Annotated in this window: 119 protein-coding genes and 1 pseudogene (2 of these 120 only partly in view); 59 read left to right on the top strand and 61 right to left on the bottom strand. The window is 65.6% G+C overall.

Features of this window, described 5'->3' with window-relative positions; all coding sequences use genetic code 11:
• From AVCA_RS00830 to AVCA_RS00820, 3 genes are all read left to right on the top strand, one after another.
• Positions 1–85: the 3' end of a DUF5924 family protein gene (locus AVCA_RS00830; protein ID WP_012698867.1), read on the top strand. It extends 929 nt beyond the left edge of the window; 85 of the gene's 1014 nt are visible here — the last part of the coding sequence; its start codon lies beyond the left edge, outside the window; it ends in the stop codon at positions 83–85.
• A 147-nt stretch (positions 86–232) separates the two neighbouring features.
• The gene (locus AVCA_RS00825) at positions 233–724 is read left to right on the top strand and encodes an acyl-CoA thioesterase (protein WP_012698866.1); all 492 of its coding nucleotides are present in this window, start codon (positions 233–235) and stop codon (positions 722–724) included.
• An 80-nt stretch (positions 725–804) separates the two neighbouring features.
• The gene (locus AVCA_RS00820; RefSeq protein ID WP_012698865.1) at positions 805–1212 is read left to right on the top strand and encodes a DUF3301 domain-containing protein; all 408 of its coding nucleotides are present in this window, start codon (positions 805–807) and stop codon (positions 1210–1212) included.
• Between the two features lie 221 nt (positions 1213–1433).
• On the opposite strand, the gene AVCA_RS00815 is transcribed toward AVCA_RS00820, so the two are convergent.
• A complete protein-coding gene (locus tag AVCA_RS00815) occupies positions 1434–2408 on the bottom strand; it encodes a CobW family GTP-binding protein (RefSeq protein ID WP_012698864.1) in 975 nt (324 codons plus the stop codon).
• 120 nt (positions 2409–2528) lie between these two features.
• Between AVCA_RS00815 and AVCA_RS25820 the strand changes: the two genes are divergently transcribed.
• Both AVCA_RS25820 and AVCA_RS00810 read left to right on the top strand, forming a co-directional pair.
• Positions 2529–3065 carry a hypothetical protein gene (locus AVCA_RS25820; protein WP_139239926.1) on the top strand — a complete coding sequence of 179 codons (537 nt, stop codon included), beginning with the start codon at positions 2529–2531 and terminating at the stop codon, positions 3063–3065.
• Between the two features lie 86 nt (positions 3066–3151).
• Positions 3152–3532, top strand: a complete 381-nt coding sequence (locus AVCA_RS00810; protein ID WP_012698863.1) for a hypothetical protein — start codon at positions 3152–3154, stop codon at positions 3530–3532.
• Positions 3533–3848: 316 nt separating this feature from the next.
• On the opposite strand, the gene AVCA_RS00805 is transcribed toward AVCA_RS00810, so the two are convergent.
• The 12 genes from AVCA_RS00805 to AVCA_RS00750 form a co-directional block, all read right to left on the bottom strand.
• Complete coding sequence (locus AVCA_RS00805; RefSeq protein ID WP_012698862.1) at positions 3849–4391, bottom strand: flavodoxin; 543 nt, start codon at positions 4389–4391, stop codon at positions 3849–3851.
• Between the two features lie 244 nt (positions 4392–4635).
• The gene (gene clpX / locus AVCA_RS00800; RefSeq protein WP_012698861.1) at positions 4636–5958 is read right to left on the bottom strand and encodes an ATP-dependent Clp protease ATP-binding subunit ClpX; all 1323 of its coding nucleotides are present in this window, start codon (positions 5956–5958) and stop codon (positions 4636–4638) included.
• Positions 5951–6832 (bottom strand): nitrogen fixation protein NifM, encoded by an 882-nt coding sequence (gene nifM, locus AVCA_RS00795; protein ID WP_012698860.1) that lies wholly within the window; start codon positions 6830–6832, stop codon positions 5951–5953. The genes clpX and nifM overlap by 8 nt, the downstream gene beginning before the upstream one ends.
• Positions 6822–7301 carry a nitrogen fixation protein NifZ gene (locus tag AVCA_RS00790; protein ID WP_012698859.1) on the bottom strand — a complete coding sequence of 160 codons (480 nt, stop codon included), beginning with the start codon at positions 7299–7301 and terminating at the stop codon, positions 6822–6824. Before AVCA_RS00790 ends, nifM begins: the two co-directional genes overlap by 11 nt.
• Positions 7302–7320: 19 nt before the next feature.
• A complete protein-coding gene (gene nifW, locus AVCA_RS00785) occupies positions 7321–7668 on the bottom strand; it encodes a nitrogenase-stabilizing/protective protein NifW (RefSeq protein ID WP_012698858.1) in 348 nt (115 codons plus the stop codon).
• Complete coding sequence (locus AVCA_RS00780) at positions 7665–8204, bottom strand: hypothetical protein (protein ID WP_012698857.1); 540 nt, start codon at positions 8202–8204, stop codon at positions 7665–7667. Before AVCA_RS00780 ends, nifW begins: the two co-directional genes overlap by 4 nt.
• Before the next feature lie 28 nt (positions 8205–8232).
• On the bottom strand, positions 8233–9030 hold the full coding sequence (cysE, locus tag AVCA_RS00775; protein ID WP_012698856.1) for a serine O-acetyltransferase: 798 nt from the start codon (positions 9028–9030) through the stop codon (positions 8233–8235).
• A complete protein-coding gene (nifV, locus tag AVCA_RS00770; RefSeq protein ID WP_012698855.1) occupies positions 9027–10181 on the bottom strand; it encodes a homocitrate synthase in 1155 nt (384 codons plus the stop codon). Before nifV ends, cysE begins: the two co-directional genes overlap by 4 nt.
• 72 nt (positions 10182–10253) lie before the next feature.
• The gene (gene nifS / locus AVCA_RS00765) at positions 10254–11462 is read right to left on the bottom strand and encodes a cysteine desulfurase NifS (RefSeq protein ID WP_012698854.1); all 1209 of its coding nucleotides are present in this window, start codon (positions 11460–11462) and stop codon (positions 10254–10256) included.
• A 1-nt stretch (position 11463) separates the two neighbouring features.
• Complete coding sequence (gene nifU, locus AVCA_RS00760) at positions 11464–12402, bottom strand: Fe-S cluster assembly protein NifU (protein ID WP_012698853.1); 939 nt, start codon at positions 12400–12402, stop codon at positions 11464–11466.
• A 64-nt stretch (positions 12403–12466) separates the two neighbouring features.
• The gene (locus AVCA_RS00755) at positions 12467–12790 is read right to left on the bottom strand and encodes a HesB/IscA family protein (RefSeq protein WP_012698852.1); all 324 of its coding nucleotides are present in this window, start codon (positions 12788–12790) and stop codon (positions 12467–12469) included.
• Between the two features lie 222 nt (positions 12791–13012).
• Positions 13013–13774 carry a hypothetical protein gene (locus AVCA_RS00750; RefSeq protein WP_012698851.1) on the bottom strand — a complete coding sequence of 254 codons (762 nt, stop codon included), beginning with the start codon at positions 13772–13774 and terminating at the stop codon, positions 13013–13015.
• Positions 13775–14145: 371 nt separating this feature from the next.
• Here AVCA_RS00750 and modC (AVCA_RS00745) point away from each other — a divergent pair, with 371 nt between their 5' ends.
• On the top strand, positions 14146–15222 hold the full coding sequence (gene modC / locus AVCA_RS00745; protein WP_012698850.1) for a molybdenum ABC transporter ATP-binding protein: 1077 nt from the start codon (positions 14146–14148) through the stop codon (positions 15220–15222).
• A gap of 179 nt (positions 15223–15401) precedes the next feature.
• Positions 15402–15620: a Nif11-like leader peptide family natural product precursor gene (locus AVCA_RS00740; protein WP_012698849.1), complete on the top strand. Its 219-nt coding sequence runs from the start codon at positions 15402–15404 to the stop codon at positions 15618–15620.
• A 42-nt stretch (positions 15621–15662) separates the two neighbouring features.
• Here the strand turns inward: AVCA_RS00740 and AVCA_RS00735 are convergent, their stop codons facing one another.
• From AVCA_RS00735 to nifH, 18 genes are all read right to left on the bottom strand, one after another.
• Complete coding sequence (locus AVCA_RS00735; RefSeq protein ID WP_231876279.1) at positions 15663–16097, bottom strand: hypothetical protein; 435 nt, start codon at positions 16095–16097, stop codon at positions 15663–15665.
• Positions 16094–16852 (bottom strand): DUF364 domain-containing protein, encoded by a 759-nt coding sequence (locus tag AVCA_RS00730; RefSeq protein ID WP_175555948.1) that lies wholly within the window; start codon positions 16850–16852, stop codon positions 16094–16096. The genes AVCA_RS00735 and AVCA_RS00730 overlap by 4 nt, the downstream gene beginning before the upstream one ends.
• Positions 16849–17226 (bottom strand): hypothetical protein, encoded by a 378-nt coding sequence (locus AVCA_RS00725; protein ID WP_012698846.1) that lies wholly within the window; start codon positions 17224–17226, stop codon positions 16849–16851. Before AVCA_RS00725 ends, AVCA_RS00730 begins: the two co-directional genes overlap by 4 nt.
• Entirely contained in the window at positions 17223–17723 is a 501-nt protein-coding gene (locus AVCA_RS00720) for a hypothetical protein (RefSeq protein WP_012698845.1), read from the bottom strand. The genes AVCA_RS00725 and AVCA_RS00720 overlap by 4 nt, the downstream gene beginning before the upstream one ends.
• Before the next feature lie 5 nt (positions 17724–17728).
• Positions 17729–18052 carry a 2Fe-2S ferredoxin gene (locus AVCA_RS00715; protein WP_012698844.1) on the bottom strand — a complete coding sequence of 108 codons (324 nt, stop codon included), beginning with the start codon at positions 18050–18052 and terminating at the stop codon, positions 17729–17731.
• Positions 18053–18064: 12 nt separating this feature from the next.
• The gene (locus AVCA_RS24130) at positions 18065–18220 is read right to left on the bottom strand and encodes a ferredoxin family protein (RefSeq protein ID WP_012698843.1); all 156 of its coding nucleotides are present in this window, start codon (positions 18218–18220) and stop codon (positions 18065–18067) included.
• 283 nt (positions 18221–18503) lie between these two features.
• Positions 18504–18713, bottom strand: coding sequence for a CCE_0567 family metalloprotein (locus AVCA_RS00710; RefSeq protein WP_012698842.1), 210 nt, complete (start codon positions 18711–18713; stop codon positions 18504–18506).
• A 19-nt stretch (positions 18714–18732) separates the two neighbouring features.
• Complete coding sequence (locus tag AVCA_RS00705) at positions 18733–19215, bottom strand: NifX-associated nitrogen fixation protein (RefSeq protein WP_012698841.1); 483 nt, start codon at positions 19213–19215, stop codon at positions 18733–18735.
• A gap of 30 nt (positions 19216–19245) precedes the next feature.
• On the bottom strand, positions 19246–19722 hold the full coding sequence (locus AVCA_RS00700) for a NifB/NifX family molybdenum-iron cluster-binding protein (protein WP_012698840.1): 477 nt from the start codon (positions 19720–19722) through the stop codon (positions 19246–19248).
• Between the two features lie 4 nt (positions 19723–19726).
• Complete coding sequence (gene nifN / locus AVCA_RS00695; RefSeq protein ID WP_012698839.1) at positions 19727–21103, bottom strand: nitrogenase iron-molybdenum cofactor biosynthesis protein NifN; 1377 nt, start codon at positions 21101–21103, stop codon at positions 19727–19729.
• Positions 21104–21114: 11 nt separating this feature from the next.
• A complete protein-coding gene (gene nifE / locus AVCA_RS00690) occupies positions 21115–22542 on the bottom strand; it encodes a nitrogenase iron-molybdenum cofactor biosynthesis protein NifE (protein WP_012698838.1) in 1428 nt (475 codons plus the stop codon).
• 258 nt (positions 22543–22800) lie between these two features.
• Complete coding sequence (locus tag AVCA_RS00685; protein WP_012698837.1) at positions 22801–23535, bottom strand: 4Fe4S-binding leucine-rich repeat protein; 735 nt, start codon at positions 23533–23535, stop codon at positions 22801–22803.
• Between the two features lie 7 nt (positions 23536–23542).
• Positions 23543–23812, bottom strand: coding sequence for a DUF6129 family protein (locus tag AVCA_RS00680; protein WP_012698836.1), 270 nt, complete (start codon positions 23810–23812; stop codon positions 23543–23545).
• Between the two features lie 23 nt (positions 23813–23835).
• Positions 23836–24564, bottom strand: coding sequence for a dinitrogenase iron-molybdenum cofactor biosynthesis protein (locus AVCA_RS00675; RefSeq protein WP_012698835.1), 729 nt, complete (start codon positions 24562–24564; stop codon positions 23836–23838).
• Between the two features lie 4 nt (positions 24565–24568).
• Positions 24569–24787 carry a putative nitrogen fixation protein NifT gene (gene nifT / locus AVCA_RS00670; RefSeq protein WP_012698834.1) on the bottom strand — a complete coding sequence of 73 codons (219 nt, stop codon included), beginning with the start codon at positions 24785–24787 and terminating at the stop codon, positions 24569–24571.
• A 131-nt stretch (positions 24788–24918) separates the two neighbouring features.
• Positions 24919–26490, bottom strand: coding sequence for a nitrogenase molybdenum-iron protein subunit beta (gene nifK / locus AVCA_RS00665; protein WP_012698833.1), 1572 nt, complete (start codon positions 26488–26490; stop codon positions 24919–24921).
• Between the two features lie 100 nt (positions 26491–26590).
• Positions 26591–28069, bottom strand: coding sequence for a nitrogenase molybdenum-iron protein alpha chain (nifD, locus tag AVCA_RS00660; RefSeq protein WP_012698832.1), 1479 nt, complete (start codon positions 28067–28069; stop codon positions 26591–26593).
• A gap of 126 nt (positions 28070–28195) precedes the next feature.
• Positions 28196–29068 carry a nitrogenase iron protein gene (gene nifH, locus AVCA_RS00655; protein WP_012698831.1) on the bottom strand — a complete coding sequence of 291 codons (873 nt, stop codon included), beginning with the start codon at positions 29066–29068 and terminating at the stop codon, positions 28196–28198.
• A 453-nt stretch (positions 29069–29521) separates the two neighbouring features.
• Here nifH and AVCA_RS00650 point away from each other — a divergent pair, with 453 nt between their 5' ends.
• Both AVCA_RS00650 and AVCA_RS00645 read left to right on the top strand, forming a co-directional pair.
• Positions 29522–30385, top strand: coding sequence for an SIR2 family protein (locus AVCA_RS00650; RefSeq protein ID WP_012698830.1), 864 nt, complete (start codon positions 29522–29524; stop codon positions 30383–30385).
• 33 nt (positions 30386–30418) lie between these two features.
• Positions 30419–30982 carry a hypothetical protein gene (locus AVCA_RS00645; protein WP_012698829.1) on the top strand — a complete coding sequence of 188 codons (564 nt, stop codon included), beginning with the start codon at positions 30419–30421 and terminating at the stop codon, positions 30980–30982.
• 122 nt (positions 30983–31104) lie between these two features.
• Here the strand turns inward: AVCA_RS00645 and AVCA_RS00640 are convergent, their stop codons facing one another.
• Positions 31105–31842: a helix-turn-helix domain-containing protein gene (locus AVCA_RS00640; RefSeq protein WP_012698828.1), complete on the bottom strand. Its 738-nt coding sequence runs from the start codon at positions 31840–31842 to the stop codon at positions 31105–31107.
• A 118-nt stretch (positions 31843–31960) separates the two neighbouring features.
• Here AVCA_RS00640 and aas point away from each other — a divergent pair, with 118 nt between their 5' ends.
• Genes aas through AVCA_RS00625 form a run of 3 tightly spaced genes read left to right on the top strand, consistent with a single transcriptional unit; the run spans position 31961 to position 35816 of the window.
• Entirely contained in the window at positions 31961–34093 is a 2133-nt protein-coding gene (gene aas, locus AVCA_RS00635) for a bifunctional acyl-ACP--phospholipid O-acyltransferase/long-chain-fatty-acid--ACP ligase (RefSeq protein ID WP_012698827.1), read from the top strand.
• Positions 34090–35451, top strand: a complete 1362-nt coding sequence (locus AVCA_RS00630) for an MFS transporter (protein ID WP_012698826.1) — start codon at positions 34090–34092, stop codon at positions 35449–35451. The genes aas and AVCA_RS00630 overlap by 4 nt, the downstream gene beginning before the upstream one ends.
• Positions 35448–35816 (top strand): cupin domain-containing protein, encoded by a 369-nt coding sequence (locus tag AVCA_RS00625; RefSeq protein WP_012698825.1) that lies wholly within the window; start codon positions 35448–35450, stop codon positions 35814–35816. The genes AVCA_RS00630 and AVCA_RS00625 overlap by 4 nt, the downstream gene beginning before the upstream one ends.
• A gap of 436 nt (positions 35817–36252) precedes the next feature.
• On the opposite strand, the gene AVCA_RS00620 is transcribed toward AVCA_RS00625, so the two are convergent.
• Positions 36253–36657 carry a bacteriohemerythrin gene (locus AVCA_RS00620; protein ID WP_012698824.1) on the bottom strand — a complete coding sequence of 135 codons (405 nt, stop codon included), beginning with the start codon at positions 36655–36657 and terminating at the stop codon, positions 36253–36255.
• Positions 36658–36957: 300 nt separating this feature from the next.
• On the opposite strand from AVCA_RS00620, the gene modA reads away from it, so the two are divergent.
• From modA to AVCA_RS00600, 5 genes are all read left to right on the top strand, one after another.
• The gene (modA, locus tag AVCA_RS00615; RefSeq protein WP_012698823.1) at positions 36958–37716 is read left to right on the top strand and encodes a molybdate ABC transporter substrate-binding protein; all 759 of its coding nucleotides are present in this window, start codon (positions 36958–36960) and stop codon (positions 37714–37716) included.
• Between the two features lie 60 nt (positions 37717–37776).
• On the top strand, positions 37777–38466 hold the full coding sequence (gene modB, locus AVCA_RS00610; protein WP_012698822.1) for a molybdate ABC transporter permease subunit: 690 nt from the start codon (positions 37777–37779) through the stop codon (positions 38464–38466).
• A gap of 16 nt (positions 38467–38482) precedes the next feature.
• A complete protein-coding gene (gene modC / locus AVCA_RS00605; RefSeq protein ID WP_012698821.1) occupies positions 38483–39577 on the top strand; it encodes a molybdenum ABC transporter ATP-binding protein in 1095 nt (364 codons plus the stop codon).
• A 217-nt stretch (positions 39578–39794) separates the two neighbouring features.
• On the top strand, positions 39795–40013 hold the full coding sequence (locus tag AVCA_RS24125) for a hypothetical protein (protein ID WP_012698820.1): 219 nt from the start codon (positions 39795–39797) through the stop codon (positions 40011–40013).
• Positions 40014–40102: 89 nt separating this feature from the next.
• Entirely contained in the window at positions 40103–41425 is a 1323-nt protein-coding gene (locus AVCA_RS00600; RefSeq protein WP_012698819.1) for an OprD family porin, read from the top strand.
• 76 nt (positions 41426–41501) lie between these two features.
• Here AVCA_RS00600 and AVCA_RS00595 read toward each other — a convergent pair whose 3' ends face one another.
• Positions 41502–42044 carry a DUF3299 domain-containing protein gene (locus AVCA_RS00595; protein WP_175555947.1) on the bottom strand — a complete coding sequence of 181 codons (543 nt, stop codon included), beginning with the start codon at positions 42042–42044 and terminating at the stop codon, positions 41502–41504.
• Between the two features lie 191 nt (positions 42045–42235).
• Between AVCA_RS00595 and pbpG the strand changes: the two genes are divergently transcribed.
• The gene (gene pbpG / locus AVCA_RS00590) at positions 42236–43192 is read left to right on the top strand and encodes a D-alanyl-D-alanine endopeptidase (protein ID WP_012698817.1); all 957 of its coding nucleotides are present in this window, start codon (positions 42236–42238) and stop codon (positions 43190–43192) included.
• Here pbpG and AVCA_RS00585 read toward each other — a convergent pair.
• The 3 genes from AVCA_RS00585 to purE form a co-directional block, all read right to left on the bottom strand.
• Positions 43174–43419 (bottom strand): GlsB/YeaQ/YmgE family stress response membrane protein, encoded by a 246-nt coding sequence (locus tag AVCA_RS00585; protein WP_012698816.1) that lies wholly within the window; start codon positions 43417–43419, stop codon positions 43174–43176. The genes pbpG and AVCA_RS00585 overlap by 19 nt on opposite strands.
• A gap of 88 nt (positions 43420–43507) precedes the next feature.
• Positions 43508–44593, bottom strand: coding sequence for a 5-(carboxyamino)imidazole ribonucleotide synthase (locus AVCA_RS00580; RefSeq protein ID WP_012698815.1), 1086 nt, complete (start codon positions 44591–44593; stop codon positions 43508–43510).
• Positions 44594–44612: 19 nt separating this feature from the next.
• The gene (gene purE / locus AVCA_RS00575) at positions 44613–45104 is read right to left on the bottom strand and encodes a 5-(carboxyamino)imidazole ribonucleotide mutase (RefSeq protein ID WP_041807487.1); all 492 of its coding nucleotides are present in this window, start codon (positions 45102–45104) and stop codon (positions 44613–44615) included.
• Positions 45105–45320: 216 nt separating this feature from the next.
• Here purE and AVCA_RS00570 point away from each other — a divergent pair, with 216 nt between their 5' ends.
• Positions 45321–46340: an asparaginase gene (locus AVCA_RS00570; RefSeq protein WP_012698813.1), complete on the top strand. Its 1020-nt coding sequence runs from the start codon at positions 45321–45323 to the stop codon at positions 46338–46340.
• Here AVCA_RS00570 and AVCA_RS00565 read toward each other — a convergent pair.
• Together AVCA_RS00565 and AVCA_RS00560 are read right to left on the bottom strand one after the other, a co-directional pair.
• Positions 46337–46732, bottom strand: a complete 396-nt coding sequence (locus AVCA_RS00565) for a PA0061/PA0062 family lipoprotein (RefSeq protein ID WP_236616324.1) — start codon at positions 46730–46732, stop codon at positions 46337–46339. The genes AVCA_RS00570 and AVCA_RS00565 overlap by 4 nt on opposite strands.
• A gap of 53 nt (positions 46733–46785) precedes the next feature.
• The gene (locus tag AVCA_RS00560) at positions 46786–47205 is read right to left on the bottom strand and encodes a PA0061/PA0062 family lipoprotein (protein WP_012698811.1); all 420 of its coding nucleotides are present in this window, start codon (positions 47203–47205) and stop codon (positions 46786–46788) included.
• Between the two features lie 214 nt (positions 47206–47419).
• Here AVCA_RS00560 and AVCA_RS00555 point away from each other — a divergent pair, with 214 nt between their 5' ends.
• Together AVCA_RS00555 and AVCA_RS00550 are read left to right on the top strand one after the other, a co-directional pair.
• On the top strand, positions 47420–48487 hold the full coding sequence (locus AVCA_RS00555; RefSeq protein ID WP_012698810.1) for an aminopeptidase: 1068 nt from the start codon (positions 47420–47422) through the stop codon (positions 48485–48487).
• Positions 48484–48711: pseudogene (locus AVCA_RS00550) on the top strand (DUF1161 domain-containing protein); the annotation flags it as partial. The gene AVCA_RS00555 and the pseudogene AVCA_RS00550, both read left to right, overlap by 4 nt.
• A gap of 348 nt (positions 48712–49059) precedes the next feature.
• Here the strand turns inward: AVCA_RS00550 and AVCA_RS00545 are convergent.
• The 4 genes from AVCA_RS00545 to AVCA_RS00530 all read right to left on the bottom strand — a co-directional run bounded on the left by AVCA_RS00545 (position 49060) and on the right by AVCA_RS00530 (position 53761).
• The gene (locus AVCA_RS00545; protein ID WP_012698808.1) at positions 49060–49638 is read right to left on the bottom strand and encodes a gamma carbonic anhydrase family protein; all 579 of its coding nucleotides are present in this window, start codon (positions 49636–49638) and stop codon (positions 49060–49062) included.
• 122 nt (positions 49639–49760) lie between these two features.
• Complete coding sequence (locus AVCA_RS00540; RefSeq protein WP_012698807.1) at positions 49761–52142, bottom strand: TonB-dependent siderophore receptor; 2382 nt, start codon at positions 52140–52142, stop codon at positions 49761–49763.
• Positions 52143–52263: 121 nt separating this feature from the next.
• Positions 52264–53205 (bottom strand): FecR domain-containing protein, encoded by a 942-nt coding sequence (locus AVCA_RS00535; protein WP_012698806.1) that lies wholly within the window; start codon positions 53203–53205, stop codon positions 52264–52266.
• A 25-nt stretch (positions 53206–53230) separates the two neighbouring features.
• Positions 53231–53761 (bottom strand): sigma-70 family RNA polymerase sigma factor, encoded by a 531-nt coding sequence (locus tag AVCA_RS00530; RefSeq protein ID WP_012698805.1) that lies wholly within the window; start codon positions 53759–53761, stop codon positions 53231–53233.
• A 209-nt stretch (positions 53762–53970) separates the two neighbouring features.
• Between AVCA_RS00530 and prlC the strand changes: the two genes are divergently transcribed.
• Both prlC and AVCA_RS00520 read left to right on the top strand, forming a co-directional pair.
• Positions 53971–56016 carry an oligopeptidase A gene (gene prlC / locus AVCA_RS00525; protein WP_012698804.1) on the top strand — a complete coding sequence of 682 codons (2046 nt, stop codon included), beginning with the start codon at positions 53971–53973 and terminating at the stop codon, positions 56014–56016.
• 9 nt (positions 56017–56025) lie between these two features.
• Positions 56026–56301, top strand: coding sequence for a YheV family putative zinc ribbon protein (locus AVCA_RS00520; protein ID WP_012698803.1), 276 nt, complete (start codon positions 56026–56028; stop codon positions 56299–56301).
• A 45-nt stretch (positions 56302–56346) separates the two neighbouring features.
• Here AVCA_RS00520 and AVCA_RS00515 read toward each other — a convergent pair whose 3' ends face one another.
• The gene (locus AVCA_RS00515; RefSeq protein ID WP_012698802.1) at positions 56347–56676 is read right to left on the bottom strand and encodes a hypothetical protein; all 330 of its coding nucleotides are present in this window, start codon (positions 56674–56676) and stop codon (positions 56347–56349) included.
• A gap of 659 nt (positions 56677–57335) precedes the next feature.
• On the opposite strand from AVCA_RS00515, the gene AVCA_RS00510 reads away from it, so the two are divergent.
• Both AVCA_RS00510 and AVCA_RS00505 read left to right on the top strand, forming a co-directional pair.
• Positions 57336–58082: a carbonic anhydrase gene (locus tag AVCA_RS00510; protein WP_012698801.1), complete on the top strand. Its 747-nt coding sequence runs from the start codon at positions 57336–57338 to the stop codon at positions 58080–58082.
• 129 nt (positions 58083–58211) lie between these two features.
• Positions 58212–59753 (top strand): SulP family inorganic anion transporter, encoded by a 1542-nt coding sequence (locus tag AVCA_RS00505; protein ID WP_175555945.1) that lies wholly within the window; start codon positions 58212–58214, stop codon positions 59751–59753.
• A 63-nt stretch (positions 59754–59816) separates the two neighbouring features.
• On the opposite strand, the gene AVCA_RS00500 is transcribed toward AVCA_RS00505, so the two are convergent.
• Positions 59817–60467: a hypothetical protein gene (locus AVCA_RS00500; RefSeq protein WP_012698799.1), complete on the bottom strand. Its 651-nt coding sequence runs from the start codon at positions 60465–60467 to the stop codon at positions 59817–59819.
• A gap of 1104 nt (positions 60468–61571) precedes the next feature.
• On the opposite strand from AVCA_RS00500, the gene coxB reads away from it, so the two are divergent.
• From coxB to AVCA_RS00480, 4 genes are read left to right on the top strand one after another with little or no spacing between them, the layout of a single operon-like run.
• Positions 61572–62729, top strand: a complete 1158-nt coding sequence (coxB, locus tag AVCA_RS00495) for a cytochrome c oxidase subunit II (protein WP_012698797.1) — start codon at positions 61572–61574, stop codon at positions 62727–62729.
• A gap of 15 nt (positions 62730–62744) precedes the next feature.
• Positions 62745–64337, top strand: a complete 1593-nt coding sequence (gene ctaD / locus AVCA_RS00490) for a cytochrome c oxidase subunit I (protein ID WP_012698796.1) — start codon at positions 62745–62747, stop codon at positions 64335–64337.
• Between the two features lie 27 nt (positions 64338–64364).
• Positions 64365–64919 carry a cytochrome c oxidase assembly protein gene (locus AVCA_RS00485; RefSeq protein ID WP_012698795.1) on the top strand — a complete coding sequence of 185 codons (555 nt, stop codon included), beginning with the start codon at positions 64365–64367 and terminating at the stop codon, positions 64917–64919.
• Between the two features lie 14 nt (positions 64920–64933).
• Positions 64934–65824, top strand: a complete 891-nt coding sequence (locus AVCA_RS00480; RefSeq protein ID WP_012698794.1) for a cytochrome c oxidase subunit 3 — start codon at positions 64934–64936, stop codon at positions 65822–65824.
• Between the two features lie 163 nt (positions 65825–65987).
• On the opposite strand, the gene AVCA_RS00475 is transcribed toward AVCA_RS00480, so the two are convergent.
• Positions 65988–66194, bottom strand: coding sequence for a twin transmembrane helix small protein (locus AVCA_RS00475; RefSeq protein WP_012698793.1), 207 nt, complete (start codon positions 66192–66194; stop codon positions 65988–65990).
• A 29-nt stretch (positions 66195–66223) separates the two neighbouring features.
• On the opposite strand from AVCA_RS00475, the gene AVCA_RS00470 reads away from it, so the two are divergent.
• The 5 genes from AVCA_RS00470 (at position 66224) to AVCA_RS00450 (ending at position 70570) form a co-directional block, all read left to right on the top strand.
• A complete protein-coding gene (locus tag AVCA_RS00470) occupies positions 66224–66991 on the top strand; it encodes an SURF1 family protein (RefSeq protein ID WP_012698792.1) in 768 nt (255 codons plus the stop codon).
• Positions 66966–67553, top strand: a complete 588-nt coding sequence (locus AVCA_RS00465) for a hypothetical protein (protein WP_012698791.1) — start codon at positions 66966–66968, stop codon at positions 67551–67553. The genes AVCA_RS00470 and AVCA_RS00465 overlap by 26 nt, the downstream gene beginning before the upstream one ends.
• 40 nt (positions 67554–67593) lie before the next feature.
• Positions 67594–68664 carry a COX15/CtaA family protein gene (locus AVCA_RS00460; protein ID WP_012698790.1) on the top strand — a complete coding sequence of 357 codons (1071 nt, stop codon included), beginning with the start codon at positions 67594–67596 and terminating at the stop codon, positions 68662–68664.
• An 86-nt stretch (positions 68665–68750) separates the two neighbouring features.
• Positions 68751–69650 carry a heme o synthase gene (gene cyoE, locus AVCA_RS00455; protein ID WP_012698789.1) on the top strand — a complete coding sequence of 300 codons (900 nt, stop codon included), beginning with the start codon at positions 68751–68753 and terminating at the stop codon, positions 69648–69650.
• Positions 69651–69934: 284 nt separating this feature from the next.
• Complete coding sequence (locus AVCA_RS00450; protein WP_012698788.1) at positions 69935–70570, top strand: SCO family protein; 636 nt, start codon at positions 69935–69937, stop codon at positions 70568–70570.
• 18 nt (positions 70571–70588) lie between these two features.
• Here the strand turns inward: AVCA_RS00450 and AVCA_RS00445 are convergent, their stop codons facing one another.
• The 4 genes from AVCA_RS00445 to AVCA_RS00430 all read right to left on the bottom strand — a co-directional run bounded on the left by AVCA_RS00445 (position 70589) and on the right by AVCA_RS00430 (position 75829).
• Positions 70589–71860, bottom strand: a complete 1272-nt coding sequence (locus AVCA_RS00445) for an OprD family porin (RefSeq protein ID WP_012698787.1) — start codon at positions 71858–71860, stop codon at positions 70589–70591.
• 149 nt (positions 71861–72009) lie between these two features.
• Entirely contained in the window at positions 72010–73329 is a 1320-nt protein-coding gene (locus AVCA_RS00440; RefSeq protein WP_012698786.1) for a c-type cytochrome, read from the bottom strand.
• Positions 73330–73340: 11 nt separating this feature from the next.
• Positions 73341–75116, bottom strand: a complete 1776-nt coding sequence (locus AVCA_RS00435; RefSeq protein ID WP_012698785.1) for a GMC family oxidoreductase — start codon at positions 75114–75116, stop codon at positions 73341–73343.
• A gap of 2 nt (positions 75117–75118) precedes the next feature.
• Positions 75119–75829: a gluconate 2-dehydrogenase subunit 3 family protein gene (locus AVCA_RS00430; protein ID WP_012698784.1), complete on the bottom strand. Its 711-nt coding sequence runs from the start codon at positions 75827–75829 to the stop codon at positions 75119–75121.
• A gap of 482 nt (positions 75830–76311) precedes the next feature.
• Between AVCA_RS00430 and AVCA_RS00425 the strand changes: the two genes are divergently transcribed.
• Positions 76312–77295 carry a zinc-dependent alcohol dehydrogenase family protein gene (locus tag AVCA_RS00425; RefSeq protein WP_012698783.1) on the top strand — a complete coding sequence of 328 codons (984 nt, stop codon included), beginning with the start codon at positions 76312–76314 and terminating at the stop codon, positions 77293–77295.
• A 152-nt stretch (positions 77296–77447) separates the two neighbouring features.
• Here AVCA_RS00425 and AVCA_RS00420 read toward each other — a convergent pair whose 3' ends face one another.
• The 4 genes from AVCA_RS00420 to AVCA_RS00405 form a co-directional block, all read right to left on the bottom strand.
• Entirely contained in the window at positions 77448–77834 is a 387-nt protein-coding gene (locus tag AVCA_RS00420) for a hypothetical protein (protein WP_012698782.1), read from the bottom strand.
• 87 nt (positions 77835–77921) lie between these two features.
• Complete coding sequence (gene znuB, locus AVCA_RS00415) at positions 77922–78710, bottom strand: zinc ABC transporter permease subunit ZnuB (protein WP_012698781.1); 789 nt, start codon at positions 78708–78710, stop codon at positions 77922–77924.
• The gene (znuC, locus tag AVCA_RS00410; RefSeq protein WP_012698780.1) at positions 78703–79476 is read right to left on the bottom strand and encodes a zinc ABC transporter ATP-binding protein ZnuC; all 774 of its coding nucleotides are present in this window, start codon (positions 79474–79476) and stop codon (positions 78703–78705) included. The genes znuB and znuC overlap by 8 nt, the downstream gene beginning before the upstream one ends.
• On the bottom strand, positions 79473–79958 hold the full coding sequence (locus tag AVCA_RS00405; protein WP_012698779.1) for a Fur family transcriptional regulator: 486 nt from the start codon (positions 79956–79958) through the stop codon (positions 79473–79475). The genes znuC and AVCA_RS00405 overlap by 4 nt, the downstream gene beginning before the upstream one ends.
• A 62-nt stretch (positions 79959–80020) precedes the next feature.
• On the opposite strand from AVCA_RS00405, the gene AVCA_RS00400 reads away from it, so the two are divergent.
• The 16 genes from AVCA_RS00400 (at position 80021) to AVCA_RS27175 (ending at position 93782) form a co-directional block, all read left to right on the top strand.
• Entirely contained in the window at positions 80021–80914 is an 894-nt protein-coding gene (locus tag AVCA_RS00400) for a zinc ABC transporter substrate-binding protein (protein WP_012698778.1), read from the top strand.
• A gap of 128 nt (positions 80915–81042) precedes the next feature.
• Positions 81043–81984 carry a transglutaminase family protein gene (locus AVCA_RS00395; protein WP_012698777.1) on the top strand — a complete coding sequence of 314 codons (942 nt, stop codon included), beginning with the start codon at positions 81043–81045 and terminating at the stop codon, positions 81982–81984.
• Between the two features lie 30 nt (positions 81985–82014).
• Entirely contained in the window at positions 82015–84156 is a 2142-nt protein-coding gene (locus tag AVCA_RS00390; protein ID WP_012698776.1) for an adenosylcobalamin-dependent ribonucleoside-diphosphate reductase, read from the top strand.
• A 63-nt stretch (positions 84157–84219) separates the two neighbouring features.
• Positions 84220–84903 (top strand): TSCPD domain-containing protein, encoded by a 684-nt coding sequence (locus AVCA_RS00385; RefSeq protein WP_012698775.1) that lies wholly within the window; start codon positions 84220–84222, stop codon positions 84901–84903.
• Between the two features lie 236 nt (positions 84904–85139).
• Positions 85140–85703 carry a cysteine hydrolase family protein gene (locus AVCA_RS00380; protein ID WP_012698774.1) on the top strand — a complete coding sequence of 188 codons (564 nt, stop codon included), beginning with the start codon at positions 85140–85142 and terminating at the stop codon, positions 85701–85703.
• Positions 85704–86416: 713 nt separating this feature from the next.
• Positions 86417–86623, top strand: a complete 207-nt coding sequence (locus AVCA_RS00375; protein ID WP_041806849.1) for a hypothetical protein — start codon at positions 86417–86419, stop codon at positions 86621–86623.
• A 592-nt stretch (positions 86624–87215) separates the two neighbouring features.
• Positions 87216–87695, top strand: coding sequence for a hypothetical protein (locus tag AVCA_RS00370; protein WP_231876391.1), 480 nt, complete (start codon positions 87216–87218; stop codon positions 87693–87695).
• A 170-nt stretch (positions 87696–87865) separates the two neighbouring features.
• Positions 87866–88306 carry a hypothetical protein gene (locus tag AVCA_RS00365; protein ID WP_012698771.1) on the top strand — a complete coding sequence of 147 codons (441 nt, stop codon included), beginning with the start codon at positions 87866–87868 and terminating at the stop codon, positions 88304–88306.
• On the top strand, positions 88246–88617 hold the full coding sequence (locus AVCA_RS27185; RefSeq protein WP_367281687.1) for a 50S ribosome-binding protein YggL: 372 nt from the start codon (positions 88246–88248) through the stop codon (positions 88615–88617). The genes AVCA_RS00365 and AVCA_RS27185 overlap by 61 nt, the downstream gene beginning before the upstream one ends.
• The gene (locus tag AVCA_RS00360) at positions 88584–89795 is read left to right on the top strand and encodes an RNA-guided endonuclease InsQ/TnpB family protein (protein ID WP_012698770.1); all 1212 of its coding nucleotides are present in this window, start codon (positions 88584–88586) and stop codon (positions 89793–89795) included. The genes AVCA_RS27185 and AVCA_RS00360 overlap by 34 nt, the downstream gene beginning before the upstream one ends.
• 64 nt (positions 89796–89859) lie before the next feature.
• The gene (locus AVCA_RS27180) at positions 89860–90063 is read left to right on the top strand and encodes a 50S ribosome-binding protein YggL (RefSeq protein ID WP_081434865.1); all 204 of its coding nucleotides are present in this window, start codon (positions 89860–89862) and stop codon (positions 90061–90063) included.
• A 73-nt stretch (positions 90064–90136) separates the two neighbouring features.
• Positions 90137–90469: an SMR family transporter gene (locus tag AVCA_RS00355; protein WP_041807485.1), complete on the top strand. Its 333-nt coding sequence runs from the start codon at positions 90137–90139 to the stop codon at positions 90467–90469.
• A 255-nt stretch (positions 90470–90724) separates the two neighbouring features.
• Positions 90725–91357 (top strand): Cap15 family cyclic dinucleotide receptor domain-containing protein, encoded by a 633-nt coding sequence (locus AVCA_RS25815; RefSeq protein WP_139240035.1) that lies wholly within the window; start codon positions 90725–90727, stop codon positions 91355–91357.
• A gap of 71 nt (positions 91358–91428) precedes the next feature.
• Complete coding sequence (locus AVCA_RS24095) at positions 91429–91980, top strand: GNAT family N-acetyltransferase (RefSeq protein ID WP_072432980.1); 552 nt, start codon at positions 91429–91431, stop codon at positions 91978–91980.
• Between the two features lie 609 nt (positions 91981–92589).
• Positions 92590–93536, top strand: a protein-coding gene (locus AVCA_RS00340; protein WP_085930839.1) for an IS630 family transposase whose coding sequence is annotated in 2 segments (ribosomal slippage) — positions 92590–92935 and positions 92935–93536 — 948 coding nt in all. Because the reading frame shifts where the segments join, the coding sequence is not laid out codon by codon here.
• An 18-nt stretch (positions 93537–93554) separates the two neighbouring features.
• Positions 93555–93782 (top strand): GNAT family N-acetyltransferase, encoded by a 228-nt coding sequence (locus AVCA_RS27175; protein ID WP_081434864.1) that lies wholly within the window; start codon positions 93555–93557, stop codon positions 93780–93782.
• A 235-nt stretch (positions 93783–94017) separates the two neighbouring features.
• On the opposite strand, the gene AVCA_RS00335 is transcribed toward AVCA_RS27175, so the two are convergent.
• Positions 94018–94779, bottom strand: a complete 762-nt coding sequence (locus AVCA_RS00335; protein ID WP_012698764.1) for a phosphatase PAP2 family protein — start codon at positions 94777–94779, stop codon at positions 94018–94020.
• A gap of 398 nt (positions 94780–95177) precedes the next feature.
• Between AVCA_RS00335 and AVCA_RS00330 the strand changes: the two genes are divergently transcribed.
• Both AVCA_RS00330 and AVCA_RS00325 read left to right on the top strand, forming a co-directional pair.
• On the top strand, positions 95178–95546 hold the full coding sequence (locus tag AVCA_RS00330) for a DUF3175 domain-containing protein (protein WP_012698762.1): 369 nt from the start codon (positions 95178–95180) through the stop codon (positions 95544–95546).
• 150 nt (positions 95547–95696) lie between these two features.
• Complete coding sequence (locus tag AVCA_RS00325; RefSeq protein WP_012698761.1) at positions 95697–96539, top strand: alpha/beta fold hydrolase; 843 nt, start codon at positions 95697–95699, stop codon at positions 96537–96539.
• A gap of 86 nt (positions 96540–96625) precedes the next feature.
• Here the strand turns inward: AVCA_RS00325 and AVCA_RS00320 are convergent, their stop codons facing one another.
• The gene (locus AVCA_RS00320; protein WP_012698760.1) at positions 96626–97576 is read right to left on the bottom strand and encodes a homoserine kinase; all 951 of its coding nucleotides are present in this window, start codon (positions 97574–97576) and stop codon (positions 96626–96628) included.
• 16 nt (positions 97577–97592) lie between these two features.
• Positions 97593–97880, bottom strand: coding sequence for a DUF2782 domain-containing protein (locus tag AVCA_RS00315; RefSeq protein WP_012698759.1), 288 nt, complete (start codon positions 97878–97880; stop codon positions 97593–97595).
• Positions 97881–97955: 75 nt separating this feature from the next.
• Between AVCA_RS00315 and polA the strand changes: the two genes are divergently transcribed.
• Positions 97956–100682, top strand: a complete 2727-nt coding sequence (polA, locus tag AVCA_RS00310; RefSeq protein ID WP_012698758.1) for a DNA polymerase I — start codon at positions 97956–97958, stop codon at positions 100680–100682.
• Between the two features lie 295 nt (positions 100683–100977).
• On the opposite strand, the gene AVCA_RS00305 is transcribed toward polA, so the two are convergent.
• On the bottom strand, positions 100978–101661 hold the full coding sequence (locus AVCA_RS00305) for a TetR/AcrR family transcriptional regulator (RefSeq protein WP_012698757.1): 684 nt from the start codon (positions 101659–101661) through the stop codon (positions 100978–100980).
• Between the two features lie 92 nt (positions 101662–101753).
• Here AVCA_RS00305 and AVCA_RS00300 point away from each other — a divergent pair, with 92 nt between their 5' ends.
• The 4 genes from AVCA_RS00300 to AVCA_RS00285 are packed head-to-tail and all read left to right on the top strand — an operon-like array spanning position 101754 to position 106811.
• Positions 101754–102773, top strand: a complete 1020-nt coding sequence (locus tag AVCA_RS00300) for an HlyD family efflux transporter periplasmic adaptor subunit (RefSeq protein WP_012698756.1) — start codon at positions 101754–101756, stop codon at positions 102771–102773.
• Complete coding sequence (locus AVCA_RS00295) at positions 102770–104551, top strand: ATP-binding cassette domain-containing protein (RefSeq protein ID WP_012698755.1); 1782 nt, start codon at positions 102770–102772, stop codon at positions 104549–104551. Before AVCA_RS00300 ends, AVCA_RS00295 begins: the two co-directional genes overlap by 4 nt.
• Complete coding sequence (locus AVCA_RS00290; RefSeq protein ID WP_012698754.1) at positions 104548–105690, top strand: ABC transporter permease; 1143 nt, start codon at positions 104548–104550, stop codon at positions 105688–105690. The genes AVCA_RS00295 and AVCA_RS00290 overlap by 4 nt, the downstream gene beginning before the upstream one ends.
• Before the next feature lie 11 nt (positions 105691–105701).
• The gene (locus tag AVCA_RS00285) at positions 105702–106811 is read left to right on the top strand and encodes an ABC transporter permease (RefSeq protein ID WP_012698753.1); all 1110 of its coding nucleotides are present in this window, start codon (positions 105702–105704) and stop codon (positions 106809–106811) included.
• A 373-nt stretch (positions 106812–107184) separates the two neighbouring features.
• Here the strand turns inward: AVCA_RS00285 and AVCA_RS00280 are convergent, their stop codons facing one another.
• Positions 107185–107583 (bottom strand): hypothetical protein, encoded by a 399-nt coding sequence (locus tag AVCA_RS00280; protein ID WP_012698752.1) that lies wholly within the window; start codon positions 107581–107583, stop codon positions 107185–107187.
• A gap of 373 nt (positions 107584–107956) precedes the next feature.
• The gene (locus AVCA_RS00275) at positions 107957–108244 is read right to left on the bottom strand and encodes a hypothetical protein (RefSeq protein ID WP_231876370.1); all 288 of its coding nucleotides are present in this window, start codon (positions 108242–108244) and stop codon (positions 107957–107959) included.
• A gap of 396 nt (positions 108245–108640) precedes the next feature.
• On the opposite strand from AVCA_RS00275, the gene trhP reads away from it, so the two are divergent.
• Positions 108641–110002 carry a prephenate-dependent tRNA uridine(34) hydroxylase TrhP gene (trhP, locus tag AVCA_RS00270; protein ID WP_012698749.1) on the top strand — a complete coding sequence of 454 codons (1362 nt, stop codon included), beginning with the start codon at positions 108641–108643 and terminating at the stop codon, positions 110000–110002.
• A 3-nt stretch (positions 110003–110005) separates the two neighbouring features.
• Here trhP and AVCA_RS00265 read toward each other — a convergent pair whose 3' ends face one another.
• Positions 110006–110472, bottom strand: partial view of a putative bifunctional diguanylate cyclase/phosphodiesterase gene (locus tag AVCA_RS00265; RefSeq protein WP_012698748.1) — the end only. 1693 nt of this gene lie beyond the right edge of the window; 467 of the gene's 2160 nt are visible here — the last part of the coding sequence; its start codon lies beyond the right edge, outside the window — the gene reads right to left on this strand; it ends in the stop codon at positions 110006–110008.

Here is a 110472-nt window from a genome sequence, read left to right as displayed (position 1 = left end):
GAACAGCCCAGGTCGCTGGGAAATTCGCGTGCAGACCGAGGCCGGCCAGTTGATCGGCGTGCTGCGCTTCCGGGTCGACGAATAGAATGGTGGCATTCTGGAACGAGGGTTCCAGACGCCCGGGCGGTATATTTTATCCGTGCATAGCAATTAGCTGCAGGCAAATCCGCTCAATTCGGTTATCGTTGCGGCATTACGTCTCACCCAACATTAGGCTACTAGGAGGCCGCTGATGGAATATGGTAACGCCCAGTTGACGATGACCGTGCTGATGACGCCGGACATGGCCAACTTCTCCGGCAACGTGCATGGCGGCACGTTGCTCAAGCTGCTCGACGAGGTCGCTTACGCCTGTGCCAGCCGTTATGCCGGCAGCTATGCGGTAACGCTCTCGGTGGACCAGGTGATCTTTCGCCAGCCGGTCCACGTCGGCGAGCTGGTGACCTTCCTCGCCTCGGTCAACTATACTGGCAGCACATCCATGGAAATCGGCATCCGGGTCGTCACCGAGAACATCCGCGAACGCACCGTACGCCACACCAACAGTAGTTTCTTCACCATGGTGGCCCTCGATGAAAATCGCAAGCCCACTCATGTGCCGCCGCTGCAGCCCACCACGGAACAGGAAATACGTCGCTATGAACAGGCCAAGCGACGTCGCGAGCTGCGCCAGGAACTGGAAGCGCGCTACAAGGAGATCAAGAACAAGGCGGCTTCCTCTTAACTCGAACGACGAATGCACAGGCGTCGACCGGCGGATCGACTAAGCTGGGCTCGACGTCACAGGTAAAACAACAACAAATCATGCTGACTCTCGCCAACCTGTCCATTCTGTTGCTGCTGGCCGGCACCGGTGCCTGGCTGTGGCATACCCACGGTCTGCGTGAGCGGGCCCTGGCCGCAGTCAGGCAACACTGCGCGAAAGCAGGTGTCGACTTGCTCGACGACAACGTCGCTCTGCGCCGTTTCGGCCTGCACCCCGATGCCCGCGGCCATCGACGCATGGCCCGCATCTACGATTTCGAATTCACCGTCACCGGCGAACAGCGCTACAACGGCAGCATCGTCATGTTCGGCCGCCATGTCGCCCGCATCGAACTGGGCGCTCACCCCTTTCCCGCACCACTGCCCCCCTCTCGCCAGTCCGCCGAAGTGATCCAGCTCGACCAATGGCGCCGCGAACACCCCTCGCACAAGCAGCACCATTACTGAAACCCTATACAGTGCCTGACTGCTCCACTCCAGTCCTTCCGCGGTAGAAAATCGGCCCCGCCCACAACCCTCTCCGGGGTGTACCGGCACGAACCGACAACGGCTGCCCGGCAGTACATGAGCCATGACGCCGGGACTCGGGCGCGCCAGAGCGTGCCACCGAACGGATGCCGAAAGAAAAACGTGCCCGCAGGGCGTGGAACGGGTTTCCGGGCCAGCCTTCAACCGGGCAGGCGACAGGCCTCCATCGCGGCCCTGAGCGCTTCCTCGTCCTGCGCTTCGGCGAAAATCAGCTCGAGCCGCGAATCCCTGCGCCATTCGCTGGGCTGCCAGCGGATCGGCTGGCGATCTAGCGCGTTGCCGGACAGCCAGCCGTCCCCGGCATGCAGAACCAGCTTGGCGCGCCGCCAATGCAGGCCGGACAGCCAATGCCGGATGCGCGTCAGCGCGAAACGCTGACTGGCATGCCAACGCCAGCCGATGCTCCAGCCATCGGCCCGAGCCTGGCTGACGCAGATCGGAAGCCGCGGATCCGCCCAGACCTCTTCCAGCGCCGCCGCAACAGCCGGCAATTCAGCGCCCGGAAGCCCGCCGCCCTCGTCCGTGCGGACGGCCAGCTCCGGCAGCAGCGCCAGAGGCAACGCTCCCTGGCTGGTCCAGTACAACGGACGTCGCGGCAGCCTTTCCGCCAATTGCGCACGTGCTGCCCCATCCAGCGACTCCGCCTTGTTCAGGACCAGCAGCCCGGCCATGGCCAACATCTCCGCCTGAGTCGACGGCAGTGCCGCACCGGCAACCAGGTCGGCAGCATCCAAAACCAGTACGGCGGGCCGCAGTGCCAGCACTTCGAACCAGGGAGGCGCCATGAGCCGATCCCACAGCCCGACCGGATGGCCGAGTCCGGAAGGCTCGATCAGCAGGCGGCAGGGACGGACCTTGCGCAGCAGCCGCGTCAGAGCGACCTGAAAGGGGACACCGTTGACGCAACAGAGGCAGCCACCGGCGACTTCGGCGAAAGCGACGCCCTCTGTGCCGCTATCCAGCAGGGCGGCATCCAGGCCGATCCGGCCGAATTCGTTGATCAGCACCGCCCAGCGCTCGGTGGCCGGCTTCTGTGCCAGCAACTGGCGGATCAGGCTGGTCTTGCCCGCCCCGAGGGGGCCGGCGATCAGGTGGGTGGGAATGTTCTTCAACATTGGCGGCATGGTGAGGCTTTTTGCGCGGGGCGGGAAGCCCGTCGCGGCAGAAGGCCTCGGAGGAAGAGACGAGCTGGCATGTCACGTTAGACGTCGGGCGTCCTCTCGACAGAACTCTCCATGCGCCCGCCATTCCTGTCGCTCGCCTTGCCCGGCCAGCAGGTGGAAATGAACTTCACCGAGCACTGTCCCGAAGGCAGCTTCGACATCTGCCACCAGACCCGAATCGAGGGCATCCCTTACCGGCAGGGTATCCATCACCATGGCGCTGCCAACAATACCCGTTATCTCGAACCCTCCTGCGAGAATCTCAGCGACGGCCGCCGGACCTTCCCCCGAGCGCAGCAAGCCCAGGCGTCCCGATCCGCATCGGCAGCGAACAGCCCGAAGCTCGTCGCCAACAATGGTCTTCGTGCATGCATCTCCATGCTGAAAGGCACTCCGCCGAATTTCCAGCGCCCGGCCACGACATCGGGAGTCCCGAGTGTCGCACACCCTATCCCGCCGCGACCGGCCCTACACAAGCACCTCAGCCATAAAACCATGCAGGATTTCTTGACCCTAATCAACAAAATCGCAGATTTCTGTGCGAAACCAGACAATATTTTGTCGGCATCACCACACTTTGTCGCTCACATCGCCTGCCAAAGAAAGTAAGTTATTGATTTTAATAAATAATTATTCTTGGCACGCTTCATGGATAAAGAGCAAAGACTATTGAAGACTTCCTCGGAGGATTCGCCATGAAAAAGCTCGGCACCCTGGCTCTGACTCTCGTCTTGATAGCCACAGGTAGTGTGCATGCCGCCGAAGTCCTCGAGGAAACCAAGGACCAGACTTCCGGCAAGTCGGTCGGTGGCATGAGCGGCATGATGATCGGCGCCATCGGTGGCCCGCTCGGCATGTTGGTCGGTGCAGGTGTCGGCGCCCTGTTCGGTGGCGAGGCCCAAGATGCCTCCGGCCTCAGCGAGCGAGCCTACAAGGCCGGCACGGCCGGCGGCGAGGAAAAGGTATTACGCGCACCCAATGACAAACTGGTCATTGGCGAGGCGGTCGAGATCCGTGGCAACCGCGCCTACCGCGAAGCCACCGCGCAGGCCGACTCCGGCATCAGCTATCACTAAGTGACCCGTTCAAGTCGCCGGGTCTGTCCGTACTCCCATCCGGGCAGGCCTGGCGCATTTCTTCCCATCGACCTCGCCCTTCAGGGCAAGGCATCGCCGACAGAGCGATTTGTCGGACAGAAGACGAGTCGTGCGGGCTGTCCCGCACAGCGACACCATATGACGGTGAAACAAAGCGCAAGAGATCCGGCCATCGGAGTCGGTCGTGCCTTGCGAGAGAGTGTGCGCCCAGCGGCGCGATCCGCAGAGAAACGAAAAGAAAACATGCCAAGTCACCCGGCCATGCAGCGGAGACCGCATGACCGGGGATCGACTTTTACAGGGACAGCCCGAACTCGGGAGCGATCTGTGCCAGCCAGGCAGCAACGCGCTCGTCGGTCTTGCCGCTCTGATTGTCCAGATCCAGCGCCAGGCCGACGAACTTGCCGTCAACCACGGCCTCGGAGCTTTCGAACTCGTAGCCGTCGGTCGACCAGGAGCCTACGATCTTGGCGCCACGGTCCTTGAAGAAGGAATACAGTTCGCCCAGGGCATCCAGGTAATTCTCGGGATAGCCAACCTGATCGCCCAGGCCGAACAGCGCCACGGTCTTGCCGCTGAAATCCAGGCCCTCGATCTTCGGCAGGAATTCTTCCCAGCTTTCGTTTTCGCAGTCGGAGGACAGACCGGGGAGTTCGCCTTCGCCAAGGGTCGGAGTACCCAGAATCAGGAACTGGTACTGGGCGAAGTCTTCCGCGGAAACACGGTTGACGTTCAGCGCATCGGACATGGTTTCGTCGTCGAAACGCTTCTTGATCGACTTGGCGACCTTGCGGGTTTTACCGGTGTTGCTACCGAAGAAGAGTCCAATCTTGGCCATAACTTAACCTCTGGCTGCATGCATGAGATTCGTGGTCGGAGCGCCAGTCTCCGGGCTTGTACACCTGGCTGGCCGGTGAGTAACAGCAAGAAGCAGACCACTCCCCAAACCCCGAACACATTTACCAACTTATTGATTTAAAAGCATTTTTTATGGCAGTAAAAAATCCTGTCGCAAATGCGACGATAAGAATGGGGCGGGCAGGCAGGCCTTGTCGTTTTTACAACAGTTCTTTACGACCTCCTCAGAGGTCGGCCGACAGCGCGGATTTTTCCTCCACTACCGGAGATGGATCGGGCTGAATCCGTCCGCTGCCATCTTCGGCCAGTCGGGTCAGAACCTCCAGAGAGCGGCCGCCATCCTCATGCTCGACCAGATCCAGCGTACAACCGCGCAGTTGTGGCTGCGAGGGCATGTTGAACATGGTCTGCTGCAGGGCGGCTTCCAGTACAGCGCGCAATCCGCGGGCACCGGTCTTGCGAATCAGCGCCTGGTCGGCGATGTAGTTGAGGGCCGCATCGGTGATCACCAGTTCGACGCCCTGATAGGCGAACAACTGCTTGTACTGTTTGACCAGTGCATTGCGCGGCTCGGTGAGGATACGCAGCAGGGTGGCGTGGTCGAGTTCCTGCAGGAAGGTGATGATCGGGAAACGACCGATGAATTCGGGAATCAGGCCGAACTCGTGCAGGTCGTCCGGTAGCAGCGAGGCCATCAGCTCGTTGATCGAAGGGGCCTCCCGACGCGGCTGGGCATGGAAACCGATACCGGTGTTCTTCGGCTGGATGCGGCTCGAGACCAGTGCTTCCAACCCGGGGAAGGCACCGCCGGCGATGAACAGGATATTGCGGGTGTCCACCACCTGCTCCTCGCTGTGCTCGTTGCGTCGCCCGGACTTGCTGATGCGCACCTCGGTGCCTTCGACCATCTTCAGCAGGGCCTGCTGTACCCCTTCGCCGGAGATGTCGCGCACCGCCGTACCGCCCCCGCTGCGCTTGGCCAGCTTGTCCACCTCGTCGATATAGACGATGCCCCACTGCGCCTGCTGCACGTCGCCGCCGGCCGCATCGAGCAGACGGGTGATGATGCTGTCGACGTCATCGCCGACATAGCCGGCCTGGGTCAGGGTGGTGGCATCGGCCATGGCGAAGGGAACCCCGAGAATGCGCGCCAGGGTACGCACCAGCAGGGTCTTGCCGGTACCCGAAGGGCCGGCCATGAGGATGTTGGATTTCTCCAGTTCGACCTGCTCGCCCAGTTGGCAGACCGGTTCGCGATCGCAGTTGAGCAAGCGCAGGTAGTGGTTGTAGACCGCGACCGACAGGGTCTCCTTGGCTGCCTCCTGACCGATCACCGACTCGTCCAGGTGCTTCTTGTATTCCACGGGGGTGCGTAGCTGCGGAGCCAGCTGCTGGTTCTTGCGCCGCTGCCCCCAGCTGCTGACCACCTGATGGGCAAGCTTGACGCAGGCTTCGCAGATTCGCCCGTCGTTGCCGGCGATCAGCGGAACGGTCGGGCTCTTCTCCGCGCCGCAGAACGAGCAGCAGGGTTTGTCCGTTTTATCCATGGGCGAGGTTCTCCAAAGTAGCGTTTTGTTGGAGCAGGCTTTCCAGCCATTTGCGCTGATACGCCTTGCGCTGCCGGAGCTGCAGCCTGTCGCGCAGACGCGGCAGGATCTCCTCGAGGGTGAGCTGCCGGGCGGGGCTCACGCTTTCGCAGTACAGCACGTGAAAACCGATCGGCGATTCCAGTACCGGACTCAGTTCTCCCCGCGCCATCTGGAACAGGCAGGCGTCCAGTTCGGGATAAAGCGTTCCCGGGACCACCTCGCCGAGCAATCCGCCCTGCATCGCGGTGGGACATTCGGAGTGCTTCATCGCCTGCTCGGCGAAGCGCTCCGGCTTGCCGCGCAGCCGCTTGAGGATGGTCTCGATGCGCGTCCGGGCGGCTTCGCGGGTGTTTTCCGGAAAATCCTCGTTGATGGTGACCAGGATGTGCCGGGCCTTGTGCTGGGCGGGCACCTTGAATTGCTCGGCGTGGTTGAAGTAGTAGAGGCTCACATCGGTGTCGCTGATCTCCGGCAGGCCGGCGCAGACGCAGTCGAGAACGGCCTCGACCCTGAGCTCCCGGGCCAGCATGGCGCGCATGCCGGCAGCATCCAGCGCCTGCGCGTCGAGGGCCTGCTGTAGCGCCTCGGGACTCTCGTAGCGGCTGGCGATGTGTGCCCAGGCCTCTTCGAGCTGGGAGGGCGGGATCACCACACCGATCGCATCGGGGCTGCGCAACACGGCGTCCTCGATATGCCTCTGCCGGCCGATGATGCGGTCGGCCTGCTGGAGCTGCTCCTCGCTGAGCTCGCCGGGCGCGCAGCCGAACTGCTCGTGGGCGACCTTCAGCAAGTAATAGCGGCTGTCGCCGTCGGCGAGACGCTCAGATGCCATCGAGCACCTCCTCGATGGCCGCCGTGGAGTCGGCCATCGCCAGGCTCTGCTCGGGCACCTGCAATACCAGACCGTCGCCGAAGTGGACATGGTACTGGATGCCGAGCTCGGGCTCGTCGCGCAGCACCTTCATGATGCTGCCGAGCTGGCCACGCTTCACCAGCACCTGGCCGCGCACGGCAAGACTGCGGGTGGCGATCACATCGTCGCGGAACTCGAAAAGGTTGGGAATCCAGGGAGCCGAGGCGAGGATCAGCTCCTCCTCGCGGCAGCCGATGGTGCGTCCTTCGTCGAGGAAGTGCACGCGATAGATCAATTGATCCTGCAGATAAGTACCGACGTCATAGACGCAACCCACCGCGCCACGGCGCATCAGCAGGGCGCCGGTATTCATGCCCGGATAGGTGCCGTCGTTACGCACGTTGCGAATCAGGCGAACCTCATCACCATATTCAAACTGCGGCAGCATGGCGCCTCCCCTCTTAAGCTCAGCTCAACAGTTGGTCGATGGAAACGAAGGTCTTCTGCGGTTCGTGCATGCGAAACACCTTGAAGACCTTCTCGGTCAGGGCATCGGACTCGACGAAGTCCAGATAGGCGCGCGCCAGCAGCTTCTGGAACACCGCGTAGCGGGCCTGGTCGTCGTGCTCGTCCAGATCGCCGGCCTTGCTCAGGTAGTCGTGGTAGCGTTGCATGATGTGCAGCCGGTTGACATGCACGACATCCTGATCGAAGGGCACACCGAAGAACTCGAGGAAGTCCTCGGCCGAGACCAGCTCGTCCATGGCCTCGTCCAGGGTCAGGTCGGAATCCGGGGAAAAGGGTTGCACGGTCATGGTCTTATCTCCGCGTTGGCCGCAGTGGGGAAAATCAGGATTTCAGCGCTGTGTTCGGCCAGCACGTCCAACAACAGCCTGGCTCCCAGGCGGTTTTCCGTGTCCAGCTCGACGACCTTGGCGAGCATGGCCTTGCCCTGCTCGAACCGGCCCAGACGCAGGTTCAGATAGCCGGCACCCTTGAGCGCCAGCAGATAGAAACGCAGGAGCGCGATGCCCCGCTCGGATGCCGCCGCGAGATACCCGGCATCGATCGCGCGCCAGTCCGCGGGCAGCAGCAGCCGGGGACCGACCACCTCCAGTACCCGCCAGGCGATCTGCAGAGCGTCCTGATAGCGGTGCTGGTAGAAATAGAAGCGATACAGGCCGACCAGCACCGTCAGATCGTCCGGGGCGAGGGCCTGTGCCTCGAGCAGCGGCTGCTCGGCGGTGCCCTCGGCATACTGTTCGGCGGCCGCGGCCAGACGGGCCGCTACCTCCGGGGCGAGCGGCTCGTCGTAGTACAGGCTGTCGCTGTCGAAGTCCTGCAGGTCCATGCTCAGTCGTCTCCCGTGGTTCCAGCGATCACTCGGCCACCGGAGTGGGTACGGCCCGACGGCGACCGGCCGATTGTTGAGCCTGCGCAGTGGTGCCACCGGCGCAGTCGCTCTCGCAAATGCTGTTGTCGGAGTTACAGACCTGGTAGAACTGCTGCTGGCTGCCGACGGTGACCAGCCCACCCGCCTCGACCTGCTTCTCCAGCGCATCGATGCGCTCCAGCAGGCAGGCGATGGCCTTGCCCACCGGGTCCGGAATCAGGTGATGGTCGAGGTCGATGCCATAGGGATTCGGGCGGCCGGCCTCGCGCACCTTGACTACCTTGCCGGGGATGCCGACCACGGTGCAACCGTCCGGCACATCCTGGACCACCACGGAGTTGGCCCCCACCCGGGCGCCCGCGCCCACGGTGATGGGACCGAGAATCTTGGCTCCCGCGCCCACCAGCACGCCGTCCCTCAGCGTCGGATGGCGCTTGCCCTTGTTCCAACTGGTGCCGCCGAGAGTCACGCCATGGTAGAGGGTCACGTCGTTGCCGATCTCGGCGGTTTCGCCGATCACCACGCAGGCGCCGTGATCGATGAAGAAACGCTCGCCGATGGTCGCCCCCGGGTGAATGTCCACGTTGCTCAGCATGCGGGCGACGAACGACAGCAGACGTGCCGGATAGCGCCAGCCGGCACGCCACAGGCGATTGGCCAGCCGGTAGCCGATGATCGCGTGCACCCCCGGATAGGTGGTGAGCACCTCGAAGGTGGTGCGTGCCGCCGGGTCGCGCTCGAAGACGCAGCGGATGTCATCACGCCATTGCGTAAGCAGACTCATGCCATTCCTCCTGCGGCCAGTTCGGGATTGCCTTGCTCGCACAACTGCCGATAGAAATCCTGCAGCTCGGCAGGCTGCGGGCTGCGCTTGGTCCTGGTGGAGAAGGCACGGATGCGGCCGAGCAGCGCTTGGCTCTGCCAGTCCGCCAGCTCGATACCCAGATCGCGGTACGTGTTGCGCACCATGTGCGCCCCGGAATGCTTGCCCAGCACCAGACTGTGGCTGCGACCGAGTTCGTCGGGATTCAGCCCCTCGTAGTTGCGCCGATGCTTGAGCAGTCCGTCGACGTGGATACCGGCCTCGTGAGTGAACACCCCGGCGCCGACCACGCTCTTCTGCCAGGCCACCTGGCGCCCCGAGGCCCGCTCGACCAGCGCGGAGATGGCCGGGATGCCGCGGGTATCGATACCGGTGTCGATACCGTGGAGGTTCTTGAGCGCCAGCACGCACTCTTCCAGCGCGGCGTTGCCGGCACGCTCGCCGAGCCCGTTGACCGTGGTGTTGATATGAGTCGCCCCGCCCATCACCGCGGCCAGGGTGTTGGCCGTGGCCAGCCCGAAATCATCGTGGGCGTGCACTTCCAGCTCCATGTCCAGGCGCCGGCTGAGGAAACGGAAGCGGTCGAGCATGCCGAAGGGCTCCATGACCCCGACGGTGTCGGCGAAGCGCAGCCGACGGGCGCCGGCGGCCTGCGCCACTTCGCCCACCTGCACGACGAACTCCAGATCCGCCCGCGAGGCGTCCTCGCAGCCCAGGCACACCTCGAGCCCGGCCATGCGCGCTTCGCCGACCAGCCTGGCCACTTCGCGCAAGGCCCAGTCGCGATCGCGATTGAGCTTGTGGTGCAGCATCAGGTCGGAGACCGGCAGCGAAAGGTCGACCATGGTCACCCCGGTGGAGCGCGCCGCCGCGAGATCGACGTCGCATAGCCGGCACCAGGCCAGCAGGCGAGACGACAGGCCGAGACCGGCGATGGCGTGCATCACCTCGCGCTCTTCCTCGCCCATGCTGGGAATGCCGATCTCCAACTCCGGCACGCCCAGTTCGGCGAGCGCGCGGGCGATAGCGATCTTCTCGTCGGCATTGAAGGCGACCCCGGCACTCTGTTCACCGTCACGCAGGGTAGTGTCGTCGATGATCACGCTAGCCATGGCTTTCTCCAACAACTCGGGCGGGGTGGGGACGATTTCCCGCGGGATACGCTCCCGCAGGACGGCGGCGACTCAGCCGTAGACCGGAGCGAAGGCCTTGCCCGGGTCCTCCACCGGACCGTTGCCGCTCCAGTAGGGCGACAGCTTGCGCAACTGGGCCACGATCGGCGGAACCTCGCGGATCACCCGGTCGATCTCCTCCTCGGTGGTGTAGCGCGACAGGGAGAAGCGCACGGTGCCGTGGGCGGCAGTATAGGGAATGTCCATGGCGCGCATCACGTGGGAGGGCTCCAAGGAGCCGGAGGTGCAGGCCGAACCGCTGGAGGCGGCGATGCCGACCTTGTTCAGCAGCAGCAGGATGGCCTCGCCCTCGATGTACTCGAACGCGATGTTGGCGGTGTTGGGCAAGCGGTTGTCCGGATCGCCGGTGACGAAGGCATGGGGCACGACGGCGAGGATACCGGCCTCCAGCTTGTCGCGCAGGCGCTTGACCTCGGTGTTCTCGTGCTCCATGAACTGCAGCGCGCGTTCGGCGGCGACACCCAGGCCGATGATGGAGGCGGCGTTCTCGGTGCCGGCACGACGGCCGCGCTCCTGGTGACCACCGCGCAGCAGCGGACGGAAGCGGGTGCCGCGGCGCAGATAGAGCACGCCGACACCTTTGGGCGCGTGCAGCTTGTGGCCCGACAGCGAAAGCATGTGGATCGACGAATTCTTCAGGTCGATCGGTACCTTGCCCACGGCCTGCACGGCATCGGTGTGAAACATGATGCCGGCGTCGTCGGCCAGGCGCGCCATCTCTTCGATCGGGAACAGGGTACCGGTCTCGTTGTTGGCCCACATCACCGACACCACGGCGACATCGTCGGTCAGCAGGCTGGCGTAATGCTCCAGATCCAGACGGCCTTTCTTGTCCACCGGCAGCTTGTGCACGGTGTAGCCCTCACTGGCGAGGTAATCGCACAGGCTGAGGACGGCCGGGTGTTCGACCACGGTGGTGATGACGGTCTTGCGTTCGGGCTGGGCCTTGAGCGCCGAGAGGATCGCGGTGGAGTCCGACTCGGTGCCGCAGGAGGTGAAGACGATTTCCGAATCGTGTTCGGCACCGAGCAGTTTCTGCACGCTCTGGCGGGCCTTCTTCAGCGCCATGCCGACCTGGTTGCCGAAGCTGTGCAGCGACGAGGGGTTGCCGAACTGTTCGGTGAAGAACGGCAGCATGGCCTGGACGATTTCGTCGTCCACCCGGGTGGTGGCGTTGTTATCGAGATAGACGTCAGCCATTTCAGACCTCCATCTGCGCGTGAGCCGCAGCGCTGACCGGAATCACCTTGACGAACTCGCCGAGCTCCTCGATCAGGCGCTGCTGGATGCCGCCGAGGGTCATGCTGGCCATCTGGCAGCCGGTGCAGGCGCCGGTGAGCTTGACATAAACGTTCTTGCCGTCGACATCGATCAGTTCGACGTCGCCCTTGTCGCGCTGCAAGGTCGGACGGATCGCCGCCAGCACGGTCTCGATGCGACGGATGCGCTGCAGGTTGCTCAGCTTCGGGGCAGCCGCCGGGGCTTCGGCCACCGGGGCGGGAGCCGGCTCGGGGGCGAGCACCTTGACCTTCTTCTTGGCCTTTATCGGGGCCGCGACGAAGACTTCACCGCGAGCGGCCAGCTCTTCGGTCAGCACGCGCTCGATAGCCTCGTGGCAGGCGGAGCAGCCACCGCCGGCCTTGGTGTAATTGGTCACGTCCTCAACGGTAGACAGCTTGTTGGCACGGATGGTATCGCGGACCATCACCTCGTCGACGGCGAAGCACTTGCAGATCAGCGCGCCCTCTTCGTGGTCGTCCTCGATCGTCTCGCCACGGTAGTTGGCCACCGCGGCCTGCAGGGCTTCGCGGCCCATCACCGAGCAGTGCATCTTCTCCGGCGGCAGGCCATCGAGGTAGTCGGCGATGTCCTGGTTACTGATCTTCAGCGCCTCGTCCAGGGTCAGGCCCTTGACCATCTCGGTCAGCGCCGAGGAGGAAGCGATGGCGGAACCACAGCCGAAGGTCTGGAAGCCGGCATCCAGAATCACGTCGGTTTCCGGGTCCACCTTCAGGGTCAGGCGCAGCGCATCACCGCAACTCAGCGATCCGACGTCGCCGATGGCGTTGGCGCCTTCCACGGCTCCAGCATTCTTGGGGTTGTAGAAGTGCTCTTTGACTTTTTCCGAATAATCCCACATGTCGGCTTCATCTCCCGGTGAGTCTTTGGGGGCCGGCCCGGCCGGCGACCTCAGGGTTGCTTATTCAACAAGCAAAAGACTTGCCACAACCACAACTGTTGGTGGCATTCGGATTGACGAAGGTGAAACCGCTACCTTCCATGCTTTCCACGAAGTCCATGGTCACGCCATCGAGCAGAGGAGCGCTGGCGCTGTCGATCAGCAGGGTGATGCCGTCGCAGTCGACCAGTTGATCGTCTTCCGCACCGGCTTCTTCCAGCTTCAGGCTGTATTTCAGGCCGGAACAACCGCCACCCTCGACCCGGATGCGCAAACCGGCGATCGGCTTGCCAGTGCTGCTGATGAAGCGGGTAACCGCGCTCTTGGCGCTCTCTGTCAGGGTAATCATCGGCTCGTCTCCTACAAAACTTGGCGGTTGCTTGCTCAACCTGTCGCAAGGTATTGCTGCAACCGGCATGCCACGCCATATGTTTAAAATTTTATCTTTAAAATCAAAAGGTTGCTTTTTGACAAACTAGCCCGTGGCTGTAGCGAACAATACCTGTGGCCATGAATGTCTGATTTCCGACAAGGCTTGTCGGCCTAATACGCAACGGCACGGTCGGGACGGTCAATCGCCGGCCAGGGCCGCCTCGCTGAAATAAGGGGTACGATGCAATTGGGCCGCGCCATAGCGAACCATCAGGCAACTGTTGCGCTCCACCCGCCCGGCCGCCCCGAGCAGTCCCTGCTGCTGGATCAGCACGTCCCCCTTGCGCAGGGCCAGCAGGCGCATGGCCTGCCCGGCCGACGGTTCCCGGGCCTGCGCCCGTTGCAAACGCATCTCGAGCTGGCGCCACTGCTCCAGGCTCGCGCCCTCCTCGTGCATCCGCTGCAACTGGGCGGCCAGCGCCGGGTTGCCGGCCAGCAGCCGCCGCAGCGAGCGGCGACTGTCCAGGTGGCTGCCCGGCTGGACTTTGAGTCCGGCTTCCAAGGGCATCGGCCGCAGGGCGATCAACGCGCTCAGATGGGGCACGCTGCCAGCGCAGGCGCTGCAAGCGAGCAACACCTGCGCACTTTCCAGGGCATCGATGCCGAGCAGGTAGGCTCTCTCGCCGGCCAGCATGTTCAGCGGTGCGAGCAGCCGTTCGTGCAGTACCAGACCGAGGATGCCGGCCGCCTGCAGATGGAAGGTGTTGCGCTGGCGCAATACCTGCGGATGGGCCTGACGCTGCCTGGCGGCCGGCTCGCAGCGCAGACGATAGGCCGCCACCGCGGCGGCATGCCGGTCGACCAGGCTTTCGGGAAGACAGCCACGCAGCAGGACGAAGCCATCGCGGGCGAATGCGAAGCTGTCGGGCAACGGTGCGGTTGCAAAGCTTGCTTCCAGCATGATCCTGAACCTCCTGCAGCAGCGGCATGATGGACCGGCACCGGGCGGGCCGGGAACAGGCATGCGCTATATAGAAATGAATACAAATAATCGCTGAGCATCTGGAGTGCAAAGACTTTGCCAATGCGTTAAATTGAGAAAAAACAGAGGGTTGCATTGCATTTCCGCTTGTCCGGTTATACACAAAGCTACACACATAAATCAGCCTTGTGCCCTAGCCGACAAGCCCTCCGGGAAGGCCGGCGCAAGCGGGGCCGCAAGGCGCAGGCAGGCGACATGCACGAGCGGCCCTGCCCGGCGCGACGGCTCGGGCGACCGCTGGCGCCCTGCCTCCCTTATCTTTTCCGCCCGCTGGGCACGGGAGATTTCAGATGCCAGAACAGGGAATAGAGGCGCAGTTGCGCCTGCAGCGGGGAGCCTTCCGGCTCGATGCCCACCTGCAACTGCCGGCCAACGGCATCAGTGTGCTGCTCGGTCGCTCCGGCAGCGGCAAGACCACGCTGTTGCGCGCCATCGCCGGGCTGGAACGGGCCGAGGGTTTCCTTCAGGTTGGCGGGCAGCTCTGGCAGGACGCCACCTGCTTCCGTCCTCCCCACCAGCGCTCGCTGGGCTATGTCCGCCAGGCCAGCGAACTGCTCCCGCATCTGGACGTGCGGGCCAACCTCGAATTCGGCTATCGGCGCATTCCCCGCGCCCGGAGGCGCCTCGGCCTCGATGAGGTGATCGCCCTGTTCGGATTGGAAGACCTGCTCGACCAACGCGCCGAATGGCTCCCCAACGGTCCGCGCCAGCGTGTCGCGATCGCCTGCGCATTACTGACCAGCCCCGACCTGCTGTTGCTGGATGCCCCGCTGATCTGCCTGGACCGTCACAGCCGGGCGCAGATCCTGCCGGCCCTCGAACAGTTGCGCGGGCAACTGCGGATTCCCCTGCTCTACGTCACTCACAGCCAGGACGAGGTCACCCGGCTGGCCGACCATCTGATTCTGCTGGACAAGGGCAAGACGTTCGCCAGTGGCCCGCCGGGACGCTTGCTGAGCGACCCGCGTCTACCGCTCAACCATCCGGACGAAGCCGCAGTGGTACTCATCGGCCAGGTGGAACACCACGACCCCCATTACCGGCTCAGCACCGTCCGGGTACCCGGTGGAACCCTCAGCGTCTCCCTGAGCCGCCTGCCTCCGGGCGCGGAGACGCGAGTACGGATCTTCGCCCGGGACGTGAGCCTTTCCCTCGACCCGCCGCACAACAGCAGCATCCTCAACATTCTTCGCGTCCGTATCGCCGACCTGTTCCACGAACAGGATTCGGCACGGGTCATGGTGCGCCTGGATCTGGACAGCGCCTGCATCCTGGCACGGATAACCCGCCTGTCGGCCGACCGGCTGGGACTGGCGCCGGGCCTGCAGGTATATGCACAGATCAAGTCGGTGGCGCTGATGGAGTGAAGTAAACCACTGTCGCGATTGCGCCAAGAAATACTGGCGATTGTCGTCAATGCGACAAACAATCAAGCATAACTAATTGATTTAAAGGAAATATTTTCCAAGGGCATCCCAATTGCATATGGCCGGTACCCGCGAATTCGACGTTCCGGGGTTTGAGCAACCAGCAAAGAGAGAAGTGCATGTCCATCAAGGAAATCAAGACCTTCGCCGAGAAGGCCAAGGCGGATCCGGCTCTGGCCGAGAAACTGAAAGCCTGCGAAAAGATCCGCGACATCCTCGCCCTGGCCAAGGAGTCCGGCTTCAGCATCATCGAAGATGTGCTGTATCCGCCGAATGAGCCGCAGTTCACCGAGGACCAGTTGTCGCCGAAGATGGCCAAGGCCCTGCTGCGCGCCTGAACCCGCTCGCCGGGGCGCACCGCCCCGGCAACCGCTCCACACTCAGCAGCCGAACCCGATCAGTTCCTCGTAGACCCGCCGCAGCAGTTCGCGGTCGAGCCAGGGCATGCCGATGCTCTGCGTCAGCTCGATCCAGCGGGTGCCTTCCGGCGGCGGCGGGAGTTCATGCCCGGCCAGGGCCGCCAGATAGATCGGCATGATCTGCCCCGGTACCTCCATGTTCAGACGGAACTCGCCGATCAGTTCCAACTGCCAGCCGAGCGCCATCGTTTCCTGCAGGGCACGCAGCGCGCTGGCCGGATGGCATTGCACGGGCGCCTCCTGATCCTCGGCGATCACCGCCAGCCTGGGCAAAGTCTGTGGCAAGACCACGCCGCCCCCGGTCGGGATCAGAAAGCGCAGGCGCGCGCTCACCGGATGCTTGTGGCAGAGCAGAATCCGCCATGACAACTCTTCACTGGTTTGCTGTTCGTTCATGAGTCCAGACCCAACAGGGCATATTCCACCGGCCCGGCGAACAGCCGGGTACCGCCTCCTTCGGCGACCACCTGGCGTGCGGCATGGGCATCCCGCACCCGTACGCCCGCCAGGTAATTCACCCCGAACCGTCGCCAGTCGTAGATCCATGGCAGACTCGGCCCCATCAGCACCACCTGGGCGTGCGACGACAGCTCCAGCAGGCGCGGCAGGGTCTTGTTGGCCAGGCTGCTGGCAGTGATGAATACCCAATCGGCCTCGGGCAACAGCCGCTCGACCGCCGTATCGGGAAGATCGCCCTCCTGCGGCTCGCGCTCGAAGCAGCGGTACGGCAGGTCCTTCCAGAGCTGCGCGAGCCCCGGATAATGGCCGATCACCGCGACCTTCTGTCCCTCCAGGCGCGGCCGGAAATGCTCGAAGACGCTCAGGTTGCCGGGCACGGCTCCGTGCAACGGCTGGGCCTGGCGCAGGCAGGGAGAGGCGCGATTGACCACGGCATTGACCACCGCCAGCCCCACGGCCGCCTCGGCGCCGTTCCAGGACAGCAGCCAGGGGTACAGGCGTTCGGCACCCTGGCCGGCCAAGGTGCCGGCCCAGCTCAGGGTGCGTGGCACCTGGCGCGGGCCGAAAGCGAAACCGAGGCTGTCGCCGACTTCCGCCAGGGTCCAGCTGAGGCCGAGACAGACCCGTTCGACAGGGTCGTCGCGGGTGACGCCGGCGGCATGCTCCAGCAGCCAGTCGTACAGGCCGTTCATGAGCCGAGCGCCGGCAGCAGGCGGAGTTCGCTCTTCAGCGCACCGCGGTAACCCCATGCCGTGGCGGCCTCGATCACCCATTCCGACTTGCGCGGATGCGGCAGCAACACGTCGAACTCGGCGAAGGCCTGGCCGTCTCCATGCACCAGTACGCTGCCCAGATAGCCGCCGTCCGGCGTGCGCCACTCGGCATACAGGGTCTGGCTGTGATCGTAGGGGTCCTCGCGCAACTCGCCGCGGGTGTGCGGCGTACCGGACACCGCCAGGCCCTGCTCGACTCCGGCGGCGCTCAGGCTGCTGGCCAGCGCCTGCCAGATCTCCGAGAACAGCGGTCGGGCGTCGTCCAGACGCCTCTCAAGCATCGCATTGGTCAAGCGGTATCCTCCTCGAAGGAACGGGCGATCTGCAGGAAGGCACCGCCGCCGATCTCATCGCCGGGATCGAGTTCGAGCAGTTTCTCCAGCACTTTCCGAGCCATCGCCACCTTGGCGCGACGCAGGCGGATCACGCCCAGCGCCTTGAGGCTGAACAGATACAACCGCTCGGCCCCCTGGCGTCGGCTCCAGTCGGCGCTGCCCGGTTGCAGGCGGCGATAGTTGCGGTCGAAGCCGGCGGCCTGGGCGGCAGCGCGCAGCGCCGCCCAGGCCGCAGCCTCGGCCTCTTCGTAGCGCTTGCTGACGAAGTAGAATTTGTACAGGCCGATGTGCGCGTCCGGCTCCTGCGGCCAGCGCCGGCGCGCCTCCAGCAGCAACGCCTCGACGGCATCGGGAGTCCCGGCGCAGAGAGCGTTGTTGAGCAGATAGCGCAGCGCCTGGGGCGTGCTGTCGGAAAAAAACGCCCGTTCGCCGGCGAACAGCAGCACATCGGCCATGTCGGCTACCAGATCTCGGCAGGGGTGAGCTTGTCCGCGTAGGGTTCGCCGCCGAGCAGGTGCTGTTCGACGATGATCGCGGCGTCGGCGGGCTCCACCCAGCTATACATGACCGCGCCGGGATAGATCAGCACGTTGGCGCCGGCCTGGCAGGGCCCGAGGCAGCCGGTGGTGGTCAGGGCGATGCGATTGGTCAGGTTCTTCTGGATCAGTACCTGGGCGAAGGCGTTATAGACGCCTTCGGCACCCTTTGCGCCGCAACTGCCGCGCGGATGGCCGGCGGGACGGTTCTGAGCGCAAATAAAGATATGGAACTCGGGTTTGGCCATGAATCTTCCTCCTCAAGCTGCCGCTGCTGCGGCTTCGTGGCTATGGCACTGTTTGGGACAGACCTTGTAGCAGCGACCGCAGCCGACGCGGGCCTGCGGACTCAATGCGGTGATGAACTGCGGAATCCACTCGGAGCCGCCACGGGTACGCCCGACAATCATTGCCATCTACCTTTTTCTCCTGCCCGCCCCTTGCGGTGCGGAGGCCAAACGGTTGTCGAAATCGACAAAGGCGGTTCGCGAGCCCGCTCTCAATGGATGTATCAGCGCTACCCGACCGGGTCGGGCACCGCCCGGCCTCGTGAGCCAGGGCGGCAGCTGCCCGCCATCGGGACGGGCTGCAAGGATTCGGGCCGACAAGGCCCCGGTACAGGGGAGCCGCGGGCTTCGTGGGCCCGGGCCCGGGCACGCCACATGGGCGTGCCGTGCCGCGGCGAAAGCCGCCGCCCGGCTAGGCGGCGCCGGTCGCGTCGAGACGCGCCTTGGCTTCGGCCCACTCGACACAGGCTTGACGGGCCTGGCGGGCCAGCTCCGGCAGCGATTCGTAATCGTTGAACAGGCGATCCTCGACCAGATCGTGGATCTGCGAAGCCCATTCGGTCGCGATGCGCTTCTTCTGGCTTACCTCTTTCTTCAGGGCCTTGATTTCGTCTTCGGTCATCTGTGTCTCTCCCGATCGATCAGAGCTCGGCGACCGTACGGTGCTCGTTGACCAGTGTTGCGGCCTTGCCCAGCTGCTTGTTGGCTTCGGCGACCAGCGCCTCGAGGGATTCGAAACCGAAACGGTGAACGTCGCGCAGGGTCTTGTCCAGGGCGACCAGCTTGCCGACCAGGATCAGGGCGCGCCCGAAACCTTCGTGGGTGATGTTGATCACCGGTACGGCGAGCAGGCCGGTTTCCCGCTCGAGCAACTGGGCGAGGGTGTTGTAGTAGGCCTTGATCCGGGAGATGGTGGTTTCGTCCGGATCGCCGACCACCGGGATGGCCCTGCGGCGCTCCTTGGTCAGCACTAGCGGATCGACCACGCGGGCATCGCTCCAGGTGTCGTAGGTGCCGTAGCTGTCCACGGCCCGCAGTTGCACCACCATCTGGCGAATGATCGGATCCTGCAGGAACTTGTCGTCTTCCTGCACCACGGGCTCTTGTTGCTCTTCGTAGTACATGTCGCTTCCTCGCTGAAAAAGTGGTCGGACCTATTCGTCCCAGCCTTCGGCGGCCATGGCGTCGAAGCGCCTCATGTCGGGGCCGCGGGTACGCTGGATGGCCTTGGCCAGCCAGGCCGAAGGACCTTCGCGCAACTCGACCTGGAGGGCTTCGATGAGCTCGGCGATGCGCGCGCCTTCGCTCACCTTGATCGGCTGCACGCCGATGGCCATCAACTGGCGCACCGCCGAGGCGCCGCAGGCGCAACAGTACACGGCAACGCAGCCGTCGAGCAGATCGATCTTCCTGGCCAGCTTGTCCTCGTTGCCGTCCTGCTCCAGCTCGCCGAACTCGACGACCGAGAGGAGCTGGGAGCGCTCGGGATTGACCCCGTAGATGGCGAAGGAGCGCGAGGAGCCGAAATGCTGGTCGACCAGTTCGCGGTCGGACGAGGCGAAGGCGACCTTCAGCAGGGTGCCGTCGTCCTCGCTATCCAATACCTGCAATTGTCGGGTCGGGCTGGACATCGCTTCAGTGCCTCCATTGCGGCTGTTCGGTTGCCGGTTTTTGCGCATAGATCGAATGATAGGGCTGGATACCCTGGTGGTGTTCGACCAGCAGGTTGGCCAGATCGAACAGCACCTGACTGCTGCCGCGGTAGCCGGACCAGCAGCGTTGGAAACCGCCCAGCAGATCGTACTGCGGGAAGCCGGCACGCAACAGTGGCACACCGAGGCGACGGGCGCTGGCCAGGGCGTGGCTGTTGCCGATCACCAGTTGGGCCTGGCCGGCGCGGGCGGCATGCTCGAGGTCCTCCAGGTCGCCGACCCGCACGGAGGGCAGAGGCGAATCGACCAGCGCGGCGGCCCGGGCCGGCACCACGGCGGCTACCGTGTGCGCGCCCATGCTGCGCAGCAGGGCATCGAAACCGAGCAGCAGATCGGGATCGGCGGCGATGGCCGTGCGTGCGGAACTGAGCATGAAGTGGGTGTCGAGCATGGCGTCCTGCAATTGGGCACGCTGGCGCTTGTAGCGGTCGGGCACCGGATTGCCGCTGATCTCGGCCAGCGCCATCAGCCAGGCATCGACCGCATCCAGACCGTAGAGCATGCCGAAGCGCCGGTCGGGCACGCCGGTGCGCTCGGCCAGGGCGTCGGCCGCACCCGCCAGGCTCTGCCCGACCACCAGAGTGGCGACGCTCTGTCCGGCGGTGGCCAGTTCGGCCACGCTCAGTCCGCCGGTGGTCAGGGCATTGAAACGGTTCTCGTCCAGGTGGCCGTCGAGCGAGCCGGACAGGTCGGGGATCAGCAAGGGGCGCAGACCGAAGCTCTCGATGCTTTCGGCGATGTACTCCAGATCGCCCGGGGTGAGATTGGCCGAGCACAGCACGTTGACCTGGCGCGGACGCTTGCCCACCTGATCGCGCCGTTCGGGCACCAGCGTCTCGACGATCGCCTTGACCGCCGCGGCGAAGCCGCTCTCGAAGCAGCCGCTGAAGTCCGGCGTGTTCACCGGAACGATCGGCACGTCCTTGTACTCCTCGTACTGGGTACGGAACTCGTGCAGGGCGGTGTGCAGGTCGCAGCCCTGGGTTTCCGACAGGCCGGTGGTGAGCAGGCCGATGACCGAGGGATTCTGCCGTTCGCAGATGGTCTTCAGCGCCTCGACGACGTTCTCGTCGGCGCCCATCACCGAACTGACCTGGTCCATGGCGGTGGTCTGCAGCGGGACCGGCTCGCGGAAATGGCGAACGAAGAACACCTTGGCGAACGCGGTGCAACCCTGCGAGCCGTGAAACAGCGGCATGCTGCGCGCCAGGCCGAGGATGGCCAGCGCGGCGCCCATGGTCTGACTGGCCTTCAGCGGGCTGACGGCCAGGGCCTTGTTGCGATTGATGATCTCGGCCATCGCGGTTCTCCTCAGGCGTTCGCCGAACGGGCCGGCGCGCTCGGCGCGGCGTCCTGGCTGGCGGGGATGTCCCAGGGCGCGGGGCGGCGCACCGCCTCCCACACCGGGCATTCCAGGGTGATGCAGAGCTGACGCACCAGTTCCAGCATGCCGTCGTAGCCGGCATAGCCGAATTCGCGCTCCTGGTTGATGTCGAGGAAGGGCACGCGGCCCTTGAGCGCGGTGTACATGTTGCGTCCGCCGGCGATGAGGATGTCGGCCTGGTACTCGTCGACGGTCTTCAGCAGCACCCGCGCATTGCCCTCGTCGAGCATCTTGACGTCGTCGCCCATCAGTTCGCGGATGCGTGCCTTGTCTTCCTCGGTGGACTTCTTGGTGCCGGTGGCGACCACCTTCATGCCCAGGTCCTGCAGGGCGGAAACCACCGACCAGGACTTCACGCCGCCGGTGTAGAGCAGCACGCGCTTGCCCTCCAGACGCGCACGCCAGGGTTCGAGGGCGGCGCGGACCTTGGCCTCCTCGCGCGCGATCAGCGCCTCGGTGCGGGCGGTCAGGTCGGGATCATCGAGCAGCCGGGCGAAGTCGCGCAGCGCCTGGGAGGTGTCGGTGATGCCGTAGAAGCTGCCCTCGAACCAGGGCGTGCCGTAGGTTTCCTGCAGCTTGCGAGCGACATTGAGCATGGCCTTGGAGCAGACCATCATGTTCACTTCGGCGCGGTGCATGGTCTGCACCTCGCGGTAGCGCGCATCGCCGGCCAGGGTGCAGAGCACCCGCAGGCCCAGTTCGTCGAGCAGCGGCAGGACATGCCAGAACTCGCCGGCGATGTTGTACTCGCCGATCAGGTTGACGTCGTGCACGCGGATGCCCGGACGCTCGCTGCCGACGGGCAGCGGATCGGGCTCGCGGGTGCCGATCACGTACTTGAGCATGGCCTCACCGGCGATGCGGTTGCCGAGGTTCTTGGTGCCGTAGAAGCCGGCCGAGTCGACCGGGATGACCGGGGTGCCGAAGCGCTCGGCGGCGGCTTTGCACACTGCGTCGACGTCGTCGCCGATCAGCGCCGGCACGCAGGTGTTGTAGACGAACACCGCCGGCGGCGAATAGCTTTCCACCGCCTGGCGGATGGCATGGAACAGGCGCTTCTCGGCGCGCCCCATGATCACGTCGTTCTCGGTGAGATCGGTGGTCATGCCGATGCGGTACAGGTCCGGCCCGCTGGAGCGGGTGCCGCGGTTGTCCCAGGAACTGCCGGCGCAAGCGATCGGCCCGTGAACGATATGCGCCACGTCGGCGACGGGCAGCAGGGCGATCTGCGCGCCGTCGAAGGAGCAGCCACCGTCGGTGGCGCCCGGCTTGGGCTTGGCGCAGCCGGACTTTTCCTTCTTGTTGTGACTGCAGGCGGGCTCGTCGAGCAGTTCGGCAATATCCTTGGCTTTCATCGCGTACCCCTCTGGTCGTTGATGCAGCATGTTGCAACGGATCATTGCAATGCCTGTACCAGAAGGCAAGCGCCTGATTTAAAAGGGTTTACCAAGGGGAGCCTTTGTCATAAACGCGCCTTCCTGTCAGGTTTGCAACAAGCAGGCGTCCGGCATCGGGCATTCACGTCAACGCTGGGCGAAAGGTGACAAGGGTACGAAGGGCAATGCGGGGGGCGGGGCGGCCGGCGAAACCGTTCCGCCCGTCAGACGCGGGGATCAGGCGATGCCGAGCCGCCCGGCGATCGCCAGGCGGACCTCGGGATCGGGCTCGTCGAGTTCACGCAGCGCCTCCAGCGACGCATGCTCCACGGCGGCCAGGCGTACCGTCCAATCCGGGTCGTGCAACAGCTCCAGCAAATCGTCGCCGCGCAGGCGCGAGGCGACGATGCGCCGGACTTCGGGCTCCGGGTCCTGGGTCATGAGACCCAGGCTTTCCTCGGGCAGGCGCTTGGCCACCAGCTTGCGCACCTGGCGGTCCTCGTCGCGCATGAAACGGAACAGGCGCCCCGGAGGGATACGCTGGACTACATAGGCGCGCACCAGATAATCCCTGTCGGCGGCCATCTGCTCCAGTTGCTCAAGCGGCAGGCGATCGGCCACGGTGATGCGCACCTCGCGGTCCTCGTCGAACATCAGCGCACTCAACTGCTCGCGGGGCAGCCGGTAGGCGACGGCCCGACGCACCACCTCGTCGCTGTCGCGAATCAACGGGGTCAGCGCCTCCACCGGCGAATAGCGCACGGCGATGGCGCGGCGCTCCCAGAAGGGATCGGCCAGGTACTGCACGGCCAAGTGCGGGTTATTGCGGAAGAAACGGTCGATCTGCCGTCCGCTCTCCACCGCCACGCAGGCGTCGCCCGGCGTACAGCGGCCGGTCAGCAGCAGGCTCATGCGGAAGCTGCAGACCCGGCAATCGCCGATGGGGGTGATGTCGCCTCGATCGTCGGCCATGCGTACCTCAATCCTCAATGATTTCCGCCAGGACAATGCCGGAAGCGGAGTCCAGATCGTTGGTCAGCACCGAGCAGTGGTCGCAGGAGTTGACCAGATAGACGTTGAAGCCCGGACGCTCGACGACCGGCTTGGCGTTGACCACGACGTCGTCGTCCATGCAGCAGGTGAAGTGCACCCCCGGATGGGCGCTGCGCAGGCTGGCGAGTAGGCTTTCGCCCAGCACTCCCTGTTCGGCCTGGCGAACGACATCGTCGAGAAGTGTTTGGCTGATCATGGCTGTGTCCTCATCCGGAGCGGTTACTGGGTGAAACGTATGCGCTGGTCTGGCTCGGCACCCATGGCCTTGGCCAGCCAGGGGGGCGGCGCGGTGGCCAGCACCCGCTGCAGCTCCTCGACGATCTCGCGGGCCGGCCTGGCCCGGGCCAGGCGCACGGGATGGACCCCGGCACGCACCACCTTGGCCGCCGCCGGGCCACCGATGCTCAGGGTGTAGAGCAACTGGCAGTCGGCGAGCAATTCTGCCCGACGCGCATGACGGTCTTCGTCCTCGCGGCAGGGGCCGGGTTCGCGTAGATCGATCAGGCGGCTCTCGCGGGGCGAGATCTGGTAGATGAGAAAGCGTGTACAGTTGCTGAAGATGCCGTCCAGGCGCTCGCCGTTGTCGGAAGCGCAGGCGATGCGCACCGAGTCCTGGAATTCACCGTTGCGATAGGGCTCCGGGATCGGCAGGGGATCTTCCGGCATGCGCACGCCACGGCCTTTGAGCAGACCGAGCGCGCTGTGCAGCTGGCGATCGGTCAGGGTCGACTGCACACCCTCTCCGCACGTTTCGAGCAGGCGGGTACGCAGGCGGGAAGCACGCAATTTGCGTAGACGCGCTTCCGTGATGGGTTCTCCAACGGCGGCAATCAGGGCGCGCAGCAGGTGGGCGGTATCCACCCCCTTGAGCGAGCGTGCCGCCAGAGCGATGCGCAGGGCCAGATGGGCCGGCAGGGGGGCCTGGCCGAATGGCGGTTGCGCAGTCATGGAATCAGGCCTCGCCGGCTCGCTTGGCGCGCACGGTGATCGGCAGCTTGGGTTGCGGTATCGGCTCGATGAAATAGGTCGAACCGTCGCCGAGGGTGACTTCGCCACCCCAGAGTTCGGGGCTGTCATGCTCCAGGGACACCACGATCTCTTCCTGGTCTTTCTTGGCGATATAGAAGGTCAGTTGGCCTTCGTCGTTGCGGCGAATCATGACGCTGGGCATGGGCTTGCTCCTTAGACGGGTTTGGCGGTTGCCGCAGATCGCGGGCAAAAGGCCCGACCACCTGCGGCCGCCGCCAAGGAAGAGCCGGAGCGGCTTGCGCCGCTCCGGCCGATACCACTTGAACCGACGACTTAGCGTACCAGGTCGTGGTTGTAGTCGGTGGCCTGCATACCGCGGGTTTCCTCGTCCAGACGTTCCAGGATCGAGTTCACCAGGGTGGTCAGGATCTGCATGGCGCCCTCGTAACCCAGGGTGGTGGAGCGATGCAGGTGATGACGGTCGAAGATCGGGAAGCCGATACGGATCAGCGGAACCTCGAACTCCTTGCCCTTGTGCAGGGTGTCGCGCTGGATGAACTTACCGTAGCTGTTGCCGATCATGAAGTCCGGCTTGTCGGTGAAGACCAGCGAACGCAGGTGCCACAGGTCCTTGCCGATGTAGACGGTAGCATTCTTGCCGTAGGGCGAAGCGGCGAGGATGGCGTCGACCGCCTTCTTCCAACGCTTGTTGCCGTTGTGGCAGAGAATGTGTACCGGCTCGCAACCCAGTTCCAGCAGGAACTTGACCAGGCCCATCACGAAGTCCGGATCACCCCACAGGGCGAAACGCTTGCCGTGCAGCCAGGTGTGGGAGTCGGTCATCATGTCGACCAGACGGCCACGCTCCTTGGTCAGGCTCGCCGGAATCGGCTGGCCGCTGATTTCGCTGACTTTCATCAGGAACTCGTCGGTCCAGTCCAGGCCCATCGGGATGTTCAGCTTCGGTACTTCGTGCTTCCAGGTACCCTCGACGAACTTCTTGGTCTTCTCCAGGTGCCACGGCTGCAGCAGGACGGTGTTGAGGGCGTTCGGAGCGTCCTTCATCTCTTCCTGAGTGGTGCCGCCCGCGTACATGCGGAACTGGCCGTCAGCCGGGGTGTCCAGCACTTCTTCCGGATCGGAGAGCAGGCTGTAGCCCACGCCCATTTCCGAAAGCATGCGCTTGATCACGCGGAAGTTGCCCAGGTAGGTCTCGAAGCCGGGGACGATGTTGATCTTCTTGTTGCTGCCAACCACCTTGTCGTCCATGGACTTCAGGGTGAAGTAGCGAGCAATGCCTTCGAACATGTTGTCCCAGCCGGTCACGTGGCTGCCCACGAAGCTCGGGGTATGGGCGAACGGCACCGGGAACTCGTCAGGAATGAAACCTTCCTTCTTCGAGTTGTTGATGAAGGCGTTGAGGTCGTCACCGATGACCTCGGCCATGCAGGTGGTGGACACTGCGATCATGTCGGGCTTGTAGGTAGCCTTACAGTTCTGCAGACCGTCCTTCATGTTCTGCTGGCCGCCGAACACTGCCGCGTCTTCGGTCATGGAGTCGGAAACGCAGGAAACCGGCTCGCGGAAATGACGGTTGAAGTAGGAGCGGAAGTAGGCGACGCAACCCTGGGAACCGTGCACGTAGGGCATGGTCTTCTCGAAACCGAGGGCGCAGAGAACGGCGCCCAGCGGCTGGCAAGCCTTGGCCGGGTTGACGGTCAGGGCTTCGCGCTGGAAGTTCAGCTCCTGGTATTCCTTGGTGGTGGTCCACTGGAATACTTCGTCGATCTTGTCCTGCGGATACTTTTCCTCGAAGCCGTCGCGCTTCTTGGCAAGCATGTCCTTGTAGTCCTGATCGAGGAACAGCGGGTAGCTGGCTTTGATTTTATCGACTTGCTGGCTCATGACTCTCTCCTACGCCTCACTCATCTGTGAACGGCGTTAGCGGATGTCGGCCGCGGGCGGAAACCGCCCGCAGCGGACGTTGCGTACGATTGCTCTGCTATCAGGCGCTGGCGGCGACTTTCTCGGCGCCTTCGGAAGCTTCCCAGGGAGCCTGCAGTTTCTTCCAGCACGGATTGTTCAGGGTCATGTCCATGTCACGGGCGAAGATGGCGAAGCCATCGAAGCCGTGGTAGGGGCCGGAATAATCCCAGGAGTGCATTTGACGGAAGGGGATGCCCATCTTCTGGAAGATGAACTTCTCCTTGATACCGGAGCCGATCAGGTCGGGCTTGATGCGCTTGACGAATTCTTCGAATTCGTAGCCGGTCACGTCATCGTACAGCAGGGTGGAGTCACCCATTTCTTTCATGGTGCGGTCATAGTCGTCGTTGTGGGCGAACTCGTAGCCGGTACCCACCACTTCCATGCCCAGGTCTTCGTAGGCGCCGATCACGTGGCGCGGACGCAGGCCACCGATGTAGAGCATGACGCGCTTGCCTTCCAGGCGCGGACGGTACTTGGCGACCACCGCTTCCCACTCGGGCTTGTACTTGGCGATGACCTCTTCGCACTTCTTCTGGATGCTCTCGTCGAACTTGGCGGCGATGGCACGCAGCGACTCGATGGTCTTGGTCGGGCCGAAGAAGTTGTACTCCATCCATGGGATACCGTACTTCTCTTCCATGTGACGGGAGATGTAGTTCATCGAGCGGTAGCAGTGAACCAGGTTCAGCTTGACCTTCGGGGTCAGCTCGATTTCGGAGATGGAGCCGTCGCCGGACCACTGGGCTACGCAACGCAGGCCCATTTCTTCCAGCAGGATGCGGGAAGACCAGGCGTCGCCGCCGATGTTGTAGTCGCCGATGATGGCCACATCGTAAGGAGTGCTGGCGAAGGTGGTGTCTTCGTCACGCTTGCCCAGGACCCAGTCGCGGACTGCGTCGTTGGCGATGTGGTGGCCCAGGGACTGGGAAACGCCGCGGAAGCCTTCGCAACGGACCGGTACGATGGTCTTGCTGAGCTCGGCGCCCTTGACCTTGGACACGGATTCGATGTCGTCGCCGATCAGGCCGATCGGGCACTCGGACTGGACGGAGATACCCTTGTTCAGCGGGAACAGGGTTTCCACTTCGTCGATCAGTTTGGCGAGCTTCTTGTCGCCACCGAACACGATGTCCTTCTCCTGGAAGTCCGAGGTGAAGTTCATGGTGACGAAGGCGTTCACACCGGTGGTACCGATGTAGTAGTTACGACGGCCGGCGCGCGAATACTGGCCGCAGCCTACCGGACCGTGGGAGATGTGGATCATGTCCTTGATGGGGCCCCAGACCACGCCTTTGGAACCGGCGTAGGCGCAGCCGCGGATGGTCATCAGACCGGGCTGGGACTTCTTGTTGGAGATGATGCACTTCTTGGACTGGGTAACCGCCGGGTCGTTGACGGCCAGGTGCTTGTTACGATCCTTGCGAGCCTTCTCGGGATAAACTTCCAGAACTTCCTGGATGAGGGATTCAACCTCTTCGCGCGACATACCGGTCATGGGTATGACTCCTCTTGCCTTAGCGTTCATATGCGGGTAACGGGTGGGGCGCCCGCCCCATGCGGGGGGCGCCACCCCGACAGAGCCAATCTGCCCTGTCCCGTCCTTCTGAAACCGGAGCGGCTATCAGACTTCTTCGGCGGTTTTGCCGACGATGGATTCGTCTTCGACTTCCATGATGCCGAATTCCATCAGCAGCTCTTCGAGCTCGTCCATGGTGATCGGGTTCGGGATGACCAGCAGTTTGTTGTCGACGACCTTGCGGGCCAGAGCGCGGTATTCGTCGGCTTGCTTGGCTTTCGGATCGTATTCGATCACGGTCATGCGGCGGATTTCGGCGCGCTGCACGACGTTGTCACGCGGCACGAAGTGGATCATCTGGGTGCCCAGCTTGTTGGCCAGAGCGATGATCAGCTCGTCTTCGCGGTCGGTGTTACGGCTGTTGCAGATCAGGCCGCCCAGACGCACGCTGCCGGAGTTGGCATACTTCACGATGCCCTTGGAGATGTTGTTGGCGGCGTACATGGCCATCATCTCACCGGAGCAGACGATGTAGATTTCCTGGGCCTTGTTCTCGCGGATCGGCATGGCGAAGCCGCCACACACCACGTCGCCCAGCACGTCGTAGAATACGAAGTCCAGATCGTCTTCGTAGGCGCCTTCCTCTTCCAGGAAGTTGATGGCGGTGATAACACCACGGCCGGCGCAGCCAACGCCCGGCTCCGGACCACCGGACTCAACGCACTTGACGCCGCCGTAGCCAGCCTTCAGCACGTCTTCCAGCTCCAGATCTTCCACGGTACCGGCTTCGGCAGCCATTTCCATGATGGTGTTCTGGGCCTTGGAGTGCAGGATCAGGCGGGTGGAGTCAGCTTTCGGGTCACAACCAACGATCATGACCTTCTTGCCCATCTCAGCCAGGGCTGCCACCAGGTTCTGAGTAGTGGTGGACTTACCGATACCACCTTTGCCGTAGATGGCGCATTGACGCATAGCCATAGTTAATTTCCTCAGGTTGCATTTCCACTTGAACGTTCGGCCGTAAGCCCGAACAACTCCGCGCACCAAAGGTAATGCAGCGTCTGTGCCAGCACCCGCAACACATAAATAAACCATTGATTTTAAATGATTAATTATCCATCGACGGGAGCTGCAGGGCGGTCTGATACACAACAATCCCCCTACAATCCCCCTACTCCGACTGTTGTAATTGCTACAACCGAACAATGGCCCGACATCCCCATCGAGCGTCCACCATCCTGGTCCGGCCCCCTGTGACAAAACTGACAATTGTCGTGAAGCCACGCCCCATCCTGGCCCACGGATACGACAAGCCATTCCGAAATCACCAATGATTTCTTTTAAATTCAATTAGTTAAACAACGAAATCCTTTCGGCACACTTATTGCAATAGGTTGTCGATTCTTGCCCTTCCCTCAGCAGGAGAGTTCAGTGACCGACAGCTTATTAAAGGAAATCCTCGCCCAGCTCGGCTCGGGCGACATCGTTCCCTATCTGGGCCCGGGCGTCCTGCGCGGAGTCGTCGATCGCGACACGGGCAAGCCGATTCCCGCCGACAGCGACAGCCTGATTCTCGCCATGACCGGCGGTCGGCCGATGTCGCCGCGTCTCATGTACGAGTTCCCGCGTGCGGCCATGCACGTGGAGAACAAGAAAGGCCGCAGCTTCATCGAACGCTTCCTGACCCAGACCTACGGTGGCGACAACTGGAGCGCATCTCCGGTCCACCAGTGGCTGGCCGGACTCGACCTGCCCTACGTCATCGACAGCAACCGCGACACCCAGCTGCAGCGTTGCTACATCGACGCCGGGCGCCGGCACACCCTGGTGGTCGGCGCCGCGCGCCTCGCCGCGACGCCCTATCGCTTCGACCTCTACCACTTCGAGGACGGCAAGTACCGCAAGGTCGCGCTGGAAGAGGTCGATAGCGCCCTGCCGGTACTGTTCAAACCGCTCGGCACGCCGCTGCCCAAGCCGGGCTACGTGGCCTCGGATGCCGACTTCGTCGACTACATCACCGAGCTGATGGGCGGCTTCGCCATTCCCGACTGGGTCAAGCTGCTGCGCAAGAACAAGCGATACCTGTTCCTGGGCCTGCGCTTCAACCGCGACACCGAACGCATGGTGATGAGCGACATGATCTACGATGCCGCCGAACCGGCCGGCTGGGTCCTGATCGATCAGCCGAGCGACAAAGAACGCAAGGTCTGCGAGCGCAAGAACCTGCAACTGATCGAGGCCGACTGGAGCAGTCTCCTCGCCCTCGCCAACCCCAGCGCCACCGAAGTGGCCTGACCTCTCTTTCTTCACCTAGACGAGAAGCCAACCATGCTGTTGAAAAGCTACGAAGACCAATCCCTGCTGTGCAACCTCAGCGTCAAGGGCCCGACCACCCAGGCCGGCATCGAGGCCTTCCGTGGCGACCTGGTCATCGTCGAAGGCGACATCGCCGACGACGCCGGCCGCCGCCTGCCGCCGAAAGCCGTGCTCAAGCAAGCCGCCCTGCTGTTCAAGAACGACAAGCTGATCATGGTCTCCGGTGGCCTGGTGCAACTGGCCGACCTGCAAGCCTTCTTCGAGAAGTACAAGGGCGACCTGGCCAGCGATGCCAACCTGATCTTCTACGTCGAGAACCTGACCAAGCCGCTCATCAGCGAATACGAAGGCTTCAAGGTCACCCTCCAGGCACACGAAGAAGGCGCTGTCTGGAACGTCATGATGGAAGACCTGCGCCTGGACAAGGAAGACTTCAAGGGCCAGAGCCCCGAAGACAAGGTCATCACCATGGCCGAAGGCCTGGCCGACTTCAAACCGAAGTACGACACCGTTTCCTTCGCCGATGCCCAGACCTTCACCGCCGATATCAAGCGCGAGCACCGCGGTCCGGTTTAATCGGTCGTCCCCTTTCCTTTTGGCAAGGATGCATCACTAGGCCCTGTTCGCCACTCCCCCTTCCCGCAGGGGGAGTTTTCTTTTCGGGCACCGCCTTTTTCCACTGGCTGCCCTCCTCCCCTTCAAGCCGTACGCCGCAGCCGGGTGAAGGCTCCCAGTTCCCACTCGCGCAGCGCCAGCAGCATTCCCGTGCCATGCCGCTTCGTCAGGGGCGCGGCCAGACTTTCCTCGTGCAGTTCGGCGAAGCGCCGGCGCAGCGTGCGAATCTCCGCCTGCAGCTTGGCCAGCGCCGACTCGGTGAGCATGCCGTGGGAAAAGGCCATGACCTCGTCCGTGCCGGCGAAGTCACTGCCGAGGAAATCCACCAGGCCCTGACGGCGGAAGAAGTTGCGGATCGGTCCGCCGGGCAACCAGTCGAAGTCCCGCGCGACATTCAGGCGAACACGGTTGCCCGGCAACAGATCGAGCAGGCGCAGGCGGTCCAGCCGGGCAAGACGCTGGATGCACTCCGCCTCGCTGAGGCGGTAGGTGTGGAGGATCTCGTCCATCGTCCAGTGGTTCAGCACGCAGACCGCCACCAGCAGCAGTTTCTCGTCGGAAACCAGCTCGCGCTCCTGGCCCTCGCCCAGGGTATGCAGGCGTGTCCCGCTCAGCGCCGCTTCCTGGGCCAGTTCGGCGAGGCTGAAGCCGAGCAGGTGGCTGATCTCGAGCAGCCGGTCGAGACTGAAACGTCGGCTTGCGAACATACGCTTGACGCTCGCCTCGGACAGCCCGAGGCGCGTGCCCAGTTCGCGATAGGTGATGCCCTGGGCTTTCAGGCGCTGCTTGAGGGTACTTACCAGGCGGTCGAGTTCGCTCATCGGACAAAAGTATCGTTTTCAGCTACTTGATCGGTAATTCTGCACGACTTTTTCCGACAAAGTTTCGATTTATTCCATGAGCCGCCATGCTGACGGCTCCTCATACCAGGGATCGATCATGCTCAAGCCCCTTCTGCGCCTGCTCCTCAGGCTCCTGTTCCGTGTCGAGATCCAGGGTGACCGCAATGTCTTCGGCGATCCGCGCACCCTGATCGTCGCCAACCACGAATCCTTCCTCGACGGCCTGTTGCTCGGCGTGTTCTTGCCGGTGGATGCACTGTTCGTGGTGCACACCCAGATCGCCAGCCGGCCGCTGTTCCGTTTCCTGCTGCGCTTCGTGCCGCACCTCACGGTCGACTCGGCCAGCCCGCTGGCGATCAAGCAGATCGTCAGGCTGGTGGAAAGCGGACAACCGGTGGCGATCTTCCCGGAAGGGCGGATCACCCGTACCGGCTCGCTGATGAAGGTCTACGACGGCGCCGCCCTGGTCGCCGCCAGGACCGGCGCCAGCGTGGTGCCGGTGCGCATCGACGGCGCCGCGCAGAGCTACTTCGGTCGCCTGGCCGGGGTGTTCCCGCGTCGGGCGCTGCCCAAGGTGCGCATCGCGATCCGCCCGCCGCAACGCATTGCCATGCCCGATCGGCCTTCGGCCCGGCTGCGCCGGCGCCGTGCCGGCGAGCTGCTGCGCCACATCCTGCTCGACATGCTGGTCGCCACCCGTCCGCAGCGCACTCTGTACCAAGCCTTCCTTGACGCCAGGGCGACCTTCGGCACCCACTACCGGCTGGTGGAGGACATCCGTCTGCAGGAGGAGTCCTACGGTTCGCTACTGAAGATGGCGCTGGCCATCGCCCGCCTGACCTCGCGCCTGAGCGTGCCGGGCGAAACGGTCGGGGTGCTCGCTCCCAACGCCGCACCGACCCTCGGTTTGCTACTCGGTTTGTCGCTCGGCCGGCGCATTCCCGCCCTGCTCAACTACACCGCCGGCGCCGAGGGGCTGCGCGCCGCCTGCCAGGCCGCCGAGATCCGGACCATCGTCGCCTCGCGGACCTTCGTCGAGAAGGCGCACCTGGGTCCGCTGCTCGCCGCCGTACCGGGCGTCCGCATCCATTACCTGGAGGATCTCAAGGCCGGCTTCGGCCTCGCCGACCGCCTGTGGGTACTCCGGCACCTGCTCTTCCCGCGCCACGCCGAACAGCCGCAGACGCCCGAGGATGCCGCCGTGGTGCTGTTCACCTCGGGCTCGGAGGGCAAGCCCAAGGGCGTGGTCCACTCCCACGCCTCGCTGCTGGCCAACGTCGCGCAGATCCGTGCGGTGGCCGACTTCACCCCGCAGGACAAGTTCATGATGGCCCTGCCGCTGTTCCACGCCTTCGGCCTGACCTGCGGCGCGCTGCTGCCGCTGGTCTCCGGCTGCCAAGTGTTCCTCTACCCCAACCCTCTGCACTACCGGGTCATCCCCGAGCTGGTCTACGACCGCAACTGCACCGTGCTGTTCGGCACTTCGACCTTCCTCGGCAACTACGCCAAGTTCGCCCACCCCTACGACTTCGGCCGCCTGCGCTATGTGATCGCCGGCGCCGAACGGCTGGCCGAGCATGTGCGCGAGCAGTGGCTCGACAAGTTCGGCATCCGCATCCTCGAGGGCTACGGGGTCACCGAATGCGCTCCGGTGGTGGCGGTCAACGTACCGATGGCCTGCCGCAACGGCAGCGTCGGCCAGTTGCTGCCCGGCCTCGACTACGAACTGGAGCCGGTGCCGGGTATTGCCGACGGCGGCGCCCTGCACCTGAAAGGGCCCAACCTGCTCAAGGGCTATCTGCTGTCCGAGCGGCCCGGAGTCATCCAGCCGCCGCCCGCGATCCGTTCTGGCTGGTATGCCACCGGCGACATCGCCAGCGTCGACGCCGACGGCTTCCTGTACATCCGCGGCCGCCTCAAGCGCTTCGCCAAGATCGCCGGCGAGATGGTTTCGCTGGAGGCGGTGGAAAGCCTGGCCGCGAACGCCGCCCCGGATTTCGTCCACGCCGCCGCGACACGCGACGACACCGCCCGTGGCGAAGCACTGGTACTCTTCACCACCGCCCCGGCGCTCGGCCGCGACCATCTGCTCGCCGCCGCCCGGGCGCTCGGCCTGCCGGAACTGGCAGTGCCGCGAACGATCCGCCGGGTCGACGCGTTGCCCCAGCTCGGCACCGGCAAGACCGACTACCAGAGCCTCAAGCGCATGGCCGAGGAGATCCCCGCATGAGTTCGACCCTTTCCCTGCTCAGGGCCCGCCGCTTCGGCCCGCTGTTCGTCACCCAGTTCCTCGGTGCCTTCAACGACAACCTGTTCAAGAACGCCCTGGTGGTTCTGCTGACCTACCAGACCGCACAGTGGACCAGCCTGTCCCCCGGCCTGCTGGCCAACCTGGCGGCGGGCCTGTTCATCCTGCCGTTCTTCCTGTTTTCGGCGAGCGCCGGGCAACTGGCCGACAAATACGACAAGGCCCTGCTGGCGCGCTGGACCAAGCTGCTGGAGATCCTCATCGTACTGCTGATCGGTGCCGGCTTCTGGCTGCACAGCCTGGCGGTCCTGCTGGCCGGCCTGTTCCTCCTCGGCCTGCAATCGACTCTGTTCGGCCCGGTGAAGTACGCCATTCTGCCGCAACATCTGGGCGAGACCGAACTGGTCGGCGGCAATGCATTGATCGAGGCCGGCACCTTCGTCGCCATCCTGGTCGGCACCCTGTCCGGCGCCCTGCTCGCCGGTATCGAAGGCGGCGCCCCGTGGATCACCGCCGGCTGTCTGCTGGTCGCCGTGGCCGGCTATCTCGGCAGCCTGCGCATCCCCGTGGCGGCTCCGCCGGAACCCGGCCTGCGCCTCAATCCCAATCCGTTCGGCGAAACCCGGCGCAGCATCGGTTTCGCCCGCGAAGACCGCAGCGTGTTTCTGGCGATCCTCGGCATCTCCTGGTTCTGGCTGTACGGTGCGCTGCTGCTCGCGCAGTTCCCGGCCTACACCAAGGACGTGCTCGGCGCCGGGGAAGGTGGCGTGACCCTCCTGCTCACCGTCTTCACCCTGGGCATCGGCGGCGGCTCGCTGCTCTGCAAGCGCCTGTCGGGACAGCAGGTGGAAATCGGCCTGGTGCCGCTGGGCGCCCTCGGCCTCAGCCTGTTCGGGCTCGACCTGGCCTTCGCTTCCCCGGTCGCGGCAGCGGGCGGCCCGCTCGGCCTTGCCGCGCTGCTGGCGGCGCCGGGCACCCTGCACGTGCTCGCCGACCTGTTCGCCCTCGGCCTGTTCGGCGGGCTGTTCATCGTCCCGCTGTACACCCTGATGCAGTTGCGCTCGGCCCCCGCGCAGCGGGCGCGGATCGTCGCCGCCAACAACATCCTCAACGCCCTGTTCATGGTGCTGGGCGCCCTCGCCGCAGCTCTGCTGCTCGCGGCTGGGCTGTCCATCCCCGCGCTGTTCGGCGTCGCCGCGCTGGCCAACGCCCTGGTGATGCTCTACATCTTCCGCCTGCAGCCGGACTTCCTGCACCGCTGCGCCATCTGGCTGTCGAGCCTCGGCGGACTGCTCAAGCGCGACGCACCGGCAGCGGACGAAGCGGAGAAGCGGCCATGAAAGCGCGCATCGTGCGGCCCGATCCCGCCACGGCCTTCCCGACCGCGGAGCGCTGCCGCATCCTCGAACTGTGGAACGGCGCCGACGACCCGGCGCTGTCCATCGCTCTGGCCACGGTGGCGCCGGGCGAAACCACTCAGTCGCACCGCCTGCGCGGAGTGGAGGAGCGCTACCTGATCCTCCACGGCCAAGGCCTCGTCAGCCTCGGCGACGAAGCCCCGGAACCCGTGGGGCCGGGCGATCTGGTCCTCATCCCGGCAGGCATGGCGCAGCGGATCGCCAATATCGGTAACGGCGAACTGGCCTTCTATTGCATCTGCACGCCGCGCTTCACGCCCGAGAGTTACGAAATGCTGGAAAATTGAGCCCACGCGTGACAGCGATATCCCTGGCAAGAAGCTCCGCCCACGCTCATCCGTCTTTCCCTGAAACGTGCGGTGGCCCGGTGGACTCTTCCTCGGATCGCCTGTTTCACGTGGAACAACCCTTCATTACTTGCGCCTTTCGAGAATCGTCAAGTTTGCTCCGGCCGAAACCAGGCGATATTTCCGCCACGCTCTGGCAAACGATGGAGAGCTGGAAACCAGTGGACCGACAATCGCCACCAGCGGTCCACGATCCCGAGCTCGAGCGGGACCCGATCGCGGCCCGTCGGGATGAATGCTCGGGCGAGCGGTCCAGCCGGACGTTGCAGGCGGTGCCGGTTTCGTCGTGCGCCAAGATGTCGGCATCCGCTCATCGTCCACGGGCCCCTGCAATCGAAGCCTCAAAAAGCAAGAACCCCAGGGAAAGCACGGCACCTCAAGCCTGCTGCCGGAGATAGACCACCAGGGCGCTGTCCATGGTCTTGGCGTGCAGGTCGAACCAGGCGGGCAGGCTGTCGTTCAGCCAGGCGCGGGCCATCTGCGCGCGGCCGGCCACGGCGCGTTGGCAGAAGCGGTCCATGTCGCCGAGGATGCGCTGGTGGTTGGCGCGGTGCTCGCCGAAGGCGGGATAGCCGGAGGCCTGCATCTTCGCCTCTTCGTCGGCGAAGTGGCGGCTGGTGTGCTCGAACAGCGCCTTGAAGGCTCCAGCGAACTCCGGCCCCCCGGCGTTCGCAGCGGCCAGGCAGAGTTCGAGGAATTCGCGATGGGTGTGGTCGATCGTCTCGTCGCCCAGGGCGTAGCTGTCCTGAAAGCGTTCCAGCATCTCTTGGGGGGTCGGCATGGCGGATGGTCCTTCTTGTGGGGAGCGCACGAAGGATACGGCAAGGCCGCAACCGGCGCACGGCGGTCGCGGCGCCGCAAAACAGGCCCGCCACGCTCCGTGATGGCAGGAGGACACTTGCGTACATTCGCCGTTCGGAACGGAACGTTTTCCCCTGGTAGCGTTGGGTCGCAATCCGGTTTTTTTTGACGCTCAGGTACCGAAGTCCGTTTCCGTACTCCGGCGTACAGCCTGTAGCCATGGCACGGAGCTTGCGCTTGGACCTTTCAGGTTCAATCAATCTCCCAAGGAAACAGGAACATGAAAAGACTGCTGGCATGCCTGGCGATCGCCCTCGCTCTACCCTTCACGGCCCAGGCCAACGAACTCAAGGTCGTCACGGCGACCAACTTCCTCGGCACCTTGCAGCAACTGGCCGGCGAGTTCGAGAAGGAGACCGGGCACAGCATCACCATCAGTTCCGGCTCTTCCGGCCCCGTCTATGCGCAGATCGTCAACGGCGCCCCCTACGACGTGTTCTTCTCGGCCGACCAGAAGAGCCCGGAAAAGCTCGACAATGAAGGCTTCGCGCTGCCCGGCTCGCGCTTCACCTACGCCATCGGCAAGCTGGTGCTGTGGTCGGCCAAGCCCGGGCTGGTGGACGATCAGGGCAAGGTGCTGGCCGGTAACGGCTGGCGCCACATCGCCATATCCAACCCGGAAATCGCCCCCTACGGCCTGGCCGGCACCCAGGTACTGACCCACCTGGGCCTGCTCGACAAGCTGACCGCCGAAAAGCGCATCGTGAAGGCCAACAGCGTCGGCCAGGCGCACAGCCAGACCGCCTCCGGCGCCGCCGACCTGGGCTTCGTCGCCTTGGCGCAGATCATCCAGAAGGACGGCAGCATCCCCGGCTCCCACTGGTTCCCGCCGGCCGACTATTACGAACCCATCGTGCAGCAGGCAGTCATCGTCAAGTCCACCCGCGAAAAGGCGCTCGCCGAGCAGTTCATGAGCTGGATGAAAGGGCCGCGTGCTGTGGCGATCATCAAGGCCGCCGGCTATTCGCTGCCCGAATGATCCCCGGTCCTGCCGGCTCTCCCGCGAGGAGAGCCGTGCCGAATCCCTGCGAGGTTTCCCATGCTCGGACTCAGTGACGCCGACCTCACGGCTTTCGCCATCACCCTGAAACTGGCCGCCATCAGCACCCTGCTGTTGCTGGTGCTGAGCGCGCCCCTGGCCTGGTGGCTGGCTCACACGCATCGGCGCAGCAAGGTGCTGGTCGAGGCGCTGGTCGCCATGCCGCTGGTCATGCCGCCGACGGTCATGGGCTTCTACCTGCTGATGCTGTTCGGCCCGCGAGGCTGGATCGGCGGCTTCCTGGAATCCATCGGTCTGCCCCATCTGGCCTTCACCTTCACCGGGCTGGTGGTGGGCTCCATGTTCTTCTCGCTGCCCTTCGTCGTGCAGCCGCTGCAGAACGCCTTCGCCGCCACGGGCCTGCGCGTGCTGGAAGTCGCCAACACGCTGCGGGCATCGCCGCTGGACCGCTTCTGCAGCGTCATCCTGCCGCTGTCGCGGCGCGGCCTGGTGACGGCCGGCGTGTTGTCCTTCGCCCATACCCTGGGCGAGTTCGGAATGATCCTGCTGATTGGCGGCAACATTCCCGGCGCGACCCAGGTGGCCTCCATCGCCATCTACGATCACGTGGAAACCATGGATTACGACGCCGCTCACGGCCTGTCCCTGGTACTGGTGTGTTCTTCCTTTCTGCTGTTGCTGGTGGTGTTCGCCCTCAACCGACGCTTCAAGGTGGTCGGTGCGGTATGAGGTGCCGCCGACCGGACTGCCGCATGAAACAGGACAATCCCGTATGACCCTGCAACTCGATTTCTCCGTCAGACGCCGAGGCTTCAGCCTGGATGCCCGACTGGAACTGCCCGGCAAGGGCGTGACCGCCCTGTTCGGCCGCTCCGGCTCCGGCAAGACCACTCTGTTGCGCTGCATCGCCGGCCTGCACCGGGAGCGCCACGGCCGGCTGGTTTTCCGTGGAGAAACCTGGCAGGACGCCGAACGCTTCGTACCCACCTACCAGCGGCCGCTGGGCTACGTCTTCCAGGAGGCCAGCCTGTTTCCGCACCTGCGCGTGCTGCAGAACTTGGAATACGGCTTCCGCCGCGTCCCCCCCGGGCAGCGCCGCATCGGCCTGGCGGACGTGATTTCGCTGCTCAAGCTGGAGGACCTGCTGGAGCGTTATCCGGAGCAGATTTCCGGGGGACAGCGCCAGCGCGTCGCCCTGGGCCGGGCCTTGCTGACCAGCCCGCGCCTGCTGCTGATGGACGAACCCCTGGCCTCCCTGGATGCCGCCAGCAAGGAAGAGATCCTGCCCTTTCTGGAAAGCCTGCGCGACCGGCTGGACCTGCCGATCCTCTATGTCAGCCACTCCATCGAGGAAGTCATGCGCCTGGCCGACCACCTGGTCCTGCTGGAAAACGGCAGCGTCATCGCCCAGGGCCAACTGCAGGCATTGCTCACCGCCCGGGAGTTGCCCTTCGTCCGCACGGAAAACTCCTCCACCGTGCTCGATGCGCGCGTGGCCTGCCTGGACGCGGGCGACGGCCTGACCGAGCTGGAAGTGGAGGGACAGCCGCTGCTGATCACCAGGCAACCGGTATCCGCCGGGCGGATCGTCCGGGTCAGGATCATGGCGCGGGACGTGGGCCTGGCGCTGGAGCCGCCGACGGCCACCAGCTTTCTGAACTGCCTGAAGGTGACGCTGCTCGACTGCCAGCCGGGCCTGGTGCCCAGCCAGTTGCTGGTGCGCTTGCGCATCGGCGGACAGGTACTGCTGTCGCGGGTGTCCCGACGCTCCGCCGAGCACCTGGCCTTGCATCCGGGGCAATCCCTGCACGCCCTAGTGAAAGGTGTGGCGCTGAGCTGAAGGCTCCCGACCGGGACCGATATCCAGGCGCATGGCCACTGGCCGTCTTTTTGTCGCGCTGTATACAAAGCAACATAAATCAGGTGGAAAACCCTACATTCCGTAGGCGAAACGCCTCGAAAAAAACCAATAAGTTATTGTTTTTAATGTATTTTCAAGCCTTTTATCAAGTTGGTTCTTTTTTTGCAAAAAGTTTCTTGGAGTTATTCAAAGGCAATTGAAAACAGACGAGCCGCAGGTACCGGAAAAGCCGCTGGCGGTCCAACAGCGGCCATCGGTATCGCCAGCTCAATCGGAATCCGAATTCAGGAAGATATTCAATGCATTTTGCGCGCCGCTTCTCATTTCGCTGAAGCCGCAAGGCCTGATGCAAATCAACGAAGCGATTGATTTGCATCAGGGTGCCTCGGCCCCCGATTTTCAAACCGATCCATAAATGGCATTTTTCGCCGCCCCGAGCGTCGGGCTTCCGGACGAGGCCAGCCTATGGATAACCCGCACAACTCAACAGGAGAAAAGACATACATGAATAAGTCCACTCTGACCCTGGCCGTGACGGCAGCCATTCTGGGTCAGACTCTGTCGCAACAAGCGGTCGCTGCGGGCTTCATCGAAGACAGCAAAGCTACATTGAGCTTCAGGAACTTCTACGTTAACCAGGACATCCGCAACCAGGACGCGTCCCGTTCCGAGGAGTGGGGCCAGGCCTTCTTCCTCGACTACAAGTCCGGCTTCACCCAGGGCCCGGTCGGCTTCGGCCTCGACGTGCTGGCCATGCACGCCATCCGCCTCGACGGCGGCGGCCGCTCCGGCAAGGCGGACATCGAACGCACCCCGGGCGGCATGTTCCCGCTGGAAAGCAACGGCAAGGGCAAGACCGACTTCGGCCGCGTCGGCGTGACCGGCAAACTGCGCTTCTCCAAGACCGAGGCGCGCCTCGGCACCCTGCTGCCGAAGATGCCGGTGCTGACCTACAACGACGGCCGCCTGCTGCCACAGATGTTCCATGGCGCGCAGATCACTACCAACGAGATCAAGGACCTGACCCTGACCGCGGGCAAGATCGAGCACTCCACCGAACGGAACTCCAGCGACAGTTACGGCCTGTCGATCTCCGGCGCCAACAGCGGCAGCAAGGCGCAGTTCAGCAACGAGTTCTACTTCGCCGGCGCCGACTACAAGGCCACCAAGGACCTCCTGCTGCAGTACTACTACGGCAACCTGCGCGACTTCTACAAACAGCACTTCTTCGGCCTGGTGCACGACTGGAAGCTGCCGGTCGGCGCGCTGAAGACCGACCTGCGCTACTTCTACAGCGACTCCGACGGCAAGAACGAGAGCGCTTCCGGACGTGCCGAGGGCTATGTCAGCAGCGGTGCCAATGGCAGCAGCGGCGAGGTCGACAACAACCTGTGGAGTGCGATGTTCACCTACAGCCTGGCCGGTCACGCGCTGAGCGCCGGCTACCAGAAGGTCACCGGCAACAGCGACTTCCCGCATATCTTCCTGGGTAACGGACGCACTCTGTACCTGATCACCGACTCGCAGATGGGCAAGTTCGCCAGCGCTGGCGAGAACTCCTGGGTAGCCAAATATGCCTACGACTTCGCGCAGATCGGCGTGCCGGGCCTGAAGGCCAGCCTGGCCTATGTCAGCGGCGACGACATCGACGCCGCCGGCAGCGACACCAAGGAATGGGAACGCGACTTCCGCGTGGACTACACCATACAGTCGGGCATCCTCAAGGGCGTCAGTTTCATGTGGCGCAACGCTGCGCTGCGCGGCAACGATACCCGCGACCAGGACGAGAACCGCCTGATGGTCAGCTACAGCCTGCCACTGTTCTGAGTAACCGTTCCCCATCGAGACCGCAGGGACGCAGTTTCACCCAGGGCGAGCCGGAGCGTACCGTTCCGGCTCGCCCCTACAGCCCCTCCTCCTCGACCACTTCGACCCCGCTCGCATCGATGGCATAGGCGGCGTCCGCCAGATCGTTGCTGATCTTCTCCACCCGCAGTCTGCCGTCCACCCACAACGGAAGCGAAATGTCGTCCACGCGAAAGCCCTTCGGATAGCGAACCAGGACGATCTGATTCGGCGGTGGCGGCGGCAGATGGATGCAGGCGCCGGGATAGGGCACCAGGAAAAAGGTGGTGCTGCGCCCCTCGCCGTCGTTCTCCAGCGGCACCGGATAGCCTCCCAGGCGGATCTCCCTGCCGTCCAGCGCCGGGACCGTCTTCGCCGAATACATCACGGCCGGCAGGCTTCGCGACTTCTGCTTGAGACCGCCCCTGGCGGTGAAGTCGCCATCGGTTTCCGGCGTGTCGTGGACGATGTCCGGCATGTCCTCCAAGGCCTGGCGATCGGCTTCAGGCATCAGTTCCAGCCAGTCCAGCTCCGGCGGTTCGGCATGCGACAGGGAACTGGCGAGAAGCAGGACGGGGAGAAGGAACGATGGTCGGCGCATGGAATCGAACCGGCGGCTGGAAAAGGAAGGAAATGCGGACGGCATGATGTCATCGACCGGAGCGCCGATAAAGAGCAGCATAGAGGGGACTGACGGCAAACCATGGGCATTTCCGCCTGCCAGCAGCGGGCAGCAGCAGCATCTGGTTATACCGCATAAAATTCAGCAGCAACCCACCGCGAGTCATGCGCATGAAAACCCACCCCTCCTTCCTGGCACTCCTGCTGGCCTGCGCATGCGTCGTCGTCATGCCCGGCGTCCAGGCCGTCGACAAGGTCCCGCCGGTCCGCACGCCCCCACCGCTGGAACTGGCCTCCGCCAGCGCCCTGGTGATCGACCTGAACACCGGCCGGGAATTGTTCGCCAACCACCCGGACGTGATCGTGCCGATCGCCTCGATCAGCAAGCTGATGACCGCCATGGTGACCCTGGACGCCCGCCAGCCGCTCGACGAGGCGATCCCGGTGCGGATCCACGACACCCGCGAACTGCGCGGCGTCTACTCGCGGGTGCGGGTCAACAGCCTCATCAGCCGCCGGGAGATGCTGCGCCTGGCCCTGATGTCCTCGGAGAACCGCGCGGCGGCGAGCCTGGCGCACAACTACCCGGGCGGCCACGCGCGCTTCGTCGCGGCGATGAACGCCAAGGCCCGCGCCCTGAGCATGCACAGCACCCGCTTCGTCGAACCGACCGGCCTGTCGGAGCGCAACGTCTCCACCGCCCGCGATCTGGCGAAGCTGCTCAGAGCCGCGCGGCAATACCCGCTGATCCGCGAACTGAGCACCACGCCGAGCCATAGCGCGTACTTCCAGCAGCCGCGCTACGTGCAGAACTTCAACAACACCAACCCGCTGGTGCGCAACCCCGACTGGCGCATCGAGGTCACCAAGACCGGTTTCATCGACGAGGCGGGCCACTGCCTGGCCCTGCTCGCGGTGATCCAGAACCGTCCCGTGGCCATGGTGCTGCTGAACACCCTCGGCAAGCACTCCCACGTCGGCGACGCCAACCGCGTACGGCAGTGGCTGGAAACCGGCAAGAGCACGCCGGTCCCCCTGATGGCCCTGCGCCACAAGCAGCGGAAGCAGTTGGAATGGCGCAGGACCCAGGCCGCCGCCACGGCCACCGCTCAGGATTTGCGCAGGTAGCCGTAGATCACCAGCAGGACAATGGCGCCGATCACCGCGCCGATGAAGCCGGCGGCTTCGCCGGCGCGGTAGATGCCCAGCACCTGGCCGCCGTAGGTGGCCACGAGCGAACCGCCGATGCCGAGCAGGATGGTCATGATCCAGCCCATGGGCTGGTCGCCCGGTTTGAGGAAACGTGCGACCACGCCGATCAACAGGCCGATGAGAATGGTGCCGAGGATGCCCATCACAGAGCCCTCCCTGAAGTCCTTGACCCCCTCAGCCTAGTCGCGCTCCAGCATACCTGCCATCCGGGCAAGGGCGCGCGGGCGCGCTTCAGTTCCCGGCGATCAGCGCCTCGACTTCCCGGATGCGCGCCTCGAGAGTCGGCAGGTCCTTGCTGCGCAGAGTGGCGTGGCCGACCTTGCGCCCGGCCTTGAAGGCCTTGCCGTAGTGATGCGGGTGGCAGTCGGCAACGGCCGCCAGCCTGTCCAGCGGCGGCACCTGGCCGATGAAGTTGAGCATGGCGCTCTCGCCCACCTTGGCGGTGGAGCCCAGCGGCAGGCCGGCCACCGCGCGCAGATGGTTCTCGAACTGGCCGCACTCGGCGCCTTCGATGGTCCAGTGCCCGGAGTTGTGCACCCTGGGGGCGATCTCGTTGGCCTTGAGGCCGCCGTCGACCTCGAAGAACTCGAAGGCCAGCACGCCGACGTAGTCCAGCTTCTCGAGCACCCGGCCGACATAGTCCTCGGCCAGCGCCTGCAGCGGGTGCCCGCTGCTGGCCACCGACAGGCGCAGGATGCCGCTCTCGTGAGTGTTGTGCACCAGCGGGTAGAAGCGCGTCTCGCCGTCGCGGCCGCGCACGGCGATCAGCGACACCTCGCCGCTGAAGGGCACGAAGCCTTCGAGAATGCAGGGCACGCTGCCCAGCTCGGCGAAGGCGCCAGCGACGTCCGCAGGCTGGCGCAGGACCTTCTGGCCCTTGCCGTCGTAGCCCAGGGTGCGGGTCTTGAGCACCGCCGGCAGGCCGATCTCGGCCACGGCGGCGTCGAGATCGACCTGCGAGTGGATGTTGGCGAATTCCGGGGTGGGAATGCCGAGACTCCTGAACAGGCTCTTCTCGAACCAGCGGTCGCGGGCGATGCGCAGGGACTCGGCGGAGGGATAGACGGGAACGAACTGGGAGAGGAAGGCCACGGTCTCGGCCGGCACGCTCTCGAATTCGAAGGTGACCAGATCAACCTCGTCGGCCAGTTGGCGCAGATGGTCCTGATCGCCGTAATCGGCGCGGATGTGCTCGCCGAGCGCGGCCGCGCAGGCATCCGGCGCCGGGTCGAGGAAGGCGAAGTCCATGCCCAGCGGAGTGCCCGCCAGGGCCAGCATGCGGCCCAGTTGGCCGCCACCGATCACGCCGATCTTCATCTTGTCGGAACTCCCTTTCTCAGGCTTCGCGCGGGTCCGGATTGTCGAGCACGCTACGGGTCTGCTCCTCGCGGAAACGCTTGAGCGCTTCGAGGAGCCGCGGGTGCCTGGCGCCGAGAATGCTGGCGGCGAGCAGCGCGGCATTGATCGCGCCGGCCCGGCCGATGGCCAGGGTGGCGACCGGCACGCCGGCCGGCATCTGCACGATGGAGAGCAGCGAGTCGACCCCGGAGAGCATCGACGACTGCACCGGCACGCCGAGCACCGGCAGGTGAGTCTTGGCCGCGCACATGCCCGGCAGGTGGGCGGCGCCGCCGGCGCCGGCGATGATCACCTCGATGCCGCGGGACGCGGCCTGGTCGGCGTACTGGAAGAGCAGATCCGGCGTGCGGTGGGCGGAAACCACCCTGACTTCGTTGGGGATGCCCAGCTTGTCCAGCATCTCCACGCTGTGACAGAGGGTGCTCCAGTCCGACTTGGACCCCATGATCACGCCTACCAGTGCGCTCATCTTCATGCCTCTCGTTGGCGCCCGCAGGCGCATCAAAAAACAACAAGCCACGCTGGCAGGGCGTGGCTTGGCGGGGTGGCGAACCTCTCCGGATATGAGAGAGGATCGCATTATCAAGCGGCGGAGTATAACCCAAAGCCGGACGCGGAAGTGCAGGCGCACGCACCTCCCGTCCGGGTTATCATGAACATTCCCTGTCCTCGCCGAGACCAGACCATGGCCGCGATCGACCAACTCATGGTCCTCTACAGCGGCGGCACCATCGGCATGCAGGCCGGCCCCCGGGGCCTGGTGCCGGCCGCCGGTTTCGACGCGCGCCTGCGCGAACGACTGATCGCCGAACCGCAGCGCCGCATGCCGCCCTGGCGCTACCGGGAGCTGAGCCCGCCGATCGACAGCGCCAACATGCACCAGGGCCACTGGCTGACCCTGCGCGACGCCATCGTCGCCGCGGTCGAGAAAGACGGCTGCAACGCCGTACTGCTGCTGCACGGCACTGACACCCTGGCCTACAGCGCCGCGGCGCTGAGCTTCCTGCTGCTCGGCCTGGGCGTGCCGGTGGTGCTAACCGGCGCCATGCTGCCGGCGAGCGTCCCGGGCAGCGACGCCTGGGACAACCTGTTCGGCGCCGTGGACGCCCTCGCCCAGGGCCTGGTCCCCGGCGTGCACCTCTACTTCGGCGGCCGCCTGCTGCACGGCGCACGGGCCAGCAAGCTGGGCAGCGCGACCTTCGAGGCCTTCGCCGAACTGCCACGCCGACGTCATGGCAGTCGCACCGCCACGCTGCCCGCCGGACTCGACTATCACACCTTGCGCCAGCCGGTGAACCTCGCCGTGCTGCCGCTGTTCCCCGGCCTGCGGGCGACGCAACTGCGCGCCCTGCTCGACAGCGGCGTACAGGGCCTGGTACTGGAGTGCTACGGCAGCGGCACCGGCCCGTCGGACGACGCCGAACTGCTCGAGGCGCTGCGCGAGGCCCGCCGGCGCGGCACCGTGCTGCTCGGCATCAGCCAGTGCCCGCACGGCCATGTGGCGTTCGACACCTATGCCGCCGGCGACGCCCTGCGCGAGGCCGGGCTGATCGGCGGCGACGGCATGACCCGCGAGGCGGCGCTCGGCAAGCTGTTCGCCCTGCTCGGTGCCGGCCTGCCGGCGGAGGAGGCGGAATACTGGCTGGCGCAGGATCTGTGCGGTGAGTGCGCCGACTCCTCGCCCGCAGGCGCCGACAGGCCCTAATACAGCCCGCAGCCCAGCACCTCGACCTCGGCCAGCTCCCGCCCGGCGCTGTCGTAGAGCACGGCGTAGACTTGGGTGGACATGTTCCAGGCCTCCAGCCGGTAGCGCTGCCCGGCGGTGAAGTCCGGATAGCGCAGGCGCAACCAGCAACTGGTGGCCAGCGGATTGCGGCCCATCGGATTGCCCTGGTAGTAGTAGCGGTACGTCGCCTCCAGCTCATGGGCACCGGGGGCGACCTGGAAATAACGACCGTCGCGCAGCCGCTGGCCATCCTGCCAGTCCGCCATCAGCAGGCTGGTCACTTCGCGGGCCTGCAGCTCGACCCAGGCCATCCGCGGGTCCGGTTCGGGCACCGGAGCGGCGCAGCCGGCCAGCAGCAGGGGTAACGTCAACCAGGGAAATCGTCCACGCATGGGCAGCCTCGCACGAAGAAACGGGCGAGGCGTCAGGCTCCGCTGTTACAGCCGCTCTCCTGACCGGTCGCCAGCATCCGGCGCTGGTCGTCATAGAGCCTGGCCCAGGGACGGAAACCGACGTCGCCGACCTCCAGACTATACCGCTGACCGGGGGCGAACTCCTTGTAGTTCAGGCGGATCAGGCAATTGCGTTCGTGGGGGGCCCGGTTCGGGCCGATGTTGCTGCTCGCCACCTCGAAACGGTAGCGCATGCCCAGCTCATGGGCGCCGGGGCTGACCTGGAAGAAGCGGTGGTCGTCCAGCGTCTTTCGATCCACCTCGGCGGCGCGCAACGAATGGGGTACGCGGGGATTCAGCTCGACCCAGGCCTGGCCGGGATCGTGCCGCGGCAGCAGCAGGTTACAGCCACCAAGGGTCAACAGACAGGGAAGCAGGATGAGGACACGCATGACGGAGCTCCGGGGTATGGTGGTCATGGAACCGGTGGCGCTGGAAAAACCGGGCCGGCTTCCACCACATCGAAGCGCGGGATTGTCCGTCCGCTGCCTGTACACTCCCTGATGCACGGGCGAGCGATACGCTCGCCTCTATTTCCTTAAAAACGCCTTGCAGGGCCACCGGGTTCGCCGGATGAATGTTCGCAGATCACGAGACAACCTTATCGTGCGAGGGGTTCCCTTGTTGCTAGCCGTCTGTCTGAACGGCTGTTCCAGTCTCGCCTACTACGGTCACCTGGCCGGCGGACAGCTCGACCTGTTGCGCCGGCGCGAACCGCTCGCCACGGTGATCGCCGATCCGGCCCGCGACCCCGTGCTGCGCCAGCGTCTGACCCAGGCCCAGGCGGCCCGCCGCTTCGCCAGCGCCCGGCTCGACCTGCCGGACAACGCCAGCTATCGCCTCTACGCCGACCTGGGCCGCCCCTACGTGGTGTGGAATCTCTTCGCGACCGGGGAGTTCTCCGTGGAGCCACTCGCGCACTGCTTTCCGATCGCCGGCTGCGTCGCCTACCGCGGCTTCTACCAGCTCGGCCGGGCGCGCGGGGCGGCAGCGCTGCTGAAGCGGCAGGGCCTGGACACCTTCGTCGGCGGCGTCGAGGCCTACTCCACCCTCGGCTGGTTCGCCGACCCGATCCTCGCCGGCATGCTGCGCCACGACGACGACACCCTGGCCGCGCTGATCTTCCACGAGTTGGCGCACCAGCGCCTCTACCTGCCGAACGACACCGCCTTCAACGAATCCTTCGCCAGCTTCGTCGAGCGCGAGGGCCTGCGCCAATGGCGCGCCAGCCGCGGCCTGGCGCCGCCGGACGAACGCCGCGCCCGGCGCGGCGAGCAGTTCACCCGCCTGGTGCTGGACAGCCGCGAACGCCTGCGGAAACTCTATGCCAGCGGCCTGCCGGCGGAGGAGATGCGCCAGCGCAAGGCGGCCGAATTCGAACTGCTGCGCCAGCGCTACCGGACGCTGCGCGACGGCGAATGGCAGGGCGACCGGCGCTACGACGCCTGGGTCGAGGGACCGCTGGACAACGCCAAACTGCTGCCGTTCGGCCTGTACGATGGTTGGCTGCCAGCCTTCGCCGAAATATTCCGCCGCGCCGGCCAGGATTGGCCGCGCTTCTACCGACAAGCCGAACGCCTGGCACGGCTGCCCGCCGCCGCGCGCCAGAAACGCCTGGCCGAACTGCAGGCAGGCGCGCCATCCAGCCTCGCCATACAGGAGGAAACCCCATGAACCGAAGCTGTCTCGTCCTCTCCCTGTGCCTGTTGAGCACCCCGCTGCTGGCGGCGATCAAGCCCTGCGAGGAACTCAAGGAAGAGATCGAAGTGAAGATCCAGGCCGCCGGCGTGACTTCCTACACTCTGGAGATAGTGCCCAACGCGGAAGTGACCGACCGCAACCTGGTGGTCGGCAGTTGCGACGGCGGCACCAGGAAGATCATCTACCAGCGCAACGACGGCGGCAGTCGGCGCGGCGAACCATCCCCGACTCCCGCACCGGCGCCCGAGGAGGCTCCGCTCACGGACTGAGCGGGCGCTCTCCGGCCGTCGCAGGGATGTGCAGGCGAATAAAAAACGGCGAGAGGATCGCTCTCGCCGTTCTTCGCGGAATACTGCCTTTCTTCCGTTGAGTCATCGTCCTGATGGGATCGCTCTCCTGCGAAGTCCTTGGCCGCCATCCTGGTCAGCCGGTACCGATCCGTCGGCACAGGGGCGATATTAAGGAGCCCTCCGGCGACCGGTAAGTGGACAAGTCCCCGAATCCATGTAAGCCATGACCTACACGCACCGCCCGGCTGGGGAAACTCAGTCTTCGTGATCGGCCAGCAGGTGCGGCTCCTTCAGCGGCAGGTAGTGCTCGGCCAGGTGCTGGTCCTTCAGGCGCACGTAGTTGTCGGCGCTGTAGCGGAAGAAGCCGCGCTCCTTGTCGTTCAGCGGGCGCACCTGCTTCACCGGGCTGCCGACGTACAGGAAGCCGCTTTCCAGCGTCTTGCCCGGCGGCACCAGGCTGCCGGCGCCGACGATCACCTCGTCCTCGACCACCGCGCCGTCCAACACGATGGCGCCCATGCCGACCAGCACACGGTTGCCGATGCGGCAGCCGTGCAGGGTCACCTTGTGGCCGACGGTGACCTCGTCGCCGATCTCCAGCGGGTGGCCTTCCGCGTTGAACGGCCCGGCATGGGTGACGTGCAGCACGCTGCCGTCCTGGATGCTGGTGCGCGCGCCGATGCGGATGCGGTGCACGTCGCCGCGGATCGCCACCTGCGGCCAGATCGAGCTGTCGTCGCCGATCGCCACGTTACCGAGGACCACGGAAGCGGGGTCGACGAAGACCCGCTCGCCCAGTATCGGGGTGATGCCCTGGAAGGTTCTGATGGTCATGCCGAAGACTCCATGTGGGGATTGCCTATCGTCCCGAAGAGTCCCGAGCGGTGCAAGGCGCCCGATCGCGGCCGACGGCTGAAACCGTTTCCATCCCGAGGCGGCCGAAAAAGAGCCAAGACTCAGAAATCCACGCTCGCCGACAGCGTCGCGGTGCGCACCGCGCCCCAGGACACCCGGTTGCTGGTTTCGCCGCTGGAAATGAAGTACCGCTTGTTGGTCAGGTTGTCGACGTTCAACTGCACCTGGGCCTTCTTGCCGATCACATCGGGCAGCGACCAGGTGGCGAAGGCGTCGTAGGTGGTATAGCCGGACAGCTCGAAGCTGTTCGCCAGGTCGCCCTCCCGCGAGCCGACGTAGCGGGCGCCGCCGCCGATCCGCAGGCTGCCGGGCAGGACGCTCTGCGGCAGGTCGTAGGAGAGGAACAGCCCGGCGACGTTGTGGGCGACGTTGACCAGTTCGTTGTCTTCGGTGGCCTCCGTGTCCTTGAGCACCTTGGTATCGGTGTAGGCGTAGTTGGCGATGACGTTCCAGCGCTCGCCCAACTGCCCGTTGAGGCTGGCCTCCAGGCCACGCGAGCGGGCCTCCCCCACCGCCCGGGTGAACCGCTCGCCGCCGACGGTCTCGGTGGTCTGGATGTTCTCCTTGCGGATATCGAACAGGGCGACCAGTCCCGACAGCCAGCCGTTGTCGTAGCGGAAACCGATTTCGTACTGGCGGCCCTCCTCCGGGTCGCTGCCGCCATCCACGCCGGTGCCGGCCTCGACGATGTTCGGCTTGTAGGATTCGCTGTAGTTGGCGTACAGGGAAAACTCATCGTTCACCTTGTAGACCAGGCCGGCGAAGGGCAGGTTCTTGATCTTGTTCACATTGGTGCCGATCTGGTAAGGGATGCCCTGCCCGTCCCGCTGGCGGAACCTTTGATGGCGCAGGCCGAGAGACAATATCCAGTGCTCGCCGATGTGGATGTTGTCCTTGGCGTATACCGACAGCATGCGCACCCGCGAGCGCTGCTGGCTGTTGCCGAGATTGACGATCTCGGTCCGCTCCAGATCGCCGTAGTGCGGCGACTCCGGGTCGAAGCCCCAGGTGTTGGGACCTTGATGGAAGAAGCCGTTCGACTCGTCGTGGCGCTCGTGGTCGGCGCCGAGGGTCAACTCGTGGCGCATGCCGCCAAGCTCCAGTTCGTTGAGCCAGTCCAGGGCGGCGTAGTTGCGGCTGCGCTCGATATCCGGGTTGCTGCGAAAGCGTCGGCGCAGTTCCCCGGTTTCCGGGTTGTAGGCGTTCGGATCGGCCTGGAAGTCGCTGGAGTCGTCCTGGTTCCAGCCGTAGTTGAAGCGCAGGCGCGAGGTCGGCGAGAAACGGTACTCCAGGGCCAGGCTGGCGTACTGGCGATGGCCCTCGATCCGCGTCCAGTGCTCGTCGAGCCGATGATCGCGATCGCCGACCGCGTGGCCGTCGTAGAGGAAGGCGCCACGATCGAGAACCGAGGAATAGTCGGAATACTCGTAGGACAGGGTGGCCGAGAAGGCCTCGCTCTCGAAGGCCAGCGACGGCGCGACCACCTTGTCGCGGTTGACGCCGAAGTTGCGCCAGTAGTCCTCGTCCTTGTGCTGGCCGATCAGGCGGAAGGCGAAACCGCTCCCACCCAGGGGGCCGGATACATCGAAATAACCGCTGCCGCCGCCTTCGCTGCTGAGCTGTCCGCCCAGGGTGCCGCGCCACTGGTAGGTGGGTTTCTTGCTGATGACGTTGATCACCCCGCCGGGCTCCTGCATGCCGTAGAGCAGGGAAGCCGGCCCCTTGAGCACCTCGACCCGCTCGGTGGTGATGCTGTTGAAGTTGCGCCCGCGGGCGGTGCGGATGCCGTCGCGCAACACCCCGCCGTCGACCCCGTTGCCGAAGCCGCGCTTGACCAGGGAATCCTGGGTGCCGCCGAAGCTGTTGCCGACCGTGATGCCGGGGACGAACTTGACGGTTTCCTCCAGATCGCTCACCGCGAAGTCGTCCAGCACCTGCCGGGTGACGCTGTAGGCGGTCTGCGACTGCTCCAGGAACGGCGTCTCGAACTTGTCGCCGATGGCGCTCGTCGATGCCCGGTAGGTCCGCTCCTCGGCGACCTCGTTGACGCTGATCGCATCCAGCGCCATGCCAGCGCCGCCATCCGCCAGGACCCGCACCTCGTAGCCGCCGGTCCGGGTCGGCACGGCCTGCAATCCGCTGCCTTCGAGCAGGATGTTCAGCGCCTGCTCGATTTCATACGTGCCGTCGAGCGGCTGGCTCCGCTTGCCGGCGGTGAGGGCAGCGTCGCCCGCCACATGGATGCCGGCCTGGGCGGCGAACCGGTTGAGCCGCTCGGCCAGCGGACCGGCGGGAATCTCGTAATACCGCAGTTCGGCGGCCGACGCGGCGGCGCCGTACAGCAGGGCGGGCACGCCGGACAGGACGAAGGGAACGGCCAGCGTCAATGGGATGCGAAAACGGCGGGTTTGGCGTGGTGGCATGGGAAATCCTCTACTGCAATCGGCCGGCGAAAAGCCGGTGTCACCAACCAAATCGGATGAGCGAGAAAAACAGGAAGCAAAACGAGAATTTTTTACATCCGCCTTCGAGGCATCGGCCGATTCAGCGACGGGCTTCGATGCTCGTCCACCAGGGCAGCGGACGCTGGACGACGATCGGCAGGGCGCCCTCCAGCATGCCCAGGATCCGCTCGCTGTCATGCAACGGGTAGGTGCCCATGACGCGCAACCCGGCGACTTCCGGGGCGACGCCCAGGTAGCCGCGATGATGGCCGGACAACTCCTCGACGAACTCCGCCAGGGACATGTCGTCGACCAGCAGAAGCCCCCTGCTCCAGGCCTGGCGGGCCTGAGCGGCGGGCTCCGGGTCGCCGATGGCCCGCCGGTCGAAGCGCAGTTGCTCCCCGGCCCGGACGATGCGCGCGGCGCCGCTGCCGGCGGTGCGGACTTCCACCGCGCCCTCGAAGACCGCCAGCCGGGTGTGCCCGTCCTGCTGGGTCACGCTGAAGCGCGTCCCCAGGGCCCGCAGGCGCCCTTCGGCGGTGTCGACGACGAAAGGCCTGTCCTCGAAGGCGGTGTCGATCAGCACCTCCCCGGCGAGCAGGTGGAGCCGGCGCAGCCGGGGCTGGTAATCGCTGTCCAGGGCGCTGGCAGCGTTGAGCCAGATGCGCGTGCCGTCGGCAAGCAGGAAATCGCGCACCTCCCCGGTCGCCGTGCGGTAGTCGGCGCACCAGGCCGCGACCAGGCCGGCCAGGTGCGTGTCGCGCCAGCCGAACCAGCCGAGCAGGGCGCCGCCCGACAGCACGCCCAGGGTACGCAGCGCCTGACGGCGGGACAGCTCCGTGCGCCGCGCCGCGCGCAGGGTGCGCACGGCCGTGTCGCCGTCCTCCTGCAGCGCCGCGAAGCGCCGGCCGACGCGCTCCACATAGCGCCAGGCCTGGCGATGCGCCTCGCTTTGCCCGTGCCAGCGCCGCCAGGCCGCGCCGATGGCGGCGTCGTGCGGATCGGCGCTCAGCCGGGCGTACCAGTCGGCGGCCTGCCGCAAGGCGGCGTGGTCGGGCCTGCCGGTCTCAGACGAGGGCTTCATCGAGTTCGGCCTCGAGCAGCAGGCACTGGTACATCGCCTGGGCCATGTACTTGGTCACGGTCCGTTCGGACACCCCCAGGCGTTCGCCGATGGCCTTGTAGCCCAGTCCCTGGAGCTGGGCCAGGAGGAAGGCCTCGGCGACCCGCTCCGGCAGGCGGGAGAGCATCGCGTGCACCTGCTGCAGGGCCTCCAGCACTATTGCCCGGTACTCTTCCGAAGGCGCGAAGGTTTCGGGACGACTGGCCAGGACCTCCAGCCAGGCCTGCTCGACCTGCCGGCGCCGCCAGAAATCCACGCAGACATGATGGGACATACCGTGCAGATAGGCGCGCGCATGGCCGTCGCTGTCGAACCGGCGCGGCCTAGCCAGCAACCGCAGGAACACCTCGTGGGCCAGGTCGGCGGCGTCGCAGGCGTTGCCCAGTTTCCGGTGCAGCCAGGCGCGTATCCAGCCATGGTGCTCGGCATAGTAGTCCGCTACCTGTTGCGGATAGGAAGTATCGGGGGTCGACATGGGCGATCACCGTCCGCAGCTGCCAGACATAAATAAGACGAATTCTCATCTTAAGCCGAGCGATGCTTAGCAAGCAATGTATCTGGGTATTCGCCGACGTATGGCCGGTATCGCGCGCCCTCCGATGCGCCGACAGTAGTATCCGTGCTGCGTTGTCGGGAATTTCTCATTAACATGAACGGGTATCTCTCGACTCAGGGTCAACTGCCGTGACTGCCAGCAATCCCCTCCTGCAAGCTTTCGACCTGCCGCCCTATTCCGCCATCCGTCCGGAACACGTCGAGCCGGCCATCGACCGGATCCTCGCCGACAACCGCGCCGCCATCGCGCAGACCCTCGCCGATCAGGCCGACACGCCGAGCTGGGACGGCCTGGTGCTGGCGCTCGACGAACTGGGCGAACGCCTCGGCCGGGCCTGGAGTCCGGTCAGCCATCTCAATGCGGTGTGCAACAGCCCCGAGCTGCGCGCCGCCTACGAGGCCTGCCTGCCCAAGCTGTCCGCCTACTGGACCGAGATGGGCCAGAACCGCGCCCTCTGCGACGCCTACAAGGCCCTGGCCGCCAGCCCCGCGACCGCCGGCTTCGACGTGGCGCAGAAGACCGTCCTCGAACACACCCTGCGCGACTTCCACCTGTCCGGCATCGATCTGCCGGAGGAGCAGCAGAAGCGCTACGGCGAGATCCAGATGCGTCTGTCCGAGCTGACCAGCCGCTTCTCCAACCAGTTGCTCGACGCCACCCAGGCCTGGACCAAGCACGTCACCGACGAGTCCGCGCTGGCCGGCCTGACCGACTCGGCCAGGGCGCAGATGGCCCAGGCCGCCCAGGCCAAGGGGCTCGACGGCTGGCTGATCAGCCTGGAGTTCCCCAGCTACTACGCGGTGATGACCTACGCCGACGACCGCGCCCTGCGCGAGGAGCTCTACGCCGCCTACTGCACCCGCGCCTCCGACCAGGGGCCGAACGCCGGGCAATTCGACAACGGCCCACTGATGGAGCAGATCCTCGACCTGCGCCGCGAACTGGCCCGGTTGCTCGGCTACCCGAACTACGCCGAACTGTCGCTGGCGACCAAGATGGCCGACTCCGGCGAGCAGGTGCTCGGTTTCCTGCGCGATCTGGCCGCGCGCAGCCGGCCGTTCGCCGAGAAGGACCTGGCCGAGCTGCGCGCCTTCGCCGCCGAACAGGGCTGCGGCGATCTGCAGAGCTGGGACGTGGGCTACTACAGCGAGAAGCTGCGCCAGGCCCGCTACAGCATTTCCCAGGAGCAGTTGCGCGCCTACTTCCCGATCGACAAGGTGCTCGGCGGCCTGTTCGCCATGGTCCAGCGCCTCTACGGCATCGAGATCCGCGAGCTTGCGGATTTCGATAGCTGGCACCCGGACGTGCGCCTGTTCGAGATTCGCGAGAACGGCGAGCACGTCGGGCGCTTCTTCTTCGACCTCTACGCGCGGGCCAACAAGCGCGGCGGCGCCTGGATGGACGGCGCCCGCGACAAGCGCCGCAACACCGCCGGCGAGCTGGTCAGCCCGGTGGCCAACCTGGTGTGCAATTTCACCCCGGCGGTGGGCGGCAAGCCGGCGCTGCTCACCCACGACGAAGTCACCACCCTGTTCCACGAGTTCGGCCACGGCCTGCACCACCTGCTGACGCGCATCGAGCACGCCGGCGCCTCCGGCATCAGCGGGGTGCCCTGGGACGCGGTCGAGCTGCCCAGCCAGTTCATGGAGAACTGGTGCTGGGAGCCGGAAGGCCTGGCGCTGATCTCCGGCCACTACCAGACCGGCGAGCCCCTGCCCCAGGACCTGCTGGAGAAGATGCTGGCGGCGAAGAACTTCCAGTCCGGCATGATGATGGCGCGCCAACTGGAGTTCTCGCTGTTCGACTTCGAGCTGCACGTCCACCATGGCGACGGGCGCGGCGTGCTCGAGGTGCTCAAGGGCATCCGCGACGAGGTTTCGGTGATGCAGCCGCCGGCCTACAACCGCTTCCCCAACAGCTTCTCGCACATCTTCGCCGGCGGCTACGCGGCCGGCTACTACAGCTACAAGTGGGCGGAAGTGCTCTCCGCCGACGCCTTCTCCCGCTTCGAGGAGGACGGCGTGTTCAACCCCGTCACCGGCCAGGCCTTCCGCGAGGCGATCCTGGCCCGTGGCGGCTCGCAGGACCCCATGGTGCTGTTCGTCGACTTCCGCGGCCGCGAGCCGTCCATCGACGCCCTGCTCCGTCACCTTGGCCTGAGCGCGGCGGCCTGAGAGGCAAGCATGAATCAACCGAAGAAACAATTCATCGCCGGCGCCGTGTGCCCGGCCTGCGAAAGCATGGACACCGTGCGCATGTGGGACGTCGACGGCGTGCCGCACCGCGAGTGCGTCTCCTGCTCCTTCGCCGACATCCTCAACGCCGAGGGCCTGTCGGTGCCTCTCGAACTGGGCACCCGGGTGAACAAGGTCGAGGCGGCCCCGGCCGCCCCAGGCCCCGCCGCGCCCAAGGTGCACACCGCGCAGTTCTTTCCCAATCCGAAGTTGAAGAAGCCGTAGGTCCGGATACGCAGCACCCCCTGGCCCCCAGGGGGCGCTCTGCCGTCACGGCAGGCCCCCTCGGATTCGCTGCACCTCGAACGCACGACAGCCCCAGGCCGGCAGGTCGAGGTAGAGACCGCGGGCGGCGAGGTCGGTGCCGTCGCGTTCGTAGCGCGCCGGGCCGAGCCGGTCGCGCAGGTACCAGTCGCGCCCGGCGAGATCGTCCCACGGCAACCTGACGAATCCCTGGCTCGGATGGTCGGCGTAGTTCACCGCGACCAGGCGCCGGCGTCCGCCCGGACCGCTCCAGGCGAAGGCGATCAGCGCATCGTGGCTACGATTGCCGGCCCAGGCGGGATCGGTATCGAGCAGTTGCCAGCGCCCCTCGTGCATGGCGGTATCCTGCAACGGGTAATACGATCAGCGTAGAAGGCGGCGAGCACGTCGTCCCGTTCCCGTCCGGGGTCCGACCCGCCGGGGCCGTGTCGATTCCGCTGCCGCGGGCCGACCGCCCCGGTCCGCGTATTTCGGCCGGCCAATCCTCCAGTCTTCCGTCCCGCCCGACGGGAAACGACTTCCCGGAAAAGTTCCCTGATGGGCAGTCGCTCGATAAATCTTTATGTAAGTAAATATTCGAGCGGCGGAAAGGGCGAACAGCGGCTTTTCCCATATGTAAAAAATTGTAAGCCGCCACCTGTTCGTCGGCCGGGGCGCGAGTCCTGCCGCACACCCGAGCTGCGCCCTGGAAGACAGGCACGGCGCGGGATATGGCTCTGCGACATCGATGCCGCAGAGTGCCTGCCGGAACAATCGGCAGGGACGAACTCCGTTGCATTCGGTTTCATTTAAGTTGTGTAGCCGGCTATTCAGTTTCCCTTAAGTTATGGGCGCCGCGCATTCAGCTTTATTTAAGTTGGCTGACGCAGGCTGATTTTCATCGAGGGCACCCGAGTGCCCCACGTCCACCTGTGCCGAAGTCATCGTCTCGACTCGTCATAAACGGGGACGACCATCGAGCCTTGCCACTTTCCGCTACCCAGGGAGGTTATGCCATGAACAATGTCATCTCGAAACAGGGCCCCTCGCAGGGAACGACCGAGGCCCGCACCGAGTCCGAAAACGCCGAGGTGGCGCTGAAGAACATCGTCGATGGCTTCCATCGCTTCCGCACCGAGGTCTTTCCGCAGCAGAAGGAGTTCTACCGCTCCCTCGCCAGCGCCCAGCGGCCGCGGGCCATGTTCATCACCTGCGCCGATTCGCGCATCGTTCCCGAACTGATCACCCAGAGCGCGCCGGGCGACCTGTTCGTCAGCCGCAACGTGGGTAACGTGGTACCGCCCTACGGGCAGATCAACGGCGGCGTGTCCACCGCCATCGAATACGCGGTGGCGGCGCTCGGCGTGCACCACATAGTCGTCTGCGGCCATTCCGACTGCGGCGCCATGAAGGCGGTGCTGGACCCGCCGACCCTGGAGAGCATGCCCACCGTCAAGGCCTGGCTGCGCCACGCCGAGGTGGCCAAGACCGTGGTGCTGGAGAACCGCTGCAGTTGCAACGGCCGCGACACCCTCGAAGTGCTCACCGAAGAGAACGTGGTCGCCCAGCTCGACCACCTGCGCACCCATCCCTCGGTGGCGGCGCGCCTGGCCAGCGGCCAGTTGTTCATCCATGGCTGGGTCTATTCCATCGAGACCGCCGAGATCAAGGCCTACGACGCCGAGCAGGGCTGTTTCCGCCCCCTCGACAGCGAAGGCTCGATTCCCGTAGCCACGCCGCGCCCGCGTTTCCACCAAGGCTAGCGGCACCGGCGGTCCAGCAGGCCGATCCCTGTGATCGGCCTTGTTTTTACTTCGTCCGACGCCCCGCTGCGGAGCCATTCCCCGCAGCGCGGGCGGCTCGTGTTCGACTCGCACACGGAAGAAACCTCCATGAACCTCGAAACCCTGAAATCCACCCTGCCACGGGACGCCATGGCCTCCGTGGTGGTCTTTCTCGTCGCCCTGCCACTGTGCATGGGCGTCGCCATCGCCTCCGGCATGCCGCCGGCCAAGGGTCTGATCACCGGCATCATCGGCGGGCTGGTGGTCGGCTGGCTGGCCGGCGCGCCGCTGCAGGTCAGCGGCCCGGCGGCGGGCCTCGCCGTGCTGGTCTTCGAACTGGTGCGCCAGCACGGCATCGCCATGCTCGGGCCGATCCTGCTGCTCGCCGGCCTGATCCAACTGCTCGCCGGACGCCTGCGCCTGGGCTGCTGGTTCCGCGTCACCGCGCCGGCGGTGGTCTACGGCATGCTGGCGGGGATCGGCATCCTGATCATCCTGTCGCAGTTACACGTGATGCTCGACGCTTCGCCGCAGGCTTCCGGCCTGACCAACCTGCAGGCCTTCCCGGCGGCGCTGCTCGACGCCCTGCCGTTCGGCGAAGGCAGCGGCTGGAGCGCCGGGCTGCTCGGTCTCCTGACCATCGGCACCATGTGGCTGTGGGACAAGCGCAAGCCGGCCAGACTGCGTTTCCTGCCCGGCGCGCTGCTCGGCGTGAGCCTGGCGACCCTGGTCAGCCTGGTCTTCTCGATGGACGTGCACCGGGTCGAGGTGCCGGCCAACCTGGGCGATGCCATCGACTGGGTACAGCCGGCCGACCTGTTGCGCCTGCTGACCGAGCCCAGCCTGCTGATCGCGGCGCTGACCCTGGCCTTCATCGCCAGCGCCGAGACCCTGCTGTCGGCCGCCGCGGTGGACCGCATGCACCAGGGCCCGCGCGCCGACTTCGATCGCGAGCTGACTTCCCAAGGCATCGGCAACATGCTCTGCGGCCTGCTCGGCGCCCTGCCGATGACCGGGGTGATCGTGCGCAGCTCGGCCAACGTGCAGGCCGGCGCCGTCACCCGCCTGTCCGCCGTCCTCCACGGCCTCTGGTTGCTGGCTTTCGTCCTGCTGCTGACCGCGGTGCTGCAGAGCATTCCGGTGGCCAGCCTGGCCGGGGTGCTGGTCTACACCGGGGTCAAGCTGGTCGACCTCAAGGCCCTGCGCGGCCTGGGCCGCTACGGCCGCATGCCGATGTTCGTCTACGCCGCCACGGCCCTGGCGATCGTCTGCACCGACCTGCTGACCGGGGTGATGATCGGCTTCGCCCTGACCCTGGCCAAGCTCGCCTGGCGCGCCTCGCGGCTGAAGATCAGCCTGGTCTACGACGAGGACGGACGCACCGCGGAGCTGCGCATGGTCGGCTCGGCGACCTTCCTCAAGGTGCCTGAACTGTCCCGCGTGCTGGCCACGGTGCGTCCCGGTACCCAGTTGCACGTACCGCTGGATCACCTGAACTACATCGACCACGCCTGCATGGAGCTGCTCGACGAGTGGAGCGCCGCCAGCGCGGCCAACGGCTCCGAGCTGGTGCTCGAGCCCCGCGCGGTGAAACGCCGCCTGGAAGGCCGGCTGCGCACCACGGTGGGCATCGGCGGCGCGACCGCCTGAGGCGCGGGACCAAGTACGGATGCGACCCGCCGGCCCCTTGCCGCGTGGCGGGTCGCATCCGCCCTAGCCGGCCGCCCGGCTCAGTTGCAACTCCACCCCGAACTGCCGCGACAGGCAGGGCCAGGCCAGCCAGGCGGCGACGGTCTTCGGATTGCTCAGGCGGGCGCGGTGGGAATCCAGGGACGCCTGCTCGAACAGGGTATCGCCGAGCAGGCCGTTCACCGCCAGGTGCACGGCCTCGTCCAGGCGATTGGCGAACTCCTCGCCGATCAGCCGGTGGGCGATCAGGTTGGCTACCGTGGTGTCCAGGGGGATCAGCGGCTGACCGATGCAGGCGATGTAGCGGTCGTTCACCTCCTCGACCAGACGATGCGCCAGGTAGGCCTCGTCGAGCAGGCCGGCGAGGCCTTCCTGCCCCTCCAGCACCTGGGGCGGACTGAGGAAGAAGTGCGCGGCCACCTTCAGCACCGGCTCGACCTGCGCTTCGATACCGGCTCCGCAGGCGACCGCGTGGGCCGCCTCGAGCAGTTCCGGCACCTGCTCCAGATATCCATCGACAAACTTCGTCAGCACCCCCAGCGCATCCTCCTCGGGCAGGCAGATGGCGGGGTGCAGGTACTGCATCCGGCTTTCCAACTGACGAGCGAGCGTGCCATGGCGGGATTCGTGCTGGCGTGCACACTCGATCAGTTGGCGCAAGGCTGGAATATTCAAAGGCGGTACTCCTCGGGTTCCTGTGAAAAGGCAGCCTCCCTGGCCAGTGGACAGACTTGCCTAGCTTAGACGCCCGTACAGCATGTCGCTATCGCCTCGCCCCGGGCTGCGGGGCAATCGCATGAAATGCCCGCCCGACCGGCCTGGAAAGATTATGTGAGCCTTGGCATGGCTGCTTGCCGAGGGGCCGGACAGTCCCTGTTTCGGCCCCCCGGCCGAGTCACTTTTTCTTGTTTTGGCCAAGAAAAAGTAACCAAAAAGAAGGCCACCCCCTCATCCGGCCCTGCGCTTCGCTCCGGGTTCCCTCCCTGCGTCGTCGCTCCAGGGCACGGCCCGCAGGGCCATCCATGGCCCTCGGGCCTTTCGCCGCATCCCTGCGGCTCATCCCCTTGCGCGACGACTCCGCTCGGCCTCCTGAAGGGGGCATCCGGCGCGGCCTGACAGGTCGTGCCGCAAGCGCGAAAGCGCTTTCAGGCAACCCGGAGCCCGACTCCCGTTCAGGAGGCCGAGCGCAGGTGTCGCGTAGAGGGGCGAGCCGCAGGGAGGCGGCGAGAGTCGTACGAGGGGCATGGATGCCCCTTGTGCGACGACCCTCGGAGCGGCGCCGGAGCGAGGGAACCCCGGCGTAGCCGGGGCCGAATGATCGGGCGCGCTTTCTCTTTGGTCACTTTCTCTTTCGCGCGAGCAAAGAGAAAGTGACTCGGGCGGGGGCCCGAAACAGGGACTGTCCGGCCCCTCGGCAAGCAGCCGGTGCAGCGAAGCCGAAGACCACGCCGGAACGACCAGGCACATAATCTTTCCAGTCCGGTATCAGGCAAGCGCTTCATGCGATTGCCCTGCCCCGGGCCGCAAAAAACACCCCCCGTTGCGCCGCTGTCTATACTCGACTCGAAACACGCTTACCGGAGTAAGGCCCGACTGCACCGTGCAGGCCGGGGTTCTGCGGTAGCGGGTCGCGGGAAAGGGAAAGCCGGCACCGCTGGAAACGTGACGCAACCGTTTCCGCACGATCCGGTTCCGGCGGCCCGTCCAGGTCGAAAGGCCCGGCGACAGTGCCCTGCGTCGACGGTTTCGCCAGCGGGATAACGATAAGGGGAACCCGCAATGATGCGACATCCACGACTCTGGATGGGTCTTCTGTCGTGCTCGGCCCTGTCCCAGGCGCAGGCCGCCTGGGATGTGAACATGCGGCCGGGGGTCACGGAAGTCAGCCGTTCCGTCTTCGATCTGCACATGACCATCTTCTGGATCTGCGTGGCCATCGGCGTGCTGGTGTTCGGCGCGATGTTCTGGTCGATGTTCGCCCACCGCCGTTCGCGTCGCCCGCAGCCCGCCCACTTCCACGAGAACACCCGGGTCGAGGTGCTGTGGACGGTGATCCCGCTGTTGATCCTGATCGCCATGGCGGTGCCGGCGACCCGCACCCTGCTGCACATCTACGACCCGTCCGAGCCCGACCTGGACATCCAGGTCACCGGCTACCAGTGGAAGTGGCACTACAAGTACCTGGGCGAGGACGTGGAGTTCTTCAGCAACCTGGCCACCGACCGCAACGCCATCGGCAACCAGGCGCCGAAGAACGACCACTACCTGCTGGAGGTGGACGAACCGCTGGTGATCCCGGCCGGCGCCAAGGTGCGCTTCCTGGTCACCGCGGCGGACGTCATCCACTCCTGGTGGGTACCGGAACTGGCGGTGAAGAAGGACGCCATCCCCGGCTTCATCAACGAGACCTGGACCCGCGTCGCCGAGCCGGGCCTCTACCGCGGCCAGTGCACCGAACTGTGCGGCAAGGATCACGGCTTCATGCCGGTGGTGGTGGAGGTCAAGGCTCCGGCCGACTACGCCGCCTGGCTGGCCGGCAAAAAGGCCGCCGCCGCCGAGGCCACGGCGCAGGCCGGCAAGGCCTGGACCCTGGAGGAACTGGTCGCCCAGGGCGAGCGGGTCTACCGGACCGCCTGCGTCGCCTGCCACCAGCCGACCGGCGAGGGCCTGCCGCCGGCATTCCCGGCGCTCAAGGGTTCGAAGATCGCCACCGGACCGAAGGAAGGCCACATGAACATCGTCATCGACGGCAAGCCGGGCACTGCCATGGCCGCCTTCGGCAAGCAGCTCTCGGACGTCGACCTGGCGGCGGTGATCACCTACGAGCGCAACGCCTTCGGCAACGCGCTCGGCGACAGCGTCACCCCGCAGGACATCCACGCCTTCCGGCAGGCCCGGGAAACCGGCCAGGGCATGCAGCCCGCCCAACCCCAATAGAAAGGAGAGGCCACGATGAGCGCAGTGATCGAGCCGGGCCACACCGCCCATGACGAACACCCTCACGGCCCGGCCAGGGGCCCGATGCGCTGGGTGCTGACCACCAACCACAAGGACATCGGCACGATGTACCTGTGGTTCAGCTTCACCGCCTTCCTGCTCGGCGGCAGCATGGCCATGATCATCCGCACCGAGCTGTTCCAGCCGGGGCTGCAGATCGTCCAGCCGGAATTCTTCAACCAGATGACCACCATGCACGGCCTGATCATGGTCTTCGGCGCGGTGATGCCGGCCTTCGTCGGCCTGGCCAACTGGATGATCCCGCTGATGATCGGCGCGCCGGACATGGCCCTGCCGAGGATGAACAACTTCAGCTTCTGGCTGCTGCCGGCGGCCTTCGGCCTGTTGGTCAGCACTCTGTTCATGGAGGGCGGCGGGCCGAACTTCGGCTGGACCTTCTACGCGCCGCTGTCCACCACCTTCGCGCCGGAGAGCGTGACCTTCTTCATCTTCGCCATCCACCTGATGGGCATCAGCTCGATCATGGGCGCGATCAACGTGATCGCCACCGTGCTCAACCTGCGCGCGCCGGGCATGACCCTGATGAAGATGCCGCTGTTCTGCTGGACCTGGCTGATCACCGCCTTCCTGTTGATCGCGGTGATGCCGGTGCTGGCCGGGGTGGTGACCATGATGCTGATGGACATCCACTTCGGCACCAGCTTCTTCAATGCCGCCGGCGGCGGCGACCCGGTGCTGTTCCAGCACGTGTTCTGGTTCTTCGGTCACCCCGAGGTGTACATCATGATCCTGCCGGCCTTCGGCGCGGTCAGCTCGATCATCCCGACCTTCGCCCGCAAGCCGCTGTTCGGCTACACCTCGATGGTCTACGCCACCGGCGCCATCGCCTTCCTGTCCTTCATCGTCTGGGCCCACCACATGTTCACCGTGGGCATACCGGTGACCGGCGAGCTGTTCTTCATGTACGCCACCATGCTGATCGCCGTGCCCACCGGGGTGAAGGTGTTCAACTGGGTGTCGACCATGTGGCGCGGCTCGCTGACCTTCGAGGCGCCGATGCTGTTCGCCGTGGCCTTCGTCATCCTCTTCACCATCGGCGGCTTCTCCGGGCTGATGCTGTCCATCGCGCCGGCCGACTTCCAGTACCACGACACCTACTTCGTGGTCGCGCACTTCCACTACGTGCTGGTGCCCGGAGCGATCTTCGGCATCTTCGCCTCGACCTACTACTGGCTGCCCAAGTGGACCGGACACATGTACGACGAGCGCCTGGCCAGATGGCATTTCTGGCTGTCCTTCGTCGGCATGAACCTGGCCTTCTTCCCCATGCACTTCGTCGGCCTGGCCGGCATGCCACGGCGCATTCCCGACTACAACCTGCAGTTCGCCGACTTCAACATGGTGTCCAGCCTCGGCGCCTTCCTGTTCGGCGCCACCCAGTTGCTGTTCCTGTACATCGTCATCAAGTGCATCCGCGGCGGCGAGCCGGCCCCGGCCAAGCCTTGGGACGGCGCCCACGGCCTGGAGTGGTCGGTGCCCTCCCCCGCGCCCTACCACACCTTCGGTACGCCGCCGGAGGTGAAGTGAAATGAACGCTCGCCGGGAGTCGGAATCATGAACGACGGCCTGCCCACCGCCCGCCTGGTCCGCCGCCTGCTGCTGGTGGTGGTGGCCATGTTCGCCTTCGGCTTCGCCCTGGTGCCGCTGTACGACGTGATGTGCCAGGCCTTCGGCATCAACGGCAAGACCGCCGGCGCCTGGCGGGGCACGCAGACGGTGGACGAGTCGCGCAGCGTGCGCGTGCAGTTCCTCGCTAGCAACGCCGCCGGCATGAGCTGGGAATTCCGGCCGCTGCAGGACGAGCTGACGGTGCATCCCGGCGCCAGCAACCAGATGCTGTTCGTCGCCCGCAACCCGGGCGACCGGCCGATGACCGCCCAGGCCATCCCCAGCGTCGCCCCGGCCCGGGCGGCGGCCTGGTTCCACAAGACCGAGTGCTTCTGCTTCACCCAGCAGGTCCTCGCACCGGGCGAACGCATCGAGATGCCGGTGCGCTTCGTCGTCGACCGCGACCTGCCGGCCGACGTGCGGCACCTGACCCTCGGCTACACGCTGTTCGACATCACCGGGCGCCAGGAGCCGCCGGCGCAGGCCGCCCGTTCCCGTTAAGGAGAAGAACGATCATGTCGACGCCCCACGAGCACTATTACGTCCCCGCCCAGAGCAAGTGGCCGATCGTCGCCACCCTCGGCCTGCTGACCACCGTCTTCGGGCTCGGCAGTTGGTTCAACGACCTCAAGGCCGGCCGCGACGAGATTTCCGGCCCGGTGATCTTCTTCGTCGGCGCCCTGCTGATCGCCTGGATGCTGTTCGGCTGGTTCGGCAGCGTGATCCGCGAAGGCCGCGCCGGACTCTACAGCGCGCAGATGGACCGCTCGTTCCGCTGGGGCATGAGCTGGTTCATCTTCTCCGAGGTGATGTTCTTCCTGGCCTTCTTCGGCGCCCTCTTCTACATCCGCTACTGGACCGGCCCCTGGCTCGCCGGCGAGGGCGACAAGGGCATCAGCCACATGCTCTGGCCGAACTTCCAGTACACCTGGCCGCTGCTGGAGAACCCCGATCCCAAGCAGTTTCCGGCGCCGAAGGGGACCATCAGCGCCTGGTCGCTGCCGCTGGTCAACACCATCCTGCTGGTGTCCTCCAGCTTCACCGTGACCTTCGCCCACCACGCGCTGAAGGACGGCGACCGCCGCAAGCTGAAGCTCTGGCTGGCGCTGACCATCGGGCTCGGGGCGACCTTCCTGATCCTGCAGGCCGAGGAATACGCGCATGCCTACCGGGAGCTGGGGCTGACCCTGGGCTCGGGAATCTACGGCGCCACCTTCTTCATGCTCACCGGCTTCCACGGCGCCCACGTGACCATCGGCGCGATCATCCTCGCGGTGATGCTGGTCCGCGTGCTGCGTGGCCACTTCACCCCCGATGAGCACTTCGGCTTCGAGGCGGCGAGCTGGTACTGGCACTTCGTGGACGTGGTGTGGATCTGCCTGTTCGTCTTCGTCTACGTGCTCTGAGCATGGGGTGGGACAGGACATAGGGTGGGTAACGGCGCAGCCTTACCCACCAGAACCAAGGTGCCTGGTGGAAAACTCGCACAGCGATTTTCCACCGCATGGAACACCCACGGCGGGAAAGACCTGCGGTCGTTTCCCACCCTACGAAACTACGAAACGGCGGCTACCAGGTCACATGGGAAACGAGCTGGCCGCTGTAGAGGCCCCAGGCGACCAGCGCCAGGATCAGCGCGGCCAGTCCGACCCGGACGTACAGCGCATGCAGTACCCGGTGGGTGCGGCCGGCGTCGCGGACCAGGAAGAACAGACCGCTGAACAGGCTGGCGAGCATCGCCAGCAGCGACAGGACAATCGCCACCTTGAGCGACATGGACGGCTCCGGGGGATTAAGGAGGATGCGTGCAGTATAGTCCGCCGTCGAAAACGCCCGGCCGCGCGCCGTGGCGTCGCTTCCGCCCCGGCTGGGCGCCGAGCCTGCTGGTCGTGCTGCTGTTGCCGCTGCTGATCGGCCTGGGCCTCTGGCAACTGTCGCGGGCCGAGGACAAGCGAGCCCTGCTCGCCGGCTTCGAGGCCCGCCGCCAGGCCGAACCGGTCGACCCGGCGACGCTGCAAGCCGCCGGCGCGCCGGCCTGGCAACGGGTGCGCCTGCATGGCCGCTTCGACCCGCAGCACAGCCTGCTGCTGGACAGCCGCACCCGTGCCGGCCGGCCCGGCGTCGAACTGCTGCAACCCTTTCGCGACGACAGCGGCCGCTGGCTGCTGCTCAACCGCGGCTGGCTGCCCTGGCCCGACCGCCGCGTGGCGCCGGCCTTCGCCACGCCGGACGGCGCCCTGGCGCTGACCGCCTGGGTCTACCGCTCGCCCGGCAATCCCTTCCTGCTCGAACAGGTCGCCGGCGACGCCTGGCCACGGCTGGTCAACCGGGTCGACGCCGCCGCCCTCTGGCGCGAGCTGGGCCGCGACGGGCTGCCCGTCGAGCTGCGCCTGGAGCCCGGCCCCGCGGCCTACGCGGTGGACTGGCCGCCGCTCGCCATGAGCCCGGAGAAGCACCTGGGCTACGCCGTGCAGTGGTTCGCCCTGGCCGCCGCCCTGCTCGCCCTGTTCGTCTACCTCGGCATCCACAACGCACGGGAGACTTCGCATGTCGTCGCTCACCGCCCGGACTGACCCCCGCCACTCGCCCCGGCGCGGCCGCCTGCAACTGCTGGCGCTCTTCGCCGTGGTCCTCGGCCCCATGCTGCTGGCCGGCGCCATGTACCACTGGCGTTTCTGGGTGCCGGAAGGACGCACCTACCACGGCACGCTGATCGGCACCGGCCAGAGCCGCGCCGGGCTGGGCGTCGAGTCGGACGAGCACGCCGAGTCGCGCTGGCAGTTGCTGGTCACCGCCCCGGAGGAATGCGCGGCGGACTGCCGGCGCCTGGTCTACCTGGCCCGGCAGATCCACATCGGCCTCGGCCGCGAGGCCGACCGCGGCGCCCACGCCCTGGCCGCGGGCCAGCCGCCGGCGGCCGAGGAGAGACGGCGGCTGGAACGCGAATACCCGCAGCTCGGCCATTACCGCCTGGAACGCACGGCCTACGAGCGGGCGACGCCGGGGCTGTCCGGCGCGCAACTGTGGATCGTCGATCCGCTCGGCAACCTGGTGCTGCGCTACGGCGCCGAGACCGACGGCAAGGGCGTACTGGAAGACCTGCGCCTGCTGCTCAAGCTGTCGAAGATCGGCTGAGCGGCGCCGGAACGGATCGTCGACGGAACGGGAGATCGCCATGCCGACACTTCGCAAGCCGGGCTTTCGCCTGGCCCTGTTCGCCACCCTGCTGGCCTTCGCGGTGGTACTGCTGGGGGCCTACACCCGCCTGACCCACGCCGGGCTCGGCTGCCCGGACTGGCCGGGCTGCTACGGCTTTCTCGCGGTGCCGAGCGGCGAGGCGCAACTGGCCCACGCCGAACGCCGCTTCCCCGATGCGCCGGTGGAAGCGGAGAAGGGCTGGAACGAGATGATCCACCGCTACTTCGCCGGCAGCCTGGGGCTGCTCATCCTCGCCCTGGCGCTGCAGGCGCTGCGCCGCCGGACCGACGCCGGCCAGCCGCGCGGACTGCCGCTGGCGCTGCTCGGGGTGGTGGTCGCCCAGGCGCTGTTCGGCATGTGGACCGTGACCCTCAAGCTCTGGCCGCAGGTGGTGGTCGCCCACCTGCTCGGCGGCATGACCACCCTCGCCCTGCTCTTCCTGCTCGCCCTGCGCCTCGCCGGCCGCATCCCCGCCCTGCCCGCGCCGGCGCCCGGACTGCGCCTCCTGGCCGGCGCCGCGCTGGCGCTGAGCGTCGGGCAGATCGCCCTGGGCGGCTGGGTCAGCAGCAACTACGCGGCGGTGGCCTGCCTCGACCTGCCCACCTGCCACGGTCAGTGGTGGCCGCAGGGCATGGATTTCGCCAACGCCTTCCACCTGACCCAGGCAATCGGCCCCAACTACCTGGGCGGCATGCTCGACGGCCCGGCGCGCACCGCCATCCACCTGAGCCACCGTCTCGGCGCCCTGGCCGTCGCCCTGACCCTCGCCGCGCTGGCCTGGCGGCTGTGGCGCCACGGTCTCGGCCGGTTCGCCGCCCTGCTGCTGGCCGCGCTTCTGCTGCAGATCGGGCTGGGTGTCGGCAACGTGCTCTGGCAGTTGCCGCTGCCGCTGGCGGTCGCCCACAACGGTGGCGCCGCCCTGCTGCTGCTGAGCCTGGTGCTGGTCAACTACCGGCTGCGCGTGCGGCCGGCGCGCGATTTCGATGGCTCCCGCGCTCCTGCGTGGGAGTCCCGGACAGGACGCTCCGCGTCTGCGGACCTGGGGTGAGGAGCGCCGAGTGTTCCGGGTTGCGTTCCCACGCGGCCTGGGAACGATCCATCGCAGGACAAGAACGACGACAAGGAGAAACGACCATGGCCACCCTACTCGCCACCCGTGGCAACCGGGCCACCTGGCGCGACTATCTGGAGCTGACCAAACCCAAGGTGGTGGTGCTGATGCTGATCACCTCGCTGGTCGGCATGTTCCTCGCCTCGCGCGCCGGCGTGCCCTGGACGGTACTGCTGTTCGGCAACCTCGGCATCGGCCTCTGCGCCGGCGCGGCGGCGGCGGTCAACCATGTGGTCGACCGGCGCATCGACGCGCTGATGGCGCGCACCCGCCGCCGGCCGCTGGCCGAGGGCCGCGTCGCGCCGCTCGCCGCGCTGGGTTTCGCGCTGGCGCTGGCAGTGGCCGGCATGGCCCTGCTGCTGACCTTCACCAATCCGCTGGCGGCCTGGCTGACCCTGGCCTCGCTGCTCGGCTACGCGGTGCTCTACACCGGCTTTCTCAAGCGCGCCACGCCGCAGAACATCGTCATCGGCGGCCTGGCCGGCGCCGCCCCACCGCTGCTCGGCTGGGTCGCGGTGAGCGGCCAGTTGTCCGCCGAGCCGCTGCTCCTGGTGCTGATCGTCTTCACCTGGACCCCGCCGCATTTCTGGGCGCTGGCCATCCACCGCAAGGCCGAATACGCCAAGGCCGAGATCCCCATGCTGCCGGTGACCCACGGCGAGGCCTACACCAAGCTGCACATCCTGCTCTACACCCTGGCGCTGCTGGCGGTGACCCTGCTGCCCTACGCCATCCACATGAGCGGCCCGCTGTACCTGCTCTGCGCCCTGCTCCTCGGCGGACGCTTCCTGCACTGGGCCTGGGCCCTGTACAAGGACAGCAAGCCCCACGCGGCGATCGGCACCTTCAAATACAGCATTCGTTACCTGTTCCTGCTGTTCATCGCCCTGCTGGTGGATCACTATCTGCCGCTGACCCTATAGGGGCTGTTGACACTACTCTCCGCGAGCCGCGTTGCTGCGGCAAATGGCGCCAGGCGAGGCGCGGGACGCAGGGAATGGCATTCCCTTGCCAAGTCCCGCAACGACGCATGGCGCCATTTGCCGCGCAACCCGCAGGGACGGGCCCGTTTTTGCGCGGAGCGTCGTTGCTCATCGTTCGTTTGGAATGACCAAACTTCTCTCCTCGCGCCTAACCCCGCGCAAAAACGGGCTCCGTCGCGGACGCGTAGAGTAGTATCAACAGCCCCTAATGCCCAGGACCGCCCATGACCCGCATCCAGAAGACCGTTCTCATCCTCGTCGCGCTGATCGCCATCGTGCTCGGCCTGACCTTTTCCAAGGTGCTGAACGGTCCGCGCCAGGCCGATTCGGCGCAGCTTCTGGAGGCGGGCATCGTCCTGCTGCCGCAGGGCCGCCCCCTGCCCGCGCTCAGCCTGACCGACCAGGACGGCCAGCCGGTCGCGCTGCAGTCGCTCACCGGCAAGTGGAGCCTGGTGTTCTTCGGCTATACCTTCTGCCCGGACATCTGTCCGACCACCCTCGCCCAGTTGCGCCAGCTCGAAAGCCAGTTGCCGCCGGCGACCCGCGAGCGCCTGCAGGTGGTGATGGTCAGCGTCGATCCGCAGCGCGACACCCCGGCCCAGCTCAAGCAGTACCTGGCCTTCTTCGATCCGGACTATCGCGGCCTGACCGGCGAACTGGCGGACATCCAGCGCCTGGCCAACACCCTCGGCATCCCCTTCATCCCCGGCGACCCCAGCCGGGAGAACTACACCGTGGACCACAGCGGCAACCTCGCCCTGCTCGGCCCGGACGGCACCCAGCGCGGTTTCGTTCGCGCCCCGCTGAACGTCGCCAAGCTGGCCGAACGCCTGCCGCTGCTGGTCGAGACCCAGCCCTGAGGGGCCGCCGTCCGCGATTCAGAACAACGACATCGGATAGCCGACGATCAGCCGGTTGTCGTCGAACTTGTTGTCGGCGCCCCAGTCGCGACGCACCGTCGAGTTCCGCCAGCGCAGGGTCAGGTTCTTCAGCGGGCCGCTCTGCACCGCGTAGGCCAGCTCGGTCTCGCGGTTCCATTCCTCGCCGTCGTCGATACCGCCCGCATGCACGTTGTGGCCCTTGATGTAGCGGGTCATCAGGGTCAGGCCGGGGATGCCCAGGGCGGTGAAGTTGCAGTCGTAGCGGACCTGCCAGGAGCGTTCGCGGGCGTTGTCGAAGCTGCCGTTGTAGCTGTCGTTGGCCGCCGTGCCGCCGCTGGTGCCGTTGACCCGCAGCCAGCGGTCGTCGCCGCCGACCCGCTGCAGGCCCAGGTAGAAGACGTGCGCGCCATGCTTGAGCGAGAACATCCCGGTCAGCAGGCTGTTGTCCAGGTCGCCGGCCTGGGCGCTGCCGTCCTCCTCGCCGTCGAAGTAGCCGAGGTTGGCGCCCAGGGTCCAGTCCTTGCCCAGCGGCTGGCTGTGCAGCACCTGGAAGTAGCGCTGCTTGTAGATGTCCTCCAGTTGGCCGAACCAGGCACCGATTTGGGTGCGGTTGTCGTTGAAGGCGTATTCGGCGCCGGCGAAGCTGAAGCGGTCGGAGGTGACGCTGGCGTTGCCGACCCAGCTCATGTCTTCGAGGCTGCTGTCGTCGCGCGGGCTGTTGCCGCGAAAGCGCCCGCCGTAGAGGGTCAGGTTGCGGACCTCCTTGGCGGTGAACATGCCGCCCTGGAAGGTCTGCGGCAGCGAGCGGCCGTCGTCGGAGCGCAGGATCGGCAGCGCCGGCGACCACTCGCCGAGCTTCGCCTCGGTCTTCGAGAAGCGCAGCTTGCCGGCCACCGCCAGGCGGCCGAAGTCGTCGGCCGGCTTGCCGTCCTTGCCGACGGGCAAAAGCTGGGTGCCGCCGGTGCCCTTGCCGCCGTCGAGCTTGACCGACCGGAGGCCGAGGATGTCGATGCCGAAGCCGATCGGGCCTTCGGTGTAACCGGACCTGAGATCGAGGATGAAGCTTTGGGTCCACTCTTCGGCCTTGCTTCGGGTAGCGCCATCTTCGACGAAATTGCGATGGATGTAGAAGTTGCGCAGGGTCAGGGTGCCCTGGCTGTCCTCCAGGAAGCCGGCCAGGACCGGCGTGCCGGGAAACAGCCCGGCGAAAGCCAGGGTCAGCGCGCAAGCGCGTGACCCGGAGAGCGACGAGTCATTCCGGTTATTCAATTGCGATGTTCCACGAGACGAAAAAAGTTCAAGCCTTCCCCTCCGCGGCGGCGGATAGTCGTGCGGCGGGAAAAAGGTCCGGCGGTCGCTGCCGAACCCGTCTGGAAGCGAAGCGCTCCGGGCGTCCGGCCGGACGCCCGGAAGCCGCTTCAGTGCTGCGGCGCTAGCGCGTGAGGATCGGGGATCTGCCCCAGGGGCGGCACATCCAGCTCCGCGCGCAGGTGCTCGACCTGTTCGGCGCTCACCGCCGGCGCCCGGTTGCCCCAACTGGTGCGGATGAAGTTCACCACGTCGGCGACCTGCTGGTCGGTCAGGCGCCAGCTGAACGGCGGCATGGTGAAAGCCGAGGGCGCCTGATGGGTCGCCGGCAGGGTGTCGCCCTTGAGCACGATGTGGATCAGCGAGGTGGCGTCGTCGCCGTTGACCACCGGGTTGCCGGCCAGCGCCGGGAACACCCGCGCGTAGCCCTGGCCGTCGGTACGGTGGCAGGCGGCGCAGTTGTCGATGTAGAGCGCCGCGCCGGTCTTGCTGTCGTCGCCGTGGTACAGCGCCTTGCTCACCTTGTCGTCGTAGGCGTACGCCGGTTCGCCGGGATCGCTCGCCGGCAGCGACTTCAGGTAGCGGGCGATGGCGGTGAGGTCGGCGTCGCTCATGTACTGCATGCTGTGCACCACCACCTCGGACATGCCGCCGAACACCGCCGTGCGATCGGTGCGTCCGGTGCGCAGGAAGCGCACCAGCTCTGCCTCGCTCCAACTGCCGATACCGGTCAGCGGGTCGCCGCGCAGGCTCTTGGCGATCCAGCCCTCCAGGGGCGCGCTACCGGCCAGGAAGTCCGGCCCCTCGCCGGCGCTCAGGGCCTTTTCCTGCATGCCGATGCCGCGCGGGGTGTGGCAGGCGCCGCAGTGACCGAGCCCGTCGACCAGGTAGGCGCCACGGGCCAGCACCGGGTCCTGGTCTTTGGCCGGCTCGAAGTCCTTTACCTCGGGAGCGAACACCCAGCGCCAGAAGGTCAGCGGCAGGCGCATCGACAGCGGCCATGGGATAGCGCTGTCTTTGTTGGCCTGCCTGACCGGCGCGACGCCCTGCATGAAGTAGGCGTAGAGCGCGCGCATGTCCTGCTCGGTGACCCGCGCGTAGGACGGATAGGGCATGGCCGGGTAGAGGCTGTAGCCTTGCTTGGCGATACCGTGGCGTACCGCCTTGTCGAAGTCCTCGAAGCTGTAGTCGCCGATGCCGGTTTCCCGGTCCGGGGTGATGTTGGTGGAGAACAGGGTGCCGATCGGCGTTTCCATCGGCAGGCCGCCGGCGAACGGCTGGCCGCCCTTGGCGGTATGGCAGGCCACGCAGTCGCCGGCGCGGGCCAGGTATTCGCCTTTCTTCAGCAGTTCCGGGTCGACCGCCTCGGCGGCCGAGGCGCCGAACGCGAACAGGGTCGACAGGCCGAACAGGTATGGGATCAGTTTCATCGTCGCGCTCCTCAGGCCTGGACCAGCGGGCCGGGGTTCTTCAGGTACTGCTCGCGGATCGCCTTGGCCGACCAGTAGGCCAGCGCCGCCACCAGGCCGGTGGGGTTGTAGCCGGTACCCTGAGGGAACGCCGAGGCGCCGATGACGAAGACGTTGTGCACGTCCCAGCTCTGCAGATAGCGGTTGACGGCGCTGGTCTTCGGATCGGAACCCATGATCGCGCCGCCGAGCAGGTGGGTGGTCTGGTAGGCGCGGGTGTCGAAGCGGTCGCCGAAGTTCTTGACGTGGACGGCGATGGCCTTGGGGTTCATCGCCCCGGCGATCTTGCGCATCTGCTCGGTGACGTAGCGCGTCATCTTGTACTCGTTTTCCTTCCAGTCGAAGGTCATGCGCAACAGCGGCTGGCCGTAGGCGTCCTTGTAGGTGGGATCGAGGTCCAGATAGTTGTCCCGGTAGCTCATGTTGCTGCCGTGGGCGTCCATCGACAGGGTATGGGTGTAGGCGTCCCTGGCCGCCTGCTTCCAGCCGCTGCCCCAGGTCGGCGAGCCGGGCGGCAGGCTCAGGCCGCGGATCGGCTTGCTGCCGGCCTGATTGACCCAGAACGGCGAACCGCCGACGAAACCGAGCGGGCCATGGTCGAAGTTGTCGGAGTTGAAGTCGTCCACCGCCACGCCGCCGCCGCCGGTGCCGATGAAGGGGTTGGTGTGCACGTCGCGGTCGAAGAAGGCCTTGATGGTGGCCATGTTCTGGTAGGCGAAGTTCTTGCCCACCACGCCTTCGCCGGTGCGCGGGTCGTACGGCTTGCCGATCCCGGACAGCAGCATCAGGTGCACGTTGTGGAACTGGAAGGCGCTGACGATCACCAGGTCGGCCGGCTGGACGATCTCGCGGCCCTGGGCGTCGACGTAGGTGACGCCGGTGGCGCGCTTGCCGTCGCTGTCCAGGTTGACCCGGAGCACATTGCTGTTGACGCGCAGCTCGAACAGTTCGCTCTGCTTCAGCGCCGGCAGAATGTTCAGGTTCGGCGAGGCCTTGGAGTACATGTAGCAGGCATAGCCGCTGCAGAAGCCGCAGAAGTTGCACGGTCCCATCTGCACGCCGTAGGGGTTGGTCCAGGGGCCGGAGGCGTTGGCCGCGGGCATCGCGTAGGGGTGCATGCCGACTTCCTCGGCCGCCTTGCGGAACAGGTGGGCGGAGTGGACGTCCTTCAGCGCGGGCAGCGGGAAGCCATCGGAGCGGTCCGGCGCGAAGGGGTTGCCGTCGCCGACCACTTGGCCCTTGACCTTGTAGGCGGTACCCGAGGTGCCGAAGACCTTCTCGGCGAAGTCGAAGTGCGGCTCGAGTTCCTCGTAGCTGACGCCGTAGTCCTGGATGGTCATGCCCTCGGGGATGAAGCCCTTGCCGTAGCGCTCCTCGTAGTGACTGCGCAGGCGCAGTTCCTCGGGCATGATCCGGAAATGCACGCCGGACCAGTGCAGGCCGGCGCCGCCGACGCCGTTGCCGGGCAGGAAGGCGGAGAGCTGGCGGTAGGGCAGCGCGGTGTCGTCGATGCCGTGGCGGACGGTCACGGTGCTCCTCGACAGGTCCTGGAACAGCTTGCCACGACTGTTGTAGGTCAGTTCGTCGAGGGTGTTGGGATAGGCGCCGTCGGGATAGGTGTCCTGGTAGGGGCCGCGCTCCAGGGCGACCACCTGCAGGCCCGCCTCGGTCAGCTCCTTGGCGAGGATCGCGCCAGCCCAGCCGAAGCCGACCACCACGGCGTTCACGGGTTTGAGTGTCGTCGCCATGTTCAGCCCCTCTCTCCGGAAATCGAGACCGGCGGGAAGGGATACTTCTCGTTGCGGTCGACCCAGTCCATGAAGTCGGCGCGCGCGCCGGGAAAGCCCACCAGTTTCCAGCCGGCCAGGCCACGGTTGCCGCCGTGGATCGGATCGGCGAAGAAGCCCTCGCGGGTGTTCTGCCAGAGCTGGCTGAACAGCAGGACGGACGGCAGGTCCTGCAGGTCGATCCGGCCGCCTTCCAGTTGGTGCAGCAGATCGTCCTGGGCGGCCGGCTCCAGCTCGGCGAAGGTCTTGCCGTGCTGGCCCTTGCACCAGCGATCCAGCGCGGCGATGCCGATGCGGTAGATGTCGCGCGGCACCAGCTTCGACTGGTGGCCGAACTGCGGCGCGGCGTCGGCGGCGAAGGGCGCCTGCATGTACCAGAGGTTGCCGTGGCCGTAGGCGGTTTCCAGTTGGCGGTCGATGAATTCCGGTACGCCGGCCTCGACCGCGCCGGGGCCGTTGGCGTCGCTGGGGATCAGCCTGGCCACGGCGGCGTTGACGAAGGCCCACTCGGCGGCGGAGAAGAAGCGGGGCTGATAGGGGTTCTGCGCGGCGGGGGCGGCTTGGCCGAAGGCCGTCGTCGCTACGCCGTAGCCGGCCACGGTGATTGCCGGAATCACGGCCAATGTTTTACGCAGGAAGTCGCGTCGGCCATTGAAAGCCTTGTCGTCGGGCATGGAGGCACCTCAGTGATCGCAGTAAATCCCAGTCTCGCTCTGGACTGGTCGAGTTGAACGAACGTGTCGCGCGTCCCTGCATGACGAAAGGTTTCACCCGGGAAAGGGTCCGTTGGCCGCGTTGGGCTGTTTCGATGCGGATCCCGACCTTTCGCGAGACGCCGGCAGGCGTGAGCGAAGGCGGACTTTCCCGAATGGCGTACGGGAACGCGTCATGGCATCGGCCGTGTCGCCAGGAAGGCTCCGGCCGTAAACGAACAGGCGGGATCGTGCGTGGACCTGGACCTCTTCTTATCGGCGGAGGCTTCTTCCAGGATTGAAACCGATTTCATTGAACAATAAAAAACGCAGCAAAGATAGCGCTATCTTTTAATGATTACCGGGCGTTCGCCCTGCGGATCGCGCCTTGCGGACAAGAATTGCCGCACGGTCTGTCCATGGCCCTATGCTGATGGGAACCCGAAGCAAGAAGGAGATCGCGGATGCGCGCCATGCTGCTGGAAAGGGTCGGTCATCCCCTGGTGCTGCGCGAGTTGCCCACCCCGCAGCCGGGACCGGGCGAAGTGCGCGTGCGGGTCGGCGCCTGCGGGGTTTGCCGCACCGACCTGCATGTGGTCGACGGCGAGCTGCCGGCGGTGAACCCGCCGGTCATCCCCGGCCACGAGATCGTCGGCCGGGTGGACGCCGTCGGCCCGGGCGTCGAGGGCTTCGCACTCGGCCAGCGAGTCGGCATCCCCTGGCTGGGACACACCTGCGGGCACTGCTGGTACTGCCGGCACGAGGCGGAGAACCTCTGCGACGCGCCGCAGTTCACCGGCTACACCCGCCCCGGCGGCTACGCCGAACAGGTGGTGGCCGACGCCCGTTTCACCTTCGCCCTGGGCGAGGACGGCGACGACGTGGCCCTGGCGCCATTGCTCTGCGCCGGGCTGATCGGCTGGCGCTCGCTGGTCAAGGCGGGCCCGGCCAGGCGCCTCGGCCTCTACGGCTTCGGCGCGGCGGCGCACATCGTCATGCAGGTGGCGCGCTGGCAGGGTCGCGAGGTGTACGCCTTCAGCCGGCCCGGCGACCTCGCCGCCCAGGACTTCGCCCGCTCGCTCGGCGCGGCCTGGGCCGGCGGCTCCGACCAGTTGCCGCCGGAGCCGCTGGACGCGGCGATCCTCTACGCGCCGGCCGGCGAACTGGTGCCCACCGCCCTGCGCGCGCTGCGCAAGGGCGGTCGGGTGGTCTGCGCCGGCATCCACATGAGCGACATCCCGAGCTTTCCCTACGACATCCTCTGGGAGGAACGCGAGGTGGTGTCGGTAGCCAACCTGACCCGCCAGGACGGCCTCGACTTCTTCGCCGTCGCCGAACAGGCCGGCATCCGCACGGAAACCCACCGCTATGCCCTGGAGGATGCCAACCGGGCACTGGACGACCTGCGTCACGGGCGTTTCCAAGGCGCGGCGGTGCTGGTGCCCTGAGTGGGGAGAAGAGGCTGGTGGAAAACCGCTGCGCGGGTTTTCCGGCCTGGCGGGCACGGGCTGGGTCAGCCGCGCGGTGATCCGTCAAGGATACCGCCAAGCATCCGCATGGCCGGCCCGCGGCTCGATCCGCCGCCCCGCGAGGGCCGACCTCAGGGTTTGGCGGTCGCGCCGCTCTGGCGCGGCAGGCTCAGCGCCGGAGCCCTGGGCATCAGCGCGCGGGCGTTGCCCAGGGCGGTGGCGGCCTCGCTCATGTCACCGCGCTCGATGGCCTGCTCGCCGTGCCTGAGCCAGGCCTCGGCCAGGCGCCGCTGGTAGGTTTCCAGCGTGGGGCCGGGCTGCTCGGCCTGCAGGCGCTTGAAGCTGGCGGTGGCCGCGGCCAGATCGCCCTCGCCCAGTTGCCGTTCCAGTTCCTGGCTGAGGCTCGGCGGAGACGGCGGCGGAGCGGTGTCGGCGGACTCCGTCGCCCTGTGCTGGCAAGCGGCGAGCAACAGCGGCAGCAACAACGGGGACAGGTAGCGAAGGAGCGGCGCGGACATGGACGGGATTCTCGGATCGTTTTCTTTCACCCACTCTACACCTGCCGCCGGCTTATCAGAAAGCAGACCCCGGCGCGATGCCCGAGTTCAACCGGCGCGACGCGGCAGGAGCAGGCCGGCGAGGAACAGCACGGCCGCGCAAACCACGATGGACGGCCCGGCCGGCGTGTCCTGGAACCAGGACAGCGACAGCCCGGCGCAGACCGCGACCACCCCCAGGAAACTGGCGCCGGCGGCCATCTGCTCGGGGGTGCGGGCGTGACGCTGGGCGGCCGCGGCCGGGATGATCAAAAGCGAGGTGATCAGCAACACGCCGACGATCTTCATCGCCACCGCGATCACCAGGGCGATCAGCAGCATCAGCGCCAGGCGGATGCCGGCCACCGGCAGTCCCTCCACCCGCGCCAGTTCCTCGTGCACGGTGATTGCCAAAAGCGGCCGCCACAGCGGCACCAGCAGCAGCATGACCAGCGCGCTGCCGCCGAGAATCCAGGCCAGATCGCCCGGCCCCACCGCCAGCAGATCGCCGAACAGGTAGCTCATCAGGTCGATACGCACGTCGTCCATGAAGCTCAGCACCACCAGGCCGAGCGACAGGGTACTCGGCGCGAGGATGCCGAGCAGGGTATCCGAGGCCAGCGCCTGGCGCTGCTGCAGGGCCACCAGCAGCACGGCGAGCAGCAGGCAGCCGGCGATCACCGCCAGGGTCGGACTGACGTCGAGCAGCAGGCCGACCGCCACGCCGAGCAGCGCGGCATGCGACAGGGTATCGCCGAAGTAGGCCATGCGCCGCCAGACCACGAAGGAGCCCAGCGGCCCGGCGACCAGCGCCAGGGCGAGCCCGGCGAGCAGGGCGTTGAGCAGGAAATCAGCCATGGTTGCAATCGGGACCCTGTACGTGGGATTTGCGCAGCACCACGCCGCCGTGCAGGTCGTGGGCGTGGTCGTGATGATGCTGGTAGAACGCCAGGCTGCGCGCCGCCTGGCCGAACAGGGCGACGAAGGCCGGATCGCCGCTGACCTGCTCGGGCCGCCCCGAGCAGCAGATGTGGTGGTTCAGGCAGACCACCTGGTCGGTGGTGCTCATCACCAGGTTGAGGTCATGGGAAACCATCAGCACGCCGCAGCCGTGGCGCTCGCGCAACCGGGTGATCAGCCGATACAGCTCGGCCTGGCCGGCCACGTCGACGCCCTGCACCGGCTCGTCGAGCACCAGCAGCTCGGGCCGGCGCAGCAGCGCCCGGGCCAGCAGCACGCGCTGCAGCTCGCCGCCGGAGATGTTCTGCAACGGACTGTCGACGACCTGTGTGGCGCCGACCTCGGCGAGCGCGGCGACGGCGGCGGTACGGTCGACGCCGGGCACCAGGCGCAGAAAGCGCAGCACCGTCAGCGGCAGGCTGGGATTGACCTGCAGCTTCTGCGGCATGTAGCCGATGCACAACCGCGGCCGGCGCCAGACCGTGCCGGCATCGGGCTTCAGCAGGCCGAGCACGACGCGCACCAGGGTGGTCTTGCCGGCGCCGTTGGGGCCGATCAGGGTGACGATCTCGCCGGGCTGCACGCACAAATGCACGTCGTGCAGCATCTGCCGGCCGGCGAAGGCGATGCGCACCCCGTCGAGACGGACCAGGCTGTCGCTCATGGCGCGGCCTGGCAGTTGGCGCAGAGACCGACCACCTCCACGGTCTGTCCCTCGACCCGGAAGCCCAGCTCCCTGGCGCTGTCGAGAATGCTCTCGCTGATCGCCGAACCTTCCAGCTCGATGGCCGCGTGGCACTGCCGGCAGATGAAGAACTGGCCCTGGTGGGCGCGATCCGGGCGATTGCAGCCGACGAAGGCGTTGAGCGAGGCGATGCGGTGCACCAGACCCTGTTCCAGGAGGAAGTCCAGCGCCCGGTAGACGGTCGGCGGCGCCGCGCGGCGGCCGTCCTGCTCGCTCAGTACGGCGAGAATGTCGTAGGCGCCGAGCGGCCTGTGGCTCTGCCAGACCAGCTCCAGCACGCGCCGGCGCAGGGCGGTCAGGCGCACGCCCTGGCGGCTGCAGAGGTTCTCGGCCTCGGCCAGCGCCTGGCTGATGCAGTGACTGTGGTCGTGGGGCCGGCAGGCCAGGGGCGGGGTGGTCATGGGCGACTTCCGGTTGGAGAGACGTTATTCTATTACACTTTCGTCTCGGGGGTCTGCCCGTCATGTTCCGTCCTCTCGTTGCCCTGCTGTTCGTCGGCTGCGTGGCTTCGGCAACGGCCGAAGTACGTCTGCTGACCAGCGTGAAGCCGCTGCAGCTGATCGCCGCCGCCGTGCAGGACGGCACCGGCAGCCCCGCGGTATTGCTGCCGCCCGGCGCCTCGCCGCACCACTACGCGCTGCGTCCCTCCGACGTGCGCGCGCTGCGCGAGGCGACGCTGTTCTACTGGATCGGCCCCGATCTGGAGAGTTTCCTGCCCAGGGTGCTGGAAGGGCGCCAGGGGCCGAGCCTGGCCGTGCAGACGCTGCCCGGCCTGCAGTTGCGCCACTTCGAAGCAGCGGGAAACGAGGACGAACACGACCACGCCCACCACCCCGGCAGCCTGGACGTCCACCTCTGGCTGCTGCCGGCCAACGCCCGGCTGATCGCCGAGCGGATGGCCGCCGACCTGGCCGCCGCCGCCCCGGACAACGCCGCCCGCTACCAGACCAACCTCGCCGACTTCCGGACCCGCCTGGAAGCGCTCGACCGGCGCCTCGAGGCGCGCCTGGAGAAGCTCGCCGGCAAGCCCTATTTCGTCTTCCACGAGGCCTACGGCTACTTCGAGGCCGCCTACGGCCTCCGGCATGCCGGAACGTTCAGCGTTTCCCCGGAAGTCCAGCCCGGCGCCCGCCAGGTCGCCCACATGCGCCAGCGCCTGCAGGCGGCCGGGCCGACCTGCGTGTTCAGCGAACCGCCCCTGCAGCCGCGCCTGGCGCAAACCCTGAGCGCCGGCCTGCCGGTGCGCCTGGCCGAACTCGACCCACTGGGCAGCGGCATCCCGGTCGGGCCGCAGGGCTACGAGCGGTTGCTCGAAAATCTCGCCGAGGGACTGGCCGGCTGCCTGGAAGCGCTATAGCCATTTCCCCGCATGCCGTTCGCGAAGCACCGGTCGGGGCACCGGAACCGCCACTTCCGCCACCAGTCCGATCCAGAACGGCAAGCCGATGCCATCGGCGACGACAAGACACAAGACAAGGAGAGGACATGCAGCGCTACAAGATCGTTCATCGCACCCATTACGGCTTCACCGAACCCGTCGAACTGGGACCGCACTCCCTGTTGCTGCGCCCGCGCGAAGGCCATGAGCTGCGCATCGAGTCCTCGAAGCTGCACATCGAGCCCACCCCGGCCAGCCTGAGCTGGTTCCGCGACGCGGAAGACAATTCCGTGGCGATCGCCACCTTCCAGGGAGCCACCGAACGGCTGACCATCGAGAGCGAGATCGTCATCCAGCAGTACAACGAGACGCCGCTGGACTTCATGGTCGCCGACTATGCGGTGAACTATCCTTTCGTCTACAAACCCGACGACAGGGCGGTGCTCTCGCCCTACATGAACTCCGCCGAGCATACTGGCAGCGACCAGCTCGACGACTGGCTCGCCAAGATCTGGCAGCCGGGCGAACCGATCCAGACCTACGCCCTGCTGCGGCGGATCAACGAGCACATCCCCAGGACGCTGGCCTACCAGATGCGCGAGGAGCCCGGCGTGCAGGGCGCGGTGGAGACGCTCGCACTCGGCACGGGCTCCTGCCGCGACTTCGCCAACCTGTTCATGGAGGCGGCCCGCCTGCTCGGCCTGCCGGCCCGCTTCGTCAGCGGCTACCTGCACGTCGAGCCGGCAGGACTGCAGGACGGCTCGACCCACGCCTGGGCCGAGGTCTACCTGCCGGGCGCCGGCTGGAAGGGCTTCGATCCGACCCACGGGGAAGTGGTGGGCACCAACTACATCGCCGTGGCCGTGGCGCGCCAGCCCGAATCGGTACCGCCGGTGGCCGGCTCCTTCGTCGGGCCGCTGGGCGCGGGCCGGCTCGAAGTGAGCGTCTGCGTGAACCGAGAGCTGCTTGCCGGCGAGGAAGAGCAGGAAGTGGAAGTGAAGAAAGCCGGGACGCCCCAGCCCGCGGACCGGGAAAAGGCGAAAAAATAGGAGAGTCCCCCGCACGAGAGGCCCGGGAACATGGCGAAGCACGGCGAACCCTTGTCGCAGGGCCTGGGCGACATCCCCCTGCAGGCCGCCTCCGAGGACATCTGGGCGCAGAAGTACCGCCTGGTCGAACCCGACGGCACGCCGGTCGATGCCGACATCGACGCCACCCGGCAGCGCATCGCCCGCGCCCTCGCCGAAATCGAGCGCGAGGATGTTCGCGAACACTGGTACCGGCAGTTCCTCTGGGCCCTGCGCAACGGCGCCATCCCCGCTGGACGGATCGTCGCCAATGCCGGCGCCCAGGTCTGGCGACCGGCCACCTCGACGATCAACTGCACCGTCTCCGGGACCCTCTACGACGCCATGGACGACATTCTCGCCAAGGTCCAGGAGGCCGGACTGACACTGAAGGCGGGATGCGGCATCGGCTACGAGTTCTCCACCCTGCGCCCGCACGGCGCCTTCGTCTCCGGCGCCGGCGCGCGTACCAGCGGGCCGCTGTCGTTCATGGACATCTTCGACAGGATGTGCTTCACCGTCAGCTCCGCCGGCGGGCGGCGCGGCGCGCAGATGGCCACCTTCGACGTGGCCCACCCGGACGTGCGCGAGTTCATCCGCGCCAAGCGCGAGGACGGCCGCCTGCGCCAGTTCAACTTGAGCCTGTTGATCACCGACGAATTCATGCAGGCGGTGGAGAACGACGCCGAATGGCCGCTGGTATTCCCGGTGCATCCCAAGGAGGCGGCCGAGCTGGACCTCGGCGACCCGAACCAGGTGCTCTGGCGCGACTGGCCGCTGCACGAGGGCTACCCCGTGCGCGACGACGGCAAGGTGGCCTGCAGGATCTACGGCAAGGTCCGCGCCCGCCACCTGTGGGACATGCTGATGGTCTCCACCTACGATTTCGCCGAGCCGGGCTTCATCCTCATCGACCGGGTCAACCAGTTGAACAACAACTGGTGGTGCGAGGAGATACGGGCGACCAACCCCTGTGGCGAACAACCGCTTCCCCCCTACGGCTCCTGCCTGCTCGGCTCGGTCAACCTGACCGCCTTCGTCGAAGAGCCGTTCACGGCCAGGGCGCGCTTCGACTGGGAACGCTTCCGCCAGGTGGTGCGCATCTTCACCCGCCTCCTGGACAACGTGGTGGAGATCAACAACCTGCCGCTGCAGGCGCAGCGCCGCGAGATCCTCGACAAACGCCGCCACGGCATGGGCTTTCTCGGCCTCGGCTCGGCGCTGACCCTGCTCAGGCTGCGCTACGGCAGCCCCGAGGCCTGCGTGTTCACCGAGGAAGTGGCCCGCGAGATGGCGCTGGTCGGCTGGGAGGTGGCGCTGGAACTGGCGAAGGAAAAGGGCCCGGCGCCGCTGCTGGCGCAGGAATTCGAGGTCACCGCGAAGATGCTGCGCCAGCGCCCGGAGATGGCCACCGACGGCTATCGGGTCGGCGACCGGGTAGCGGGCCGCGTGCTGCACGCGCGCTACTCGCGCTATATGCAGCGTCTGGCCGAATTCGCTCCCGAACTCATCGCCGCGCTGGCCGAACAAGGTGCGCGCTTCACCCACCACACGTCGATCGCGCCGACCGGCACCATCAGCCTGAGCCTGGCCAACAACGCTTCCAACGGCATCGAACCGAGCTTCGCCCACCAGTATTCGCGCAACCTGATCCGCCCCGGACGCAAGGCCAAGGAGAAGGTCGAGGTGTTCAGCTACGAACTGCTGGCCTACCGCGCCCTGGTCGATCCGCAGGCCCAGCCGGGCGGCGACGAGCCGGCGCACCGGCTGCCGGACTACTTCGTCAGCGCCGACGACATCGGCCCGACCCAGCACGTGGACATCCAGGCGGCGGCGCAGAAGTGGGTGGACTCGTCGCTCTCCAAGACCGCCAACGTGCCCACCGACTACCCCTTCGAGGCGTTCAAGGACATCTACCGCTACGCCTGGCGCCAGGGCCTCAAGGGCTGCACCACCTTCCGCTTCAACCCGACGGCCTTCCAGGGCGTGCTGGTGCGCGAGGCCGACCTCGCGAACACCCTGTACCGCTTCGAGCTGGAGGACGGCAGCGTGATCGAACTCAAGGGCAACGAACTGGTGGAATACGACGGCGAGGTGAACACCGCCGCCAACCTGTTCGACGCGCTGAAGGAAGGCTATTACGGAAAGTATTAGGACGTGTGGCTTGCAACTCCTTCTCCCCATCGGGGAGAAGGCTGGGGAGAGGGGAGAACGCCCATGACGGTCAGGATCACGCAGCGCATCAAGAGCTTCAAGGTGGTCGACGAACGCCTGCGGCCCGCCGCCGAAACCGATGCCGGAAAGCCGCCCGAGCAACTGGACGAGCATCTGGAACGCCCGGAGACGCTGATCGGCGTCACCTACAAGATCAAGTCGCCGCTGTTCGAGCACGCCCTCTACGTGACCATCAACGACATCCTGCTCAACGCCGGCACCCGCTTTGAACAGCGCCGGCCCTTCGAGATCTTCATCAACTCGAAGAACATGGACCACTTCCAGTGGATCGTCGCCCTCACCCGGATCATGTCCGCCGTGCTGCGCAAAGGCGGCGACTGCACCTTCCTGGTCGAGGAACTCAAGGCGGTGTTCGACCCGCGCGGCGGCTACCTGAAGAAGGGCGGCATCTACATGCCCTCGATCGTCGCCGAAATCGGCGCGGTGCTGGAGCGCCACCTGATCGCCATCGGCCTCCTGCGCGGCCACTCGCCGGACGAAGCCCAACGCCGCTACCTCGCCGAAAAGCGCGCCGCCTACGAAGCCAGCCAGGGCGCCGCCGCCCTGGAGCCCGGCGAAGGCTTCCCGCCCGGCGCGCAGCTTTGCGGGCAGTGCAACACTCAGGCGGTGGTGCAACTGGAAGGGTGTACCACATGCCTGAACTGTGGGCATTCGAAGTGCGGGTGACGACGGATCGAACGAACTGCCAACGCGCTCGCAATGGACCTGCCCGATGCGAATGGAGTAGTGTCCGGTGCCTGTGCGGTCATGCGTCTGGTCAGGTAGATGGAGTTTGCCGACCATGGGAACGGCCATCATGACCATGAAACTGACAGCCTGGACAGGGAAAGTGGCAAGCCGATCACCATGCCCAGCCGGGGTGTCATACGCCTGATGGTGTCCAATAACGGCTGGAGGTCTCCATGTCCATCGCTCTTATTCTGATCGACATTCAAAACGATTATTTTCCGGGCGGCACAATGGAACTCGTTGGAGCCGACCGTGCAGCAGAGCAGGCAGCCAAACTACTCGGCACCTTTCGCCTGAGAGACCTGCCGGTCATCCATATCCAGCACATTGCCGCTCGGGCCGGAGCAACATTTTTTCTTCCTGGCACCATCGGCGCAGAAATTCACGAATCCGTTCGCCCCAAGCAAAGCGAACCGGTTTTCCAGAAGCACTTTCCCAACAGTTTCCGTGAAACACCGCTGCTGGACCATTTGCATGGAGAAGGCATTTCCCAGTTGGTCATCGCCGGAATGATGACCCATATGTGTGTCGATACAACAATCCGTGCCGCAACCGATCTTGGTTTCTCCTGTTCGTTGGCGCATGATGCCTGCGCCACAAAAGCACTATCTTTCGACGGTGTTCAGGTATCGGCCGAACAGGTACAAATTTCTTACCTTGCAGCACTCAACGGCTTATTCGCAAAAGTCATATCCGTTAATGACCTGATCCCTGATATCCAAGGAACCCTCGAATAAGCCACCCTAAATAACGAAGTTGATGCCCCGGCGAGAGTCTATGCAACGGTGGAAAAGCCGCTTTCCGCTTCCTTGTTCGCTTGAGCGTTCAATGCATTTACCACTCTGCTGCGCAGAGCGGTGTGTATTCCTGAGATCGTAATATGGATATCTTCACAAAAGTTCTGACCATCTTTGTGCTATCACTAGCTGCAGCCTTCGTAGTTGGTGGCGTTATCAAACTTCTAGGAAAGGATCCAAACTGGCCGACTATGCTAGCAATAGCTTTAGGTATGCCCATTGGCCACTTGATTTCCGACTTGCTGTCGTTGGGCGAGACAATGCTCTACGTCGCAATTGGCGGCTGCACGGCAATCTTTTCAGCAGTCCTAGACTTGACATCCAAACGGTGCTTCGCGGCGCGCGATTAACTCGAAAGTCAGGCCTTTAAAAGGAGAGTGAGATGTCGAGTTTCCAGAGTACAAAGCGCGACGGATATCTCTTCATCGCTGCCGGACGCATGTTTTTCCTCGCTGCATACCTCGGCAAGCAAGTGACTTTATGTGGTTTTGGTGTAGCTTTCCTTGCCACTGGCACCTCCTATTTGGCTTGGACAAAGCGTGCTTGGCCTCTTTAAGACAGAGGCTCTTGGCGTCGAGCCCAACAATTCGTTCAGGGCGGATGGCTGTGCCGCAGCTTAATTCCAGCGTTAGAGCTTGAATGAGGAAAGTAATATGAATATGTGGCGATTGACTGCAGCGGTTATTGTAGCCAGTGCAATCACTGCGCTAGGTGTGATGGCGTGCGTCTGGCTTGCCAAGCTATTAGTGCCGGCCTTCCTCATACATAAGGACAGCGCCTGGTTCCTGCCAACAGTGCTTGCCTTGCCTGGTTTATCGGCCGTCTTGTTGGTATTCGGCAAGTGGCGGGCCAAGCCCTGATAATTCATTCAAGCCGACGCCGCTTCGCGGCACGACTTGACTCAAGCGTTAGACTCATAACCTTTGCAAGACAGACATCGCACCCCAAGATGAAATTCCAGTGCACCGACTACAAGAAGCTGTCTGGCAAGCAACAGGAAATCTACAACTTTCAGAAAGTCGCGGGCGTGTCTGCAACTACGCTTTCAATTACATCAAGCGGGCCGACGACTGGCTTGGCACTGATTTTTTCGTCTACTACAAGGATGGAATCGAAACCTTGAAGGTCCAGTTGAAGGGCGCTTGACCATCGACGGGAAGTATCTTGGCAAAGGTCTGTACATTGCATTTCCACTGGACGGCTGCTGATGCCTCCGCTCGAGCATCATTGCACGATGGTTCAGCTTTTCCCCGAAGAACCTCTTCAATGGGAGACGATTTTCATATGGAGAACTTCACCCATGACGGAATGTCCGGCGGAGTGATTTCTCCGAGCTTCTGGCGCGAAGCTGCGACTCCGTTATTACAGTCTCGATATACTGACGAAACATGACCGATCATTCCGGCGAATACCTTTCTCGATGCAATCCAACCCAGATGCCTGGTCACTGACTTGAACCGCTCCCGCGCCTCGTTCGCCCGATTCGTGGAACAGCGCCTTGGCCGCAGTGCCGGCCCGGCAACGCCACGAAGCATGTTCGCCCGGCCTTTTGGTGCGCCGACGCTGCGGATGTTCTGGTACTACTGGAACCCGGTCTATGGCTATGTACTGCGCTACTTCTGCTACGCCCCTCTGCGCCGGGTGTTCGGTCCGTCCATCTCGCTTCTGCTCACCTTCGCCGCCAGCGGTTTCCTGCTGCACGATGCGGTCCTGTTTCTGGTTCTCCGGCTCTCGGGCGTTTCTGCCCGGTTTTTCCCCGTGGTCACGGTCGGCTTCGTGATGGTGGCAATCGTCATACTCGTATCGGAACGTGCCGGCGTTACCTTGCGAAGTCTGTCTCCAGCCTGCCGGTGCATGGTCCACGCCTGCGTCCTGCTCGGTGCATTCGCCACTTCGCTACTGTTCGCGGCCTGGGTAACCGCTGGAACCTGACGTCTCCAGCGAGCAGCGAATCGGCATATATCCGTAGCCTTTCACTTTGCAGTCGGACTCGATGGCGCCGTAGTCAGGAGAGGCGAACAAGAGTAAGTTCCGATAACGATGTGAGAAACCCGACAACTCATTCGAATCGACGCCGCTCGACTCAGGCACTGACGACTACCATGCGATACCGCGCGATCACCCTTTCAATCATCGCTGCCTGGCTCGTCGGCTGTGGCGGCGACGACAACCTCGTTGCGTCCTATTCGATCGGAAAGGATGTGGCGCTTCGACTCGAGCTGAAGCCGATACACCCGTTCCTGGCGGAATACGAACGCATAGCGGTACTCCAGGGCTCCGACGGCTCCACTGTCCGCCAGAAGCTGGCCCTCGATACGGGCGGCTACTCGGCCACCAACCTGTACCAGTGCGGTCCGGCCCGTTTCATGCTCAAAGGCTATTTCGACAATTGGCTGATCGACACTGCCGCCGGCACCGTTCGTAGCGGTGCGTGCGACAGCCCTGTCTACATAGGCATATTCGAAGGAAAAGGCAGAGAGCCATGGCGTTTCCATTCCAGCCAGCAGCGGCCGGAGAAAGCGCTGATTCCGTCCGGCGGATAATCCAGCTCATTCGACTTCGCCGGTCGGCTCGGTCCAGGCGTGAGAACCCCATGAAACACACCGCAAAAACCAGAAGCCGCCGACTCCGCAAGAAACTTCACGTCGGGGAGTTCCAGCAGTTCGGCTTCGATGTCGAATTCAGGCTATCCAGCGGACTTTCCGACCGGTTCTGGGATGACCCGGTGCGCGGCAAGCCTCGGCCTTCAGGCCGGGGAAGGATAGCGCAGGGCGCGAAGCAGCCCTATACTCGCACCTGTACGAATAGACAGTATTTTCCATGCTTCGACTTCAAGCCTTCAAATTCGAAGTGATGCCAACCGGCGAACAGCAGCGCCAGATGCGCCGCTTCGCTGGCTCGTGCCGGTTCGTGTTCAACAAGGCATTGGCGTGGCAAAAGGAACGCTACGAACAGGGCGAATCGAGGCTCGGCTATGCCGGACTGTGCAAGCGGCTCACGGAATGGCGGCACGATCCGGAGACGGCCTGGCTGGCGGATGCACCGGTTCATCCGCTGCAACAGGCACTCAAGGACCTGGAGCGAGCCTACGCCAATTTCTTCGCCCAGCGGGCCGACTTCCCGCGCTTCAAGAAGAAGGGCCGGCGCGACAGCTTCCGCTATCCCGACCCGAAGCAGATCAAGCTCAACCAGGAAAATAGCCGCCTGTTCCTGCCCAAGCTCGGCTGGCTGCGTTATCGCAACAGCCGGAACGTGTCCGGCATGGTGAAGAACGTCACTGTCAGCCAGTGTTGCGGCAAGTGGTTCGTGTCCATCCAGACCGAACGCGAGATGGCGCAACCCATCCCGAAGGGTGGTGCGGTCGGCATCGACATGGGGGTGGCCCGCTTCGCCACGCTCTCGGACGGCACGTTCTACGCACCGCTCAACAGCTTCAAGCGGCATGAGAAACGACTGCGCAAGGCGCAGCGGGCGATGAGCCGCAAGCAGAAGTTCAGCAACAACTGGAAGAAGGCGAAAGCCCGCGTCCAGCGTATCCATTCCCGGATCGGCCATGCCCGCCGCGACTACCTGCACAAGATCTCGACCACGATCAGCCAAAACCACGCGATGGTGTGTATCGAGGACTTGCCGGTGCGGAACCTGTCCAGGTCGGCGGCAGGCACAACCGAAGTACCGGGCAGAAACGTTCGGGCCAAGTCCGGCCTGAACAAATCCATCCTCGACCAGGGCTGGTTCGAGTTCCGCCGCCAACTGGACTACAAGCTGGCGTGGAACGGCGGCTGGCTCGTTGCCGTGCCGCCACGGAACACCAGCCGCACCTGCCCGTGCTGCGGGCATGTGTCGGCGGACAACCGGCAGAGCCAAGCCCGGTTCGAGTGTGTGGAGTGTGGTTTCGAGGAAAACGCCGATATGGTCGGCGCGATCAATGTGTCAAGGGCGGGACACGCCCGGTTCGCCTGTGAAGTGAGCGATGCGGTAAGGCCGCCAGCAGCAGGAACCCGCCGAGGTGAGTCGGCCCGGGTGGGCTGAACACGGTAGGAATCCCCTTCCTTTCCGCCTTTGGGGCGGGCGAGTGTCAGCAAGAGGGGGGAGGATGTCAATTCATTGCCGATGCGATAGAAGCCAACGACCTCTTGTTCGGTGGCGGAGGGAATGGTTTCGTCGTACCCAGAGGCATGTTTCCGCAACCGAATTGCACCGGGAAATGCTTCGAACTTGGCTCAAGACCCGGCCGGAGATAATATCCGTTCGGGTGGGGCCACTGGTCGATGCGTGGTATCCGGATCAGCTCTCATGATTCACTCGATCCAGCGCCACCTCGCGACCCGGCCCGACCAAAACATTGAATATTCCGATCCGGGGTTATGCACATGCAGCAATGGATTTTTCTCTCGATAGCAATCGTCAGCGAAGTAATCGCCACCTCGGCCCTGAAGGCAACGGAAGGATTCTCCCGCCTGGGTCCCTCGCTCGCGGTCCTGATCGGCTACGCGACGGCCTTCTACTTTCTGTCCCTCACGCTGAAGACACTTCCGGTCGGAGTCGTCTACGCCATATGGTCCGGCGCAGGCATCGCCCTGATCACCCTGGTTGCATGGTTGTTCCTTGGGCAGACTCTGGACATTCCGGCAATCATCGGCCTGCTTCTCATCATTGCGGGCGTGCTCGTCCTCAACGTATTTTCCAGGACGGTTTCTCACTGAGGGGAACGAGTCCGTACGAACAATCGCGCGGGCCGGCGAGTTCGAGCACGGACCAATCGACGACATGAAGGAATAGCCTGTATGAAGGTACTTACTGCAAACGACTAATTTGCCGATCCGCGATCTTTGCGGATAGCATGAATTTTCCATCCGTACAGACATTCGGCCTGTAAGCAGATTTCAATTCAGCCTTTCATTCAACCAGATGGTCAGACAATCACCTGTTAGCTCAGTCGTCAGGCTGAAAGGAAAAACATGGCCCTTCATCCTTACTCCCTCGATGATTCCCTCAACGCTTCCGAGCGCCTGCACGTCGCGTACAAGCTAGCCACCGGAGCGAGCATTCTGGTTGGTGCGATAAGTGCTCTACTGGCTACGCTCACCCAGTATTGGCCTGCGATCGCGGCACTTGCCGCTCCCTCCACCATCATCGTCTATCTTTCTCTCGTTCGTGCCGTAGAGTCGTATCTATGGAACTGGAAGCCCGCCCGCCGACTTCTGGGAATCACGTTGCCTGACGTCAACGGTACCTGGACTGGTCAAGTCGCAACACGCAGGCGTGATGGAGTTCAGATAGCGGGTAACACGGGCAGGATGACCATCAAGCAGACGTGGTCGACGATAGGAGTCGAATTCGAAACGGATCGTACATGCTCCCACAGCATAGGAGCTTTCTTTTCTCTCGACGCAGCTCATTTGATACTGACAATCGAATACCGTGCCGACGTACGCAAGCTACATAAAGAAGACCCGAACGTTCGAGCCCATCGCGGCACATGCCGCTATCGAATTCGTGTCAAAGATGGCATCTGCGATCTAGACGATATCGAAGTCCCTTACTATACGGACCATCGGGAGACAGGAGTGATAACACTCAGGAAAATCTGATTCGAATACTTCGACATTCACACTTTTGGCGTAACAATGGCTGAACCTTGACATTATGCACAGAACCGAAGATGAGCCTATTTGAAACAGAACGATTGATCGTACGCCAATTGTCCCGACAGGACTTACCCGCTCTCACCGGGCTCCTGGGCGATCCAGAGGTAATGAAATACTCGGTACGAGGGGCCTGTGATGAAAATGCCGTACGCAGGTTCATCGATTGGACTTTGAATTGCTATGCATCGCGCGGTGTGGGCCCTTGGGCACTGCTGGAGAAGGGCTCCAATGACTTCGTGGGCTTCTGTGGCCTCGCCATGGAAATGATCGATGGAATTGAAGAAATAAACTTGGGCTATCGATTAGCCAAGCGCTACTGGAATCGGGGCTTGGCGTCGGAGGCTGCAAGAGCGGCCCTTGAATATGTCTTCGACAGAAGAGAAGTGGCTTCGGTAGTGGTGGTCATCGACCCAGAGCATACCGCTTCGCTCAAGGTCGCGGAGAAGCTCGGATTCCAGAATTTCCATGAAACTGACTTTCATGGGCGACCAGTACGCCTGTACCGGATGACCCATGGCCAATGGCATGAATCACGTCAGCGGACAATCCGGGCGGCAAGCTCATGATTGCATGCGCTGGACCGTCCCGACTGGAAACTCGAACGAACTCCGGTATCGCATTGCGACGGACATGTCGAGACATCATGCCTCCCGATGGTTCCAAGTGCCTCAGATCCGCACGGCATCCCGATGCGTCGTCACTGGTGGTCGAGGAAATGATTTCCCTACCGGAATTGAAGACCGGTGTCCTGATATGAAGGCATCATCCGGTCGATACGCCTAAGATGATTTCGCGGATACCAGAAACCCACTATCGCGCCAACCACGACTCACGAAACCGGCCGCCCGTGACCAACGAAAGCAGGTTTCCAGGAATCCGTTAAATGGTCGATATCAGAGCTGCGCTCGAATCGGATAGCGACGCCATTTCCGATTTACTGGCTTCCCTTGGCTATCCCGGGACGCAGCCTTTCATCCGGGCTCGGATAGGACAACTCCTCGCCCATCCCGATGAAGAGCTTCTGGTCGCCACCGACGGAACGACGGTCGTGGGCGTCATGTCGCTGCACTTCATTCCACAACTAGAGCATTTTTTGAAAACACGAATTCGACAAGCAGGGGTTGCTCTTCCTGGTCATTTCGGTTCTCCTCTCCCGCTCGGACAAGGAGACCAGAATGGCTCGGGCATACAGTGCGGACCTTCGCCGGCGCGTCGTCGACGCGGCCATGGGTGGGCTATCGGCTCGGCAGGCCGCCGAGCGATTCGACGTCGGGACGGCAACAGCGATCGTCTGGGTGCGGCGCTTCCGGGAAGGCGGGGAACTCGTCGCCCGCCGACAGGGCAAGCCCCGGGGCTTGCGGCTCGATCCCCATGCGGACTACCTGCTCGGCCTGCTCGAGCAGACCCCCGACCTGACGCTGGCCGAACTCGCCGCGACCCTCGAACGGGAGCGTGGCGTCCGTGTCAGCCTGGCGACGGTGTGGACGTTTCTCGACCGGCACGCCATGACGTTCAAAAAAAGACCGCGCATGCAGCCGAGCAGCAACGGCCGGACGTCCAGGCAGCCCGACAGGGATGGATCGAGGAGCAGTCCGGTTTCGATTGGCGCAAGCTGATCTTCGTCGACGAAACCGCCGCTTCGACGAACCTGGCCCGCCTGCGGGGCTGGGCCCCTCGCGGCGAGCGCTGCCGGGCCGCGATCCCCCACGGCCACTGGAAAACCACGACCTTTACCGCCGGCCTGCGGGTGGATGGCCTGAGCGCGCCGCTGGTGCTCGATGGCGCCATGAACGGCCCGGTCTTCCTGGCCTATGTCGGGCAGGTTCTGGTACCCGAGCTGACGCCCGGCGATATCGTGGTGATGGACAACCTGCCGGCCCACAAGGTGGCGGGAGTACGCCAGGCCATCGAAGGCGCAGGAGCCACACTGCGCTACTTGCCACCCTATAGCCCCGACCTGAACCCGATCGAGATGGCCTTCTCCAAGCTCAAGGCACTGCTGAGAAAGGCGGCGGCGCGGACCGTGCCGCAGCTGTGGCAGAGCATTGGCGAGGCGATTGCGCAGTTCTCTGCACAGGACTGCAGGCACTACTTCGAGGCAGCCGGATATGAATCGGGATAAGGTAAAAATGCTCTAGCTCTGGCGAGCGACTTCTGTCGCATCAGTTATTTTTGCGTGGACGAAGCGAGCAGAGGATCGGGAGTCGGCGCTGCCCTCGAATCGTATGCCACCGAACTGGCCATTGCTCGTGGCTGTGACCGGATGGAGGTTCACTGCCATTCCAGACGGACCGATGCCCACCGTTTTTATCATCGGCAAGGCTACGAAGAGTCGCCAAAGTATCTGATCAAATCATTGACTTCATGACGTTCGTTCCGCCCGCTCCGGAAACGATGGCTACCCGAAGTTTCCGACCGCGCTCATTTACAGTCGGCCCAAGTCGTCCGCGTGCCGCGAACGACTACGCGACATGTTCCACGGCCTGGCGCTCCGGCTATCCAGACGCCGGAGCATTCGACCGAAACAACGGAACGAATCCATCGTCCGGTATCGCAGCGCGACAGGCATGTCCCAGAGGCGACCATGCCTGCCCGTTCGCCGCTTACTTCAACCCCAGTGCCGTGCGGGTTTCCTGCCTGGCTGCCGCGAACTCGGCCTTGAACTCGGCATCGGCTTGCAGCAGCGCCGCCAGAGCCGTGCCGGCGCGATAACCCATTTCCAGGTCCTGGGGATAGTGCATGCCGGCGATCACGCGGCTTTCGGCATATTCCCGGGCACGGCTCCAGAGTTCGCTCTTGCGTTCCGGCACTATCTCGGACATGACGATGGCCGAAGCGGTAACGCGGGCTGCACGGCTGGAAGGCCAGGAGCCCTTGGTCGGCAGGTTTTCGCCCTGGGACTTGGCCATTTCGACGGACATCATGCTGGCCTGGGGCAGAACCTGGACACGGCCGTCGGCGGCAAAAGGCCGCTTCCGGTCGAAAACGTTCTGGGCCGCTTCGACCACAGCGGCCTCGGAATTGCCCAGACGGGCGAACAGCCGTGCGGTGGCGGGCAACTCGGCAGCGGTGAAATGCGCCCCCAGGACCTGGCCGAACATATCGAACACAGTGCCTTTGGCATCTTTCACGGCCTGGGCGATACGCTCCGCTCCGGCCGCTTTCTGGGCGGCCAGGATGGCCTCGACTTCGGCCTTCTGCTCGGGGCTGTCCAGGGTGGGCGGAGCGGGCAGGAGCAGGGTCAGATCCAGTCTGTCGATACTGCCGTAGGTCGGCGTTTCGTTGGAGTGGGCTGTCGCATGGCTCGTACCGAGCATTAACAGAGCGGCGATCAGGCCGGTGGCGAGGCGAGGATGAAGATTCATGCAGTGTTCCTTTGCGTCGTCGCTTGGAGAATTTTCGGGAAACCGGCGATATGGCCGATTGCCTGACTCAGGGCAAGCTCCATGCCACGCGCGAAAACGCACGTCCGGGTATGAAAGAAGCGTTTAGTTCCCTGATGTAGACAAATCTCCTTCTTTTTCAACGTTATACCGAGGTCCGCCGTTCACGGCCGAACATGTGCGTACACAGAGGTACGGGAACGCGCGCATCCACCCGGCGGGAACACGGAATCTCCACGTCCCTCCCGGCGCGGCGGTCTTGGAAAGGGTGCTTCACTCCAGGTATTCCACCCGATTGCGGGCCACTTTTCGCGATTCCGACGGGCATCCGGCTCGTATCGCCGGGAGCCCCGGAAGCGCCGCAACGACCGCTGGAAAGCATGACGCCCACACCCGCCAAGCCACAGGGAGACCCCCACGAAACGCAGTCGCCCACGGAAGAGCGGCAACGCTGGTCGCGGCAGGTCACGGAAAACAGCGATGCCCTCGATCTCGAACCGGGCGTATTCACCTGGGCCGATCCGCGCGCCATCGCCCGCTCCCTCAAGGCCAGCGCGGAGCGCAGCGAGCGCCGCAAGACCACGCCATTCCGCGCCGCCATGTCGATGCTCACGTTCTACATCAACCGTGCCGGGCGCCAGTTATCCGGGGAGCGGAAAGCGCGCCTGGAAGCGGCGAAGGATGAGCTTCGCGTGCTTTTCGAACGGCCACGCCGGGACAAGAAACCTCCCGGCAAGCCGCATCCATAGTGGAACCGCCGCGGGGAACGGCGCCGCAATCGCCTCCGTGCAGCCGACCATCCCGTGGCCCCGGGCCCTGGGTATTCCATACTTCGTGCGGCTATCCTCGAGAGAAGACCACGCAAAGGTTATCCCAGCCCCTGTCGGAGGAAGTGACCCATGGAGCGGTTCGTGCGGACCAACGGCATCCGTTTGCATTGCCTGGATCATCCCGGCGGCGATCCGCCGCTGCTGCTGATGCCCGGCCTGACCGCCAACGCCCATGCCTTCGACGGCCTGATCGAAGCGGGCCTGAGTCCGGCGTTGCGGGTGCTGGCCGTGGATCTGCGCGGGCGCGGGCTGAGCGACAAGCCGGACAGCGGCTACGGCATGGCCGAGCATGCCGCCGACGTGATCGGCCTGCTGGACGCGCTGGGGCTGGAGCGAGTGGTGCTGGGCGGGCATTCGTTCGGCGGCCTGCTGGCCCTGTACATGGCGGCGCACTACCCGGAGCGGGTCGGCCGGCTGGTGGTGCTCGACGCCGCCGGCTCCTTCCACCCGCAGGTGCGCGAACTGATCCAGCCCTCCCTGGAGCGCCTGGGCAAGGTGCATCCCTCCTGGGACGAATACCTGGCGACGATGAAGCGCTTGCCGTTCTACGCGGGCTGGTGGGAGCCGACCATCGAGAGCGCCTACCGGGCCGACGTGGAAATCCGCGGCGACGGCACGGTCAAGCCGCGCTCGCGTCCCGAGGCGATCGGCGAAGCGCTGGACAGGCTGCTCGCCGAGGACTGGCCCGGCATTCTCGCCGCCGTCCGCCAGCCCATGCTGCTGGTCAATGCCCCGGGCGCCTACGGGCCGCCCGGAACGCCGCCGGTCCTGCCGCGCGAGCAGGCGCTGGAGACGGTCGCGGCGGTGGCCGACGGGCGCTGCGTCGAGGTACCCGGCAACCACATGACCATGCTCTTCGGGGAAGGCGCCGCACGGACGGTGAAAGCGATCCTGGCATTCGTTCGCCCATAGCCGGTTTCCGGGCGTCAGGGTGAAAAAGCGCTACGCGCGTTTTCCACCCTGCGTGGGGATCGAGGGACCTTGCGAAGGAGGGGGAATTACAGGGCGAAGGGCAGGGCGACCTGGACGTGGCGGCGCGCCTGCAGGCGGCGGCGGAACACTTCGGGATCGTGGATCAGCACCTGCTGGCCGGCGAAGGCCTGGGCGGCGATCAGCCGGGACAGCCAGAAGCGCAGGCAGGCGATGCGCAGCATGGCCGGCCAGAGTTCGGCCTCGGCGGCGCGGAACGGGCGCTTGGCGGAGTAGGCGGCGAGCATGGCCTGGGTGAGTTGCGGATCGAGGCTGCCGTCTTCCTTCGAGCACCAGTCGTTCACGGCGATCGCCAGGTCGTAGAGCATGGGGCCGGCGAAGGCGTTGTAGAAGTCGATCACTCCGGTCAGGTGCGGGCCGTCGAACAGCGCATTGTCGCGGAACAGGTCGGCGTGCAGGTTGGCGGTAGGCAGGGCGAGCAGGCGGCTCTTCAGGCGGGCGACCTCGGCCAGCGCCTCGCGCAGCAGCGGCAGTTGCTCGTCCGGCAGTTGCAGGGCGAGTTCCGGGCCCTTCTCCAGCATCCATTCCAGGCCGCGGTCGCTGGGTCGCGGCAGCGGGCTCTTGCAGGTCGCCAGATGCAGGCGGGCGAGCAGCGTGCCGACTTCGCGACAGTGCTGCGCATTGGGCTCCTGCACGTGCCTGCCGGACAGGCGCGGCTGCAACAGCGCCGGCTTGCCGGCCAGCTTGCGCAGGGCCAGGCCGTCGCCGGTGCGCAGGGCGTAGGGCACCGGCAGGTCGGCCGCGTGCAGCACGTCGAGCAGTTCGATGAAGAACGGCAGATCGTCCATCTGCCCGCGTTCGACCAGGGTCAGGACGTACTCGCCCTGCTCCAGGGTGACGAAGAAGTTGCTGTTCTCGCTGCCTTCGGCAATGCCCTGGAAATCCAGCAGCCGGCCGAGCCCGTAGGGCGCGACGAAGGTTTCCAGCTCGTGGCGTTCGAGAGGGGTGAAGACCGACATGTTCAGGAGGGCTCGCTTACCATTCGAAGATTTTCCAGGCGGGGATCCGCATGGTCGGCTCGTCGGAGCGCACGAAATTGGCATCGTTGCCGTCGGCGCGCACCAGGAAATAGGGTTTGCCAAACTTGGGAGTGACCTTGATGGCATAGAGGAAACCATTGACGCGGTATTCCTCGATGGTCTTGTCGTCCTCCTCGCGGATGGTCACGTCCGGTTCGCCGGACGGCGCATCCTGCTGGGCGAAGGCGCCGACTGCGCCCAGAGCCAGCAGGCCGGCCAGCAGCAGGCGAGGGAAGGTGTGCATGATAACCTTGTCCTTTCGTCGTCAATGGTTCTCTCATTTTAGCGCCGCACCCGCGGAAAAGGTTGATTCTTCATCATGACCCAGACCCCCCTCGTCCTGGTGGACGGCTCCTCCTATCTGTACCGCGCCTTCCATGCGCTGCCGCCGCTGGCCACCTCCGGCGGCACGCCCACGGGGGCGGTGAAGGGTGTGCTGAACATGCTGCTGGCCCTGCGCAAGCAATATCCGGACAGCCCCTTCGCGGTGGTGTTCGATGCCAAGGGGCCGACCTTCCGCGACGAGTTGTTCGAGCACTACAAGTCGCACCGCCCGCCGATGCCGGACGATCTGCGGGTGCAGATCGAGCCGCTGCACGCCTGCGTGCGCGCCCTCGGCCTGCCGCTGTTGTGCGTCGAGGGGGTGGAGGCGGACGATGTGATCGGCACCCTGGCGCGCGGCAGCGCGCTCGACGGCCGGCCGGTGGTGATCTCCACCGGCGACAAGGACATGGCGCAACTGGTCGACGGCCACATCACCCTGGTCAACACCATGACCGGCAGCGTGCTGGACCACGCCGGAGTGGCGGAGAAGTTCGGCGTCGGCCCCGAGCTGATCATCGACTACCTGGCGCTGATGGGCGACAAGGTGGACAACATCCCCGGCGTGCCGGGAGTCGGCGAGAAGACCGCGCTCGGCCTGCTGCAGGGCCTGGGCGGCGGCCTCGATACCATCTACGCCAACCTCGAGCGGGTGGCGACGCTGCCGATCCGTGGCGCCAAGTCGCTGGCCGCCAAGCTCGAGGAGCACCGCGAGATGGCCTACCTGTCCCACCGGCTGGCGACCATCAAGACCGACGTGGCGCTGGATATCGAGATCGACGCGCTGCATCCGGCCGCGCCGGACCGCGAGGCGCTGATCGCCCTCTACCGCGAACTGGAATTCAAGAGCTGGCTGGACGAGCTGCTGCGCGAAGCCCATGCCGCCGGCCCCACGGCGGACCCGGCGGCGCCCGGCACGCACTACGAGACGCTGCTCGACCGGGAGCGCTTCGCGGCCTGGCTGGACAAGCTGAAGCAGGCCGGGCTGATCGCCTTCGACAGCGAGACCACCAGCCTGGACGCCCAGCAGGCGGAACTGGTCGGCCTGTCCTTTGCCGTCGCACCCTTGGAGGCGGCCTACATCCCGCTGGCGCACAGCTACATGGGCGTGCCCGACCAGCTCGACCGCGACGCGGTGCTCGCCGCGCTCCGGCCGATCCTGGAAGACCCGGCCAGGGCCAAGGTCGGCCAGCACGCCAAGTACGACATGAACGTGCTGGCGCATTACGGCATCGAGGTGCGCGGCGTGGCCTACGACACCATGCTGGAGTCCTACGTGCTGGATTCCACGGCGACCCGCCACGACATGGACAGCCTGGCGCTGAAATACCTCGGCCAGGGCACCATCCGCTTCGAGGACATCGCCGGCAAGGGCGCCAAGCAACTGACCTTCGACCAGATCGCCCTGGAGCAGGCCGGCCCCTACGCCGCCGAGGACGCCGACGTGACCCTGCGCCTGCACCAGTGCCTGTGGCAGAAGCTCGAGGCCATCCCGGCGCTGGCGAAGGTGCTGAAAGAGATCGAGATGCCGCTGGTCCCGGTGCTGGCGCGCATCGAGCGGCACGGCGCGCTGGTCGACGCCAAGCTGCTCGGCGAGCAGAGCCTGGAACTGGGCGAGAAGCTGCAGCAGTTGGAGCGCGAGGCCCACGAGTTGGCCGGCGAACCCTTCAACCTCGCCTCGCCCAAGCAGCTCGGCGCCATCCTCTACGACAAGCTGGGCCTGCCGGTGCTCTCCAAGACCGCCAAGGGCCAGCCGTCCACCGCCGAGAGCGTGCTCGCCGACCTGGCCGAGCAGGGCTATCCGCTGCCCCAGGTGATCATGCGCCACCGCAGTCTGAACAAGCTCAAGGGCACCTACACCGACAAACTGCCGCAGCAGATCAACCCACGCACCGGGCGCATCCACACCAGCTACCACCAGGCGGTGACCGCCACCGGGCGGCTGTCCTCCTCGGACCCGAACCTGCAGAACATCCCGATCCGCACCACCGAGGGCCGACGCATCCGCCAGGCCTTCGTCGCGCCCGAGGGCTACCGGCTGGTGGCCGCCGACTATTCGCAGATCGAACTGCGCATCATGGCCCACCTGGCCCAGGATACGAGCCTCTTGCACGCCTTCCGGAACGACCTGGACGTGCACCGGGCGACCGCCGCCGAGGTGTTCGGCGTCGCCCCGGAAGCGGTCAGCGCGGACCAGCGGCGCAGCGCCAAGGCGATCAACTTCGGGCTGATCTACGGCATGAGCGCCTTCGGCCTGGCCAGGCAGATCGGCGTCGAGCGCAAGGAGGCGCAGGCCTACATCGACCGCTACTTCGCTCGCTATCCCGGCGTGCTCGCCTACATGGAGCGCACCCGGGCGCAGGCGGCCGAACAGGGCTACGTGGAGACCCTGTTCGGTCGCCGCCTGTACCTGCCGGAGATCCACTCGAAGAACGGCGCCTTGCGCAAGGCCGCCGAGCGCACCGCGATCAACGCACCGATGCAGGGCAGCGCGGCGGACATCATCAAGCGCGCCATGGTGACGGTGGATGCCTGGCTGCTGGAGAGCGGGCTGGATGCGCGGATGATTCTGCAGGTGCACGACGAACTGGTGCTGGAGGTGCGCGAGGATCAGGTCGAGGCGCTCAAGGCCGGCCTGCTGCCGCGCATGAGCGGCGCCGCCGCGCTGGACGTGCCGCTGCTGGTCGAGGCCGGGGTCGGCGGCAACTGGGACGAGGCGCACTGAGCCGGCCACCGCGAAGCCGTCGGGAAAGCACGAACACTCCCGGAAAAGCCGCCCCTTCGTGCCAGAGTCCCGTTCGCCGCTCCGACTGAACTTTTGGCGCGATCGTGCAGTCAGACCCGGTACGATTGGCTGAAAAGCCTCTCGATGCTCCTTGTTGTGTTAAGTGTTGGCAGATATTCGGACTCTTCGGGGTCCGGAGTTGAACCCCGGGCTTCTTCCTCCCCCACACGAAGTCCGGGTTTTTTTTGCCCGGAATCCTCCGCTTCCATCTTGCCCGCCGCCCGGCGCCCGGCGCCTAAGCGCGCTCCAGGTCGGCCAGACCGGCCATCGCGAACCGCCACAGACCGTCCGCCAGCGTCGCAGGCGACTGTGCGAACAGCGGCTGGATCGGCGTCGCGCAGCGGCGGTCGACGATCAGCATGACCAGGCAGGGCGCTATCACGCTGAGGACCAGCCGCGGCATCCGCGGGTCCGTGGGCGCGATGGCGGCGATCTCGCCGACGATCGTGGCGAGCACCTCGAACTTGGGCTGCGTTTCCTCCTGGAAGACTCTCTCCAGCAATGACGTGGGCGACAGTATTTCGCGCGCCCACACCTGCATCGTCCAGTTGTCGGCATCCAGGACATGGCGGACCAGTTCGACGAGGAAGTGGTGCAGCTTGTCGGCCGCCGGCAAGGTACTGGCGGAAAGCTCCTGCAGGAACTCCATGCTCATGAAGCGGCGGTGGACCTCCTTGAGCACGGCCAGGTAAAGCCCGTCGCGACTGCCGAAGTGGTAGTTGATGGCCGCGATGTTGACGCCGGCCTGCTCGCAGATCGATTTGCTGGTGGTACCGAGGTAGCCCCGCTCGGCGAACAGGCGGCCGGCCGTCTCGATGATCTCGATACGGGTGGCGTCACCGTCGGCCCGGGGCTGTCGCCCCTTGCCGGCGAGGGCGGGGGTCCGGTTCGTGGCGGAGCGCTTGCGGGAGACGGGCATCGCGAATGACTGGACAAGAAAAGACCGATCCAGTATAGATCAAATCAAATTCAAATTTATATTCGAACTCAATAGAGTCCGGGCGTCCATCCATGACGAAAAAGCGTTTTCTCGCGGTAGCGCTCCTGTCGACCGCGCTCGTCGCCGGCGGCCTGTACTGGTGGCAGCGGCGCGACGACGGCCCTGGCGATGTCCTGACCCTGTACGGAAACGTCGATATCCGCCAGGTCGCGCTGGCCTTCGAAGGCAGCGACCGGATCGCCGAGATGCGCGTGGAGGAAGGCGACCGCGTCCACGCCGGGCAGGTGCTGGCGATGCTGGACACGCGCACCCTCCGCTTGCAACTGGAGCAGGCCGTGGCGCAGGTCGGGGTGCTCGAACAGAGCCTGCTGGCCCTGCGTAACGGCAGCCGCCCGGAGGAGATCGCGCAGGCCGACGCCCAGGTCGTCGCCGCCGCCGCCGAGGTCGAGCGCAGCCGCCTGCAATTCCGGCGCCTGCACGACGCTTCCATGCGGACCGGCGGGCACGCCGTGAGCCGGCAGGATCTGGACAACGCCCGGGCCCAGTTGCGCGTGGCGCAGGCGCAGTTGGACGCGCAACGACAGGCGCAGCGCCTGGCCAGGATCGGACCGCGCCAGGAGGACATCGCCCGCGCCGAGGCGCAATTGCGGGCGGCGCAGGCCGAGCGGGCGTTGCTCCAGCACCGCATCGACCTGGCCGAGCTACGCGCGCCGCAGGCCGCCGTGGTGCGCGCGCGGCTGCTGGAGCCGGGCGATATGGCCTCGCCGCAGCAGCCGGCCTACACGCTGGCGCTGAGCGACCCCAAATGGGTGCGCGCCTATGCGAACGAGGTCGAACTGGGCCGCATCCGGCCGGGCATGGCCGCCACGGTCGTCACCGACAGCGCACCGGACGCACCGATCGACGGACGGGTGGGTTTCATTTCCTCGGTCGCCGAGTTCACGCCCAAGTCCGTGCAGACCGAGGACCTGCGCACCAGCCTGGTCTACGAGGTGCGCATCCTTGTCGACGATCCGCGCGACAGGCTGCGCCTGGGCATGCCCGCCACGATCCGGCTGGTCGCCGATGCGGAGACGAAGGAACGACCATGAGCGCCGACGAGATCCTGGCCGTGGACGCACGCGGGGTCGGCAAGCGCTTCGCCGATCCCGCGACGCGGCGCCAGTTGGCCGCGCTCGACGACGTCGACGTGCGGGTGGCGCATGGCGCGCTCACCGCGCTGGTCGGGCCGGACGGCGCCGGCAAGACCACCTTCCTGCGGCTGGTCGCCGGGCTGATGCGGCCGGACCGAGGCGAATTGTCGGTGCTAGGCCTGGACGTGACGCGCCAGCCGCAGGCGGTGCAAGACCGCATCAGCTACATGCCGCAACGCTTCGGCCTCTACGAGGACCTGAGCGTGCAGGAGAACCTCGACCTGTACGCCGACCTGCATGCGCTGCCGCTGCCGGTGCGCCGCGAGCGTTTCGCCCGGTTGCTGGAGATGACCGACCTCGAGCGCTTCACCAGACGCCCGGCGGGCAAGCTGTCCGGCGGCATGAAGCAGAAGCTCGGCCTGGCCTGCACGCTGGTGCGCTCGCCGGAACTGTTGCTGCTGGACGAGCCCACCGTCGGCGTCGATCCGCTGTCGCGGCGCGAACTGTGGGAGATCGTGCAGCGCCTGGTGACGCAGGAACGCCTGTCGGTACTGCTGGCGACTTCCTACATGGACGAGGCCGAGCGTTGCGCGCAGGTCCACGTGCTGCACGAAGGCCGTGTCCTGGCCAGCGGCAGTCCCGCCGAGATCGCCGCGCATGCCCGCGGCCTGTGCCACGACGCCGAGCCGCCGCCGGGACAGCCGCCGCGCCTGCTCCAGGCGCGGCTGCTCGACGACGACGCGGCGATCGTCGATGCGGTGCCGCATGGCGGGCGCGTGCACTTCATCCTGCGCGGCGCCACCGGCCCGGCCGAACTCGGGCTGCCCGCGCGGACGCTGCGGCCGGTGGCCGAGAAGCTGGAGGATGGCTTCATGGTGTTGCTGCGCGCGCGCAGCGGCGAGCGCCCGGCCGAGGCCGCCCGGGCCATGCCCGAAGGCTCGGGCGCCGCTGCGGCCGGGGAAGACGCCCCGGTCATCGAGGTGCGCGACCTGGTGCGCCGCTTCGGCGACTTCGTCGCGGTCGACAAGACCAGCTTCAGCGTGCGGCGCGGCGAGATCTTCGGCCTGCTCGGCCCCAACGGCGCGGGCAAGACCACCACCTTCCGCATGCTCTGCGGGCTGCTGCCGCCGAGCGGCGGCCAGGCGCGCGTCGCCGGGCTCGACCTGCGCAGCGCGCGCGCCCAGGCGCGCGGCCGCATCGGCTACGTGTCGCAGAAGTTCGCCCTGTACGCGAACCTGACGGTGGAGGAGAACCTGCGCTTTTTCGGCGGCGCCTACGGCCTGCGCGGCGCCGCGTTGCGCCAGCGCATGCAGGCGGTGCTCGCGCAGTTCGACCTGCGCGGACACCAAGCGCAGCCGGCCGGGCAGTTGCCCGGCGGCGTCAAGCAGCGCCTGGCGATGGCGGTCGGACTGCTGCACGAGCCGGACATCCTGTTCCTCGACGAACCGACCAGCGGCGCCGATCCGCTGGCGCGGCGCGGCTTCTGGCGGCGCATCACCGCGCTGGCGAGCGCCGGCACCACCGTCGTGGTCACCACGCACTTCATGGAGGAAGCCGAATACTGCGACCGCATCGTCATCCAGGACGCCGGCAGGCTGCTGGCGCTGGGCACGCCGGAGCAGGTACGGCGACAGGCCGGCGAAACCGCGCAGCGACGCCTGGACATGGAGCAGGCCTTCATCGCCATCGTCGAACGCGCACGTGCGGCGCGCGATACGACGGAGCCGACGCCATGACGGGAGCCCGGCGCGGCGCGTGGCGCGACTTCCGGCGACGGCTGGCGGCGCTGATCCGCAAGGAGTTCCGCCAGTTGCTGCGCGACCGCAGCAACCTGCTGATCGGCATCGGCCTGCCGATCGCGCTGATCCTGATCTTCGGCTACGGCCTGTCGCTGGACGTGCGCGACGCGCGCCTGGCGGTGGCGCTGGAAGACGCCTCGCCGGCGGCATACGAGACGGTCGCCGGCCTGGAGGGCTCCACCTATATGTCCACCACGGTGGTGCGCTCGCTCGCCGCGGCCCGGCGCCTGATGGACGAACACCGGGTCGATGCGCTGCTCTACCTGCCCGCCGACTTCGCGCGGCGCGCGGCCGCCGGCGATGCGCGCGTGCAACTGTTGCTGCAGGGCGGCGATCCGACCCGCTCGGCGGCGATCCGCGGCTACGTCGAAGGCGCGCTGGCGCAGGGCGAGCAGAAGCGCCGGGACCGTCAGGGCGCCGCGGCGGGAAGCGGGGTGGTCGCGGTGGAGCGCATGTGGTTCAACGCCGCCAACGACAGCACCTGGTACCTGGTGCCCGGCTTGATCGTGCTGATCATGACCCTGGTCGGCACCTTCCTCACCGCCCTGGTGATGGCGCGCGAATGGGAGCGCGGCACGCTGGAGTCGCTGTTCGTCACCCCGGTCCGGCCGGGCGAGGTACTGCTGGCCAAGATAGTGCCGTACTTCGCGGTCGGACTGGTCGGGCTCGGCATGTGCCTGGCGGCCGCTCGGCTGCTGTTCGATGTGCCGATCCAGGGTTCGTTGTCGGTGTTGCTGGCCGCCAGCATGCTGTACATGGTCGTGTCGCTGGGCATCGGCCTGCTGATCTCGGCCTTCACCCGCAACCAGTTCCTGGCCAGCCAGGTCGCGATCCTGGCGAGCTTCATGCCTTCGCTGATGCTCTCGGGTTTCGTCTTCGACCTGCGCAACGTGCCGCCGGCGGTGCAGGTGGTCGGGCATCTGCTGCCGGCCACCTACTTCATGGAGCTGGTCAAGACGCTGTTCCTGGCCGGCACCTACTGGCCGATCGTGCTCAAGGACTGCGCGATCCTCGCCCTGTACGCGGTCGCGCTGCTGGCGCTGGCGCGCGCGGTGACGCGCAAGCGCCTGGATTGAGGACAAGCGCCGTGATCGACTACCTGTATAGACTCGCCAACCTGTGCCGCAAGGAGTTCCTGGCGGTGCTCAAGGACCCGGCCAACCGGGTGATCCTGATCGCGCCGGTGATCCTGCAGACCCTGCTGTTCGGCTATGGCGCGACCTTCGACCTGAACGACGTGCCCTATGCGGTGCTCGACCAGAGCCGCGGCGAGCTGTCGATGCGCCTGCTGGCGCGGCTGGACGGGACCGGCAGGTTCCATCGCGTGGCCACGCTGCATTCGCCGGCACGGATCGCCGACCTCATCGACGCCGGCGACGCGCTGCTGGTGCTGCACTTCGCCGCGGACTTCGACAGCCGCCTGAGCAGCCGGGGCAGCGCGCCGCTGCAGGTACTGCTGGACGGGCGCAACTCGACCACGGCGGGCAACGCCGCCGCGCAGATCCGCGAAGTGGTGGCGAATTTCAACGCCACGCTGCCGGGAGTCGCCAGTCCTCCCGTCACGCTGGAGACACGCGCCTGGTTCAACCCGAACCTGGAAACGCGCTGGAACATCCTGCCGGGCCTGATCGCCTCGCTGAGCATGATCCAGGTGATGATGCTGGCGGCGCTGTCGGTGGCGCGCGAGCGCGAGCAGGGCACCTTCGACCAGTTGCTGGTGACCCCGGTCTCGCCCAGCCAGATCATGATCGGCAAGGCGTTGCCGGCCATCGTCATCGGCCTGCTGCAATCGGCCCTGGTGATGCTGATTTCGATCCATTGGTTCGACGTGCCGATGGCCGGCGCGTGGCCGGCCCTGGCCGTCGGCCTGCTGGTGTTCACCGTCGCGGTGGTGGGGGTCGGGCTGTCGATCTCGGCGCTGTCGGCCAACATGCAGCAGGCGATGCTGTACACCTTCGTGCTGCTGGTGCCGCTGGTTCTGCTGTCGGGCCTGGCCACCCCGGTGCGCAACATGCCCGAGGCGTTCCAGATCGCCACGCATGCCAACCCGCTGCGCTTCGCCATCGACCTGGTGCGCCGGGTATATCTGGAAGGCGCGCCGCTGGAGCAGGTCTGGCGCGACTTCATTCCCATGGTCTGTGTGGCGGCGCTGACCCTGCCGCTGGCCGCCTGGCTGTTCCGCAACCGGCTCGCCTGAGTCTTCCATGAGTGTCCTGCGCTTTCGCGATGACGTACCAGGAAGGGTGGCCGAAACCGGCAGGCCGTCGCCGCTCCGTTCGATACCCGGAGCCATGATCGAGCATATCGACATCCATCTCGATTCGACCGCGCGGCGTTCGTGAAGACGAGGACGCCGGGAAACCCGGCGAGAGGACCGGGGCATCCGGCTCGCGGACGGGCGGAAAACGCAAAGACGCCGGTACGACCCCGGTTGCGCGGATGGGCCGACGGCATGGTTGACATGGAAAAGTGAGGGCGGCTCTCCCGCCGCTTCGATCGCCAGGGGGGGCAGGGGGGCGGGAGAGCCTAACGCGGTATCGGCCCGGTCGGAGGTCCGGGCCGGAAAACTCTTAGCGGATGGCGCGCAGACTGTCGCCGGCGTCGGCCAGGGCGGTGGTCTTGGGCCGTTTCGGATACGGACGGTTGCCGCGGATCTCGACCTTGTCGCCGGCGGCGAAGGTACGGTTCGGCGAGCGTACCGTCTTCAGTTCGCCACTGTCGGTACGAACCACGTAGGCGCGGTCGCTGCCATTGGCCGCTTCCTGGGCGGAGCCGCCGAACAGCGCCCCGACGCCGGCACCGACCAGGGCGCCGATCGGCCCGCCGACGGCGCCGACCATCATGCCGGTCATGCCACCCGTTGCCTTGCCGGAGGTCTGGTCCTTCACTTCACGAACGATCTCGTCTGCGTTGGCGGTGCCGATGGACAGCAGGCCGAAGGTCAGAGCCAGGATGCCGAACTTTTTCATGGCGGTTCCTCCGAGGAACTTTCAGTGGGCTACGACATGGTTATTCCACGAAACATGCCAGAAGGGTTGGCACGTAGAATCAATGACTTAGCTTCCTTTCCCCGGAGCGTTTCGCGACAAAATGTCGCGTCACGCACAAACGCCTGTCGGAATCCCTCCAAAAAAATGAACTTTCATTGATCCAGATCAAGTAATCGTAGCCGTATCTGTGCTCATCGCCATCGAGAACGATGGATGGCGCAGGCGGGCAATAGGGACGATGCGGGCAGGAAGCGGCCTGCGCGGGACCTTGGCGGAGGCCGGCGCGGAGGGGCAACGAGCGGAGGGGCGGAAACGAACGGAATGCGGAAAGGCCGGCGGAGGAGCGGCCGACTCAGTTGGGCGCGTGCAGTACCTTCTGCTCGCCGTCGGCGCCTTCGGCCTCGTGGTCGCGTTCGCCGAGGCCGGCGGCCTCCTGGGCGCTGCCGCCGAACAGCGCGCCGACACCCGCCCCGATCAGCATGCCGAGCGGACCGCCGATGGCGCCGATCATCATGCCGTTCATGCCACCCAGCGACTTGCCGGTGGTCTGTTCTTCGGTTTCCTCGACCGCCTCGGCGGCATGCGCGCTGGCGAAGGCCAACAGGCCGAGGATCAGGGTCGGGATCGCGAAGTTCTTCATGGGGGTTCCTCCGAGGAACATTGCTGGGTTTCTGCTTCCTTGAACCACCGGCTCGGACGACCGCTCCTCCTTAGCGTTAGCAGGCGAGCGGTGGCGGGGTCGAACGGTGCCAGATACGCTATCGATGGGCCAAACCTTGAAATAAAAAGTAATTATTTCATTGATCTGGATCAATACACGTCAGGCGATTTCCTACCTTGGTATAAACCACCCGACACCGCCCCATGGCTGTGACTACCCGTTCGCCAGGCTCTCTGGCATTACGTGCAGAAACCGTACCGTACGAAAAGCATGGAAATGACGGCCGTCGCCCGCATTCACCGGAAAGGCGCGCGTTCCGGTAAAGCGCAGTAGAATCCCTCGCCCTTTCGCTACTAGCCCGCGAGTCGCTGCGCCATGACCGCTTCCGCCTTCCGTCCCGAACTGCTGTCTCCCGCCGGCACCCTCAAGTCCATGCGCTACGCCTTCGCCTACGGCGCCGATGCGGTGTACGCCGGGCAGCCGCGCTACAGCCTGCGGGTGCGCAACAACGAATTCGATCATGCCCACCTGGCGCTCGGCATCGCGGAAGCCCACGCCCAGGGCAGACGCTTCTACGTGGTGGTCAACATCGCCCCGCACAACACCAAGCTGAAGACCTTCCTCAAGGACCTGCAGCCGGTGATCGACATGCAACCGGATGCGCTGATCATGTCCGACCCGGGACTGATCATGCTGGTGCGCGAGCACTTTCCGGAAATGGCCATCCACCTCTCGGTGCAGGCCAACGCGGTGAACTGGGCCAGCGTGGAGTTCTGGCGCCGCCAGGGGCTGACCCGGACGATCCTCTCCCGCGAGCTGTCGTTGGAGGAGATCGGCGAGATGCGCGAGCGGGTGCCGGGCATGGAGCTGGAGGTGTTCGTCCACGGCGCGCTGTGCATGGCCTATTCCGGGCGCTGCCTGCTGTCCGGCTACATCAACCACCGCGATCCCAATCAGGGCACCTGCACCAACGCCTGCCGCTGGGAGTACCGGGCGCACGAGGGCAGGGAAGACGAACTGGGCAACATCGTCCACGTCCAGGAGCCGGTCCGGGCGCAGCCGGCCGAGCCGACCCTGGGCAGCGGCGTGCCCACCGAACGGCTGATGCTGCTCGAGGAGAGCAAGCGGCCGGGCGAGTACATGGAGGCCTTCGAGGACGAGCACGGCACCTACATCATGAACTCCAAGGACCTGCGCGCCGTGCAGCACGTCGAGCGGCTGGTGAAGATGGGCGTGCATTCGCTGAAGATCGAGGGCCGCACCAAGAGCCACTACTACGTGGCGCGCACCGCCCAGGTCTACCGCAAGGCGATCGACGACGCGGTGGCCGGCCGGCCGTTCGACAAGTCGTTGATGGACACCCTGGAATCGCTGGCCCATCGCGGCTACACCGAGGGCTTCCTGCGCCGCCACGTACACGACGAATACCAGAACTATGCCCATGGCTATTCGCTGTCCGAACGCCAGCAGTTCGTCGGCGAGCTGACCGGCGAGCGCCGCAACGGTCTGGCCGAGGTGCAGGTGAAGAACCGTTTCGCCCTCGGCGACCGCCTGGAGCTGATGACCCCCCGGGGCAACCTGAACTTCCGCCTGGAGGCGCTGGAGAACAAGCGCGGCGAGCGCGCCGAGGTGGCCCCGGGCGACGGCCACACCCTCTACCTGCCGGTACCGGAAGGCGTGGACCTCGGCCATGCCCTCCTGATGCGCGAGCTGGACGGCGCCACCACCCGCGGCTGAGACTCAGTCGACCGCGCAGGATGGCTGCGCGGTCTGCTCGTGCAGGCGGCTGGTCAGGATCGCCGCCTCCACCGGCCGGCCGATCAGGTAACCCTGGATCTCGTCGCAACCGTGCTCGCGCAGGAACTCGAGCTGCGCCTGCTCCTCGACCCCCTCGGCGACCACCTCCAGGCCCAGGCTGTGGGCCATGACGATGATCGCCCGGGTGATCGCCGCATCGCCGCCCCGGCCGGAGCCGTCGAGACTGCGGATGAAGGTCTGGTCGATCTTCACCACGTTCACCGGCAGGTGCTTGAGATAGCCGAGCGACGAATAGCCGGTGCCGAAATCGTCGATCGCCAGGCGCACGCCCAGGGCGCGCAGCGCGCCGAACACCCGGGCCAGGTGCTCGACATCGTCCGACAACTGGCTCTCGGTCAGCTCCAGTTCCAGCAGGTGCGCCGGCAGGCCGGTCCTCGCCAGCACGGCGC

Origin of the sequence: Azotobacter vinelandii CA (genome assembly GCF_000380335.1) — a bacterium.
In the GTDB taxonomy this organism is placed as follows: Bacteria; Pseudomonadota; Gammaproteobacteria; order Pseudomonadales; family Pseudomonadaceae; genus Azotobacter; species Azotobacter vinelandii.
This window is presented reverse-complemented; position numbering and strand designations above follow the sequence as displayed.

Bases quoted from the DNA above. Each gene is read 5' to 3' on its own strand.
- nifU (WP_012698853.1), bottom strand. From the start codon at position 12,402: ATGTGGGATTATTCGGAAAAAGTCAAAGAGCACTTCTACAACCCCAAG.
- aas (WP_012698827.1), top strand. From the start codon at position 31,961: ATGCTCAAGCCCCTTCTGCGCCTGCTCCTCAGGCTCCTGTTCCGTGTC.
- AVCA_RS00315 (WP_012698759.1), bottom strand. From the start codon at position 97,880: ATGCACACCTTCCCTCGCCTGCTGCTGGCCGGCCTGCTGGCTCTGGGC.
- AVCA_RS00480 (WP_012698794.1), top strand. From the start codon at position 64,934: ATGTCGACGCCCCACGAGCACTATTACGTCCCCGCCCAGAGCAAGTGG.
- modC (WP_012698850.1), top strand. From the start codon at position 14,146: ATGCCAGAACAGGGAATAGAGGCGCAGTTGCGCCTGCAGCGGGGAGCC.
- nifK (WP_012698833.1), bottom strand. From the start codon at position 26,490: ATGAGCCAGCAAGTCGATAAAATCAAAGCCAGCTACCCGCTGTTCCTC.
- nifS (WP_012698854.1), bottom strand. From the start codon at position 11,462: ATGGCTGACGTCTATCTCGATAACAACGCCACCACCCGGGTGGACGAC.
- AVCA_RS00570 (WP_012698813.1), top strand. From the start codon at position 45,321: ATGGCCGCGATCGACCAACTCATGGTCCTCTACAGCGGCGGCACCATC.
- AVCA_RS00385 (WP_012698775.1), top strand. From the start codon at position 84,220: ATGACGGTCAGGATCACGCAGCGCATCAAGAGCTTCAAGGTGGTCGAC.
- AVCA_RS00720 (WP_012698845.1), bottom strand. From the start codon at position 17,723: ATGGCCGATGTGCTGCTGTTCGCCGGCGAACGGGCGTTTTTTTCCGAC.
- AVCA_RS00425 (WP_012698783.1), top strand. From the start codon at position 76,312: ATGCGCGCCATGCTGCTGGAAAGGGTCGGTCATCCCCTGGTGCTGCGC.
- AVCA_RS25820 (WP_139239926.1), top strand. From the start codon at position 2,529: ATGCGCCCGCCATTCCTGTCGCTCGCCTTGCCCGGCCAGCAGGTGGAA.
- AVCA_RS00330 (WP_012698762.1), top strand. From the start codon at position 95,178: ATGACGCCCACACCCGCCAAGCCACAGGGAGACCCCCACGAAACGCAG.
- nifE (WP_012698838.1), bottom strand. From the start codon at position 22,542: ATGAAAGCCAAGGATATTGCCGAACTGCTCGACGAGCCCGCCTGCAGT.
- AVCA_RS00365 (WP_012698771.1), top strand. From the start codon at position 87,866: ATGCGATACCGCGCGATCACCCTTTCAATCATCGCTGCCTGGCTCGTC.
- AVCA_RS00430 (WP_012698784.1), bottom strand. From the start codon at position 75,829: ATGCCCGACGACAAGGCTTTCAATGGCCGACGCGACTTCCTGCGTAAA.
- coxB (WP_012698797.1), top strand. From the start codon at position 61,572: ATGATGCGACATCCACGACTCTGGATGGGTCTTCTGTCGTGCTCGGCC.
- AVCA_RS00620 (WP_012698824.1), bottom strand. From the start codon at position 36,657: ATGCCGACCCCCCAAGAGATGCTGGAACGCTTTCAGGACAGCTACGCC.
- AVCA_RS00710 (WP_012698842.1), bottom strand. From the start codon at position 18,713: ATGACCGAAGACGAAATCAAGGCCCTGAAGAAAGAGGTAAGCCAGAAG.
- AVCA_RS00485 (WP_012698795.1), top strand. From the start codon at position 64,365: ATGAACGACGGCCTGCCCACCGCCCGCCTGGTCCGCCGCCTGCTGCTG.
- nifH (WP_012698831.1), bottom strand. From the start codon at position 29,068: ATGGCTATGCGTCAATGCGCCATCTACGGCAAAGGTGGTATCGGTAAG.
- ctaD (WP_012698796.1), top strand. From the start codon at position 62,745: ATGAGCGCAGTGATCGAGCCGGGCCACACCGCCCATGACGAACACCCT.
- AVCA_RS00305 (WP_012698757.1), bottom strand. From the start codon at position 101,661: ATGCCCGTCTCCCGCAAGCGCTCCGCCACGAACCGGACCCCCGCCCTC.
- AVCA_RS00680 (WP_012698836.1), bottom strand. From the start codon at position 23,812: ATGATCAGCCAAACACTTCTCGACGATGTCGTTCGCCAGGCCGAACAG.
- nifV (WP_012698855.1), bottom strand. From the start codon at position 10,181: ATGGCTAGCGTGATCATCGACGACACTACCCTGCGTGACGGTGAACAG.
- nifM (WP_012698860.1), bottom strand. From the start codon at position 6,832: ATGGCATCTGAGCGTCTCGCCGACGGCGACAGCCGCTATTACTTGCTG.
- AVCA_RS27180 (WP_081434865.1), top strand. From the start codon at position 89,860: ATGTCAATTCATTGCCGATGCGATAGAAGCCAACGACCTCTTGTTCGG.
- znuC (WP_012698780.1), bottom strand. From the start codon at position 79,476: ATGAGCGACAGCCTGGTCCGTCTCGACGGGGTGCGCATCGCCTTCGCC.
- AVCA_RS00600 (WP_012698819.1), top strand. From the start codon at position 40,103: ATGAATAAGTCCACTCTGACCCTGGCCGTGACGGCAGCCATTCTGGGT.
- modA (WP_012698823.1), top strand. From the start codon at position 36,958: ATGAAAAGACTGCTGGCATGCCTGGCGATCGCCCTCGCTCTACCCTTC.
- AVCA_RS00640 (WP_012698828.1), bottom strand. From the start codon at position 31,842: ATGAGCGAACTCGACCGCCTGGTAAGTACCCTCAAGCAGCGCCTGAAA.
- AVCA_RS00685 (WP_012698837.1), bottom strand. From the start codon at position 23,535: ATGGCCGACGATCGAGGCGACATCACCCCCATCGGCGATTGCCGGGTC.
- AVCA_RS00465 (WP_012698791.1), top strand. From the start codon at position 66,966: ATGTCGTCGCTCACCGCCCGGACTGACCCCCGCCACTCGCCCCGGCGC.
- AVCA_RS00740 (WP_012698849.1), top strand. From the start codon at position 15,402: ATGTCCATCAAGGAAATCAAGACCTTCGCCGAGAAGGCCAAGGCGGAT.
- AVCA_RS00375 (WP_041806849.1), top strand. From the start codon at position 86,417: ATGAATATGTGGCGATTGACTGCAGCGGTTATTGTAGCCAGTGCAATC.
- clpX (WP_012698861.1), bottom strand. From the start codon at position 5,958: ATGGATAAAACGGACAAACCCTGCTGCTCGTTCTGCGGCGCGGAGAAG.
- AVCA_RS00715 (WP_012698844.1), bottom strand. From the start codon at position 18,052: ATGGCCAAACCCGAGTTCCATATCTTTATTTGCGCTCAGAACCGTCCC.
- AVCA_RS00420 (WP_012698782.1), bottom strand. From the start codon at position 77,834: ATGTCCGCGCCGCTCCTTCGCTACCTGTCCCCGTTGTTGCTGCCGCTG.
- AVCA_RS00335 (WP_012698764.1), bottom strand. From the start codon at position 94,779: ATGAATCTTCATCCTCGCCTCGCCACCGGCCTGATCGCCGCTCTGTTA.
- AVCA_RS00450 (WP_012698788.1), top strand. From the start codon at position 69,935: ATGACCCGCATCCAGAAGACCGTTCTCATCCTCGTCGCGCTGATCGCC.
- AVCA_RS00275 (WP_231876370.1), bottom strand. From the start codon at position 108,244: ATGAAGAACTTCGCGATCCCGACCCTGATCCTCGGCCTGTTGGCCTTC.
- AVCA_RS24095 (WP_072432980.1), top strand. From the start codon at position 91,429: ATGAGCCTATTTGAAACAGAACGATTGATCGTACGCCAATTGTCCCGA.
- AVCA_RS00395 (WP_012698777.1), top strand. From the start codon at position 81,043: ATGCAGCGCTACAAGATCGTTCATCGCACCCATTACGGCTTCACCGAA.
- AVCA_RS00810 (WP_012698863.1), top strand. From the start codon at position 3,152: ATGAAAAAGCTCGGCACCCTGGCTCTGACTCTCGTCTTGATAGCCACA.
- AVCA_RS00380 (WP_012698774.1), top strand. From the start codon at position 85,140: ATGTCCATCGCTCTTATTCTGATCGACATTCAAAACGATTATTTTCCG.
- pbpG (WP_012698817.1), top strand. From the start codon at position 42,236: ATGAAAACCCACCCCTCCTTCCTGGCACTCCTGCTGGCCTGCGCATGC.
- AVCA_RS00355 (WP_041807485.1), top strand. From the start codon at position 90,137: ATGCAGCAATGGATTTTTCTCTCGATAGCAATCGTCAGCGAAGTAATC.
- AVCA_RS00825 (WP_012698866.1), top strand. From the start codon at position 233: ATGGAATATGGTAACGCCCAGTTGACGATGACCGTGCTGATGACGCCG.
- nifD (WP_012698832.1), bottom strand. From the start codon at position 28,069: ATGACCGGTATGTCGCGCGAAGAGGTTGAATCCCTCATCCAGGAAGTT.
- AVCA_RS00645 (WP_012698829.1), top strand. From the start codon at position 30,419: ATGCTGTTGAAAAGCTACGAAGACCAATCCCTGCTGTGCAACCTCAGC.
- AVCA_RS00390 (WP_012698776.1), top strand. From the start codon at position 82,015: ATGGCGAAGCACGGCGAACCCTTGTCGCAGGGCCTGGGCGACATCCCC.
- AVCA_RS00435 (WP_012698785.1), bottom strand. From the start codon at position 75,116: ATGGCGACGACACTCAAACCCGTGAACGCCGTGGTGGTCGGCTTCGGC.
- AVCA_RS00510 (WP_012698801.1), top strand. From the start codon at position 57,336: ATGAACAATGTCATCTCGAAACAGGGCCCCTCGCAGGGAACGACCGAG.
- AVCA_RS00630 (WP_012698826.1), top strand. From the start codon at position 34,090: ATGAGTTCGACCCTTTCCCTGCTCAGGGCCCGCCGCTTCGGCCCGCTG.
- AVCA_RS00320 (WP_012698760.1), bottom strand. From the start codon at position 97,576: ATGTCGGTCTTCACCCCTCTCGAACGCCACGAGCTGGAAACCTTCGTC.
- AVCA_RS27185 (WP_367281687.1), top strand. From the start codon at position 88,246: ATGGCGTTTCCATTCCAGCCAGCAGCGGCCGGAGAAAGCGCTGATTCC.
- AVCA_RS00625 (WP_012698825.1), top strand. From the start codon at position 35,448: ATGAAAGCGCGCATCGTGCGGCCCGATCCCGCCACGGCCTTCCCGACC.
- AVCA_RS00460 (WP_012698790.1), top strand. From the start codon at position 67,594: ATGCCGACACTTCGCAAGCCGGGCTTTCGCCTGGCCCTGTTCGCCACC.
- AVCA_RS00400 (WP_012698778.1), top strand. From the start codon at position 80,021: ATGTTCCGTCCTCTCGTTGCCCTGCTGTTCGTCGGCTGCGTGGCTTCG.
- cyoE (WP_012698789.1), top strand. From the start codon at position 68,751: ATGGCCACCCTACTCGCCACCCGTGGCAACCGGGCCACCTGGCGCGAC.
- znuB (WP_012698781.1), bottom strand. From the start codon at position 78,710: ATGGCTGATTTCCTGCTCAACGCCCTGCTCGCCGGGCTCGCCCTGGCG.
- AVCA_RS25815 (WP_139240035.1), top strand. From the start codon at position 90,725: ATGGCCCTTCATCCTTACTCCCTCGATGATTCCCTCAACGCTTCCGAG.
- AVCA_RS00750 (WP_012698851.1), bottom strand. From the start codon at position 13,774: ATGCTGGAAGCAAGCTTTGCAACCGCACCGTTGCCCGACAGCTTCGCA.
- AVCA_RS00560 (WP_012698811.1), bottom strand. From the start codon at position 47,205: ATGCGTGTCCTCATCCTGCTTCCCTGTCTGTTGACCCTTGGTGGCTGT.
- AVCA_RS00790 (WP_012698859.1), bottom strand. From the start codon at position 7,301: ATGCTGCCGCAGTTTGAATATGGTGATGAGGTTCGCCTGATTCGCAAC.
- trhP (WP_012698749.1), top strand. From the start codon at position 108,641: ATGACCGCTTCCGCCTTCCGTCCCGAACTGCTGTCTCCCGCCGGCACC.
- AVCA_RS00300 (WP_012698756.1), top strand. From the start codon at position 101,754: ATGACGAAAAAGCGTTTTCTCGCGGTAGCGCTCCTGTCGACCGCGCTC.
- purE (WP_041807487.1), bottom strand. From the start codon at position 45,104: ATGAGCGCACTGGTAGGCGTGATCATGGGGTCCAAGTCGGACTGGAGC.
- polA (WP_012698758.1), top strand. From the start codon at position 97,956: ATGACCCAGACCCCCCTCGTCCTGGTGGACGGCTCCTCCTATCTGTAC.
- nifN (WP_012698839.1), bottom strand. From the start codon at position 21,103: ATGGCCGAGATCATCAATCGCAACAAGGCCCTGGCCGTCAGCCCGCTG.
- AVCA_RS00780 (WP_012698857.1), bottom strand. From the start codon at position 8,204: ATGGACCTGCAGGACTTCGACAGCGACAGCCTGTACTACGACGAGCCG.
- AVCA_RS00585 (WP_012698816.1), bottom strand. From the start codon at position 43,419: ATGGGCATCCTCGGCACCATTCTCATCGGCCTGTTGATCGGCGTGGTC.
- AVCA_RS00595 (WP_175555947.1), bottom strand. From the start codon at position 42,044: ATGCGCCGACCATCGTTCCTTCTCCCCGTCCTGCTTCTCGCCAGTTCC.
- AVCA_RS00805 (WP_012698862.1), bottom strand. From the start codon at position 4,391: ATGGCCAAGATTGGACTCTTCTTCGGTAGCAACACCGGTAAAACCCGC.
- AVCA_RS00405 (WP_012698779.1), bottom strand. From the start codon at position 79,958: ATGACCACCCCGCCCCTGGCCTGCCGGCCCCACGACCACAGTCACTGC.
- AVCA_RS00360 (WP_012698770.1), top strand. From the start codon at position 88,584: ATGCTTCGACTTCAAGCCTTCAAATTCGAAGTGATGCCAACCGGCGAA.
- AVCA_RS00505 (WP_175555945.1), top strand. From the start codon at position 58,212: ATGAACCTCGAAACCCTGAAATCCACCCTGCCACGGGACGCCATGGCC.
- AVCA_RS00705 (WP_012698841.1), bottom strand. From the start codon at position 19,215: ATGTACTACGAAGAGCAACAAGAGCCCGTGGTGCAGGAAGACGACAAG.
- AVCA_RS00730 (WP_175555948.1), bottom strand. From the start codon at position 16,852: ATGAACGGCCTGTACGACTGGCTGCTGGAGCATGCCGCCGGCGTCACC.
- AVCA_RS00735 (WP_231876279.1), bottom strand. From the start codon at position 16,097: ATGAACGAACAGCAAACCAGTGAAGAGTTGTCATGGCGGATTCTGCTC.
- AVCA_RS00295 (WP_012698755.1), top strand. From the start codon at position 102,770: ATGAGCGCCGACGAGATCCTGGCCGTGGACGCACGCGGGGTCGGCAAG.
- AVCA_RS00515 (WP_012698802.1), bottom strand. From the start codon at position 56,676: ATGCACGAGGGGCGCTGGCAACTGCTCGATACCGATCCCGCCTGGGCC.
- AVCA_RS00290 (WP_012698754.1), top strand. From the start codon at position 104,548: ATGACGGGAGCCCGGCGCGGCGCGTGGCGCGACTTCCGGCGACGGCTG.
- AVCA_RS00820 (WP_012698865.1), top strand. From the start codon at position 805: ATGCTGACTCTCGCCAACCTGTCCATTCTGTTGCTGCTGGCCGGCACC.
- AVCA_RS00755 (WP_012698852.1), bottom strand. From the start codon at position 12,790: ATGATTACCCTGACAGAGAGCGCCAAGAGCGCGGTTACCCGCTTCATC.
- AVCA_RS00580 (WP_012698815.1), bottom strand. From the start codon at position 44,593: ATGAAGATCGGCGTGATCGGTGGCGGCCAACTGGGCCGCATGCTGGCC.
- AVCA_RS00540 (WP_012698807.1), bottom strand. From the start codon at position 52,142: ATGCCACCACGCCAAACCCGCCGTTTTCGCATCCCATTGACGCTGGCC.
- nifW (WP_012698858.1), bottom strand. From the start codon at position 7,668: ATGACCGTGCAACCCTTTTCCCCGGATTCCGACCTGACCCTGGACGAG.
- AVCA_RS00325 (WP_012698761.1), top strand. From the start codon at position 95,697: ATGGAGCGGTTCGTGCGGACCAACGGCATCCGTTTGCATTGCCTGGAT.
- AVCA_RS00675 (WP_012698835.1), bottom strand. From the start codon at position 24,564: ATGACTGCGCAACCGCCATTCGGCCAGGCCCCCCTGCCGGCCCATCTG.
- cysE (WP_012698856.1), bottom strand. From the start codon at position 9,030: ATGAGTCTGCTTACGCAATGGCGTGATGACATCCGCTGCGTCTTCGAG.
- AVCA_RS00815 (WP_012698864.1), bottom strand. From the start codon at position 2,408: ATGTTGAAGAACATTCCCACCCACCTGATCGCCGGCCCCCTCGGGGCG.
- AVCA_RS24130 (WP_012698843.1), bottom strand. From the start codon at position 18,220: ATGGCAATGATTGTCGGGCGTACCCGTGGCGGCTCCGAGTGGATTCCG.
- AVCA_RS00440 (WP_012698786.1), bottom strand. From the start codon at position 73,329: ATGAAACTGATCCCATACCTGTTCGGCCTGTCGACCCTGTTCGCGTTC.
- AVCA_RS00545 (WP_012698808.1), bottom strand. From the start codon at position 49,638: ATGACCATCAGAACCTTCCAGGGCATCACCCCGATACTGGGCGAGCGG.
- AVCA_RS00520 (WP_012698803.1), top strand. From the start codon at position 56,026: ATGAATCAACCGAAGAAACAATTCATCGCCGGCGCCGTGTGCCCGGCC.
- AVCA_RS00475 (WP_012698793.1), bottom strand. From the start codon at position 66,194: ATGTCGCTCAAGGTGGCGATTGTCCTGTCGCTGCTGGCGATGCTCGCC.
- AVCA_RS00530 (WP_012698805.1), bottom strand. From the start codon at position 53,761: ATGTCGACCCCCGATACTTCCTATCCGCAACAGGTAGCGGACTACTAT.
- AVCA_RS00280 (WP_012698752.1), bottom strand. From the start codon at position 107,583: ATGAAAAAGTTCGGCATCCTGGCTCTGACCTTCGGCCTGCTGTCCATC.
- nifT (WP_012698834.1), bottom strand. From the start codon at position 24,787: ATGCCCAGCGTCATGATTCGCCGCAACGACGAAGGCCAACTGACCTTC.
- AVCA_RS00700 (WP_012698840.1), bottom strand. From the start codon at position 19,722: ATGTCCAGCCCGACCCGACAATTGCAGGTATTGGATAGCGAGGACGAC.
- modB (WP_012698822.1), top strand. From the start codon at position 37,777: ATGCTCGGACTCAGTGACGCCGACCTCACGGCTTTCGCCATCACCCTG.